Source organism: Antribacter gilvus (genome assembly GCF_003946865.1).
Lineage (GTDB): Bacteria > Actinomycetota > Actinomycetes > Actinomycetales > Cellulomonadaceae > Antribacter > Antribacter gilvus.
Genome location: NZ_QXTH01000004.1, coordinates 111,717 through 227,059, shown reverse-complemented (window position 1 = coordinate 227,059; position 115,343 = coordinate 111,717). Strand labels below are relative to the sequence as shown.

The 115,343-nt window shown below is 71.9% G+C and carries 98 protein-coding genes and 1 pseudogene (2 of these 99 cut by a window edge); 59 read left to right on the top strand and 40 right to left on the bottom strand.

What is annotated here, in order from left to right; all coding sequences use genetic code 11:
- From D1350_RS08745 to D1350_RS08735, 3 genes are all read left to right on the top strand, one after another.
- Nucleotides 1-2,161, top strand: the 3' portion of a protein-coding gene (locus tag D1350_RS08745) for a LysM peptidoglycan-binding domain-containing protein (RefSeq protein ID WP_125775605.1). It extends 1,964 nt beyond the left edge of the window; the window shows 2,161 of its 4,125 coding nt (coding positions 1,965-4,125); its start codon lies off the left edge, out of view; its stop codon occupies nt 2,159-2,161.
- A 153-nt stretch (nt 2,162-2,314) separates the two neighbouring features.
- Nucleotides 2,315-2,974 carry a hypothetical protein gene (locus tag D1350_RS08740; RefSeq protein WP_125775604.1) on the top strand — a complete coding sequence of 220 codons (660 nt, stop codon included), beginning with the start codon at nt 2,315-2,317 and terminating at the stop codon, nt 2,972-2,974.
- A gap of 464 nt (nt 2,975-3,438) precedes the next feature.
- Nucleotides 3,439-3,921: a hypothetical protein gene (locus D1350_RS08735; protein WP_125775603.1), complete on the top strand. Its 483-nt coding sequence runs from the start codon at nt 3,439-3,441 to the stop codon at nt 3,919-3,921.
- Between the two features lie 46 nt (nt 3,922-3,967).
- Here D1350_RS08735 and D1350_RS08730 read toward each other — a convergent pair whose 3' ends face one another.
- The 3 genes and pseudogenes from D1350_RS08730 to D1350_RS08720 all read right to left on the bottom strand — a co-directional run.
- Nucleotides 3,968-5,032, bottom strand: a complete 1,065-nt coding sequence (locus tag D1350_RS08730) for an RNA ligase (ATP) (RefSeq protein WP_125775602.1) — start codon at nt 5,030-5,032, stop codon at nt 3,968-3,970.
- Nucleotides 5,033-5,081: 49 nt separating this feature from the next.
- On the bottom strand, nt 5,082-5,516 hold the full coding sequence (locus D1350_RS08725; protein WP_338068149.1) for a very short patch repair endonuclease: 435 nt from the start codon (nt 5,514-5,516) through the stop codon (nt 5,082-5,084).
- 144 nt (nt 5,517-5,660) lie between these two features.
- Nucleotides 5,661-6,143, bottom strand: a pseudogene (locus tag D1350_RS08720) (DUF4291 domain-containing protein); the annotation flags it as partial.
- 383 nt (nt 6,144-6,526) lie between these two features.
- Here D1350_RS08720 and D1350_RS08710 point away from each other — a divergent pair.
- The gene (locus D1350_RS08710) at nt 6,527-7,354 is read left to right on the top strand and encodes a hypothetical protein (protein WP_125775600.1); all 828 of its coding nucleotides are present in this window, start codon (nt 6,527-6,529) and stop codon (nt 7,352-7,354) included.
- A 67-nt stretch (nt 7,355-7,421) separates the two neighbouring features.
- A complete protein-coding gene (locus tag D1350_RS08705; RefSeq protein ID WP_125775599.1) occupies nt 7,422-8,321 on the top strand; it encodes a hypothetical protein in 900 nt (299 codons plus the stop codon).
- Here D1350_RS08705 and D1350_RS08700 read toward each other — a convergent pair.
- The 3 genes from D1350_RS08700 to D1350_RS08690 all read right to left on the bottom strand — a co-directional run bounded on the left by D1350_RS08700 (nt 8,278) and on the right by D1350_RS08690 (nt 11,026).
- Nucleotides 8,278-8,793, bottom strand: coding sequence for a hypothetical protein (locus D1350_RS08700; RefSeq protein WP_125775598.1), 516 nt, complete (start codon nt 8,791-8,793; stop codon nt 8,278-8,280). The two genes, D1350_RS08705 and D1350_RS08700, sit on opposite strands and share 44 nt — an antisense overlap.
- Before the next feature lie 74 nt (nt 8,794-8,867).
- Complete coding sequence (cuyB, locus tag D1350_RS08695; protein ID WP_240643970.1) at nt 8,868-9,629, bottom strand: cysteate racemase; 762 nt, start codon at nt 9,627-9,629, stop codon at nt 8,868-8,870.
- A 50-nt stretch (nt 9,630-9,679) separates the two neighbouring features.
- Nucleotides 9,680-11,026: a hypothetical protein gene (locus tag D1350_RS08690; protein ID WP_125775596.1), complete on the bottom strand. Its 1,347-nt coding sequence runs from the start codon at nt 11,024-11,026 to the stop codon at nt 9,680-9,682.
- Nucleotides 11,027-11,045: 19 nt separating this feature from the next.
- Between D1350_RS08690 and D1350_RS08685 the strand changes: the two genes are divergently transcribed.
- Entirely contained in the window at nt 11,046-11,783 is a 738-nt protein-coding gene (locus D1350_RS08685; protein ID WP_164545084.1) for a GNAT family N-acetyltransferase, read from the top strand.
- On the opposite strand, the gene D1350_RS08680 is transcribed toward D1350_RS08685, so the two are convergent.
- Nucleotides 11,761-12,702 (bottom strand): class I SAM-dependent methyltransferase, encoded by a 942-nt coding sequence (locus D1350_RS08680; RefSeq protein WP_240644004.1) that lies wholly within the window; start codon nt 12,700-12,702, stop codon nt 11,761-11,763. The two genes, D1350_RS08685 and D1350_RS08680, sit on opposite strands and share 23 nt — an antisense overlap.
- Nucleotides 12,703-12,882: 180 nt before the next feature.
- Between D1350_RS08680 and D1350_RS08675 the strand changes: the two genes are divergently transcribed.
- Both D1350_RS08675 and D1350_RS08670 read left to right on the top strand, forming a co-directional pair.
- Entirely contained in the window at nt 12,883-13,170 is a 288-nt protein-coding gene (locus tag D1350_RS08675; protein WP_125775593.1) for a DUF4287 domain-containing protein, read from the top strand.
- Nucleotides 13,171-13,224: 54 nt separating this feature from the next.
- The gene (locus D1350_RS08670) at nt 13,225-14,040 is read left to right on the top strand and encodes a hypothetical protein (protein ID WP_125775592.1); all 816 of its coding nucleotides are present in this window, start codon (nt 13,225-13,227) and stop codon (nt 14,038-14,040) included.
- A 14-nt stretch (nt 14,041-14,054) separates the two neighbouring features.
- On the opposite strand, the gene D1350_RS08665 is transcribed toward D1350_RS08670, so the two are convergent.
- Complete coding sequence (locus D1350_RS08665) at nt 14,055-14,606, bottom strand: prepilin peptidase (RefSeq protein WP_125775591.1); 552 nt, start codon at nt 14,604-14,606, stop codon at nt 14,055-14,057.
- A 43-nt stretch (nt 14,607-14,649) separates the two neighbouring features.
- Nucleotides 14,650-15,966, bottom strand: coding sequence for an MFS transporter (locus D1350_RS08660; RefSeq protein ID WP_125775590.1), 1,317 nt, complete (start codon nt 15,964-15,966; stop codon nt 14,650-14,652).
- A 121-nt stretch (nt 15,967-16,087) separates the two neighbouring features.
- Here D1350_RS08660 and D1350_RS08655 point away from each other — a divergent pair, with 121 nt between their 5' ends.
- Both D1350_RS08655 and D1350_RS08650 read left to right on the top strand, forming a co-directional pair.
- Complete coding sequence (locus D1350_RS08655; protein ID WP_125775589.1) at nt 16,088-16,660, top strand: DUF6318 family protein; 573 nt, start codon at nt 16,088-16,090, stop codon at nt 16,658-16,660.
- A 107-nt stretch (nt 16,661-16,767) separates the two neighbouring features.
- Complete coding sequence (locus D1350_RS08650) at nt 16,768-17,523, top strand: hypothetical protein (protein WP_125775588.1); 756 nt, start codon at nt 16,768-16,770, stop codon at nt 17,521-17,523.
- On the opposite strand, the gene hutI is transcribed toward D1350_RS08650, so the two are convergent.
- Nucleotides 17,524-18,663: an imidazolonepropionase gene (gene hutI, locus D1350_RS08645; protein WP_125775587.1), complete on the bottom strand. Its 1,140-nt coding sequence runs from the start codon at nt 18,661-18,663 to the stop codon at nt 17,524-17,526.
- Nucleotides 18,664-18,733: 70 nt separating this feature from the next.
- On the opposite strand from hutI, the gene D1350_RS08640 reads away from it, so the two are divergent.
- Complete coding sequence (locus D1350_RS08640; RefSeq protein ID WP_240643968.1) at nt 18,734-19,237, top strand: endonuclease V; 504 nt, start codon at nt 18,734-18,736, stop codon at nt 19,235-19,237.
- 84 nt (nt 19,238-19,321) lie between these two features.
- On the opposite strand, the gene D1350_RS08635 is transcribed toward D1350_RS08640, so the two are convergent.
- Nucleotides 19,322-19,786, bottom strand: a complete 465-nt coding sequence (locus tag D1350_RS08635; protein WP_125775585.1) for a DUF6194 family protein — start codon at nt 19,784-19,786, stop codon at nt 19,322-19,324.
- 41 nt (nt 19,787-19,827) lie between these two features.
- Between D1350_RS08635 and D1350_RS08630 the strand changes: the two genes are divergently transcribed.
- Entirely contained in the window at nt 19,828-20,544 is a 717-nt protein-coding gene (locus D1350_RS08630) for a MerR family transcriptional regulator (RefSeq protein WP_125775584.1), read from the top strand.
- Here the strand turns inward: D1350_RS08630 and D1350_RS08625 are convergent.
- Nucleotides 20,537-21,790 carry an allantoate amidohydrolase gene (locus D1350_RS08625; protein ID WP_125775583.1) on the bottom strand — a complete coding sequence of 418 codons (1,254 nt, stop codon included), beginning with the start codon at nt 21,788-21,790 and terminating at the stop codon, nt 20,537-20,539. The two genes, D1350_RS08630 and D1350_RS08625, sit on opposite strands and share 8 nt — an antisense overlap.
- A 56-nt stretch (nt 21,791-21,846) precedes the next feature.
- Here D1350_RS08625 and hutU point away from each other — a divergent pair, with 56 nt between their 5' ends.
- The 5 genes from hutU to D1350_RS08600 all read left to right on the top strand — a co-directional run bounded on the left by hutU (nt 21,847) and on the right by D1350_RS08600 (nt 31,673).
- Complete coding sequence (gene hutU, locus D1350_RS08620; protein WP_125775582.1) at nt 21,847-23,499, top strand: urocanate hydratase; 1,653 nt, start codon at nt 21,847-21,849, stop codon at nt 23,497-23,499.
- Nucleotides 23,496-24,857, top strand: a complete 1,362-nt coding sequence (locus tag D1350_RS08615; RefSeq protein WP_125775581.1) for a formimidoylglutamate deiminase — start codon at nt 23,496-23,498, stop codon at nt 24,855-24,857. The genes hutU and D1350_RS08615 overlap by 4 nt, the downstream gene beginning before the upstream one ends.
- Nucleotides 24,858-25,144: 287 nt before the next feature.
- Nucleotides 25,145-26,971, top strand: coding sequence for an Ig-like domain repeat protein (locus D1350_RS08610; protein ID WP_164545082.1), 1,827 nt, complete (start codon nt 25,145-25,147; stop codon nt 26,969-26,971).
- A 32-nt stretch (nt 26,972-27,003) separates the two neighbouring features.
- Nucleotides 27,004-29,283, top strand: coding sequence for a hypothetical protein (locus D1350_RS08605; RefSeq protein WP_125775579.1), 2,280 nt, complete (start codon nt 27,004-27,006; stop codon nt 29,281-29,283).
- A 77-nt stretch (nt 29,284-29,360) separates the two neighbouring features.
- Nucleotides 29,361-31,673 carry a hypothetical protein gene (locus D1350_RS08600; protein WP_125775578.1) on the top strand — a complete coding sequence of 771 codons (2,313 nt, stop codon included), beginning with the start codon at nt 29,361-29,363 and terminating at the stop codon, nt 31,671-31,673.
- 33 nt (nt 31,674-31,706) lie between these two features.
- On the opposite strand, the gene D1350_RS08595 is transcribed toward D1350_RS08600, so the two are convergent.
- A complete protein-coding gene (locus tag D1350_RS08595; RefSeq protein WP_125775577.1) occupies nt 31,707-31,898 on the bottom strand; it encodes a PspC domain-containing protein in 192 nt (63 codons plus the stop codon).
- A gap of 192 nt (nt 31,899-32,090) precedes the next feature.
- Here D1350_RS08595 and D1350_RS08590 point away from each other — a divergent pair, with 192 nt between their 5' ends.
- Nucleotides 32,091-33,581: an APC family permease gene (locus tag D1350_RS08590; RefSeq protein ID WP_125775576.1), complete on the top strand. Its 1,491-nt coding sequence runs from the start codon at nt 32,091-32,093 to the stop codon at nt 33,579-33,581.
- Between the two features lie 3 nt (nt 33,582-33,584).
- Here D1350_RS08590 and hrpA read toward each other — a convergent pair whose 3' ends face one another.
- From hrpA to D1350_RS08575, 3 genes are all read right to left on the bottom strand, one after another.
- Nucleotides 33,585-38,036 carry an ATP-dependent RNA helicase HrpA gene (hrpA, locus tag D1350_RS08585; protein WP_125775771.1) on the bottom strand — a complete coding sequence of 1,484 codons (4,452 nt, stop codon included), beginning with the start codon at nt 38,034-38,036 and terminating at the stop codon, nt 33,585-33,587.
- 277 nt (nt 38,037-38,313) lie between these two features.
- On the bottom strand, nt 38,314-38,811 hold the full coding sequence (locus tag D1350_RS23640; RefSeq protein ID WP_164545081.1) for a hypothetical protein: 498 nt from the start codon (nt 38,809-38,811) through the stop codon (nt 38,314-38,316).
- Nucleotides 38,812-38,966: 155 nt separating this feature from the next.
- A complete protein-coding gene (locus D1350_RS08575) occupies nt 38,967-39,263 on the bottom strand; it encodes a DUF4190 domain-containing protein (protein WP_125775575.1) in 297 nt (98 codons plus the stop codon).
- A 129-nt stretch (nt 39,264-39,392) separates the two neighbouring features.
- Between D1350_RS08575 and hutH the strand changes: the two genes are divergently transcribed.
- From hutH to D1350_RS08490, 16 genes are all read left to right on the top strand, one after another.
- Complete coding sequence (hutH, locus tag D1350_RS08570; RefSeq protein ID WP_125775574.1) at nt 39,393-40,982, top strand: histidine ammonia-lyase; 1,590 nt, start codon at nt 39,393-39,395, stop codon at nt 40,980-40,982.
- 344 nt (nt 40,983-41,326) lie between these two features.
- Complete coding sequence (locus tag D1350_RS23635) at nt 41,327-43,303, top strand: M15 family metallopeptidase (RefSeq protein ID WP_240644003.1); 1,977 nt, start codon at nt 41,327-41,329, stop codon at nt 43,301-43,303.
- 16 nt (nt 43,304-43,319) lie between these two features.
- Nucleotides 43,320-43,748, top strand: coding sequence for a DUF2087 domain-containing protein (locus D1350_RS08555; protein ID WP_125775573.1), 429 nt, complete (start codon nt 43,320-43,322; stop codon nt 43,746-43,748).
- Nucleotides 43,745-44,212 (top strand): aminoacyl-tRNA deacylase, encoded by a 468-nt coding sequence (locus D1350_RS08550; RefSeq protein ID WP_125775572.1) that lies wholly within the window; start codon nt 43,745-43,747, stop codon nt 44,210-44,212. The genes D1350_RS08555 and D1350_RS08550 overlap by 4 nt, the downstream gene beginning before the upstream one ends.
- 185 nt (nt 44,213-44,397) lie before the next feature.
- Nucleotides 44,398-44,769 (top strand): STAS domain-containing protein, encoded by a 372-nt coding sequence (locus D1350_RS08545; RefSeq protein ID WP_125775571.1) that lies wholly within the window; start codon nt 44,398-44,400, stop codon nt 44,767-44,769.
- A gap of 90 nt (nt 44,770-44,859) precedes the next feature.
- Nucleotides 44,860-45,999, top strand: a complete 1,140-nt coding sequence (locus tag D1350_RS08540) for a winged helix DNA-binding domain-containing protein (protein WP_125775570.1) — start codon at nt 44,860-44,862, stop codon at nt 45,997-45,999.
- Between the two features lie 49 nt (nt 46,000-46,048).
- Nucleotides 46,049-47,320 carry an FAD-binding protein gene (locus D1350_RS08535; protein WP_125775770.1) on the top strand — a complete coding sequence of 424 codons (1,272 nt, stop codon included), beginning with the start codon at nt 46,049-46,051 and terminating at the stop codon, nt 47,318-47,320.
- A 14-nt stretch (nt 47,321-47,334) separates the two neighbouring features.
- Entirely contained in the window at nt 47,335-48,909 is a 1,575-nt protein-coding gene (locus D1350_RS08530; RefSeq protein ID WP_125775569.1) for a sodium-dependent transporter, read from the top strand.
- The gene (locus D1350_RS08525; RefSeq protein ID WP_125775568.1) at nt 48,906-49,100 is read left to right on the top strand and encodes a methionine/alanine import family NSS transporter small subunit; all 195 of its coding nucleotides are present in this window, start codon (nt 48,906-48,908) and stop codon (nt 49,098-49,100) included. The genes D1350_RS08530 and D1350_RS08525 overlap by 4 nt, the downstream gene beginning before the upstream one ends.
- A gap of 27 nt (nt 49,101-49,127) precedes the next feature.
- Nucleotides 49,128-50,057 (top strand): ABC transporter substrate-binding protein, encoded by a 930-nt coding sequence (locus D1350_RS08520; protein ID WP_125775567.1) that lies wholly within the window; start codon nt 49,128-49,130, stop codon nt 50,055-50,057.
- Nucleotides 50,058-50,089: 32 nt separating this feature from the next.
- On the top strand, nt 50,090-51,043 hold the full coding sequence (locus D1350_RS08515) for an amino acid ABC transporter permease (RefSeq protein ID WP_125775566.1): 954 nt from the start codon (nt 50,090-50,092) through the stop codon (nt 51,041-51,043).
- 50 nt (nt 51,044-51,093) lie between these two features.
- Entirely contained in the window at nt 51,094-51,861 is a 768-nt protein-coding gene (locus D1350_RS08510) for an amino acid ABC transporter ATP-binding protein (RefSeq protein WP_125775769.1), read from the top strand.
- A gap of 89 nt (nt 51,862-51,950) precedes the next feature.
- Entirely contained in the window at nt 51,951-52,511 is a 561-nt protein-coding gene (locus tag D1350_RS08505; RefSeq protein ID WP_125775565.1) for a SigE family RNA polymerase sigma factor, read from the top strand.
- Nucleotides 52,508-53,863 carry a hypothetical protein gene (locus D1350_RS08500; RefSeq protein ID WP_125775564.1) on the top strand — a complete coding sequence of 452 codons (1,356 nt, stop codon included), beginning with the start codon at nt 52,508-52,510 and terminating at the stop codon, nt 53,861-53,863. The genes D1350_RS08505 and D1350_RS08500 overlap by 4 nt, the downstream gene beginning before the upstream one ends.
- A 164-nt stretch (nt 53,864-54,027) precedes the next feature.
- Nucleotides 54,028-54,591, top strand: a complete 564-nt coding sequence (locus tag D1350_RS08495; RefSeq protein ID WP_125775563.1) for a SigE family RNA polymerase sigma factor — start codon at nt 54,028-54,030, stop codon at nt 54,589-54,591.
- Nucleotides 54,588-55,736, top strand: a complete 1,149-nt coding sequence (locus D1350_RS08490; protein WP_125775562.1) for a hypothetical protein — start codon at nt 54,588-54,590, stop codon at nt 55,734-55,736. Before D1350_RS08495 ends, D1350_RS08490 begins: the two co-directional genes overlap by 4 nt.
- 96 nt (nt 55,737-55,832) lie before the next feature.
- Here the strand turns inward: D1350_RS08490 and D1350_RS08485 are convergent, their stop codons facing one another.
- Nucleotides 55,833-57,074 carry an excalibur calcium-binding domain-containing protein gene (locus D1350_RS08485; RefSeq protein WP_125775561.1) on the bottom strand — a complete coding sequence of 414 codons (1,242 nt, stop codon included), beginning with the start codon at nt 57,072-57,074 and terminating at the stop codon, nt 55,833-55,835.
- Nucleotides 57,075-57,212: 138 nt separating this feature from the next.
- Between D1350_RS08485 and D1350_RS08480 the strand changes: the two genes are divergently transcribed.
- Nucleotides 57,213-60,971: a TM0106 family RecB-like putative nuclease gene (locus D1350_RS08480; RefSeq protein WP_125775560.1), complete on the top strand. Its 3,759-nt coding sequence runs from the start codon at nt 57,213-57,215 to the stop codon at nt 60,969-60,971.
- Between the two features lie 35 nt (nt 60,972-61,006).
- Here D1350_RS08480 and D1350_RS08475 read toward each other — a convergent pair whose 3' ends face one another.
- Both D1350_RS08475 and D1350_RS08470 read right to left on the bottom strand, forming a co-directional pair.
- Nucleotides 61,007-61,774: a hypothetical protein gene (locus D1350_RS08475; protein ID WP_125775559.1), complete on the bottom strand. Its 768-nt coding sequence runs from the start codon at nt 61,772-61,774 to the stop codon at nt 61,007-61,009.
- 195 nt (nt 61,775-61,969) lie between these two features.
- Nucleotides 61,970-62,173: a cold-shock protein gene (locus D1350_RS08470; protein ID WP_125775558.1), complete on the bottom strand. Its 204-nt coding sequence runs from the start codon at nt 62,171-62,173 to the stop codon at nt 61,970-61,972.
- Between the two features lie 175 nt (nt 62,174-62,348).
- Here D1350_RS08470 and D1350_RS08465 point away from each other — a divergent pair, with 175 nt between their 5' ends.
- From D1350_RS08465 to D1350_RS08440, 6 genes are all read left to right on the top strand, one after another.
- On the top strand, nt 62,349-63,191 hold the full coding sequence (locus D1350_RS08465; RefSeq protein ID WP_125775557.1) for an aldo/keto reductase: 843 nt from the start codon (nt 62,349-62,351) through the stop codon (nt 63,189-63,191).
- A gap of 259 nt (nt 63,192-63,450) precedes the next feature.
- Nucleotides 63,451-64,599: a branched-chain amino acid ABC transporter substrate-binding protein gene (locus D1350_RS08460; RefSeq protein ID WP_125775556.1), complete on the top strand. Its 1,149-nt coding sequence runs from the start codon at nt 63,451-63,453 to the stop codon at nt 64,597-64,599.
- Nucleotides 64,600-64,686: 87 nt separating this feature from the next.
- On the top strand, nt 64,687-65,652 hold the full coding sequence (locus D1350_RS08455) for a branched-chain amino acid ABC transporter permease (RefSeq protein ID WP_125775555.1): 966 nt from the start codon (nt 64,687-64,689) through the stop codon (nt 65,650-65,652).
- Entirely contained in the window at nt 65,649-66,788 is a 1,140-nt protein-coding gene (locus tag D1350_RS08450) for a branched-chain amino acid ABC transporter permease (protein ID WP_125775554.1), read from the top strand. Before D1350_RS08455 ends, D1350_RS08450 begins: the two co-directional genes overlap by 4 nt.
- Nucleotides 66,781-67,686 carry an ABC transporter ATP-binding protein gene (locus D1350_RS08445; protein ID WP_125775553.1) on the top strand — a complete coding sequence of 302 codons (906 nt, stop codon included), beginning with the start codon at nt 66,781-66,783 and terminating at the stop codon, nt 67,684-67,686. The genes D1350_RS08450 and D1350_RS08445 overlap by 8 nt, the downstream gene beginning before the upstream one ends.
- On the top strand, nt 67,676-68,386 hold the full coding sequence (locus D1350_RS08440; protein WP_125775552.1) for an ABC transporter ATP-binding protein: 711 nt from the start codon (nt 67,676-67,678) through the stop codon (nt 68,384-68,386). The genes D1350_RS08445 and D1350_RS08440 overlap by 11 nt, the downstream gene beginning before the upstream one ends.
- A gap of 146 nt (nt 68,387-68,532) precedes the next feature.
- On the opposite strand, the gene D1350_RS08435 is transcribed toward D1350_RS08440, so the two are convergent.
- A complete protein-coding gene (locus tag D1350_RS08435; protein ID WP_125775551.1) occupies nt 68,533-68,922 on the bottom strand; it encodes a VanZ family protein in 390 nt (129 codons plus the stop codon).
- A gap of 56 nt (nt 68,923-68,978) precedes the next feature.
- On the opposite strand from D1350_RS08435, the gene D1350_RS08430 reads away from it, so the two are divergent.
- Both D1350_RS08430 and D1350_RS08425 read left to right on the top strand, forming a co-directional pair.
- Nucleotides 68,979-70,121, top strand: coding sequence for a threonine aldolase family protein (locus tag D1350_RS08430; RefSeq protein WP_125775550.1), 1,143 nt, complete (start codon nt 68,979-68,981; stop codon nt 70,119-70,121).
- Between the two features lie 46 nt (nt 70,122-70,167).
- On the top strand, nt 70,168-71,394 hold the full coding sequence (locus D1350_RS08425) for a glycoside hydrolase family 3 N-terminal domain-containing protein (protein ID WP_125775549.1): 1,227 nt from the start codon (nt 70,168-70,170) through the stop codon (nt 71,392-71,394).
- A gap of 3 nt (nt 71,395-71,397) precedes the next feature.
- On the opposite strand, the gene D1350_RS08420 is transcribed toward D1350_RS08425, so the two are convergent.
- The 3 genes from D1350_RS08420 to D1350_RS08410 all read right to left on the bottom strand — a co-directional run bounded on the left by D1350_RS08420 (nt 71,398) and on the right by D1350_RS08410 (nt 75,458).
- Nucleotides 71,398-73,518, bottom strand: coding sequence for a S9 family peptidase (locus D1350_RS08420; RefSeq protein WP_240644001.1), 2,121 nt, complete (start codon nt 73,516-73,518; stop codon nt 71,398-71,400).
- A 174-nt stretch (nt 73,519-73,692) separates the two neighbouring features.
- Nucleotides 73,693-74,913, bottom strand: coding sequence for an MFS transporter (locus D1350_RS08415; RefSeq protein ID WP_125775547.1), 1,221 nt, complete (start codon nt 74,911-74,913; stop codon nt 73,693-73,695).
- 53 nt (nt 74,914-74,966) lie between these two features.
- Nucleotides 74,967-75,458: a hypothetical protein gene (locus tag D1350_RS08410; protein WP_125775546.1), complete on the bottom strand. Its 492-nt coding sequence runs from the start codon at nt 75,456-75,458 to the stop codon at nt 74,967-74,969.
- 144 nt (nt 75,459-75,602) lie between these two features.
- Between D1350_RS08410 and D1350_RS08405 the strand changes: the two genes are divergently transcribed.
- Nucleotides 75,603-76,697, top strand: coding sequence for a C2 family cysteine protease (locus tag D1350_RS08405; RefSeq protein WP_164545079.1), 1,095 nt, complete (start codon nt 75,603-75,605; stop codon nt 76,695-76,697).
- A 10-nt stretch (nt 76,698-76,707) separates the two neighbouring features.
- Entirely contained in the window at nt 76,708-77,016 is a 309-nt protein-coding gene (locus D1350_RS08400; protein WP_125775544.1) for a hypothetical protein, read from the top strand.
- Nucleotides 77,017-77,095: 79 nt separating this feature from the next.
- Here D1350_RS08400 and D1350_RS08395 read toward each other — a convergent pair whose 3' ends face one another.
- From D1350_RS08395 to D1350_RS08370, 6 genes are all read right to left on the bottom strand, one after another.
- A complete protein-coding gene (locus D1350_RS08395) occupies nt 77,096-80,344 on the bottom strand; it encodes a S8 family serine peptidase (protein ID WP_164545078.1) in 3,249 nt (1,082 codons plus the stop codon).
- Nucleotides 80,345-80,501: 157 nt separating this feature from the next.
- The gene (locus D1350_RS08390) at nt 80,502-81,314 is read right to left on the bottom strand and encodes an amino acid ABC transporter ATP-binding protein (RefSeq protein WP_125775542.1); all 813 of its coding nucleotides are present in this window, start codon (nt 81,312-81,314) and stop codon (nt 80,502-80,504) included.
- Nucleotides 81,301-81,960 (bottom strand): amino acid ABC transporter permease, encoded by a 660-nt coding sequence (locus D1350_RS08385; RefSeq protein WP_125775541.1) that lies wholly within the window; start codon nt 81,958-81,960, stop codon nt 81,301-81,303. The genes D1350_RS08390 and D1350_RS08385 overlap by 14 nt, the downstream gene beginning before the upstream one ends.
- Nucleotides 81,961-81,977: 17 nt before the next feature.
- Nucleotides 81,978-82,778: an amino acid ABC transporter substrate-binding protein gene (locus D1350_RS08380; RefSeq protein WP_125775540.1), complete on the bottom strand. Its 801-nt coding sequence runs from the start codon at nt 82,776-82,778 to the stop codon at nt 81,978-81,980.
- A gap of 113 nt (nt 82,779-82,891) precedes the next feature.
- Complete coding sequence (locus tag D1350_RS24065; RefSeq protein WP_206074471.1) at nt 82,892-83,638, bottom strand: sigma factor-like helix-turn-helix DNA-binding protein; 747 nt, start codon at nt 83,636-83,638, stop codon at nt 82,892-82,894.
- A gap of 98 nt (nt 83,639-83,736) precedes the next feature.
- A complete protein-coding gene (locus tag D1350_RS08370; protein WP_125775539.1) occupies nt 83,737-87,003 on the bottom strand; it encodes a S41 family peptidase in 3,267 nt (1,088 codons plus the stop codon).
- 76 nt (nt 87,004-87,079) lie between these two features.
- Between D1350_RS08370 and D1350_RS08365 the strand changes: the two genes are divergently transcribed.
- From D1350_RS08365 to D1350_RS23630, 4 genes are all read left to right on the top strand, one after another.
- Entirely contained in the window at nt 87,080-87,547 is a 468-nt protein-coding gene (locus tag D1350_RS08365) for a heme-degrading domain-containing protein (protein WP_125775538.1), read from the top strand.
- A 27-nt stretch (nt 87,548-87,574) separates the two neighbouring features.
- Entirely contained in the window at nt 87,575-89,077 is a 1,503-nt protein-coding gene (locus D1350_RS08360; RefSeq protein ID WP_125775537.1) for an amidohydrolase, read from the top strand.
- A gap of 133 nt (nt 89,078-89,210) precedes the next feature.
- Nucleotides 89,211-90,752, top strand: a complete 1,542-nt coding sequence (locus D1350_RS08355) for a flavin-containing monooxygenase (protein ID WP_125775536.1) — start codon at nt 89,211-89,213, stop codon at nt 90,750-90,752.
- A 145-nt stretch (nt 90,753-90,897) separates the two neighbouring features.
- Complete coding sequence (locus tag D1350_RS23630; RefSeq protein ID WP_164545077.1) at nt 90,898-91,935, top strand: hypothetical protein; 1,038 nt, start codon at nt 90,898-90,900, stop codon at nt 91,933-91,935.
- A 109-nt stretch (nt 91,936-92,044) separates the two neighbouring features.
- Here the strand turns inward: D1350_RS23630 and D1350_RS08340 are convergent, their stop codons facing one another.
- From D1350_RS08340 to D1350_RS08330, 3 genes are all read right to left on the bottom strand, one after another.
- The gene (locus D1350_RS08340; protein WP_125775533.1) at nt 92,045-93,925 is read right to left on the bottom strand and encodes a glycerophosphodiester phosphodiesterase; all 1,881 of its coding nucleotides are present in this window, start codon (nt 93,923-93,925) and stop codon (nt 92,045-92,047) included.
- A gap of 207 nt (nt 93,926-94,132) precedes the next feature.
- A complete protein-coding gene (locus D1350_RS08335) occupies nt 94,133-94,333 on the bottom strand; it encodes a DUF3800 domain-containing protein (protein WP_125775532.1) in 201 nt (66 codons plus the stop codon).
- Nucleotides 94,334-94,381: 48 nt separating this feature from the next.
- Nucleotides 94,382-95,116: a VOC family protein gene (locus D1350_RS08330; protein ID WP_125775531.1), complete on the bottom strand. Its 735-nt coding sequence runs from the start codon at nt 95,114-95,116 to the stop codon at nt 94,382-94,384.
- Nucleotides 95,117-95,188: 72 nt separating this feature from the next.
- Here D1350_RS08330 and D1350_RS08325 point away from each other — a divergent pair, with 72 nt between their 5' ends.
- Nucleotides 95,189-95,833, top strand: coding sequence for a nucleoside/nucleotide kinase family protein (locus D1350_RS08325; protein ID WP_206074469.1), 645 nt, complete (start codon nt 95,189-95,191; stop codon nt 95,831-95,833).
- Between the two features lie 4 nt (nt 95,834-95,837).
- Here the strand turns inward: D1350_RS08325 and D1350_RS08320 are convergent, their stop codons facing one another.
- Both D1350_RS08320 and D1350_RS08315 read right to left on the bottom strand, forming a co-directional pair.
- Nucleotides 95,838-96,923, bottom strand: a complete 1,086-nt coding sequence (locus D1350_RS08320; protein WP_206074468.1) for an arsenate-mycothiol transferase ArsC — start codon at nt 96,921-96,923, stop codon at nt 95,838-95,840.
- A 100-nt stretch (nt 96,924-97,023) separates the two neighbouring features.
- Nucleotides 97,024-97,425 carry an ArsR/SmtB family transcription factor gene (locus D1350_RS08315; protein ID WP_125775530.1) on the bottom strand — a complete coding sequence of 134 codons (402 nt, stop codon included), beginning with the start codon at nt 97,423-97,425 and terminating at the stop codon, nt 97,024-97,026.
- Between the two features lie 81 nt (nt 97,426-97,506).
- Between D1350_RS08315 and D1350_RS08310 the strand changes: the two genes are divergently transcribed.
- Nucleotides 97,507-98,928, top strand: a complete 1,422-nt coding sequence (locus tag D1350_RS08310; RefSeq protein WP_125775529.1) for an FAD-dependent oxidoreductase — start codon at nt 97,507-97,509, stop codon at nt 98,926-98,928.
- 84 nt (nt 98,929-99,012) lie between these two features.
- Here the strand turns inward: D1350_RS08310 and D1350_RS08305 are convergent, their stop codons facing one another.
- A complete protein-coding gene (locus tag D1350_RS08305) occupies nt 99,013-100,431 on the bottom strand; it encodes a cellulase family glycosylhydrolase (protein WP_240643966.1) in 1,419 nt (472 codons plus the stop codon).
- Nucleotides 100,432-100,583: 152 nt separating this feature from the next.
- Nucleotides 100,584-101,939, bottom strand: a complete 1,356-nt coding sequence (locus tag D1350_RS08300) for an NAD(P)/FAD-dependent oxidoreductase (RefSeq protein WP_240643965.1) — start codon at nt 101,937-101,939, stop codon at nt 100,584-100,586.
- Between the two features lie 74 nt (nt 101,940-102,013).
- Here D1350_RS08300 and D1350_RS08295 point away from each other — a divergent pair, with 74 nt between their 5' ends.
- The gene (locus D1350_RS08295; protein ID WP_125775528.1) at nt 102,014-102,730 is read left to right on the top strand and encodes an MOSC domain-containing protein; all 717 of its coding nucleotides are present in this window, start codon (nt 102,014-102,016) and stop codon (nt 102,728-102,730) included.
- A gap of 24 nt (nt 102,731-102,754) precedes the next feature.
- Here the strand turns inward: D1350_RS08295 and D1350_RS08290 are convergent, their stop codons facing one another.
- From D1350_RS08290 to D1350_RS08280, 3 genes are all read right to left on the bottom strand, one after another.
- On the bottom strand, nt 102,755-103,279 hold the full coding sequence (locus D1350_RS08290; RefSeq protein WP_125775527.1) for a PH domain-containing protein: 525 nt from the start codon (nt 103,277-103,279) through the stop codon (nt 102,755-102,757).
- 18 nt (nt 103,280-103,297) lie between these two features.
- A complete protein-coding gene (locus tag D1350_RS08285; protein WP_125775526.1) occupies nt 103,298-103,936 on the bottom strand; it encodes a histidine phosphatase family protein in 639 nt (212 codons plus the stop codon).
- Between the two features lie 76 nt (nt 103,937-104,012).
- On the bottom strand, nt 104,013-107,378 hold the full coding sequence (locus D1350_RS08280; RefSeq protein WP_164545076.1) for a S8 family peptidase: 3,366 nt from the start codon (nt 107,376-107,378) through the stop codon (nt 104,013-104,015).
- A gap of 116 nt (nt 107,379-107,494) precedes the next feature.
- Between D1350_RS08280 and D1350_RS08275 the strand changes: the two genes are divergently transcribed.
- From D1350_RS08275 to D1350_RS08255, 6 genes are all read left to right on the top strand, one after another.
- On the top strand, nt 107,495-108,163 hold the full coding sequence (locus D1350_RS08275) for a DsbA family oxidoreductase (RefSeq protein ID WP_125775524.1): 669 nt from the start codon (nt 107,495-107,497) through the stop codon (nt 108,161-108,163).
- 145 nt (nt 108,164-108,308) lie between these two features.
- Nucleotides 108,309-108,482, top strand: a complete 174-nt coding sequence (locus D1350_RS23625; protein WP_164545075.1) for a hypothetical protein — start codon at nt 108,309-108,311, stop codon at nt 108,480-108,482.
- Nucleotides 108,483-108,616: 134 nt separating this feature from the next.
- A complete protein-coding gene (locus D1350_RS08270) occupies nt 108,617-109,996 on the top strand; it encodes an ABC transporter substrate-binding protein (RefSeq protein WP_125775523.1) in 1,380 nt (459 codons plus the stop codon).
- Complete coding sequence (locus D1350_RS08265; RefSeq protein ID WP_125775522.1) at nt 109,993-110,973, top strand: carbohydrate ABC transporter permease; 981 nt, start codon at nt 109,993-109,995, stop codon at nt 110,971-110,973. The genes D1350_RS08270 and D1350_RS08265 overlap by 4 nt, the downstream gene beginning before the upstream one ends.
- Nucleotides 110,970-111,917: a carbohydrate ABC transporter permease gene (locus D1350_RS08260; protein ID WP_240643964.1), complete on the top strand. Its 948-nt coding sequence runs from the start codon at nt 110,970-110,972 to the stop codon at nt 111,915-111,917. The genes D1350_RS08265 and D1350_RS08260 overlap by 4 nt, the downstream gene beginning before the upstream one ends.
- 69 nt (nt 111,918-111,986) lie before the next feature.
- Nucleotides 111,987-113,525 carry a class-II fumarase/aspartase family protein gene (locus D1350_RS08255; protein WP_125775521.1) on the top strand — a complete coding sequence of 513 codons (1,539 nt, stop codon included), beginning with the start codon at nt 111,987-111,989 and terminating at the stop codon, nt 113,523-113,525.
- A gap of 12 nt (nt 113,526-113,537) precedes the next feature.
- Here the strand turns inward: D1350_RS08255 and D1350_RS08250 are convergent, their stop codons facing one another.
- Nucleotides 113,538-114,170: a ribonuclease H family protein gene (locus tag D1350_RS08250; RefSeq protein ID WP_240643963.1), complete on the bottom strand. Its 633-nt coding sequence runs from the start codon at nt 114,168-114,170 to the stop codon at nt 113,538-113,540.
- 70 nt (nt 114,171-114,240) lie between these two features.
- On the opposite strand from D1350_RS08250, the gene D1350_RS08245 reads away from it, so the two are divergent.
- Nucleotides 114,241-115,343 carry the 5' portion of a VIT1/CCC1 transporter family protein gene (locus D1350_RS08245; protein WP_125775519.1) on the top strand. 25 nt of this gene lie beyond the right edge of the window, so only the first 1,103 of its 1,128 coding nucleotides appear in the window; it begins with the start codon at nt 114,241-114,243; the stop codon falls past the right edge of the window.

Sequence of the window (115,343 nt, the reverse complement as noted above, 5' to 3'; positions counted from 1 at the left end):
GCTCGCCGAGGCGGACCTCGCGGAGGAGCTCGAGGAGATCGTCGACATCCGGACCGTGACCGGCATCGGCGGCCTGCTGGCGGCCGGGATCCTGGCGCTGGTGGCCGCGCGGCGGGCGGAGGCACGACGTCGGCGCAAGGCGGGCGAGCGTCTGGCGCTGCCGGCCGACGGATCGCCGGTCGCCGCGCTCGAGCAGCAGCTGCGAGCGGTGGAGGACCCGTTCGGCCGGGAGCAGGTGGACCTCGCCCTGCGGAGCCTTGCGCAGTGGCACCGGGAGCGCGGGCTCGCGCTGCCGGGCGTCCGCGTGGCGCGGCTGAAGAGCGGCGAGTTCCTGGAGCTGTACCTGGACCGTCCGGCGGACCTTCCGCGGCCCTGGATCAGCACGGCGGACCGGTACGTGTGGCAGCTCGCGGCTGAAGAGGCCGACGAGCTCGTCACAAAGGCTGCGGGCGACGCGCCCTACCCGTCGCTGGTGACCATCGGGCACGACGACGAGAACACCCACCTCCTGCTCGACCTGGAGAACATCGCGTGCCTCGACATCCGGGGGACGGACCAGGCCGCGCAGGCGACCTTGTCCGCGCTCGCGATCGAGCTGGCGACGAGCCTCTGGGCCGACGACCTGCAGGTCACGGTCGTGGGCGCGCTCGGCGACCTGCCGGGCGTGGTCGACACCGGTCGGGTGCGGCACGTGCCGAGCCTCGCCGGGATCGTGCGCGAGCTGGAGGCCCGTGCGGCCGACGTGGAGCGCACGCTCTCGCAGGTGGGCGCGCACAGCGTGGCCGACGCCCGGGGGCGCGGGCTCGCGATGGACGCGTGGACGCCGGAGATCCTGCTCGTGGGGGAGCGGCTGGGGACCGCTGAGAGGACCGCGCTGGAGGCCCTGGTCGACAGGGTCCCGGGCGTGGGGATCGCCGCTGTGACATCAAGTGCCGACTTGGGGGAGTGGGTCTTGGACCTGACCGGTGAGCTGACCGGAGGAGATACGACGCGCGGGGTGCTCGTGCCCGCGTACATCGCTCTGCGACCGCAGCAGCTCGACACCGCGACGTATGCGCAGGCGCTCGAGCTGCTCGCCGACCCGGAGGCGGTGCCCGGTCCCGAGTGGGGTCGGCACATCGCACCGGAGGAGCCGCGGATCGCGGACATCCAGGTCCAGGCCGTGCCCGTCGGGGCGGCCGCACGCCGCGCCTTCGGCGGCGGCGTGGACCTGGCAGAGCGTCCGGTCGCGGCGCCGATGGCGCTCGCCGACGGTCCGACGGGGGAGCCTGCTCCCGCGCCCGTCGGGGCCGGCGGGGCGGGGGACGGTGGACCCGGTGCGGGCGGCAGCCTCGGGTCGGGGGACTTCGACCCGCTGACGCCTCCCGTGGAGCCCAAGCCCGCGCGCACGCCCGTGGTCAGGGTGCTGGGGACTGTTGAGCTGGCCGGGGTGCAGGGCACGCCGCTGCCGGCGTCGCACCAGCGGCAGGCCCTGGAGCTCGTGGCCTACCTCGCGTTCAACCCGGGGGCTCGCGGCGCGGACATCTCCCGGTCACTCTGGCCCTCGCGCGAGCCGAACCTGGCGACGCGGCGGTCCGCGGTGTCTCGGGCGCGGCGCTGGATGGGCGTGGACGCGTACGGGTACGAGCACCTGCCGCGGTACTGGTCGTCCGACGACGGCGCCCAGGTGGACCAGGAGTCCGCCGGCTACCGGCTGCGCGGCGTCACGACCGACTGGGACCAGTTCTGCGAGCTCGTGGGACCGGACGTGACCACCGCACCCATGGACGACCTGCTCAACGCGCTGTCGCTGGTGCGCGGCAGGCCGTTCGAGGATGCACCCGCGCGCAAGTACGTGTGGGCGGAGACGCTGCTGCAGGAGATCACCGCAGGGGTGGTCGACGTGGCGCACGAGGTGGCGCGTCGGGCGCTCGCGTCGGGTGACGTGGCGCTCGCACGGGAGGCGTCCCGGGTCGGGCGGCTCGTGGACCCCGTGGACGAGCGTTCGTGGCGCAACGGGATCCGGGCAGAATGGGCAGGCGGGCGCGTGGACGCCGTGGGTCGGCTCGTCGACCGGCTGCGGGACCACCTCGAGCAGCTCGAGCTGGAGCCCGAGCCGGAGACCGAGGAGCTCATCTCCGAGATGCACGCGCTGGCGGGAAGGCGCGCGCGGGGCAGGTGAACTCTGCGGGGCTGTTGGCCGACACTTGGCTGAACCCCTGGGGTGCCCATGTCCGCTGTTGGTGAGATGTTGTGAATTATCACAGCGGCGCCTTGCCGGAACCCCGTTTCCGTCTGAACCTTGATGGGTTGACCGACCCAGAAGGAGTTGTCCATGCCGTCGCAGACCGTGACGCCGCTGCGCGTGGTCGCTGTGGTCGCTGCCCTCGTGGTGGCCGGCGCGGTAGCCGTGGGAGTGGGGTCCCTGCTGGGCGAGGACAGCGAGCAAGGCCTCGGGGCCATACCGGCTCCGCCGCCGAGCTCTCCGTCGCCGTCGGTGTCGCCCACGCCGCTCGAGGTGTCGGGGCCGTCGCCGGAGCCGACGACGCCAGAGGAGCTGAAGGCGAGGAACATCGCTGAGGCGAAGGCGCGGCTGGTGGAGTACTACGCCACGACGGCGGAGGTGGCGAACGCGGGGTACGCGGACTGGGAGACCAAACTCGGTCAGTTCTACGGACATCCAGAGGTTTGGCGCGCCATTAGTCGCGTGTACCAGCGAAGTGCTGAGGCGGGTGACTATTCTACCGGCGCAGCGCGTGTGGAGTCCTTGGTTGTAACCGGATACGAACCGTCCGATGAAGGACTTGAAGTCGTGGCGATCGATGCATGCGTCGACTTTGAAAGTGTTAGATCGTTTCTTGCTGATGGGACCGAGGTTCCACGCGATGCGGCAACTCCCACGCGATATGTAATCTCATACAAGATGGCTCACCAGGGGTTGCGCAGCGAGTGGACTGTTAATGAAGAGGTTCGGCGTGCGGAGAGGACATGTTGACTCGGCTCGCAACACTTGTCGTGCTCGTCGCGCTAACGATGGTCACGGCCCCCTTCGCCCAAGCTTCGGTCGCGCCACCGCCCGGATGTATTGAGTACCTTAAGCCTGACGGCACATTTGGCCTCATTTGCGAAGACGGCGAAGGTGGCGGCGCGGAGGGGCCTGGGGGCGGAGGCGGTGGAGGTCCACGCGTATGTCACTATGGTTCGCAGGAGATCCCATGTGCCGGTGCGTATGGCTCCTGGGACGGCCGGTGCTACATTCGAACGGCAAATCCCCAGCCAGGTACGGATGAGCCGGTATGGAATGGGAATACCGACGGGTCGATCCTTGAGTGCACGCCATTTCCCTGTGTAGGCGCCGCGGACCTTGAATCATGTGCTGGCCATTCGTATTACTGGTCCGCCGCGGCGGCGCCAGCAGGCCCGAGTCCGGAAGAACTCGCGCGTCGTGCCGTCGCCCAGATGCAACTCACCATGGGCGAGATGGGCAGCACCCCGCCGAGCACGTCAACAAAGCCCGGTGCCATGGGCGTCATCGGCCTCCCCATGTGGCTCTGGGTCGCGAACCCCGCGGACAACACGGTCGGCCCCATCACGCGAACGGCCGCAGACGGTGGCCTCTCCGTCACAGCCACGGGAACCCTCGACCGCATCACGTGGACCCTCACCGACCGCGACTCCGGCATCGCTCGTGCGACCGTCACCTGCCGGGGCGCCAACGCAGCGGGCACGCCGTACGACGGCCGCAACAACGCCTCCCCGTCGCCGACGTGTGGCATTCCCGGAAACCTGAACCAGCACCCAGGAAACTTCACACTGTCGGCGACTGCTTACTGGACGGTTGAGTGGCGGGGTGGCGGTCAGCGCGGCTCGATCAACGTCCCGCCGCAGACCAACAGCACCCCGGTCACCATCGGAGAGCTGCAGGTTCTTCTCTCCCGCTGACCGTCGGTCCCCGCTTCGCCGGCCACTGGTGTGGCCGGCGAAGCGATCAGCGGTCGTGCTTCAGCAGGTAGCGGTTCGAGAGCACCTTGAAGGACGCCCGGGAGGGCGTCCCGTCAGGCAGTTGGACCGTCGACGCACCGAGAGCGCGCCACACCACTCCTTCAGCGGGGCGATCGGGGCTGACCGCGGAGCGGAGACCGTCGATGTCGGACAAGGCTTCTGTGACCGAACTCGGGAACCGGAGGTCTTCGCGGAGGGGAACCGAGAGCTCGAGCGCCCAGTCCGGCCAGTCCCCGCGCGCCAGTTCTGCGCCGTCGACCCGGATCGTGAAGAGACCGAAGTGTTGACCGTGGACCTTGAGCGGGTTGGCCTGAATGGCCTCGCCGTAGACCTCGCCCTGGACGGCGGCCCGAGCATCGGGCCAGGTGGCCTCGATGAGTTCGTGGAGGCGGTGTCGCCGCCCGAGCCGCCAAAGGGTGTTGTCCTCCGACTCGAGGAGGTCCCAGTTCCGACCGCACACGCCGGACGTGCCAGTGGACGGGTCCACGTAGTAGGTCGACGACGTCCCGTCGAGCTTTTCGGTTGCGATCCAGTCGTCGCGCTCGGTCTCGAGGATGGCGGCGACGTTCTGGATGCGCTCCTCGTCGGTCGCCGGGATCCAGGACGGACGCGGGCCTCGGACGACACCGGAGATCTGCGCGGGGACGGGAGGTTCCCACTTGACCACATCAAGGACGGTCGTCACGTCGGTTCCCGGGACGCGCTCGAGAACCTCGGGGAAGAGGTTGAGCGGGAGCGCAAGGCCCTGTGAGTACTGACCTCGGAGCCGCGCCGTCTTGAGCACGTGACCCCGCCTGCCGTCCGCCGCGGTTTGAGCTCCGCGCGCTGCGAGGAACGCAAACCGCGGGTCGGTCACGTCCAGGAGCGAGTCGATCTCGAAGTAGACGCAGGGGTCGCCGACCTCGAACTCGCCGACCTTCACCACAACGTCCCACCCGCGGATGCGCGCGCGGACGATGGAGTCGGCATCAGGGATCGGACCAATGTCGGCGATGGTCTCGACGGTCGCCAGTCGCCGTTCGGTTGCTGTCACAGTCACGCGGCAGAGCATGACGGGCGGACACCGGGACGTCTAGTGATAAATCCGGCTGGATTGCCGTTCACGCGCTCGCATCGTCCGGCGTTCCCCGCACGATGATCTCGACGACGTCAGCTGCCTCGATCGGGTCCTCGTGCTCCCAGAACCGCAGGACGGTCCAGCCCAGCTCGATCATGTGGGCGTTCGTCTCGGCATCACGTGCGACATTGCGTTCGAGCTTCTCCCGCCACCAGGCTGAGTTGGCGGCTGGAGCAGTCCCATGGATGGGGCAGCAGTGCCAGAAGCACCCGTCCACGAACACCACGACCTTCGCCCCGGCGAAGGTCAGGTCCGCCCGACGACGAGGCATTCCGGGCAGAGCGGCATCCACACGGAACCGCAGGCCACGTCGATGGAGTTCGCGGCGCAGGGCGATCTCGCAGGCGGTGTCGCGCCGGGCTTGGCGGGACATGCGCTGTGAAGTGGCGACATCGGTCACGACGTCGTCGTCGCTCACCACCGTGCCCTCCACTCGTTATCCGCTGTGCAACTGACGGTAGTGGCGATCCAGCCGAATACCTAGCCGTCGACATGCCACGACCCATCAGGTCCAACAGCGAGATCACGCGTCTCGAGGTCGCTGAGGGGGTTGTCGCGGCACTCAGCGAGAAGTTTCGGTCGTTGCCCCCACTGCCACCGCCACGTCCACCGGCAAGGGATAGGCCCGCTCCACAGGCAACAGCGCCACGTCCCCACCTCGCAGCGTCCGCACCTTCTCGGTGATGTCCTCCACGCCCACGATCCACTTGTCCACATACCTGTGGACAGCCGACCCACCCAGCCCGACCTGCAGTGATCGCCACGGCAACGCCCGCCCCTCCGGCGTCCGCTCCGGGTCCCACTGCACCCGCACCGGGCTGGACCGGGACTTCTCCCGCCATGCGGCGGCGTCGGCGTACAGATCCCGCTCGAAGTGGCTCAGACACGATTCGCGGAGCGCCGACTCGAACCCCTCGCGAGTGATGCGCACGGCGAGAACGCGCTCCTGCCCAGGCTTCGTCGCCCAACCGCAGCGGTACATCATCCACAGGAACGACGGTTTGATCCACGTCATCCGCTCCCGCTTGAACGGGGCGACGAACGTCCCTGCCGCGACGCGGTGCGGACGTCACGGCCATTGCAACCGCGACGACTGCCTGCCGCCCCGCGCCCGAGCCGAACCCGGTCCACCCGCCCAGCCCCACTCCGCCGTCGGGCCGACTACTCCTCAGCCCAGGCCAAGCCCCGAGCCTCCAGCTCCTCTCCGAGGATCCGCACAGTCTTGGGGCCGACGCCGTGGATCGCCAGCAGCGCCTCGGGCGTGGCCCGCGTCAGGTGCTCGAACCGGGTGTGCCGTTGCCGGCGAGCTCGCGCGTCGCGACCCTGCCGATGGTGCGCGGGAACTCGGTCTCGGGACCGTCCAGATCAGCCATGCACCCAAGGTGCCAGGCCCTCGACACGGCCCGCCACCCAGGCCAGGGTGTTCCCATGACCGACGCCCCGCTCGCCGATCCGTCCGCCGTCACCAGCGCGGATGCCGTCGCAGAGCACCCCGCAGAACCCGTCGTGCAGGCAGGCCACCGCCCGGCGCTCGTCGGCATCCTGGCCACCGTGCTCGCTGTCTGGGCGATCGTGCCGATGGCCCTCGTCCACTACCGCGAGGTCGTCAGCTTTGGTTTCACGGAGGCGAACGCCATCTTCCTGATGGCGAACTCGGCGATGGTCGCGGTCCTCGTCCTGGCCGCAAGTGCCGCGACGCGGGGCTCGCGCCGCCTCCTGACCTCCGCCTGGATGGTGACGGGCTTTCAGGCGCTCGTCCAGGTGGGGATCCTTGTGGTCCAGGTGGTCCTCGGCGCCACCCTCGTCCTCACCCTGGGGACGGTCGCCGATCTGATCTGCCTCGGGTTGGTCTTTGCCGGGCTCGGCGTCGGACGGTCCGCCATGGGTCAGGGGCCGACGTCGCAGCGCACCACCGCCGTCGTGCTGATCGTCGGGGCGGCCGTGCTCCTGCAGCTGACCCAGATGGTGATGGTCGGTCCAAGCCCGCTCCTCCTGCTCCGGGTCGTCGCCACGGTGGGCATCGTCGCCGCGGCCGGCCTGCTCGGCGTGCCGAGCGCCTCGGCGAGGTATGGGGCGGCGGGCCTGCTCACGCTCTTCGTCGTGTCGAAGGTCGCCGAGCTGCCCTGGGGCGCGAGGGATGCCGCGCGTGCCTACCTGGCGTACGAGATCGCGTCCGGATCGGCAATCGTTCTCGGGATCGCCGCTGCGGTGCTGGCAGTCGTCACGGCCCGCCAGGTCAGCCGGCCGACCGGCTGACCCGCCCGCCGGGTGAGCCGGTCCGCGCAGGGGTGACAAGCCCGCTCCGCCACGCCAGGGTTGCCCCATGACCGACGCCCCGATCGCCGACCCGCCCGCCCTCGGCACAGCCGACGACGCGCCGGCCGCCCCCTGCGCGCCGTCCGCGGCCGAGACCCCGTCGACCTCGGCCGCACCCGGAAGCCCCGATCGGGCGCACCGTCTCGCACTGCTCGGCATCCTCGCCCTCGTGGTCGCGTCCTGGATCATCGTGCCGCTCGCCGTCTTCGAGGAGAGTTCGCGCCTGGACTTCGGGTTCACCCAGTCGAACGTGATCTACCTGGTGGCGAACATCGGCATATCCGCCACGATCCTGCTCGCGGCCGGCGCAGTGACGTTGGGTTCGCGAGGCCTGCTGACGGCGGCCACGGCGCTGGGCGGCCTCAACCTGCTGGCGCAGCTCGGGATCCTCGTGGTCCAGCTCGTGGAGGGGGCGCGCCCTGTGCTCATTCAGTCGACGCTCGTCTCGTCAGGAGTCCTTGCCCTGGTCGTGACGGGTCTCGTCGTCGGATGGGCGGGCCTTCGCGGACCGACGACGGCACGCGTGGGCGCCCTGGTCCTCGTCGCCGCGGCCGCGCTGGCACTCGCAACGGTGCCGTACCTGTACTCCCGCCACCTCGACAACCTGCCGCTGGTCGCCGTCGTCTACTCGATCGCGGGCGGGGTGCTGGGTGTGGTTGCTGCCGGGCTTCTGGGCCTGCCGAATGCGAAGACGCGCTGGGTTGCAGTGGGCCTCCTGGCGTACTTCGTCGCCGCGGGGATCTTCGGCCTGACCCAGCTCGGGTACTACTTCCCGGATCACCTGCACGTCGTGGTGGTGCAGGTGCTGAACACGCTCCTGTACGTGGTCGCGCTGGTACTGGCGATCCTGGCAGCGCGCCGGCTCAGACCGTCGTCACCGTCGCCAGCACCTCGACGCCGTTCGTGATGACCGTGATCTCGTCCTCGTAGGTGACGTCCCGGTCCGACATCGCGTCGCGGAGCGCGTCCCCGAGCGTGATCAGCTTGTCGCCCTCCCGGCTGCACAGCATCGCCGTGCGCCCGCCGGTGGTGTGCAGCTCGAGCACCTGGAACGCAGGCCAGGGCCGGGTCGCGCCCACCATGGCCCGGATCCGGAACAGCAGGAAGAGGCCCGACGGGATGAGGAAGGTGAGACCGTAGACCACCATCGGCTGGATCTCGCGGTCGAACCCGTAGACCAGCACCAGGAGCGACCCCAGCGCCACGAAGCTCGAGAGGAACGCCCCGATCCCCGGGACCATCTCGAGCGGCCGGTGCGCGGGCACCACCTTGCGAGGCACGATCCCCGTGATGTGGTGCAGCGGGTACACGGCCGCGCCCACCAGCAGGTTGCCGCCGGTGATCGCGACGGTGGTGGAGCCGTACTTGTACGTGGTCATGAGCCCCCTCCGACGCCGTCGAGCATTGCAACCTAGCGTCCGGCGCTGCCCGCCGACAAGGGTGAAGGGCCAGGTCAGGGGAGTGACGAGGCTCTGGCAGAACCCATCGGCGCGGCGCTCGGCGTGTCGGGGTGCGCCACTCGGCCGGCGCGCAGGATCGTCGCCCGAGCGAGGGCGTCGAGGGAGTCGACGAGTACCGGGTCGTCGAGCAGCCCGTGCTGGGACGCGATGACCGACAGCTCCGTGCACGCGACCACCACCAGGTCGGCGCCGCGTCCGAGCAGGCGGTCGACGACGTCGCGCACCGCCCCCGGGTCGGCAGGGCGGCCGGCTTTTACCCGGCCGTAGATCTGCTCCATGACGAGCGCCTGGTCGGAGGGGTCAGGCTCCAGCGCCTTGATCCCGCGGGCTCGGAAAGCGTCGGGATAGAGCCCGACGGTGCTCGACCCGTCGGTCGAGAGCACCCCCACGGCCTGGGCGCCCGGTCGACGGCGCAGCACGGCCTCGACGGTGGCGTCCACGATCGAGACCAGCGGGGGCTCCACGGCGGCTGCGATCCGGTCCGCGAAGTGGTGGGCCGTGTTGCACGGCATGACCAGGAACGACACGCCGCACCGCTCGAGCGTGCGGGCGTTGTCGACGAGCGGAACTCCGGGGTCTGCGTCGGACCGGTGGGTCAGGAACGACGTACGGTCGGGGATCGCCGGGTCCTGCATGACGATGAGTCGTACATGGTCCTGCTCCTGGGCGGCGTCGGTCAGCTCGACGACGCGGCGGAGGAAGTGCGCGGTCGCGAGCGGGCCGGTCCCGCCGAGCACGCCAACTGGCAGAGGCACGGGCACAAGCGTCCCACCGCGGGCGATCCGCCGCAGCGGCAACGCGCCGCCTACCGCCGGAGCCGGATCCGTGGCCTCCGTGCCACGATCCGCGCACGCCGTTCCTTCGCGACGGAACGGGTCAGCTGCATCCGCTCGGACAGCGACGCCCGGTTGAGCGCGAAGACGCTCATGAGCACCGCCGGGGCGACGAAGGTCCAGAACGTGATCCACGGCGGCCACCCGACGTCCTCCAGCGCCGGCACGATGGAGCCGAGCCCCATCGCGGCGGAGATCGCGAACAGCATCGGCAGCAGGTTCGACGAGCGGAACTCGACGAGCTCGCGCGAGTGCTCCTCGAGCACCCGACGACGTTGCTCGGCGGCCTGCGCCTGGGCGGGCAGCCGGAACGATTCTGCGAAGTACTGGGCGATCCGCAGCATCCCGGGATCCTTGAGCATCTGCTCGAGATCGCCGACGATCGTCATGTCCGTCGCGAGAGCCAGCTGCGCCGCCCGGAGCTTCTGGATGCTCCGCTGCGAGCGAAACTGTGACTGCACGATGTGGTCGTCGAAGATGTTGACCCACAGCTTGCAGACGAACCAGTGCGCGTGCACCACGCTCATCAGCAGGAACACGTCGTCGACGGTGCGTGACGTGAAGCCGGGGCCGCCCACGAGCACCGTGGACCACCCCGTGCTCTCGATGCGGCCGCCGTCGACGGGCAGCACCCCGCCGAGCGGGTGCTGCGCTGGTGTCTCGCGACGATGCTGCAGCAGGCTGTTGATCATCGACCGGCTCATGGTCCCGTGCCGGTCGAGGAAGCAGATCCTGAAGTCCTGGAACACGTAGGTGGTGGGCCGGGGGTCGATCGCACGGTCGTCGACCAGGGAGCGCCGCAACCGGACGATCTCGTCGCCGTGCAGGTTCTGCTCCTGCACCGGGTGCCGCTGGAACTGCTCTCGCAATGCTGCCGACTCGTTCCCGGTCTGCCGCACGTACGGGGCGTAGTCGCCGTTCTTCCACGTGATGAAGTCGTCGTAGAAGCCGCGGAGCCGCACTCCGGCGTCGTGCGTGGTGAGCAGGTAGTTTACCGAGGCGACGCCGAGCGCCGGATGGACGACGAGCGTGCGTTCGTACTGCCACGCGCTGCCCCCGAGGGTGACCTTGCCCGAGCCGAGCGGCGCGCTGAACGACGGTTTGTAGCGGCCGAAGAACGACAGGTTCCAGCTTCGCGTCAGCGATCCGCTGGGATGTACCTCGCCGCAGAGGGCCCTGACGGCTCGCTCGGCCGCCGCGACGTCCGTGATGCGGCCGCCGAGGTCGTACTTGATAGGGATGTAGATCTCCGCCGTGGGACCGGCGGGCGCACGCCTCCGGAAGAGCCTTCTGACGAGCCTCGGATAGCGGGGACGCATGACCGGGAGACTATTGGCTATGAGTTCGGTATGGAAAGAGCAAAGTTGGCAGGTTGGCGCGGCCCGGCCCGGCGAGGCCGCCGGGGCGCCGCCCGAGAGCGGCATCGTTCACGTCCCGCCCGAGGGCGTGGTTCCGTTCCGAGATCTCTTCGCCAAGGTGTTCGACCGGGTCGCGGACGACTTCATCCCGTCGCTCCGCCGTCGTGCCGACCTCCTCAGCCTGAGCGCCCCTGCTCCGCCCGACGACGAAGCGGTCACCTCAGGTGCGGCGTGCCCCTACCTGGTGGGGATGTTCGAGCAGCACAACCTGATCGCCCTCGCCGACGGCGAACCGGTCGGGTTCCTGACGTTCCGCGACCGCTGCGTGTTCGGCGAGGTCGTCGACCTGCCCCACCTGAGGACGGTCGACCACCCGTGCGTCTACGTCAACACCGTCGCCGTCGTGGAGCATTACCGCCGTCGCGGGCAGGCCACCGGCCTGTACCAGCGACTGTTCGAGCTCCAGGACGAGCGGCAGCTTGCCCGGACCGTCGTGCTGCGCACCTGGGTCGGCAACGATGCCCACCTCGCGGTGCTCGACCAGCTCGGGTTCGAGGAGCTGGGGCGGCGGCACGACGGGATCGTGGGCCGGCAAGGTTCCGTGTACCTGGCGCGGACGGCCGGCGGCGGTTCGAGTGGGCCGACGGTCGGTGAGGTGCCGTCGCTCGGCGGGGTGCCGTCGGGCGGGCCGCCGGTCAGCGCCCGGCCGGCGCGGTGAGCTCGGCGTGAGCCCCGTCGAGCTGCTCCGCGAGGGCGCGGCCCACCTGGTCGGCCCGGACGCCCGGGCGGGCCGGTCCGTCGTCGGACCCGCTGCTCCCACGCTCCGCGACGGCGTACAGGCGCCGCACCCGGACCGAGGTGAGGGCATCGGCTGCGTCGAAGAACCGCTCCCGGAACGCGGTGCGTGACCGCTCGGTCTCGGGGAGGTACGGGAGCAGGCCCGCGTGGGCGAAGTCGTGGGCGAGCGCGTCCAGCTGCCCGCGCCCGGTGAGCGTGTAGTCGAGCTCGTGGACCTGGGCTGCGACGAACCCGGCGTCGTCCAGGATGGCGACGAGCTCTTCCGCGCTCAGGTAGCCCGGCGGGTAGCGCAGGGGCGCGTCGCCGAGGCCCGCCTCGACGTGCGCCTTCTGGGCGATCTCGTGGAGCTCGGCGTAGCACCCTGTCGCGCCCTGGTGCACGGCCAGCAGCCCACCCGGTCGGAGAACCCGGTGGAGGGCCGCATAGGTCTGTCGTGGAGCTCCGAGCCAATGCAAGGCGCTCGTGGAAAAGATCGCATCAAAATTGCGCCGGTCAGGATTTCCTGTGTCAATGCCTGACGCAAAGCGGAGAAAGTCCACCGACTGCAAGGAGGCCCGGAGCGCGATCGCCGGATCCCGGCCAAGGAGCCTCTCCGCGCGCTCGATCATGGAGGGAGAGACGTCGATCCCGAGCACGTTCGCACGGGCGCAGTGGTGCAGAAGCTCGAGGGTGACGTTGCCCGACCCGCACCCCACGTCGAGCACCCGACCTGCGAGGTCGTTCGGAAGCGCCCCGACCAGGAAGCGCCCTTGGAGGCGCTGCGTGGTGGAGAAATCGAAATACCCAGGGCCGTCGCCGAACAGCAACCGCGCCTCGGTCGCCGTATCGATATCTCCCATCACCATCTGAGAAATGCTAGTGGAAATTTCTTCCAGGCGGGGCTCTCCGAGCATGAATTCCGGAGGGCCTTGGTGGGTCCCCGGTCGGGCCACCGATGAGTTTGTGTCAGTGGGCGCGTCTACGTTGTGAAGGACGGGGCCGGACCAGGTGCCGCCGACGACGAACGAGAGGACCACACCATGTCGTTCCAGGCCTATCTCGACGCGGTGGAGACCAAGACCGGGCGGACGCCCCGTCAGCTCGTCGACCTGGCGCACGAGCGCGGGTTCGGTGCCGACGCCAAGGCGGCCCCGATCCTCGAGTGGCTGAAGGAGGACTACGACCTCGGCCGCGGGTACGGCATGGCGATGGTCCACGTCATCAAGAACGGCCCCAAGATCAGCACCAAGCATGTGGGGGTGGAGGGCGCGCACCGCGACGAGTCGGACACCCTCTGGCTCGACGGCAAGGCGACAAAGCCCGCGTAAAGGGTATTGCTCCGGTCATCGACTGTTGTGGGTCGCGTCTGGCAAGGTGGCCGCATGACGGATGCTCCACCCCCGATCGACGACGCCGGAAACGGCCTCGCCACCATCGGGGTCTTCCTGGCTACCTTCGCGGCCTGGGCCTCGCTACCGATCAGCCTCTGGCAGGCGGCTCCTGACCTGAGCTTCGGGTTCACACAGGACAACGTCATCTTCCTCGTTGCCGGCTCGAGCCTGCTCGCGACGGTCACGTTCGCCGCCGGCGCCGTGGGCCTCGGGTCGCGAAGCCTCCTCACCGCGGCACTTGTGGTGACGAGCCTGCACCTGGCTCTGCACGTCGCCATCGGTGGGGTGGAGCACGTGCTCGGTGCGCGCCCTGCGCTCGTGCTCGGCACGACGGCGGCGGCCCTCGTCCTGGCCGTGACGCTCGTGGGCGTGATCGTCGGGTGGTTCGCCACTCGCCGCGGCCCGACGGCGATGCGGTGGCTCGCCCTGGGAATCGTCGTGGCCGCGGGCTGCCTGATCGTGTTCCAGGAGGTCAGCACGATCGTCCCGTACATCGACCTGGCCGCCGCCGTCCCGCTCATCCTCACGAACGTCCTCGCCAGCGTCGCCGTCGTTGTGGCTGCCGGGTTCCTGGGCCTGCCCCGGGAGCGTGCCAGGTACATCGCGGCAGGGCTCTTCGGGCTCCTGGTCGCCTGGTTCCTGGTGGGCGTGTCATGGAGCTTCAGCGTGGACCGGTACTACCTCGGGTACACGGTCGGGGCGGCGGTGCGGGCGGCCGCCTACCTGGCCGCAGCGGTCCTGGCTGTGCGGGCGGGTCTCCGTCTGCCGGGCCGGCAGCAGGCGGACGCCGACGAGGTCACGGCCTGACCTGCGCTGGCGGACTACCCCATCCAGAGATGGAGCGAGATCGCGACGAACCAGCCGGCGACGAGCGCCGGCCCGAAGGGGATCCGCTCGTCACGTCGTTTTCGTGCCAGCCGCCACACCGCCAGAGGGAACGCGAGCAGGTAAGGGATCACGAGCGACCCGACGGCCGGAGCCCAGCCCAGCCAGCCCGCCGCCGCGGCGAGGACGGCGGCGAGGCGCAGGTCCCCGCGCCCGGTGCCGCCGATGAACCACTTGATCCAGAACAGCCCCGCCACGAGCAGTCCCACCACGAGGCCACGGCCGAGCGGCCACCACGCACCGTCCGTGATAGCGGTCCACAGGGCCCAGACGGCGAGGACCACGGCCAGGACCTGCACGAGGACGGTCGGGATGCGGTGCTCCACAAGGTCCACTGCCACGATCGGCCCGCCGACGAGCGCCACGGCGATCATCGGCACGACGTAGCCCCACGAGTCGGTTGTCACCACGACCACGAGCGCGACCGTCACCAGCCCGACCGACAGGAACGCACCTCGCCGTGAGCGCGGGTGGGCCGTCGGCCTCACGCCGGTTCCTGACTCATGCTGATTCCTGACATACGCCGGACCCTCACGCCGGACCGGCCCCGGTCGGCTCCTCGGCCACCTCACGGACCGGAACGCGGGCGCCCCGCGTCCAGATGAGCACCGCCGCCGCGACGTACGCGACGCTCAGGCTGGCGAAGAGCCCCGGCGACCAGCCCGAGTCGGGCACGAGGAACGCCGCCAGAGCTGCCGCGCCGACGAACGCCGCGTTGTAGAGCACGTCGTAGAAGGCGAAGGCACGGCCTCGGTACTGGTCGACGGAGTCGCGCTGCACGATCGTGTCGACCGCGATCTTGGCGCCTTGGGCCGCCAGGCCGAGCAGCAGCGCGGCGGCCAGCACGACGACGTGGCTCGGCTCCGGGACGAGCAGGAGCTCCGACGCGGCAGCCAGCAGCAGCATGATCGCGATCCAGGTCTGCGGTGCCATGCGCCGTGCCAGCACCGCCGTGAGGATGATCGCGATGCCGCCGCCCACGCCGATCATGGCGATGATGGTCCCGAAGATCTGGAGCCCGGACCCTGTGCTGCCGGGCTCGCCCAACAGGTTGCGCGCCATGAGGATCGACGCGATGAACACCACCCCGTACAGGAAGCGGTGGAACGCCATGATCAGCAGCGCCTGGCCCGGCGTGCGCCGGGCGGCGAGATAGCGCGCCCCGTCGGCGAGCCCGCGCGCCACGGCCACGACCTCGTTCCGGATCGCGCCCGACGCCGGCCGCTCCGGACCCAGCAGATCGCGCCGCATGCGGAGCGCCAGCAGGGCGGCGAGGCCCATCACCACTCCTGCGCAGGCGAGGGCAGCGGAGTCGCGGGCACGCCCCTCGGGGAGGGCGAGCCCGAGGACGAATCCGATCCCACCGCCGACGAACGCGGCCCCCGCACCGAGCGTCGGCGTGAGGGAGTTCGCGGTGAGCAGCAGGTCGCGCGGGACCACCCGGGGGAGCCCCGCGCTCAGACCTGCGAGCAGGAAGCGGTTCACCGACAAGGCCGCGAGCCCGAGGACGTAGATTGCCGGGGTGACCCCCTGCGTGAGCATCGCGACCGCCATGACCCCGCAGAGCACGAAGCGCACCACGTTGCCGACGAAGAGCACCTGACGGCGCTGCCACCGGTCCAGGAAGACGCCCGCGAACGGGCCGACGATCGTGAACGGCGCCAGCATCGTGGCGAACGCCGCCGCGATCGCGGGCGCACTGCCCTGCGCCTCCGGGCTGAAGAACAGGAGGCTCGCGAGCCCCACCTGGAACATGCCGTCGCCCGCCTGCGAGACCAGGCGCACGCCGAAGAGCTTCCGGAAGCCCGGAAGCGTGAGGAGCGCGCGGAGCTCGGCGAGAACGGTCACGTGAACACCCTAGTGATCGGGGGAGATGGTTGCCGGAGGTTATCCACAGGCCCCGGTATCGGGATCGCCGATTCGTCGTTAGCGTCAGGGGCGGTCGTTGCCGATACGCAAGGGGGGCGTCATGGTTCGGCGGGTCGTGGGGTGGGTTGTGCTGTTGGGGGCAGTGATCGGCGTGGGTGCGTGCACCGGGGAGCCCTCACCCGGGCCGACCACCGTGACCGTCGCCCCCACCGAGTCCACGGCAGCGTCGCCGACGCCGCCGGCCAAGCCGGAACGACCCGAAGCGATGGAGCGAGACGACGCGGAGGGAGCGGCCGCGGCGGCGCAGTACTTCATAGAGATGTACCCGTATGTCATGGCTACCGGTGACACCGCGGAATTCGAAGCGATGTCTCATGACGCTTGTGGATTCTGTGTCGATACTCTTTCGCAGGCGAATCAGATCAAGAACAGGGATGAGACGTGGACGGGTGGTGAAATCACCAGTTCGCTCGTCGAGAGTTACGAACAGGACGCGCTGACCGGGATCTTCCCCCTCGATGTTGACATCGACCAGGAGCAAGCGGTCATTACTGACGCCGCTGGCTCGGTGGTTTTCACGGGAGTGCCGGAGCGCGCGCAGTATCGGGTCGAAATCGCCCAGAGGGACGGCGAGTGGTTAGTGGTCGAGATCGCGCCAAGGCCCGAATCGTGATGACTATGACCATGGTCGGTGTCATTGCGCTTACAGGCTTGGCGCTGAGTGGCTCAGATGACTACACCCAGTTTGGTGGCAGCGCATCGGGCCAGTCGGTGACGGTCGTGGCTCCCGGCAGCCCCGACTCCGCCTCCAGCTCCTCCGGCGGCACCTCCTCCGCCGACGTGCCCGTCGTTCGGGAGTGGCGCGCCACCCCCGAGCTGTGCTGGCTCGTGGACCTGGACGCGGCGGCGATGCAGCTCGCGGAGTCGTGCGCCGATGGCTACCGCGTGGCCTACACGGGTGTGGAGTGCCCGGACGGTCAGGTCGCGGTCGGGGCCCTCTTCCGTCAGACCCACACGGCGACCGGTGCGGGCGACGGCTGGTCGGCAGCCGAGCTTGTCGAGCCGGAGGGGTGCATGACGGAGGTGGACATCACCACGCTGGCGGCCCAGGCGTTCGCGTCGATGGCGATCCAGCCCTCGCCGCTCGTGGTGCAGCCGCCCGACGGCTGGACCCTGGTCAACGTCGACACCATCACCTACACGACGGACGTCGCCCAGGACCTGGACACCGTCCTTCTCGGGACGCCCGTCACGATCCGGGCCGTTCCGCACCACTTCACCTGGGACTACGGGGACGGCGCGGTCGTGAGCACCGAGGACCCGGGGGCCGCCTGGCCCGACCATACGGTCGCGCACGCCTATGCGGTTCCCGGCGAGACGGAGATCAGCCTGACCACGACGTGGCGCGGTCAGTTCCGGGTCGCCGGCGAGGCTGCCTGGCGTGACGTGCCGGGAGAGGCGACCACGACGTCGTCGTCGGGCACGATCGCCGTTCACGAGGCGCGGACGCGACTCGTCGAGGACACGCTGCCCTGACTACGGGCCGGTCAGCACCTCCGCGACCAGCGGCACGCCCGGTCGGTAGGAGAGGTGCACGTGGGAGGGTGCGTCGAGCATCGCGAGGTCGGCGCGGGCTCCCACCGCGAGGTGCCCGACGTCGTCGCGTCGGAGGGCAGCAGCTCCGCCCACCGTCGACGCACGCAGCGCCTCGAGCGGACTGAGCCCCATCTCGCGCACGGCGAGCGCGATCGCCAGCGGCATCGAGCTGGAGTAGCCCGAGCCGGGGTTGCAGTCCGTCGCCAGTGCGACGGTCACCCCGGCGGCGAGGAAGCGGCGTGCGTCGGGATAGGGGGAGCGGGTCGAGAACTCGACGGTGGGGAGAAGCGTGGCGACCACGCCGGCGTCGGCGAGGTTGCGGAGGTCGTCGTCGGACGCGTAGGTGCAGTGGTCCGCGGAAGCGGCCCCCACCTCGCACGCGACGGTGATACCCGGTCCATGGCCGAGCTGGTTCGCGTGGATCCTCGGCAGGAGGCCGCGGTCCGCGCCGGCGCGGAGGATCCGGCGGGCGGCGTCGGCGTCGAACGCCCCGCGCTCGCAGAAGACGTCGATCCAGCGGGCGTGGGGGGCGCAGGCGTCGAGCATCGGTCCGGTGACGAGGTCGACGTAGGCCTCCGGGGTCGTTCCTGGGGGGACCACATGGGCGCCGAGGAACGTCGTCTCGGGCGTCACCTCGCGAGCGAGACGCAGGGAGCGGGCCTCGTCCTCGGCTGTGAGGCCGTAGCCGCTCTTCACCTCGACGGTCGTGGTGCCCTGCCGTCGCATCTCGCCGACCAGGCGCGCGAGGTTGGCCCGCAGCTCGTCGTCGGTCGCGGCCCGCGTCGCCGCCACCGTGGTCCGGATCCCGCCCGCCTCGTACGGGCGGTCCACCATCCGGGCCTCGAACTCGGCGGCGCGATCGCCGGCGAACACCAGGTGCGCGTGCGAGTCCACGAAGCCCGGTACGACGGCGCGTCCGCCCACGTCGCGCACCTCGTCCGCCGACGGGGCGCTCGCGGACGGTCCGGTCCAGGCCACGCGGCCGTCGTCCACGACGAGGGCGGCGTCCCGCACCACGTCGCCGTGCGCGGGATCGAAGGTGACAAGCTCACCGATGCCGGTGAGGAGAAGGCTGACCACGTTGCTGATCCTGCCCCACCCGCCGGGCCGTCCCCACTCGCCAGGGTGCGAGGCTGGGAGGATGTCCGGCATGGGGCGTTTCGGAGCGGTCGACGTGCAGTACCCGGCCGACGGCGGCGCGCGGGCCGCGGTCGTCGTCGCACCCACGGCGGAGTTCGGGGAACTGATCGAGGAGCGCACCCACTGGCTGGACGACGTGGCCGAATACCGGCCCGGCGCCTTCTACGAGCGGGAGCTGCCGTCGCTGCGCGCGCTGCTCGCCGAGGTAGATCCGCTCGACCTGCTGATCGTCGACGGCTACGTGGACCTCGACCCTGCCGGCCGGGCCGGTCTTGGCGCGCACGTCCACACGGCGGGCCTGGCGCCGGTGGTGATCGGCGTCGCCAAGACCGCGTTCTACGCTGCCACGCATGCCGTGCCGGTGACGCGCGGCCGATCGGTCCGACCGCTGTGGGTCACGGCTGCAGGACTCAGCGTCGTCGAGGCGGCGGAGCTGGTCCGCAACATGGCCGGCGACGCGCGCCTCCCCGACGCCCTGCGCCGCGTGGACCGCCTGGCCCGCGGGGCAACCTAGTCGTGCACAGGAGTGTCACTCACGGTCAACAAGGTCACGGTCCGTGACATCGCCAGGAGGGAACAGGTTGGTCCCGCGAGGCCGTCACGCCCGACGCCGCTCGTATCGCGTCCGAGCAGCGTCGTGGGCGTCGCGGAGGAGCCGCAGCACCAGCTCGCCGCACCGGTCGCCGGGATTCACCACCGACACCCAGCTGAGCGACCCGTAGACCGGGTGCGGCAGGACGACGTCGGCCGCGGAGAAGTCTCGCGCGAGCGCCAGGCCACGGGGCTCCTCGCCCGTGAGCTCGCGGAAGGTGGCGCGATCGACCTGGATGTTCACGCGCCAGCGCCCCTCCGCATCGAGGTCGGACGCGGTGTCGTCGGGGTAGTTCTTCGTGACGACCGTCGCGTACGGCTGGGTGTTCTGCGGAATGGTGCCGTCGGGTGCGTAGGAGAAGAAGGAGTCACCCCAGGCGATCTCCGGCACCTCCACGTCCCTCGGCCCGGGTGTGACGACGAGCGAACCCTCGAGGTTCCGCACCGCCGCGATGATCTGGTCGATACTCATGGTTCAAGCATCACCTTCAAGTGCTTCTGTGGGGTTGGGTCATGCCAGACGAGCCGCGGTCGCTGCGCACCGCCGATGTCGCCCGCGAGTCGGGGTACTCCGTGCAGCAGGTGCGCGACCTCGAGCGCCTCGGGGTCATCCCGCCCGCCGCACGCGGGGCAAACGGCTACCGGTCGTACCTGCCTGCCCATGTGCGGGCCCTCCGTGCCTACCGCGGTCTCGCGAGCGCGGCTGGTCCCGTCGTCGCCCGACGACTCCTCGCCACGCTCCGGACCGCGAGCGTCGCCGATGCCGCCGCGGCGATCTCCGAGGTGCACGTCGGCCTCGCCCGGGAGCGTGACGAGGCGCTTCGCGCCCAGGCCGCGCTGAGCGCGATCGAGGCGGAAGCCGGCACCGACTCCATGACCATCACGCAGCTTGCCGCCGCGCTGGGCGTGCGCCCGTCGACCCTGCGCTTCTGGGAGCAGGAGGGCCTTGTGGTCCCCGAGCGCGTCACCTCCCTGCGCGCTCGCAGGTACGGGCAGGCGGCCATCCGCGAGGCGCGCGTGGTCGCCGCCCTGCGAAGCAGCGGGTACGGGATCCCTGCGGTGCGTGAGGTGGTCGCAACCCTCCACCGGCTCGAGGGCGTCACAGCGGCCCGGCGCATCCTCGACCGACGCCTCGACCAGATTGCCGCCCGCAGCGTGGCGCTTCTCCGGGCGGGCGCGGACCTCGCGGCGGTGGTGGAGCCCACGCCCCCGAGCGAGCACGTCACGTGATCAGCGACTCCAGCACGTCGGCGAGCGCCGTGACGCCTACGAGCGCGTCCGGGATCGTGAGGTGCTCGGCGGGCGAGTGGGACACGCCCGTCTCGTTCCGTACGAACAGCATCGCGGCGGGGATCCCGGCCTGCTGGAGGATGCCGGCGTCGTGCCCGGCACCGGTCGGGATGACGGGGACGCCGCTGAGCGCCTCGGCGAGCCGCCGGGTCAGCGCCGCGTCGAACAGCACCTCGCCCGACGCGGACTCTGCGGTCAGCCGCACGGTGGTCCCGTCGCGTGCAGCGCGAGCCGAGGCGGCGGCAGAGACCTCGCCCAGGAGTGCCTCGAGCTCCACCTCCGACGACGCCCGCGCGTCCAGCCAGGCGCTGACCTGCGAGGGGATCGCGTTGGTCCCGTTGGGCCGCACCTCCAGCCGCCCGAAGGTTGCGCGCCGCACCCGGCCCGGCCCCATCCCGTCCCCCGACCGTGCCGCCTCGGCGGCCGCGAGCGCCGTCGCCGCATACGTGAGCATCGGGTCGCGCCGGTCCGCCATGCGGGTGGTCCCGGCGTGGTCCGCGTGCCCGCAGAAGTCGAACCGGTAGCGGCCGTGCGGCCAGATGGCGCTCGCGAGCCCCACGGCGGCGCCCCGGTGCACGAGGTCGCGCCCCTGCTCGGCGTGCAGCTCGACGAAGCACGTGACGCCGTCGAGCAGCGTTGACGCTCCACCGGCGACCACGTCCCCGAGCGCCGTCCCGTCCCGGTCCCGCAGCTCGCGCGCTGTCTCCCAGGGAAGGAGCCCGGTCGCGAGCCGGGACCCGAGGCACGCGAGCCCGAACCGCGACCCTTCCTCCTCCATGAAGACGCCTATCCCGAGCGGTACGCGCGGCGTGACGCCGCGGTCCCGCAGCACGTCGACCGCCGCGAGCGCCGACACGACGCCGAGCGGCCCGTCGAAGGCGCCGCCGTCCAGTACGGAGTCGAGGTGCGACCCGGTGAGGACAGCACCTTCTCTGCCCGACGCCGGTCGCTCACCTTCTGCGGCAAGCGCGCCCCGGGCGTCCGGCACCACGGGCACCGGGTCCCACCACGCCACGACGTTGCCGAACGCGTCGGTCTCAAGAACCAGCCCTTGGGCCGACGCCGCCTCCGCGAACCAGGCGGCGGCCTCCCGCTCGGCGGCGAGGAAGGGCTGCCGGAAGTATCCGCCTGTCGCGGCGGAGCGCCCGACGGGAAGGAGGTCACGCCACAGCTGCTCGAAGCTCACACGGCATTGTCTCCGAGGGTGGCGCGCACCCCCGGAGGACGTGCTAGACCTTGCCCATGGAAGGCTCCCGCACCGTCCGCGCGACCCGCGGCACCGCACTCACCGCCCGCAGCTGGCAGACCGAAGCCCCGCTGCGGATGCTCATGAACAACCTCGACCCGGACGTGGCAGAACGACCCGACGATCTCGTGGTCTACGGCGGCACGGGCCGCGCCGCCCGGAGCTGGCCGGCGTACGACGCGATCGTCCGCACCCTCACCGACCTGCGCGAGGACGAGACCTTGCTGGTCCAGTCGGGCAAGCCGGTGGGCGTGCTGCAGACGCACGAGTGGGCGCCGCGCGTCCTCATCGCGAACTCGAACCTGGTGGGGGACTGGGCGACGTGGCCCGAGTTCCGCCGCCTGGAGGCGCTCGGCCTCACGATGTACGGGCAGATGACGGCCGGCTCCTGGATCTACATCGGCACGCAGGGGATCGTGCAGGGCACGTACGAGACGTTCGGCGCCGTCGCCGAGAAGAGATTCAAGGGCACCCTCGCCGGCACCCTCACCCTGACCGCCGGCTGTGGCGGCATGGGCGGCGCTCAGCCGCTCGCCGTGACGCTGAACGACGGCGTGTGCCTCATCGTCGACGTGGACCCGGCCCGCCTCGCCCGGCGCGTCGCGCACCGCTACCTCGACGAGGTCGCGCAGGACCTGGACGAGGCCGTCGCCCTGGCGCTGGCCGCGAAGAAGGAAAGGCGCCGCTACTCCGTGGGTGTGGTCGGCAACGCGGCCGAGGTGTTCCCTGAGCTGCTGCGCCGCGGGGTCGAGATCGACATCGTCACCGACCAGACCAGCGCGCACGACCCCCTCTCGTACCTTCCGACGGGCATCGCGCTCGAGGACTGGGCCGACGCCGCTGCCCGCGACCCCGAGGGCTTCACCGACCGGGCCCGCGAGTCGATGGCTCGCCACGTCGAGGCGATGGTCGGCTTCCAGGACGCCGGCGCCGAGGTGTTCGACTACGGCAACTCCATCCGCGACGAGGCCCGTCAGGGCGGGTACGGGCGCGCTTTCGACTTCCCTGGCTTCGTCCCCGCCTACATCCGCCCGCTGTTCGCCGAGGGCAAGGGCCCGTTCCGCTGGGCTGCGCTCTCCGGCGACCCTCGGGACATCGCGGCGACCGACCGCGCCGTCCTCGACCTGTTCCCCGACGACGACAAGCTCCACCGCTGGATCCGGGGCGCCCAGGAGCGGATCGCGTTCCAGGGTCTGCCCGCGCGCATCTGCTGGCTCGGCTACGGCGAGCGCGACCGGGCGGGGCTGGCGTTCAACGACCTTGTCGCGTCGGGGGAGGTGAGCGCGCCACTAGTCATCGGCCGTGACCACCTCGACGCCGGTTCCGTCGCCTCCCCGTACCGCGAGACCGAGTCCATGATGGACGGCTCCGACGCGATCGCCGACTGGCCGCTGCTGAACGCGCTGACCGCCGCGTCGTCGGGCGCCACGTGGGTGTCGATCCACCACGGCGGCGGGGTCGGGATCGGCCGGTCGATCCACGCCGGCCAGGTGTCCGTCGCCGACGGCACACCGCTCGCCGCCGCGAAGCTCGCGCGCGTCCTGTCCAACGATCCCGCGACGGGCGTCATCCGCCACGTCGACGCGGGCTACGCCCGGGCCGTGGAGGTCGCCGCCGAACGCGGCGTCCGCACGCCCATGGCCGAATGACCGTCTGGTACGCCGACCACGCCTGGCTCGGCGGGAACACCGTCGCGTCGGGCGTGGTGATCCGGACGGAAGGAGGCCGGGTCGCGGAGGTGAGCTCCGGCGTCGGGCACGCGCCCGACGGCGCGACGCACCTACGTGGCCTCACCCTGCCCGCGTTCGCCAACGGGCACTCGCACGCGTTCCACCGCGCCCTGCGAGGACGCACCCACCGCGGCGGCGGCACCTTCTGGACCTGGCGCGACGACATGTACGAGGTCGCGGAGCGGCTCGACCCCGAGTCGTACTACCGGCTCGCGCGCGCGGCGTACGCCGAGATGGCGCTCGCGGGCTACGCCGCGGTAGGAGAGTTCCACTACCTTCACCACGCCCCCGGCGGCGTGCCCTACGCCGACCCGCACGCCATGTCGTGGGCCCTCGTCGAGGCCGCGCGCGACGCCGGGATCCGGCTCACGCTCCTCGACACCGCGTACCTCACGGCCGGGCTGCGGGGAGAGGAGCTGTCGCCGGTGCAGCGGAGGTTCTCCGACGGGGACGTGGACGCCTGGGCGTCGCGGGTGGAGTCCTTCGCGGCCCCGCCCGAGGTGCACCTCGGCGCAGCCGTGCACTCCGTCCGGGCGGTCCCGCCCGACGCACTGCCGGTCGTCGCCCAGTGGGCGGCGAGCCGCGACGCGCGCCTCCACGTCCACCTCTCCGAGCAGCGCCGCGAGAACGAGGCGTGCGTCGCCGCCCACGGCCGCACGCCCACGCGGCTCCTCGCCGACCACGGGGTCCTCGGACCCCGCACCACCGCGGTCCACGCCACCCACCTCACGGACGACGACGTCGCCGCGCTCGCCTCCGCGCGCACCGGCGCCTGCCTCACCCCCACCACGGAGCGCGACCTCGCCGACGGCCTGCCCCGGCTCGGCGACCTGGCCGCCGCCGGGGTGACGCTGAGCATCGGGTCCGACTCCCACGCCGTCGTCGACCCGTTCGAGGAACTGCGCGGCCTCGAGCTCGGGGAACGGCTCCGCACCGAACGCCGCGGCCACCTGGCCGCGGCTGACCTGCTGGCCGCGGGCACAGCGGCGGGCTACGCCGCCCTGGGCCGGTCGCCCGACGACGCCCCGGCCGCCCCGACGGGCATCTCTGCCGGGGCGCTCGCGGACTTCACCACCGTAAGGCTCGGTTCGGTCCGGCTCGCCGGGTGGGAGGAGGCGACGCTGCTGGAGTCGGTGCTGTTCGCGGCGACGTCGGCGGACGTGACGGACCTGGTGGTGGGCGGTCGGCATGTGGTGCGCGAGGGGCGGCACGCGACCGTGGAGGACGTGGCGGCGGAGCTGTCGGCGGCGGTGCGGGCTCAGCTCACTCCGCGCTGAGCCAGCGGCCTGCGGGCTCCCAGCATCCCTCCAGGTAGATTTCACCCGCTGATGGGCCAAAGTGGTCAGGAGGGGGCTGGCTGGAGCGTTAGGCTCCAGCCGCTGCTCTCTGACGGACGACGGAGTCGACCCGGGCGGCCTCCCGGAGGTGACCCATGGCACGACGCGTGCTCTCATCCGCACTGGTCGCGATCATCGTCGGCGGTCTGTCACTTGCTTGTCCGCCGGCTGCGACGGCGGGCCCACTCGAGGGTCCTGTCGCAGTCTCGGAGTCAGCCGCGGAGCCGGTGCCGACGACGATCACGATCCCGGACCTGCCGTACGACATGCGGTATGGGCAGCCCTTGATCGTGCATCCCGTCGTCACGGCCGAAGGGGACGCAGACATCTCCTTCGGAACGATCAGGGTGACGAGCTCCAACGGCGAACTGGTCGGTGAGTTCCCGGGCGACTCCGAGGCGATCGCGCTCTGGACGTCGCGCCTGTATCCCGGCTTCCACACTCTCCTCTTCACGTACGCCGGCGGCGGCCCGACGGCGACGTCGCGGTGGTCCGGCATCATCGAGGTGCTCGAGCCGTTTCCTTCCCTCACCCGTGCGCAGTTCCCGTCGACCTGGCGCTACTCGGACCACGGATCGATCACGGTGTCAGCGCAAGCGCTGAGCGCGGACGGAAGCCCGTACACCGATGACCCGTACCTGGAGGGGTTCCGGGTCGGCGCTGTCACCCCGATCGGGACGCGGTACTTGGCCTCGCGTCTCACGCGGGAGCGGTCAGCGGACATGAGCTTCCAGGCCAACGCTCTGGAACCCGGGGACCACGAACTCGTCGTGCGATACGAGGGGAAGAGCTCCCTCGGCCCGTCGAGCACGAGCGGACGAGTCACCGTGCTGAAGGCGCTGTCGTCGATCACCATCGATCCCGTCGTCCTGACCTACGGGCTGGGCGGCGTGCTGACCGCCCGTGTGAGCTCCAAGGCATGGCCCGACAGGGCCGGCCGGGTGACCTTCACGGTGGACGGGGCCACGATCGGTAGCGCTGCACTGACAGGCAGCCCTTCGACGACGGCCGTGCTCGCGCTCGACCGTGTGCCGCTCCTGCCGGGCCGCCACGAGGTCCGCGCCGAGTACTCGGGGGACGCCCACATCGAAGGCTCGTCAGTCGTGACGACGCTCGTCGTCGACGGCGACCCCAGCCGTGCGGTCCGCTACCAGTCGCACATCCAGTCGATCGGCTGGCAGCCGTTGGCGTCCGGGGGCAGCATCACCGGTGCTCCAGGCCAGGGGCTGCGGCTCGAGGCGCTGCGCTTCGAGGCCGTCGAGCCGGGCACTGGCGGGATCGAGGCGTCGGCGCAGGTGCAGTCCTACGGCTGGACGCCCTGGGTCAGCCCCGGCGGCGTCGTCGGGACCGAGGGCGAGGCCAAGCGGGTCGAGGCGTTGCGGCTTCGGCTGACCGGCAAGCTCGCTGAGCGTTATGACGTGTACTACCGCTCCTACGCGCAGGGGTTCGGCTGGCTGGGCTGGGCCAAGAACGGCGAGGACTCCGGGACAGCCGGGTACGCCTATCGCCTTGAAGGGCTGCGTGTGGTGCTGGTGCACAAGGGCGCGCCGCCGCCGGAGGCCTCGACCCGCCCGGCGTTCCTGGACACCGACGCCGTACAGCGGCAGCTTCAGGTGTCAGCGCACGTGCAGACGTTCGGGTGGCAGGCGCCGGTGATCGGTGGCCAGACGGCCGGGACGACAGGTCTGGCGAAGCGGGTGGAGGCGTTGCGGTTCGGTCTCGCCCCCGGCATGTCGGGCGGGATCGAGGCGCAGGCGCACGTCCAGTCGTACGGCTGGATGCCGTATGTCGGGACCGGCGGTGTGGTCGGGACCGAGGGTGAGGCGAAGCGGGTCGAGGCGTTCAGGATCCGGCTCACCGGCCAGATGGCCGAGCAGTACGACGTGTACTACCGCACGCATGCCCAGAAGTTCGGGTGGTTGGGCTGGGCGAAGAACGACGAGCCGTCGGGCACGGCGGGGTTCGCCTACCGGCTCGAAGCGGTCCAGGTGCTCCTCGTGCCCAAGGGGGACCCAGCGCCGTCGGGCACCACGACCGCCTACCACCAGCGCTGACGCGCGCCCTAACGGTCAAGGAGGACTACCTGATGAGTTGGAGGCGACGGGCGACCGGCGCGGCGACCGCGATGCTGCTCGCAGGGGCCTTCCTGGCGGGTGGCACGGCCCCCGCCGCAGGGGTGTCCGACCAGACAGCATCGTTCTCGCACCTGACGGTCCAGGGGGTGCCGTGCAGCTCGACACCCGTCTTCGTGAACGCTCCGGCGCCTGACACCAGCCTGTACACGGGACTCGTCGTCGAAGGTGCCGTCAACGCGGCCGGAGGCGCCCAAGCCTCCACCCAGCTGATCCGGCCGGACGGCGGGATCATCCACACCAGTCGAGTCGGGATCGGGCCCGACGGCGAGTTCCGGGCGTTCGTCGATCCACGCGAGACGGACGAGACCGTGGCCTACACGATCCGTGTCACGACCACCATGGTGGGAGGCGGTGCCGGACCCACGGCAGACTGCCAGATCTTCGTGCGATCCGGGCCGCAGACGTTCCCGGCCGTGCACCCGTTGCTGGGAGCGGAAGCCGTATACCTGCTCGGGTCAACCGCGCCGCGAGGGGGCCCTGGGATCGCCGGCGCCTTCGTCGCCAGGTCGGACGAGCCGGGCGTCGTGGGGTTCGAGTACCAGATGGCACCAGCGGATGCTGCCTTCCCCGAGTGGACCCGCGTCGACGGCAACCCGGGAGTGATCCCGGTGCTCCCCGAGACGTCCGGCAACTACACCGTGTACGTCCGGGCGGTCGACGTCGACGGTCTCGTGGGCCACCGGACGGGGAGGCAGTTCGGCGTGGCCGCCCCGGGCGAGGCTCGGCCGGCCGCCCCGTCCGCGACTGTTCGTGACGCCACCGACACCGACCTCTCGGACGGTCTGACACCGGCGTCGGTGGTGTTCAGCAGCGACCTTCGGGTGTCGTACGGCACGATCGACCTGTTCCGTGGGGAGACGCCCATCGGCACGGTCCACGGTGACGGACGGTTGGTCAGTAGTGGGTTCCCGATCACGATCGACGCTGGCGTCCTCGGTCAGGGGATCGCCGAGGTCCGCGCGGAGTACCGGGCCTTCGACGGCGCTCCGGTTGTCGAGTCCGTCCATCACGTCTGCGCGGACTCCTGCGAGTTTGCGTCCGCGAACGCGCGGATCAGCGGGAGCGCGGTCCCCGGCGCCGTTCTGGGCGCCGCCATGGATACCGTTCCGGTGGAGGCAGCTCACGGGTATCAGTGGTTCCGGGACGGTGTGGTGATCCCGGGTCAGACCTCGTCGACGTACGTCGTCCAGCTCGACGACGCCGAGCACGAGATCAGCGTCACGGTCACCGGGTCCCGGCCCAGGTTCACGGACGTCGTCGACTCGGCTTCCGTCGTGATCCCGGCTCCGCCTGCCGGACACAGCCTGACGATCGCGTACGAGGAGGTCGACACAGACCTCCATTCGAGGAACGGCGCGACCCTCGGCGTCGTCGGTCAGTCGCGGCCGCTCCACGGTTTCGCTGTGCGACTCACCAACGAGAACGCGGAGGGAGAGGTTTCGGCAACCGTCCCGGACGCGATCGTCGGTGACCTCCACGTGTCCGGAGCGGGCTGGGGTGGCCTGCGACGGGGTGAAGACCTCGGGACCTCCGTCGGGACGAGCAGGATCGAGGCCGTCCAGCTCGAGCTGTCGGGTCCGATGGCCGAGCGGTGGGACCTCTACTACCGGGTGCACTCGCAGAAGCTGGGCTGGCTCGGCTGGGCGAAGAACGGCGCGACGGCAGGCACCACGGGCTACAGGCTTCAGGTCGAGGCGCTGGAGGTCCGCCTGGTCGCGAAGGGCGGCACCACGCCGTCGGGCACGCTCCTGGCGGCCTCCTATGACCCGGCGACCTCACGGAACAAGGTCCTCACCAGTGCGCACGTGCAGACGTTCGGGTGGATGGACCCTGTACAGGGCGGCGAGATCGCGGGGACCACGGGACTGGCCAAGCGGGTGGAGGCGCTCCTCTTCAGCACGTTCGTAGGCAGCGCCGGCATCGAGGCGCAGGCGCACGTGCAGACCTATGGCTGGATGCCGTGGGCCTCGCAGGGCATTCCGGTCGGGACGACGGGCGAGGCGAAGCGGGTCGAGGCGTTCCGGATCCGGCTCACCGGTGACCTGGCTCAGCAGTACGACGTCTACTACCGCACGCACGCGCAGTCGTTCGGGTGGCTGGGCTGGGCGAAGAACGGTGCACCATCGGGCACGGCGGGGTTCGCCTACCGGCTCGAGGCTGTCCAGGTGCTCCTGGTGCCGAAGGGCGGCCCGGCGCCGTCGGGTACCGGACCCGCCTACTACCAGCGCTGAGTGACTTTTCACCCCTCACGCTCGAAACGGGTCAAATACACTCAGCCCGGATCTGCCCTGAACCTGGGAGTTATGTGATGCCGCGAACGACGAACGTCCCTGTCCTGACCACATCGGGGCGGTGGGCGGCGCATTTCGTCCGTGGGCTCGCAGCAGCGACGGCGGTCCTTGCGCTCGGCCTGGCGTCGACCGCGCCGGCGGCGGCGGAGGCCGTCCCGCCGGACGCGCCGACCACCCTCCGACTGTCCACCGACGCCTGTGGCGCCGAGCTGGTCAGCTACAGCTTCCGCCACGACACCCTGCTCGTGAGCGCCAGGTTCTCCCACCCGAGCGACGCTCCGCTGAAGGGGCACTTCGAGCTGGTCGACCCGGTGGACGGCGATGTGGTTCGTTCCGATGGCGGGGCGTCCGAAGGCCACAGTGGGTTCTGGTTGGACTACCTGCCTCGGAGTGCTGAGCTCACGGACGGTCGCTGGATCCTGCGCGCCTGGGCGAGCCTCATGGAGGACCCCAGCGTGGTGGGCCCCGCTCTCGAGTGCACCATCGATCTCGCGGTTCTTCCCGCACTCCCGAAGATCGCACCGGTCTTCGGCGAGCCCGCCGTCTACATGTCCGGGGCGGCGGGTGGTGTGGGTGTCGCCGGGGCGTTCCACTTCAGCGACATCGGTGACGGTCAGGCAGAGCTCTTCGAGTACGGCTTCGGAGCCACAGCCGCAGAGTCGCAGGCGTCACTCACCAGCATTCCCATCGGTCCGACGGCGACGGCCCCGTTCGTCCCGGCGGCATCCGGCGAGATGGTTCTGTCGGTCCGGAGCGTGGGACCGGATGGTCAGCGGAGCGGTTTCGCCCTGCACACCTTCCGGGTCGCCGACCAGGCTGTCGCCACACCGTCACCCGTGACCGTCCAGGACGTCGAGGACTCCGTCGCTGAGGATGGCCAGGTTCCTGTAGCCGTCACCCTGACGAAGCAGGCGGTCACTCCTGTGGGTCACTACACGGTACGGCGCGGTGACGTCGTGCTCGCCGAGACCGACGTCGACGCCTGGACCGAGACGGTCCAGCTGCCCGTAGCGGCCCTGGCCGCCGGGCTCAACCCGATCCAGGTCGACTTCCGGACCTACACGGGCGGCCCGGTAGCCACCACCGAGGTCGTCGCGTGCAAGGACTCTTGCGCGTTCACCGGTGGAGAGGTCACCCTCCGACAGGCGCAGGGAGCCCAGCTCTACGCATGGGCGCAGGACTTCTCCCCGCAGGGCAGCCCTCGCACCTACCAGTGGCTCCGGGACGGACAGCCGATCCAGGGCGCTACTCATGAGCTGTACACCACGGCTCCCTGGGACGAGGGCCGTTCGATCACCGTCGCGGTCACTGCGCACCGCGCGCGTTTCGCCGACGGCGTCGTGACCTCGCGGCCCTACGTCGTGCCCGACACCGCCGACCCGTCCGTCAGCTACTCCTTGGCCTATCGCGACGGTGGCGTCTCCGGATCGGCGTCGAACGGCGCGACGGCGGGCGACCTCGCGAGCCCGCGCCCGGCCGAGGGCCTGACCGTCGCCACCACCCAGGGCCGGTACGACGGCAGCAGCTACGTCGGCACCGGCCTCAACGTGGACGCTTACGTCCAGAAGCTGGGCTGGCTCCCGACTCAGGTGGGGGGAAGTGTTTACGCCGGGACCGATGGCCAGGGGCTGCGGCTGGAGGCGATCCGTCTCACGGCGAACGACAGCGACGACTCCAGCCTGGGTGGCTTCTACGACGTGTACTACCGCGTCCACGTCTCCGGACTGGGGTGGCTCGGCTGGGCGAAGAACGGCGAGCCGGCGGGAACCATCGGATACGCATCCGCCGTGGAAGGGCTCCAGGTCCGCCTGGTGTCGAAGCGCGAGCCGGCGCCGGCCGGTTCCGGTCTGGCGGCGTTCTACGACAAGTCGGTGCAGTCGAAGCTGCAGGTGTCGGCGCACGTGCAGTCGTTCGGCTGGCAGGCGCCGGTGATCGGTGGCCAGACGGCCGGGACGACAGGTCTGGCGAAGCGGGTGGAGGCGCTGCGGTTCGGTCTCGCCCCGGGGGTCTCGGGCGGGATCGAGGCCCAGGCCCACGTGCAGACCTACGGCTGGATGCCGTATGTGGGCACGGGCGGCGTGGTGGGTACGGAGGGTGAGGCCAAGCGGGTCGAGGCGTTCCGGATCCGGCTCACCGGTCAGCTCGCCGAGCAGTACGACGTCTATTACCGCACCCATGCCGAGAAGTTCGGCTGGCTGGGCTGGGCGAAGAACGACGAGCCCTCGGGCACGGCGGGGTTCGCCTACCGGCTCGAAGCGGTCCAGGTGATGCTCGTGCCCAAGGGGGACCCGGCGCCGTCGGGCACCGGAACCGCCTACCACCAGCAGTAGGGAGCGACCCTGGACGACCCGGTCTGACCTCAGTCAGGCCGGGTCGTTCGGCATCATCAGCCAGAAGATCAGGTAGGCGATCAGCTGCGGTCCCGGCAGGAGCAGGGACGCGACCGTGAGGATGCGGACCAGGGTGGGGTCCCAGCCGAAGCGGCGCGCGACACCCGCGCACACACCGGCGATCATGCGACCCTGGCGAGGACGGGAGAGGCTCTGTGTGCTCATGTCCTCGACGCTACGCGGGAAGCGCACGACACGAAATCCGGTAACCCACCGGTTCTGACCCTGAGTCGGTCGTCACAGGTCGGGGACAATCCGGAGCCGCCACGCCGGGCACATCCGTGACACCGGGTGAGACTCGCGGTCTCATGGAACCCCGGGGCTGTGACCTGGGACACGTCGGACCGGGGGTGCGCCATGAGCCAGGTGGTCGAGCAGACGGGCACGCACGAGGGGCAGCCGCCGCTCAAGCGGGTGATGGGATCCAGGCTTCTCCTGCTCTTCATCGTCGGCGACATCCTGGGAACGGGCGTCTACGCCCTCACCGGCCAGGTGGCGGGCGAGGTCGGGGGAGCGGCGTGGGCGCCGTTCCTCGTCGCCTTCGTGGTGGCGACGCTGACGGCGTTGTCCTACCTGGAGCTCGTCACCAAGTACCCGCAGGCCGCCGGGGCCGCGCTGTACACGCACAAGGCGTTCGGCATCCACTTCGTCACGTTCATCGTGGCGTTCACCGTCATGTGCTCGGGCATCACGTCGGCGTCGACGGCGTCCAACGCGTTCGCCGGCTTCATCAACGACGGTCTCGACCTCGACCTGAACCCCGGCAGCACGGGCCTCCTGGCCATCGCGCTCGGCTTCATGGCTGTGGTCGCGGCGGTCAACTTCCGCGGCGTCGGCGAGAGCGTCAAGGCCAACGTGGTCCTCACGCTCGTGGAGCTGTCAGGTCTGCTGCTCATCATCTTCATCGGCCTCTTCGCGGTGACCCAGGGCAACGCCGACTTCTCCCGCGTGGTGATCTTCGAGAGCCCCGACGAGAAGAGCACCTTCTTCGCGATCACCGCAGCCACGAGCCTCGCCTTCTTCGCGATGGTGGGCTTCGAGGACTCCGTGAACATGGCCGAGGAGTGCAAGGACCCGGTGCGGCACTTCCCGCGGGTCATGCTCACAGGCCTGGGGATCACCGGCGTCATCTACATCCTCGTGGCGATCACGGCGGTGGCGCTCGTCCCCGTCGGCGACCTGACGGACCCGTCGAAGGGCTCGGCGCTCACGCAGGTGGTGGCCGCTGGAGCCCCCGGTCTGCCGTTCGGGACGATCTTCCCGTTCATCGGGATGTTCGCCGTCGCCAACTCGGCGCTCATCAACATGCTGATGGCATCCCGCCTGCTGTACGGCATGGCCAAGCAGCAGGTGCTGCCGCCGTTCTTCGCGAACGTGCACCCGTTCCGCCGCACGCCCTGGGTATCGATCCTCGTGACCACGGCCATCTCGTTCGGGCTCATCGTCTACGTGGTGCGGGCGAACGCCACCGAGGAGGGCGCCAGCGCCATCGGCCTGCTCGGCGGCACCACGGCGCTCCTGCTCCTCTGCGTCTTCTCCGTCGTCAACGTGGCGCTGCTCGTGCTCCGGCGGCAGCCGGTCGAGCACAAGCACTTCCGTACCTGGCTGCCGCTGCCGATCCTCGGCGCCCTCTCCTGCCTGTACCTCGCCGGCCCGTGGGCGCGGAGCGAGGCACAGCAGGGGCAGTACCCGATCGCGGGAGTGCTGATCGGTATCGGCGTCGTGCTCTCGGCGCTCACCTGGGCGGTCAACCGCTGGATCCGGCACCGCGCCACGAGGTTCAGCGACGTCGAGGAGCTCGAGGAGATCCGGGAGGACGGCCTCCACGACCCGGACGACGTACGTTAGGAGCTACCACCCGCTCGGCGACAGCACCTTCCGGATCCGCTTCTCGCTGACCGGCCCGTCCGTCCCGAGCTGCTGCGCGAACAGCGACACGCGCAGCTCCTCGATCAGCCACCGCACGTCGGAGAGCTCCGCCTCCCGCGCCGGCGACGCCGGTCCGGTCGCGTATGCCGCGCGCGCCTTCTCGTAGGCGGCCGTCACGTCGGAGATGCGCCAGGCCAGCTCGGCGTCGCGCGCAGGGTTCTCCGCGGCCTTGGCCAGGCGGTACGACGCCGCCCGCACGTACCGCACGAGGTGAGGCAGGCGCCGGGGCGGGGTCTGGGAGATGAACCCCGCGTGGATGAGTCCGGCGGCGTGCTCGCGCACGTCCTGGAGCACGTTGAGCAGCGCGAGCGACGACGAGGTGCGGACCTCTCCCTCGAGCTTCCGGTACGCGGTCAGGGCCGCGACCACGTGCCCGACGATCCGATGCACCTCGTCCTCCAGGTGGGTCCGCACGAAAGCACGCGCGTTCTCGTACACCTCGAGGGAGCGCACGGACGCCGCGTCGACCCCGCCCGCAGGAGTGTCGTACCGAGCAGAGTCCGGCCCGGAGGTCAGCGCGATCACGGCCGCCAGCTGCAGGTCGGCCACCAGCGCCTCGGTGTTCCGGTACGGCGACGCGGCCAGCGTGAGCGCCTGCGTCCCGGACCACCGGGACGAGATCCGCCCGGAGGCCAGGCGCGCCTCCGACAGCAGCAGCCGCCGAACACCCCGAGCATGCGCAGCATCCCGAGCCGAGGCGTCGGCCAGCACGCGCAGCGAGACGACGTCGGCCCCCCGCGCCCCGACCTCCTCCACGAGCGCGGGATACCCCCGCACCACCACGCCCGCCCCGAGCTCCGTACCGACGGACTCGGGCAGCACCCCACCCTCGAGCCCCTCGGGCCACCCGGAGAGCCCAACAACCTCCCGCACCACAGTTCCCACCCGCACCCCATCGCCGTCGGGCAGCGACGAAGAAGGCGACGCACCAGAAGAGGCGGTGGACGAGGGTGAGGGGGCGACGCCGTCAAGCCGTAGCGGAGCGTCCGCGCGAGGAACGAGCCGGGCGCGTGAGCGAGGCGGCGCCCCCTCACCCTCGTCCACCGCCGGACCCGAGCCAGCGGCCTCGGCCAACGCAACCCCCACAGCCCCCCGCACAGCCGCCCGCACCGCAGCCTCCGCCTGCGAGGCGAGCCTCCGCTGCAGCAGCAGGAGGTCCTTGGACTCGTCGAGCACCACGGAGCCGGCCTTCGGCCCGCGACCCCGTTCCTCGAACACCCGGAACGTCATCCGCAGGTGTGCAGGCAGCCGCTCGACCCGCTCGGCGTCCCACACGTCGGCAGGGATCACCACATCACGCAGCGCCCGCACGGCCCGCGAGAACGCGACGTGGAACGGCTCCGCCATGTCCCCGGCCCGCGCGACGTCGACCCAGGCAGGGGCCTCGGCCCGCAGCCACCCCACGACAGCGCGCGCCACGTCGGGCGCCGGCACGAGCTGCACCCGCACCGGCTTCGGCAGCGACTTGATCGTGGCCACGCACAGCTCTTCGAGGAGGCCGGGCACCATCCAGTCGAAGCCGTCGGGCACCACGCGGGGTAGCACGGAGACGGGGATGTGCACGGTGACGCCGTCGGCGTCGGACCCGGGCTGGAACTGGTAGGTGAGGGGCAGGGTCAGCTCGCCCTGCGGCCAGGCCTCGGGGAACGCGCCCTCGTCGACGGTCGCGTCGCCGACGAGCTGTTCCAGCGTGAACGCCAGGAGGTCCGGCTGGTCCCGCTTCGCCCGCGACCACCAGCGGTCGAAGTGCCGTGCCGACACGACGTCGGCGGGGACGCGCTCGTCGTAGAACGCGAACAGGTCGTCCTCGGACGCGACGAGCCCGCGCTGCCGCGAGCGGGCCTCGAGCTCCTCGGCCTCCTCGAGCAGCGCGCGGTTCTCGTGGAAGAACTGGTGGTGCGTGGTCCACTCGCCCTGGACGAGGGCGTGCCGCACGAACATCTCGCGCGCCGCCTCGGGGTCCACCTTGGCGTACAGGACGCTGCGACCCTCGACGATCGGCACGCCGTAGAGCAGCACCTTCTCGGTGGCGACGGCGGCGCCCTGCTTCGTCGACCAGTGCGGGTCCGAGTACGTCCGCTTCGCCAGCGACCCGGCCAGCTCCTCGGCCCACTCGGGCTGGATGCGGGCGGCGTCGCGGGCCCACAGGCGTGAGGTCTCGACGAGCTCACCGGCCATGATCCACGCCGGCGGCTTCTTGCTGAGCGGCGAGCCCGGGAAGATCGCGAACCGCGCCCCGCGCGCGCCGAGGTACTCGTTGCGCGCCTGCTTACGCCCCCGCCGGATGGCCTGCTCCCGCGCGGCGCCCTTGAGGTGCGCCACCGACGACGCCTTCAGCTCGCCCGTTTCCTGCATGCCGATCTGGGAGAGGAGCCCCGAGAGGAGCGCCTTGTGGATGGTCTCGCCGTCCCACACGAGGCGGTGGATGGCCGACGCCGGGGCCTCGCCTTCCGGCACCGCGGCGGCTTCTGCCGTGGCAGCGCCTGGCGGGGCGACCTGGACGCTCGAGGCGACCGGTCCGCCGTCGGCCACGGGCGCCCGACGCGGCTGGAACGACATGTCGATGCCCAGCGGCTTCGACATCTCGCGGAGCTGGGCCACGACGTCCTGCCACTCGCGGATCCGGAGGAAGTTGAGGTACTCGGACTTGCAGAGCCGGCGGAACGCCGACGAGCCGAGCTCCCGCTGCTGCTCCCGGATGTACTCCCACAGATTGAGGTAGGTGAGGAAGTCCGAGCCGTGGTCGGTGAACCGGGCGTGGGACTGGTCGGCCTGGGGGCGCTGCTCGGCGGGCCGCTCGCGCGGGTCCTGGATGGACATGACGGCCGCGATGATCGCGACCTCGCGTGCGACACCCAGCTTCGATCCCTCGAGGATCATCCGGGCCAGGCGCGGGTCCATCGGCAGCTGCGCCAGGATGCGCCCGGTCTCGGTGAGCCGCGTGGTGCCGTCCGCCGTCTCGAGCGCGCCGAGCTCGGTGAGGAGCTGCACACCGTCGCGGATCGCGCGGGTGTCCGGGGGTTCGACGAACGGGAAGCGGGCCACGTCGTCGGGCGTCGACACCACGCCCACGGAGATCATCTGCAGGAGCACCGAGGCGAGCGAGGTGCGCAGGATCTCCGGTTCGGTGAACTCGGGCCGGGAGGCGAAGTCGTCCTCCGAGTAGAGGCGGATCGCGATGCCGTCGGCGACACGGCCCGACCGGCCCGACCGCTGGTTCGCGCTCGCCTGCGACACCGGCTCGATCGGCAGCCGCTGCACCTTCGTGGCCTTGGAGTACCGGCTGATGCGCGCGGTGCCGGGGTCCACGACGTAGTGGATGCCGGGCACCGTCAGCGACGTCTCCGCCACGTTGGTGGCCAGCACGATGCGGCGCGCCTGGTGCGCCTCGAAGACGCGGTGCTGCTCCTGGCTCGACAGGCGCGCGTACAGGGGCAGGATCTCGACGTGCTGCGGGTGCCGGGGGTCCCGGACCCGGTCCTTGAGGTGGCCCTCGAGGGCGTCGGCGGCGTCGTGGATCTCCCGCTCGCCGGAGAGGAACACGAGGATGTCGCCCCGACCCTCGCGCAACAGCTCGTCGCACGCGTCGACGATGCCGGTGACCAGGTCCTTCTCTTCGCCCTTGGCCTTTCCGACCGTCTTCCCCGTCTCGGGGTCCACGTCCGGCGCCAGGGGCCGGTAGCGGATCTCCACCGGGAAGGTGCGGCCCGAGACCTCGACCACCGGGGCGGCGTCGGGCAGCACCTCCGTGACGTACTCGGGGGCTCCGGCGCGTTCGGCGAGCGAGGCGGGGGAGAAGTGGCGCGCGAAGCGCTCGCTGTCGATGGTCGCCGACGTGATGATCAGCTTGAGGTCCGGGCGCTGTGGCAGCAGCCGGCTGAGATACCCGAGCAGGAAGTCGATGTTGAGCGACCGCTCGTGCGCCTCGTCGATGATGATCGTGTCGTAGGCGAGCAGCTGCGGGTCGCGCTGGATCTGGGCAAGCAGGATGCCGTCGGTCATGACCTTGACGAGCGTCTCGTCGCTCGACTGGTCGGTGAACCGCACCTGGTAGCCCACCACGCCGCCCAGCGGCGTGCCGAGCTCCTCCGCGATGCGCTCCGAGACCGTGCGGGCCGCGATGCGGCGCGGCTGGGTGTGGCCCACCTGGCCGGTCCGGCCGCGGCCGAGCTCGAGCACGATCTTGGGGATCTGGGTCGTCTTGCCCGAGCCGGTCTCGCCCGCAACGATCACGACCTGGTGGTCGCGGATCGCGGCGGCGATGTCCTCGCGCCGGGCCGAGACCGGCAGCTGCTCGGGGTAGGTGATGGGCGGCACCTCGACGGCGGCGCGGCGCTGGGCGGCCCGCTCGAGCTGCTCGCGGCTCACCTGCATCCGGCCGTTGCCCGACGCCGTCCGCCCGCCTCGCGTCCGTCCCGCACCCGCCCGGCCCTCGCCCTGGGCACGCCCCTGGCCGCGGCCCCGTGAGGGGCGGCGGGAGGGGGAGGTCTGCGGGTCAGGGCTCACGACGTCCCATTCTCGCAAGGATCTGCAAGCTCTTTACCCAGGCCAAGGTCTGTCGAGGTAGTGCGTTCGTCCGACGGAGTCACTATCTCGGCGAGCGCGGCCCGCTGAGATAGTGACTCCGTCGGACGAACGCGCTACCTCGGCGTCAGAAGGTGAATCCCGACTGGGCAGCCTCCACGCCGATCCAGAAGCCCAGGGCGACGAGCGCGAGGGTTCCCACCGTGGTGGTGATGGAGATGCCGAGCGCCCAGCCGGCGAGCCAGCGGTCGAAGCCCTCCTTGCCGGCCTTGTTGATGGCGATGATGTTGACGACGACGCCGACCAGCGGGATGTAGGCCAGCAGGAAGCCGACGATGCTGAAGACGTTGCTCTGCGGGTCCTCGACCTCGGCCGGGGCGGCGGTCTCCGCGGTGGTCGCGACGACGGCGGTGCCGGCGGCGGGCTCGGCGGCGGGCTTCGTGGCGGCGGGCTCGGCGGCGGGCTCGGCCGGGGCCGCCGGGACGACGGCGGCGGCGGGCGCCTCGGCGGCCGGAGCCTTGGTGGCCTCCGCCGGCTCGGCGGCGGACGTGGTGGGTTCGGCGACGGACTCGGTGACAGCCTCTGCCAGCTTCTCGGCGGCGGTGGTGTCGATCTCGGCGGTCATTGCGAAAGTGCTCCTCGTTTACGGGCTCTTGGTCGGCCATATTGTGATGTATCGCAATAGATCTGGCTAGGACCGCCCACGCGCCCCCGCGGTCGGCAGCACAGAGGCCGCCGTACCCGAGAGGGACGACGGCCTCGGTGCGAGTCACACAGGCATCACATGGTGGTGACGCCGGAGTTGACGAGAGCGGCGGACGCCGCGATCAGCATGATCGTCACGACGACGTACAGGATCGTCACGACGATGCCGACGATGATGCCCGCCTTGGCGAGGCCGTTCGAGAAGCCCGCCTCCTTCGACTTCTTGAGCGCGATGGCGCTCACGATGATGCCGACCACGCTCAGCAGGAAGGCGAGCACGAAGCCGACGATGCCGAGGGTCTTGCCCGGGTCCTCGGCGGCGAGGCCGTTCGCGGGGGTGACGGGCGCGGACGGCGTCTCGGATGCAGACATGGTGGTGAACAACTCCCTGGAGTGGGATGGATAGGACCGGCTTATTGTGAAGTATCAGTAGAGATGACGGAAGGGGGAAACATCCCCATTTCGTGAGGCGTTCGCCTCAGCGGGCGCAACACTGGTCCCATGAGCACCCCTCCTGCGGCGCGCACAGTCGCCGCCGTCACGCATGTCGACCTCACGGGCGAACCCCTCACGGTCGAGCAGGTCGTCGCGGTCGCCCGGTACGGCGCCACCGTCTCCCTCACCCCCGGAGCGGTCGACGCGATGTCCGCCAGCCGAGCGGTCGTCGAGGCCCTGGCTGGCGACACCCGGCCGCACTACGGCATCTCCACGGGCTTCGGCGCGCTCGCCCGGACCCACATTCCCGCCGACCGACGCGCTGACCTGCAGCGCAGCCTGGTCCGTTCGCACGCCGCGGGTTCAGGGCCGGAGGTCGAGGACGAGGTCGTCCGCGCCCTGCAGCTCCTGCGGCTCAACACCCTCGCGACCGGCCGCACCGGCGTACGGCCCGCCACCGCACAGGTCTACGCCGCCATGCTGGACGCGCACCTCACGCCGGTGGTCCACGAGTACGGCTCGCTCGGCTGCTCGGGCGACCTCGCCCCGCTGTCGCACGTCGCCCTCGCGGCCACGGGCGAGGGCGAGGTGCGCGACGCCGTCGGGCAGCGACGGCCGGCCGCCGAGGCGCTCGCCGCGGCCGGGATCCAGCCGGCCGTCCTCACGGAGAAGGAGGGCCTGGCCCTCATCAACGGCACCGACGGCATGCTGGGCATGCTGGTCCTGGCGCTCCACGACCTCCGCGCGCTGCTGACCGCCGCCGACGTCGCGGCGGCCATGTCGGTGGAGGCGCTGCTGGGCTCCGACGCACCGTTCGCCGCCGACCTCGTCGCGCTGCGGCCCCACCCCGGGCAGGCGGCATCGGCGGCGAACCTCCGCGCCCTGCTCTCCGGGTCCGCGATCATGGCGAGCCACCGCGAGACGTACCCCGACGGCAGCCCCGTCTGCACCCGCGTGCAGGACGCCTACTCCCTGCGCTGCGCGCCCCAGGTGCACGGCGCCGCGCGGGACACGCTCGACCACGCGACCGCCGTGGCCGAGCGGGAGCTCGCGGCGGCGATCGACAACCCGGTGGTGACGCCGGACGGCCGCGTCGAGTCGTGCGGCAACTTCCACGGGGCGCCCGTCGGGTACGCGCTGGACTTCCTCGCGATCGCCGTCGCGGACCTGGCGAGCATCTCCGAGCGACGCACGGACAGGTTCCTCGACAAGGCCCGCAACGAGGGCCTGCCGCCGTTCCTGGCGCACGAGGCCGGGGTGGACTCTGGCCTGATGATCGCGCAGTACACGGCCGCGGCGATCGTGTCCGAGCTCAAGCGGCTGGCCGTGCCGGCGAGCGTGGACTCCATCCCGTCGTCGGCGATGCAGGAGGACCACGTGTCGATGGGCTGGGCGGCCGCCCGCAAGCTGCGCCGGGCGGTGGACGGGCTGGCGCGCGTGGTGGCCATCGAGGTCCTTGCGGCGGCCAGGGCGCTCGACCTGCGGGAGCACGAGCCCGCACCCGGTACGGCGGCCGCGCTCCGTGCCGTCCGCGAGGTGGCGCCCGGGCCAGGACCGGACCGTTTCCTCGCTCCAGAGATCGAGGCGGTGCTCGGTGTCGTCGGGGACGGCCGGCTGGTGGCGGCCGCGCGGGGCGCAGTGGGGCATCTCACGTGATGTCGGGATCTGGACAGGGTGACAATTGAAGGAGTTATCGGCTTTCAGTTGGCAGGGAAGCCGGGCTCAGCGCAGGCTGGGACAGCGAGCGTTCACCCACACGTCAGATTGGTGTGCGAGGATGCGGACTCGCAGGTAGCGGCACCGAACGACGGAGGCACACACACGTGAGCTCACGTCCGCGACAGGCTGACCAGGACGGTCAGGGCGGGGGGCGACCTGAGGTCGCGGCCGCTGTCGTGCCTGAGGGCCGCGAGGTTGCGGAGCTCGAGAGCCGCGCCGCCACCCGTTCTCGCCGCCAGCGCCTGCTTCGCACCGCCTGTACGGGGACGCTCGCCGGCGTGATGGCTGTCGGCGTCCTCGTGACCAGCGCGTCGAGCGTCCCACAGCCCCTGCCGCAGCGCTCGCCCTCGGCGGCGGCCCTGCTCGACGTGCGGGTCCGTGAGGCTGGGGTGCTGCCGGCGACCGGCCCGGACGGGCTGCTCGTGGGCAGCACCGGCCTCACGACGGCGCAGGTCCGTGCCGTCCTGGACGACGCGCAGACGTACGCCGAGGAGCAGGGCGCCCGACTGAGCCCCGCCGTGGCGCAGGCCGCCGCAGAGCTCGGCATGCTCTACGTCACCTACCAGGCCCAGCAGAGCATCATCACGCGGGCCGACATGGGCCTCCCGGTCGCCGGCCCGCGAACCGGTTGGCTCCTCGTCGAGGACCCGCGCGAGGAAGGCGATCCCGCCCTGGGCGAGACGCCCGGGGCCTCCACGCCGCCTGACGCCACGTTGCCCGACGGCGCCGTGGCCGGGGTCCCCGAAGCGGCCGCGCCCGAGGCAGGGTCCGGGCTGAGCGAGGTCGCACCGGCGTCCCCGGACGGCCTGAAGCCGACCGTGGTGGAGCCGGCGGCGGAGACGGCGTCGAACACTCCGGTGGCTGTCGGCCAGTCGCGTGGTACCTCGCCGGAGGCCGGCGACCCCAAGCGGACGGACCCCAAGCGGACGGATCCGAAGGGGACGGACCCGAAGGGGACCGACCCGGCCGCCGAGAACCCTGCCGCGACCGAGGGCACCCCGGACGACGAGCTGCCGGATGGTTCCGCACCGGACGAGACCGCCCGGGACGACGAGTCCGGAACGCACGAGCCGGGCCACGACGACCTCGCGGACGACGAGTCCACGCACAGCCACGGCGAGGAGCTCATCACCCTCGAGGACCTCTCGGTCGCGGCCGTGCGGCTCGCGACCCTCCTCGACCCGACGTCGGTGACCGCCCTCGTCGAGGTGGTCCCCGCGCCCGGCACGGAGCTCGAACCCGGGACGGTTCCTGGCGAGGCGGACCTCGTCGGTTCGCTGCGCCGGTCGGTGGACCTCTACGGCGCGACCACCGCCGGCTACCGCAACGGCCGCATCCCCGCCGAGGTGCTCTGCCCGCTCGACTTCGCGCCGAACCACCGCCTGCGGTGCGACGCGGCCGAGCGGCTGGAGGCCCTGAACGCGGCGTACGAGGAGCGGTTCGGACGCTCCATCCCGATGACCGACTCCTACCGCTCGTACGAGGGCCAGGTGTCGGTGCGCCGTGCCAAGCCGGGCCTCGCCGCGATCCCCGGGACGTCCAACCACGGCTGGGGCCTCGCGGTCGACCTGGGCCGGCCGATCTCGACCGGCGCGTCGGCCGAGTACGCCTGGATGCGGGTCAACGGGCCCAAGTACGGCTGGGACAACCCCTCGTGGGCTCGCCTCACCGGGTCCAAGCCGGAACCCTGGCACTTCGAGTTCTTCGCCGCGGGCGCGATCCCGGACCGCGCGCTGGACGAGGACGACGTCGCGCTCTGGCCTACCCCGCACACCCGCGCGCCGAGCCCCGACAAGGACAGCGGTACGCCGACGCCCGAGCCGCCGCGGCCGAACCCCGCGCCCAGCCCGGCGCCGAACCCGTCCACGCCCGCCCCGTCGCCGAAGCCGTCACCGAAGCCGTCGCCGCCACCCGTGACGCCGAGCCCGACGCCGTCGACGCCTAGCCCGACGCCCACGCCTTCGACGCCGACCCCGACGCCGACCCCGAGCGAGCCGTCGACGCCTACCCCGACGCCGACCCCGACGCCCACGCCGAGCGAGCCGTCGACCCCGCCGCCGCCCTCGACTCCGCCGCCGACGGACCAACCGACGGATCAACCGACGGATCAGCCGACGGATCAGCCGACGAACCAGCAGTCACCGGCGCCGTCGTCGTCCCCCTCACCCACCACCACCGCGGGCAGGCAGCCGGACGAGGCGGACGGCGAGGACGGCGCGACCCCCACCCCGACGCCGACCGACCCCACGACTCCGTAGAGCTAGCCTCTGGTCCATGACCAGCGAACCAGAGGCCGGCGACCCCCGGCGCTTCCTGCGCTCGGGCCGTCTGGAGTCGATGCCGAGGCGGTGGCGGGACAAGGTCGCCGTCACGCGATACGTGGCCACTCAGGTGCTGCCCGTGCTGCTCGAGCCTGTCGCGGAACGGGAGCTCACCCAGCGCCTGGCCGAGGTGGCGCACGACCCCGTCGGACTGCGGCGGGCGATGGTGGACCAGGGCCTCGTGAAGCGGACGCGGGACGGTGCCGAGTACTGGCGCACCGAGCGCACCGAGTACGACCCCGCCGTCTTCGTCCCGGACGTGCGCCAGATCGCGGGGGAGCCCATGCTGGAGCCGGCGCCCCCGGAGGAAGACGGGGCTGGCGGGCGCTTGACCGATCCGCGGGAGACCCGCGACCAGAGCACGAAGGGCGAGACGCGATGAGCGAGGAGCGTGCTGTCGCCGCGCTGGAGGCGGCGGGCATCCCGTTCGAGCTGGTCCGGCACGGCAGGGTGTCGTCGTTGGAGGAGGCCGCCGCAGCGCGGGGGATCGACCCTGCCCGGCTCGCCAAGACCATCGTGGTGCGCCGCGGGGACGACGACTTCCTCTTCGTCCTGGTCCCCGGCGACCGGCAGATCTCCTGGCCCAAGCTACGGGCGCTCCTAGGTGTCTCCCGGCTGTCGATGCCGGACAAGGACGTCGCATTCCAGGTCACCGGGTACGAGCGGGGAACAATCACTCCTTTCGGCTCGTTCAACAGCTGGCCGGTCGTCGCAGACTCGCGGCTCGCGGAGCCCGGACCGGTGTCCATCGGTGGTGGTGCGCACGGCGTGGGCGCTACGGTGGATGCCGCGGACCTCGTGAGGTCGCTGTCGGCGACGGTCGCCGACGTGACCGATCCGCTCTGAGACCTGTCACCAGACGATCTTCTGGACGCAACCAGACCGTAACGGTGTGGGGGTGGACGGAAACGGTGTTCGGGGCGAGACTCGGAGGGGGACATTTCTTGCCAAGCATCGGCAAGGCAAAGTCACGAGACGTCAAAAACGTCTATCCGCCACACCGTCTACGGAGTACGGAGCAAACCACAACCATGGACCCACTTCCGTCATCGACCACATCGGAACCCAGGTCCGGCTCGGGCATCGCCTGCCGGCACACGTTCGAAGGCTCGGTCATCACGCTGTGGGGCGATGTCGACGCCCTCCTGCGTGAGCCGGCGAGCGAGGCGATGGCCTCGCTGGCAGCCAGGCCGGCCCCCGCGCCCGTCATCGTCGACGCGCGCGACGTCACCTTCATCGACTCCTCCGGGGTCGCCTTCATCCTCCAGGTCTTCGTCCTCGGTGAGGAGACCGGCTCGCCGGTGCTCCTGCGCGAGCCGTCGGCGGCCGTCATGGAGGTTCTCGAGATGGTCGGGATCAGCGAGCGTCTGCCGGTGGTCGGCAGCGCCAAGGTGCCCGCCTGACGGAGCTGAGTCGGGAGGTGCGGGCAGAGTCGCCTGCGCCTCCCGTTCTCGTTCCCGGCCCCGGGCCGGCCCCCGCCCTAGGGTGAGGGCATGGAGGGACTCGACGGCGCCACGCTCCTCGGCGCCCGCCTGTGGAGACAGCACCTCAGAGGCCCGGGCCTGCCAGGACCCACGGACGTGGTCCGTGCCCTCGGTGCCGTCCAGGGGCAGGAGTTCCGGCCCGCTCTCTGGGGCCTCGCGCAGCGCTGCGCGACCCGCCCGGGGGAGTCGGCGCTCCGTCGGCTGTTCGACGACGGTGCGATCCTGCGCACCCACGTGCTGCGCCCGACCTGGCACCTCCTGGCGCCCGACGACGCGCGGTGGATCCTGACCCTGTCCGCTCCGCGGGTCCACCGGGCGAACGGGACGATGTACCGGAGGTTCGACGTGGCGGACGTGACGCGGGCGACGGACGTCGTGGCCGAGCTCGTCGCCGACGGGCCGCGGACGCGGCCGGAGCTGGCGGAGGGCCTGGCCGCCCGCGGCATCGACACGAGCACCCGCCCGGCACCGCCCGGAACCGTGGGCCCCGGCCCCGGGATCGCGGTCACGCTGCTCCTCATGCGCGCCGAGCTGGACCGGGTCGTGATCAGCGGGCCGCTGAACGGCAGGCAGCACACGTACGCGGCGTTCGACGCCCGCGTCCCGGAAGGGTTCGGTCCGCTCGGCCCCACGTACGACGAGGAGGCGGCGGTAGCGGAGCTCGTGCGCCGCTACCTCGCCACGCGGGCCGCGGCCACAGTCAAGGACCTCGGGGCCTGGTCGGGTCTCACGCTGAGCCAGGTCCGGAGCGGGCTGGCCCTCCTGTCCGACGACGTGGCCGCCCTTCCCGGCGCGGGCGACCTGGAAGGGCTCACGTTCTGGCACCTGCGCGACTGCGACCCCCGGGAGCCGGTGCCGCCCGGCACCGGCGTGCGGCTGGACCTGCTGCAGGCCTACGACGAGCTGTTCATGTCGTACACCGAGTCCCGGGGCGTGGTGGTGGACCCGGCCGCCGCGGCCGCGTCCCGGGCGGGCGCCTACGTCCATGCCGTCGTCGTGGACGGTCTCGTGACGGGGCGCTGGCGCTGGCCGCCTGCCGCGGCCGCGCTGCCCGACCTCGACGTCCAGTGGTTGAGAGAGCCCGGCCCAGGCGTCGCGGACGCCCTCGGGAAGACCCTCGAGGAGCTGGGCGACCACCTGGCGGGATAGCCGGACCCGGCGTCTGTCGTGGCAGGCTGAGGCCGTGACGAGCAACAGCATGAACTGGGCAGGCAACCTCACCTACTCCGCCGAGCGGGTGGCGCGACCGCGCAGCCTCGACGAGCTGGGCGACCTCCTCGCCGCAGGTGGCCGGGTGCGCGCCCTCGGGTCGCGGCACTCGTTCAGCGACGTGGCGGACACCACCGGCGTCCACGTCCAGGTGGACGCGGTCGACGACGGCCGCCCGCCAGTGGACCTCGACCCCGCCACCGGTGTGGTCTCGGTCAACGGCGGCCTGCGTCACGGCGAGGTGGCGACAGCCCTCCACGCGCAGGGCCGGGCCCTCAGCAACCTGGCGTCCCTCCCGCACATCTCGGTCGCGGGGGCCGTCGCCACCGCCACGCACGGCTCGGGCGACCGCAACCGGAGCCTGGCGAGCGACGTCGTCGGCCTGGAGCTCGTCACCGTCGACGGCGGCCGCCGGACCCTGCGTCGTGGCGACGCCGACTTCCCGGGCGCCGTGGTCTCCCTGGGAGCGCTCGGCATCGTCACGCGGGTCGAGCTCGCCACGCGGCCCACGTTCGACGTGCGCCAGGACGTGCTGACCGACCTGCCCTGGGACGCCCTCCTGGAAAACTTCGACGCGGTCACGGGGAGCGCCTACTCGGTCAGCCTCTTCACGGGCGGGGCGGAGCCCACGGTGCGCCAGGTCTGGCGCAAGGCGGTGCAGGACGGCGACCAGACCGGCGTCGGGCAGCGCGAGGGGGACGACGACGTCCTGGTCGCCCTGGGCGCGAAGCCCGCCCCGGGCCCGCTCCACCCCATCCCGGGCGTGGACCCGCTCGCCTGCACGGCCCAGCTGGGCGTGCCCGGCCCGTGGCACGAGCGGCTGCCGCACTTCCGGCTCGACTTCACGCCGTCGGCGGGCGACGAGCTCCAGTCGGAGTTCCTGGTGCCGCGGACGCGGGCCGTGGCGGCGATCGAGGCGGTGCGGCGCCTCGCGTCCGTCGTGGCGCCCCTGCTGCTCACCACCGAGATCCGCACGGTCGCCGCTGACGACCTCTGGCTCAGCCCGTTCGACGAGGACTGCGTCGGCATCCACTTCACGTGGGTGGCGGACTGGCCCGCGGTGCGCGCCGTCCTGCCCCGCATCGAGGACACGCTCCTCCCGCTGGGTGCGCGACCGCACTGGGGCAAGCTGTCGACGGTCCCGGCGGCCGACGTCGCGGCGCTGTTCCCCGGCTTCGCCGCCTTCCGGGAGCTCGCCCACCGCCTGGACCCCGAGGGCCGCCTCCGCGGCGGGTACGTCGAGCGGCTTCTGGCTGACTGACGCATGATCGGGTCATGAGAGGTCCGGCGACCACTGCGGCACCAGCCCCGCGCGAAGAGTGGACGGGGCAGGTCGGGTTCATCCTGTCGGCCATCGGGTCGGCGGTGGGGCTCGGCAACATCTGGCGGTTCCCGGGAGTGGCCTACGAGAACGGCGGCGGGGCGTTCATCGTCCCGTACCTGGTCGCGCTCCTGACCGCGGGCATCCCGATCCTGTTCCTCGACTACGCGGTCGGGCACCGGTTCCGCGGCTCGGCGCCGCTGGCCCTGCGCCGGTTGTCCCGCCGGCTGGAGGTGCTCGGCTGGTACCAGGTGGCGATCTGCTTCGTGATCGCCGTCTACTACACGGCGGTGATCGCCTGGGCGCTCAGCTTCTTCGTGTTCTCGTTCGACCTGCGCTGGGGCGACGACACCGCCGGGTTCTTCGTGGGCGACTACCTCCAGGTGGCCGACGTAGGCGGTGCCGACCCCTGGTTCACGTTGGACGTGGTGCCCGGCGTGCTGATCCCGCTGCTGCTCGTCTGGGTCGTCACCATCGTGGTGCTCGCCGCAGGAGTGGCCCGCGGCGTCCAGCGCGTCAACGTCGTGTTCATGCCCCTGCTGCTCGTCGCGTTCGGGGCGCTCGTCATCCGGTCCCTCTTCCTCGACGGAGCGGCGGAAGGGCTGGACGCGCTGTTCACGCCGAACTGGGGGGCGTTGACCGACCCCAACGTGTGGATCGCCGCCTACGGGCAGATCTTCTTCTCGCTGTCCATCGCGTTCGGCATCATGATCACCTACGCCTCGTACCGGCGACGGCGGGCCAACCTGACCTCGCCGGGCCTGGTCGTCGCGTTCGCCAACTCCGGCTTCGAGGTGTTCGCCGGGATCGGTGTCTTCGCGGCGCTCGGCTTCCTGGCGCACGAGCAGGGCATCGCGGTGGCCGACGTCGAAGGGCTGACCGGCCCCATCCTCTCGTTCGTCACGTTCCCCGCCATCGTGTCGCAGATGCCGGCCGGGCCGCTGTTCGGGGCACTGTTCTTCGGCTCGCTCGTGATGGCGGGCTTCACGTCCCTGCTGTCCATCCTCCAGGTGGTCTCCGCCGCGTTCCAGGAGAAGCTGGGCTGGACGCGGGCGCAGGCGGCGGTGCGGGTGGGTGGCGCGGCGGCGGTCCTGTCCGTCGTGGGGTTCTCCACCACGACGGGGCTCATCGCCCTCGACACCGTCGACAACTGGGCGAACAACATCGGCATCGTCTCGTCGGCGGTGCTCCTGTGCATCCTCCTGGTCTGGGTCCTGCGGCGCGGCGAGGAGCTCCGCTTCCACCTGAACGCGGTCTCGACGATCACGGTGGGGCGCTGGTGGACCTTCTGCGTCGCGGTGCTCGGGCCGGTCGTGCTCGGCTACATGCTGGTCTCCCGGGTGGTCACGCTGATCGTCGAAGGGTACGAGGGTTACGCCGGCGGCTACCTCGTGGTCGTGGGCTGGGGAACCATCGTCCTGTTCGTCGTGGCCTCGCTCGTCCTGACCCGTACCCGCTGGCGGGTGGACCCCGACCAGCTCGTCGCGTGGCCGCCGTACGCCGGCCGCCCGGGAGGTGGTGACCGATGACCGCGTCGGCGATCGTCCTGCTGGTGCTGTCCCTGGTGATCGTGTGGGGCGGGCTGGCCGTGAGCATCGCGATGCTCGCTCGCACGCCGGAGCGCTCGGAGTGGCCCCAGGGCTGGTCGCACGAGGCGGAACGCCTGGACGCGAAGGAGGCGGCACGCGAGGCCGAGGCGCCCACGGAGCGCGACACGTAGGTGGCGGGGTCACACCCGGAGGCCCGGATGCGCCACCTCACCGTGCTGAAGCCGACGGCCACCGCGGCCGTCGTCCTGGCGACCGCCCTGGCCCTGACCGCCTGCACCTACGCGTCGCAACAGCTGGGCGGGGGCGGCACGGACGGCGCGAGCGCCCCCTCGTTCGACCCGTCCACGGTGGCCGAGGACGAGGCGATCGCCGCGATGCTCCCCGCCGACGTGGTGGCCGACGGCGTCCTCACGGTCGGCACCGAGACCGGCTACGCGCCCGCCGAGTTCATCGCCGCCGACGGCCGGACGCCGGTGGGCTTCGACATCGACCTGGTGCACGCGCTCGGCGCCGTGCTCGGCCTCGAGACGGAGATCCGGTCGTCCGAGTTCGCGGGCATCATCCCCGCCGTCGGCTCGCAGCTCGACCTCGGCGTCTCCGCCTTCACCATCACGCCGGAGCGCCTGGCCGAGGCGAACATGATCAGCTACTTCCTGGCCGGCTCGCAGTTCGCCGTCGCGGCCGGGAACCCGGAGGACGTCGACCCGGCCGCGGTCTGCGGCCTCACCGTGGCCGTCCAGACCGGCACCATCCAGGACGAGGAGCTCGACACCCTGTCCGCCGGCTGCACCGCCGCGGGTGACGAGGCGATCGACATCCTGCGCTACGACTCGCAGGCCGACGCGACCACGAACCTCGTGGGCGGCAAGGCCGACGCCACGTACGCCGACTCGCCCGTGATCGCCTACGCGGTGTCCCGGACGGGCGGCCAGATCGAGACGATCGGCGAGGTGCGCGACGCCGCCCCCTACGGCGTCGTCGTGGCCAAGGACGACGCCGAGCTGACCGCGGCCGTGCAGGCGGCGCTCCAGAAGCTCATGGACGACGGGACGCTGACGGAGATCTTCGAGTCGTGGGGCAACGCCGAGGGCGTGCTCGAGACCGCGGAGCTGAACCCGGCCGGCTGACCCTCCGGCCCCGGACCACGAGAGAGGTGAGCATGGCCACGGACTTCGAGCCGCTCCGCGCGCGGCCCGTGCCGCGCCCCGGGCGGTGGGTCTCCGCGGTGATCCTGCTGGTGCTGGCCGCCATGGCGGTCAACGGGCTGGTCACCAACGACAACTTCCGCTGGGACGTGGTGTGGCTGTACCTGCGTGACGTCGTGGTGGTGCGCGGCGTGATGTGGACGCTGGTCCTCACGTTCGGCTCCATGGCGCTCGCCGTGGTCCTCGCCGTCACGCTCGCCGTGATGCGCCGCAGCGACAACCCGATCATGCGGTGGGTGAGCTGGTTCTACATCTGGTTCTTCCGCGGCACCCCGATCTACACGCAGCTCGTCTTCTGGGGCCTGCTCGCCGTCCTGTACCCGCGTCTGTCGCTGGGGATCCCGTTCGGGCCCGAGTTCTTCGTGTTCTCCACCCAGGACGTCGTCACGGCGTTCTGGGCGGCGCTGCTCGGCCTCGCCCTCAACGAGGCGGCGTACCTCGCGGAGATCGTGCGCGCAGGTCTCGGCTCGGTCGACCCGGGCCAGGCGGAGGCCGCGAAGGCGCTCGGCATGAAGGACCCCGTGATCCTGCGCCGGGTGGTGCTGCCCCAGGCCATGCGGGTCATCGTGCCGCCCACCGGCAACGAGACCATCTCCATGCTGAAGACCACGTCGCTGGTGCTGGCGGTGCCGTTCACGCTCGACCTGACCTACGCCACCGACGCGATCGGCAACCGCACGTTCCTGCCCATCCCGCTCCTCGTGGTGGCCGCCTTCTGGTACCTGCTGATCACGAGCCTGCTCATGGTGGGCCAGCACTACGTCGAGCGGTACTACGGCCGCGGGTTCGGCACCGCGACGGTACGCGGCCCCCGGCGGGGTCCGGGCGGCGGGCGGCCCAGCCGCCAGGAGGCGATCGCCGACGCCGGCACCGTGAAGCAGGACCCCTTCCTGGAGGTGACCCCGTGAGCGAGGCGACCGCTGCGCCTGAGGCGACCGCGCCGTCGTCGGGCGCCCCGATGGTTCAGGTGCGGGGCGTGCACAAGGTGTTCGGGCACGGGCCGCACGGCGTGCACGTGCTGCGGGGCGTCGACCTCGACGTGACACGCGGGTCGGTGACGGTGGTGCTCGGGCCGTCCGGGTCCGGGAAGTCCACGCTGCTGCGCTGCGTCAACGAGCTCGAGGACATCTCCGCCGGGTCGGTCCACGTGGGCGGCGAGCTCATGGGCTACCGGCGGGACGCGGCCGGACGGCTGCACCGGCTGCACCCGCGCGCGATCGCCCGGCAGCGGGCTCGCATCGGCATGGTCTTCCAGCGCTTCCACCTGTTTCCTCACCTCACGGCGCTGGAGAACGTCATGGAGGCGCCGGTCCAGGTGCGGGGCCTGCGCCGGGCCGCCGCACGGGAGCGGGCGCTCGAGCTGCTCGACCGCGTCGGGCTGGGAGACCGGGTGGACCACTACCCGGCGCAGCTGTCGGGCGGGCAGCAGCAGCGCGTCGCCATCGCGCGGGCGCTCGCGATGGACCCGGAGCTCATGCTGTTCGACGAGCCGACGTCGGCCCTGGACCCCGAGCTCGTCGGGGAGGTGCTGGGGGTGATGCGCAGCCTTGCCGATTCCGGCATGACCATGATCGTGGTGACGCACGAGATCGGGTTCGCCCGCGAGGTGGCCGACCACGTGGTCTTCATGGACGAGGGCGCCGTCGTCGAGGAGGGCACGCCCGCGCAGGTGCTGGGCGCCCCCCGGGAGCAGCGGACGAAGGACTTCCTGGCACACGTGCTCTGAGGACCGGACAACTCCCGGCCGGTACCGTGCAACCCCCGGACGGTGCGCTGCGTCTAGGGTGCATGACAGTCGCCGAGCTGGGAGAACCCATGCCACCACCTGCCCTGTCCGCGGACCGGTCCCCGGCTCCCAGGGTCGAGGTGATCCGCACGGGCAGCACCGCCGTCGACGACTTCACCGCCTTCGCGCGGGCCCATGCGGCAGGCCTCCACCGGATCGCCTACCTCCTCTGCGGCGACGACCACCGCGCCCACGACCTCACGCAGCTCGCGCTCGAGCGGACGTTCCGCGCCTGGCCCCGGGTGGGCGACGGGAACCCGTTCGCCTACGCCCGGCAGGTCCTCTCCACGGCCCGCATCGACGGCTGGCGCCGTACCCGCCGCGAGACCACCGTGTCTCCCGACGACCTGCCCGGCCTCACCGAGGACCGCCCCGACGCGACCAGCGGCGTCGACGACCGGGAGCGGCTCGTCCGCGCGCTGCGCCTCGTCCCGGTGAAGCAACGCCGGGTCGTGGTGCTCCGCTACCTGCTCGACCGGTCCGAGCAGGACGTCGCCGCCGAGCTCGGCATCAGCAGCGGCACCGTGAAGTCGCAGGGCGCTCGCGGGCTGGCACGCCTGCGCCAGCTCCTGACCGAGGAGGACGCATGAGCACCGACGAGCAGTTCACAGCGCGCCTCCGCGGCCTCGCGGACGGCCTCGAAGCCCCCACCCCCGTCGATCCCGACGCCCTCGCGAGCGTCGCGGTGCGCCGTACCCGCACGCGCCGCGCCGTGGTGCGCTCCGGCGCCCTGACGGCGGTGGCCGCCCTGGTGGTCACAGCGGCCTTCACCCTGCCAAACGCCGGTCGCCCACCTCTCCCGGGAGGCGACGCCTCGCCGTCGGCCGGCACCGCGACGTCCCCCTCGCCAGAGGTGAGCGCGGAGAGCGAGGCGGCGCCGTCGCCGGACGCGAGCTCGTTGCCGCAGGGGACCCCCGTGCCGACCGTGTGGCGTGACCCCTTCGTGTACGAGGCCGCCACCGTGCCGGACGGTTGGCAGTCGACCGGGGTCACCGGACTGGCGCTCGCTCTTCCCGACTTCTGGACGGACCGTCCGCAGGACACGTGGCAGAACCTGGACTGGTACGACAAGGTCGCCTCCGATACGCAGATGGCGGCCATGGCGGCGGCGGAGCAGGCCGGTGGAGACGGGGATGCGGTCCCCCTGGTCCTGACGCCGAACGTCGGGGTCTTCGTGGGGACCTACGGGACCACACCGCCGCCGTCGAACGCAGCACTCCGGGACACGAACCTCGCGGTGCCCGGCGCCGACAAGGCTCATCTCCTGGTGCACGAGCCGAACACTGGGCTCCCCGGCCTGGAGCTGAGCCTGATCGTCCACCAGGCCGGCGGCCTCTGGTACAGCTTCCACGGCAACCTGCCCACAGGGGACGAAGGGCTCGCCATGGCCGACGCGATGGCCGCCTCGCTCGCCTTCATGGCGACGGGGCCGGAGATCCTGGCGGCGCTCCCGGCGGTGGACCACCTGCCGGTGCTGGAGCTCGCGCGCGGGATCCCGGAGGGCTGGACCCAGCACGACAAGCACGGGCTCGGTTATGCGTTGCCCCCCGGCTGGGCTGTCGACACGCGCGCGTTCGAGGCGGGCGAGCCCGCCGTCGCCGCCTGGTACCTGCCCGACGGTGTGGCGCCAGGTCTGGACAGCGACCTGACCATCATCTGGTCGCACGAGGACTACATCCCTCAGCATGAGCCCACGCAGGGGACCAAGCGGCTCATGATCGACGCCGCGAACCTGGCCACCACGTTCTGGGGCGAGACGGACTGGGGCGTGGACCCGGGGGGCGGCGAGAGCGCATTGCCGGTCGGCACCATCGTCCTGGTCGGCCACGCGATCGTGGAGCGGGCCGACGGCGGCGGCCACTACACCGTCTCGTGGTCGCTCCCGGCGGGCTCCGGGCCCCTCGTGGAGCAGTTTCTGGGGACGCTCACGATCCAGGACTGACGTGGCGCACTGCTCGCAGCACCCCGGTGGAACCTTCCGCCGGGGTGCTGCGTGTTCCGCTCGTGACAGTGACCACGGGAAGGCCCGCCCACAGGGCGGTGGTGATTCCCCTCGACGTGCCTGTGGATCTGGCGTCGCCCCCCGGCCACGTACTCTCCACGACCATGGACGACGACGCGGCCGGGGATGACCACGACGTCGTCGTGCGAGTGACGCACGCGAGCCGCAACGCGGAGTTCACAGAGTTCATGCGTGCCGCGAAGGACCCGCTGCACCGCATGGCCTATCTCCTGTGCGGGGATGCCCACCGGGCCGAGGAGCTCACCCAGCAGGCGTTCGAGCGTACCTACCGGTCGTGGCACAAGGCCCGGGACGGCGACCCGCTCGCGTACGCGCGACGGGTGCTGGCCAACCTCCGGATCGACACCTGGCGTCGCACGCGCCGCGAGGTGCTCACCGGGCCCGACGGCCTGCCGCACACGACCGCACGGGGCGAGCGACCGGCGTCGGGCACCGTGGACGACCGCGACGCCGTGGTGCGGGCGCTGCTGCGCCTGCCGCTCAAGCAGCGGCGCGTCGTGGTGCTGCGGCACCTGCTCGACCTGTCCGAGGCGGAGGTGTCCCACGAGCTCGGGATCCCTGTCGGGACGGTCAAGTCCACCGCGTCGCGGGCGCTCGCCCACCTGCGCGCGATGCTCGACCTTCAATCCCTAGGTGGTGCGCGATGAACGATTCTTTCGTGGAGCAGGTGCGGTCGGAGGCGTTCGCGGCGGTGCCGCCGTCGAACCTGGACCTCGACCAGGTGCTGCGCTCCAGCCGCCGAAAGGCTGCGCTCCACCGCGGTGCGATAGGTCTCGTCACGGCGTGCGCCGTCGGCTCCGTGGGCCTGGGGGCGGCGGTCTCGCTGCCCGGCGTGCTGCCGGGGCTGCCAGGGCTTGCCGAGGGTGCGCTCGTGGGCTCCTCGGCGGGGCCCGGCCTGCTGAGCGGGATGATCGGGACCGAGCTGGTCCGCACGACCCAGGCGGCGCCGGGCATCCGGCAGGTGGCGGAGAGCGCGTCCTACCGGGTGGACGACAACACGGTGGTGGTGGACCTGGGCCTCGACGCCTGGGCCGACCACGAGACCTTCCTGCTCGAGCTGTCGTTCGCGGACGTCGGCGGGCAGCCGCGGATCACGGAGAAGCGTGTGATCGCGGGTGACGCGTCCGACCTCCAGGCCCTCGCCCGTGGTGAACAGGCGGGTACCGAGGTGTGGCGCGGCCGCGGGAACGTCGAGATCTCCCGGCCTGACGGCCGAGGTGTGGTGATGGTCGGACAACCGATGCCGCTGGGACCTGGGTACTCGCTGAACGAGCACTTCCTCGTGCTCGACCAGCCCGTCCCGGCTGCCGACGGCACGACGACGCGTGCCGTGCAGGTCGACGATTTCATCGTGTTCGACGCTCCGCCTGAGGCCCTCTACGCGGTGGAGCTCGAGGGCGTGGCTCCGGCCCGGCCCCGGGGGATGCTCGTCGTCTCGGCGGGCAGCGACCCCCATGACTACAGCTGGGGCACGTCGTCGTGCGATGTGGAGCCGGGTTGTGCCGTGACGTACGATCCCGCGACGCGGCAGGTCACGCCGACGCCTCCTCGCACCGTGGACGAGACCGTCACCCAGCTGATCGCCATGACCGAGGACGGGTCGGAGACGAGCCGCGTCAACGCCATGCGCCTCTGCATGACCCAGCGGGGCAGTGCGTGGGAGGTGACCTCGTGGGAGGTCGTCTCCCCGATCCCGCCGGACGGTGTGGACGCGGGCACGTGGTACGCGTGCCTGCTGGACGTGACCGGCCCGGAGTCAGTGATTACCCACGAGCGGGTCGCTGCCGACTGATCCCGCTCCCGCCCGGTCCCGCTGTGGGTACGCAGATGGTCGCCCTCCGAGCCAGGAGGGCGACCATCTGCGTACCCACAGCGCTGCGGGGGGAGGCTACTCGTTCTGCTCGCAGGCGATGCCGTTGCCATTCCCGTCGAGCGCCCGCCGGTAGCCGGGGTCACCCTGCTTGATCGGCGTCACGCCCGCGTCGCGGGCCTGCTTGCAGTCCCAGTACCAGGCTTGCTGGTCGTTGTTGTCGTCGTCCTGCTGCTGTTCGTTCTCCTTGTTGGCGAGATCCGCTTCCTTCGCGTCGAGCTCGGCGTTCTTGGCGGTGAGCGCCGTCTCGCGGGCCATGAGGTCCGCCTCACGCTGGGCGAGGGCCGACTTCTGCTCGTCGAGCTGTTGCTGCGAGGCGGTGATCTCCGCCTCGCGCTCGTCGACCGTCGAGACCATCGCCTGGGCGTCCTGGATCTTCTGGTTCGCGTCGGCCGTCGAGCCTGCCATGACGATCGTGCCGATGATCACGCCGAGCGCCACGCCGGCCACGCCCACGCCGGCGAGGAGCCCGCCTCCCGGGCGGGTGCTGGCGGGGCGTGCGCCCGGCCCGGCAGGCCGGGGGCCAGCAGGGCCGCCGGGGCCCATGGGGCCTCCTGGGCCGGCCGGTCGTGCACCCTCCGGAGGCCGGGCAGGCGTCCCTCCACCACGCAGGGCGCGGAGCATCCCCTGGCCGGCTGCCACGATGCCGCGCGGCTGACCCGGCTCGCCGCCCATCGGCTGGCCGGACCCGTATGGACCCTGCCCGTACTGGCTGGGCATCGGCTGCCCGGGGCCGTACTGGCCCGGCATGCCCTGGCCCGGCATGGGCTGTCCGGGACCGTACGGACCAGGCGGCGGCGGGCCGTACCCGCCGGGGGCGCCCATCGGCTGGCCGGAGGCAGGCTGCCCCGGTGCGTACTGGCCCGGAATCGGCTGGCCGGGTGCCATGCGGATCGGGGCCATGGTCATGGTCGCGTCGGCCTGCGGGTGGCTCGCCGCTGCCGGCGCGTACGTGGCGGCGGGCGGGGCGACCACCTGGATGGACTGGGTCCGCGTCTCCTCGCGCCGTCCGGCTGGGGACGAGGCGGGGGAGGGCCCGCCAGGTCCACCGGCGGGGCCGCTCACGAGCGCGGGCCCGCCCACCATCGTGGGGGCCTCGCTCGGGGCAGGCGGTGGCGGCGGTGTGGACGTCGGCTCGTCCACCCAGTACTCCCACCCGGGTGGAGCCGGTGGCCAGGCCGGGTCGGGGGTCCAGCTCGCGTCCGGACGGAAGCCTGGGGGCACTTGCCAACCCGGCGGCGGGTTGAAGCGCACGGCCATGGTCACTCCTTCAGATCGGTGCGGGCCCCACTATCGGCCATGTGGGGCCGTTCGCGCCAGGGGCCACTGGCGCGAACCGGACATTTTTATCGTGTCTTGGGTAGGCGGTGTGTCAGAGGTCACTGGTAGACCTGGGACATGTTCCTCCTGGAGCGGGACCAGCCTGCCACGCTCGTGCACTCGGCCAGTGACCTCGTTGTGGCCGCCGAGTGTGAGCTGCGCCTGCTGCGCCGGATGGACGAGCTGCTCGGCCGGGTCCCGCGCCAGGGTCCCACAGAGGACGAGATGCTGGCTCGCACGGCGGAGCTGGGGGCCGCGCACGAGGCCAGGGTGCTCGACGACCTTGTGGCCCGCTACGGCCGGTCCGACGGGCTCGGCCCGGGGGTGTACGAGGTGCCGCCGGCCGGGCGCACCACCGCCGAGCGGCTCGGGGAGGCGCACGACGCCACGCTCGTGGCGATCGAGGCCGGCGTCGACGTGGTCTATCAGGCCAGCTTCTTCGACGGCAGCTTCTACGGCCGGGCCGACTTCCTGGTCCGCGAGGACCTCCCGGGCCGCGAGACCCGAGGCGTCCGCACGCCCCGGTACGCGGTGCACGACACCAAGCTCGCCCGCCGCGCCAAGGTCACGGCGCTGCTGCAGCTCGCCGCCTACGCGGACCAGCTGCGCGCCGCGCACGTCGACCCCACCGAGCACGTGCACCTCGTGCTGGGCACGGGTGTGCCGTCGTCGCACCGCCTCGCCGACCTGCTGCCCCTGCTCCGGCAGAGGCGTGAGCGGATGCTCGCGATCCTCTCCGAGCACGTGACCGACGACGCCCCGGCCGCCTGGGGGGACGAGCGGTACCGGGCCTGTGGTCGCTGCGAGGTCTGTGCCGCTGAGGCGGAGGCGCACCGGGACGTCCTCACGGTGGGCGGCGTCTATGTGACGCAGCAGGCGCGCCTCGCCTCGGCGGGAATCCGCACCATCGACGAGCTGGCGGTGGCGCAGGAGGCGCCCGAGGGGATGTCGGCGGGTGCGTTCGACGGCCTGCGCCTGCAGGCCCGCCTGCAGCTCGGCGTCGAGCAGGGCCATGGGTCGGTACCTGTGGAGGGCGGGGAGCTGCGGTGGCTGCTGACGTCGCCACAGGCGGTCGACCGCCTGCCCCCGGCCGACGAGGGGGACGTGTTCTTCGACTTCGAGGGCGACCCGCTGTGGGAGGACCCGGGCCGCGCCTACGGGCTCGACTACCTCTTCGGCCTGGTGGTGCGCTCCGGCAGCGAGTGGACGGAGGCGCCGGGCGCGCGGACGGTGTGGCGCGCCCCAGCGGGATCGCCGCCCTTCGTGGGCTTCTGGGCCGACGACCTGGAGCAGGAGAAGCAGGCGCTCGTCGACTTCGTGGACTACCTGCGTCGTCGCCGTGAGCGGTACCCAGGCCTGCACGTCTACCACTACGCGCCCTACGAGAAGACGCACCTGCTCTCGCTCGCAGCCCGGCACGGCGTCTGCGAGGAGGCTGTGGACGACCTGCTGCGCGAGGGCGTCCTCGTCGACCTCTTCGCCGTGGTGCGGCAGAGCGTGCGGATCTCGGGCCGGTCCCGCTCCATCAAGAAGCTCGAGCCGCTCTACATGGGGCAGAAGCGCACGGGCGAGGTGACCGACGGCGGGGCCTCCGTGGTCGCGTTCGCGACCTACACGGCGCACCGGGAGGCCGGTGAGGTCGCCGCGGCGGAGGACCTGCGGACAGCCATCACCGAGTACAACCGGTACGACTGCGACTCCACGCTCGAGCTGCTCGGCTGGCTCCGCCGGGCGAGGGCGCAGGTGTACGGGTCTCCACCGGCACACCCGCAGGCGGTGACGCTCGACGACCGCATCGACAGGCAGGCGGGCACGGACGTGGAGGGGGACGCCACGCCGGTCCGGCCCCCCAACGAGGCCAGGGTGCGCCGCGAGGCCCTCGAGACGGCGGTGCGGGAACGGGTGTCCGTCCGCGACGCCGAGCGACGAGCCGAGGGCGTGGACGAGCGGGACGCCGACACGCGGGCGCTGGCCGTGCTGGGGGCGGCGGTGAACTACTACCGCCGGGAGGAGAAGCCCTTCTGGCAGGCCCACTTCGCCCGGCTCGAGCAGCCGGTGGACGAGTGGCCCAGCCGCAGGTCCTGGTTCCACGTGGAACGCTCCGAGGTGGTCACCCCGTGGGCCTCGCAGGAGGGCCGCCAGTCGCGGGGCCGGGTGGTCGCGCTCGAAGGGCGGCTCGCCGAGGGGGCTGAGCTCGGGGTCGGGGCCACCGTGAACGTGCTCTACGAGCCGCCGCTGCCCGCGGCTCTGGGGGAGCCGGGACCCGGGGCGTTCCGGGTGTGCCACTCGCGGGCGGAGATCCTCGCGGTCGCCCCGCACCCGCACGACCCTGCCCTCTCGGTCCTGACGGTCGCGGAACGGCTGCCCCGCCGCCTTCCCGACGGGCTCGCGGTCGAGGACGCCTGCTACGACAACCCGCCGATGGCGCTCGCCGTCGCGGCGGGCCCACGGCACGACGCACAGGAGCAGTCTGTCGAGGACACGGCCCGCGAGGCGCTCGACGTGTGGGACCGCACCGGCGGCCTCCCGCGCAACGCCGTGACGGACCTGCTGCGGCGGGTCCCGCCGACACTGGTGGCGGGAGGCGCCCTGCCGCGGCCGGAGCATCCCGGCGCGGGAGGCGCCGTGGACCCGCTCGCCGAGGCCGTCTACCAGGCCGCGCTCCGGCTCGACCGCACCACCCTGGCCGTACAGGGCCCGCCCGGGACCGGAAAGACCCACGTGAGCTCGCACGTCATCGCCCGGCTGGTCAGCGAGCACGGGATGCGGGTCGGAGTCGTCGCCCAGTCGCACTCTGCCGTGGAGAACCTCCTCCGGGCGGTGGTCGGCAAGGCGGGGCTCCCGGCGGAACGCGTCGCGAAGAAGAAGCGAACGGGTACGGCTGCGGAGGTCGGCACGCCGGTCCCCTGGACGGAGCTCGGCAACGCGGAGCTGGCGGCGTTCGCCGAGGCGCACCGCGCCGACGGGTGCGTGGTGGGCGGCACCGCCTGGGACTTCGCCGACGCGCGCAGGTGGCCCACGGAGGGTCTCGACCTGCTCGTCGTGGACGAGGCCGGTCAGTTCGCGCTCGCGGACGCCGTGGCAGTCGGCCGAGCGGCGCGGAACCTGCTGCTCCTCGGCGATCCACAGCAGCTTCCACAGGTCAGCCAGGGCCTGCACCCCGAGGGTGTGGAGGGATCGGCGCTCGGGTGGGTGGCCGGCGGCCACGACGTGCTCCCCGCCCACCTGGGGTACTTCCTCGACGTGTCGTGGCGGATGCACCCCGACCTGTGCGCCGCGGTCTCCCGCCTGTCCTACGAGGACCGGCTCGCCGCCCACCCCAGAGCGGCCCGCAGGACGCTCGACGGGGTGCCGTCGGGGGTGCGCACCGTGCGGGTCCCGCACGCCGGCAACGTCGTGGCCTCGCCCGAGGAGGCGGCCGAGGTGGTCCGGCAGGTACAGGCGGTCGTGGGCCGCGGCTGGCGGGACGACGATGCGCCCTCACGGCCCCTCGAGGCACAGGACGTCATCGTCGTGGCGCCGTACAACGCCCAGGTCACGACAGTGCGGCGGGCGCTCGCCGACGCTGGTCTCGGCAGCACGGAGGTGGGGACCGTCGACCTCTTCCAGGGCCGGGAGGCGCCCGTCGTCGTCGTGACGCTCGCGGCCTCCTCGCCGCACGACGTCACGCGGGGGATGGGCTTCCTCCTCGACCGGCACCGCATCAACGTGGCGGTGTCGCGGGGCCAGTGGTGCGCCGTCGTGGTGCACTCACCGGACCTCACCGAGTTCTGGCCGCACACCGTCGAGGGCGCCGAGGACCTGGGCGCGTTCCTCGCGCTGACAGGCCGGGCCTGACGGTCCACCCGTCGGCCCGGCCGTAGCGATCCGACCTAGAAGTCCCCGCCGCCGAAGTCCCCGCCGAAGTCGCCCCCGCCGAAGTCGCCGCCGAAGTCGCCTCCGCCGAACCCGCCGCCGTCGCCCTCGGCCGCGACGTCGCCGGCCCCAGCGTCGGCGCCCGGGTCAGCACCGGGGTCAGCACCGGGGTCGCCCTCGGCGCCCGCCTCCGTCCCGGCCTCGCCACCGGCGAAGTCCTGGCCCGGGTCACCGAACTCGGGCCCGAACATCGCGTCCGCGATCGCCGAGCCGATCACGACACCGGCGATCGTGCCGAGCAGGCTCCCGCCCACCATGGCGCCGAATCCCGGCCCGCCGCCGCCGAACCCGCCCTGCGCCCCGGGCCGCCCCTGACCGCCGAACGTGTTCAGCAGGGTCCCGGGGTTGCGCACCTCCGCGCGCGTCGCCATGCGGGCGAGCGAGCGCGGGTCGTCCGCCGTCGTGCGCTCGGACTGGGGAACCTGCTCGGACAGCTGGGTGAGCACCTGGCGGCGCTGCTCAGGGGTGAGGTTTGCGAACGCCTCGGCGTGCGCCTCCTCGACGGCGTCCGGCGGCGCCGTGCGCAGGAGGTACTTGTAGCGCTCGACGGCGACCTCGTCCTCGCTGCGGCCGGTTGCCGCGGCGGAACCGTAGGCGGGAGCGTCCTGCGGCTGGTAGGCAACCCGCCGGTCTGCGCCGGTCGTGCTGTCGCGGCCCGTCGTGCGGTCTCCGCCCGTCGTGCTGTCGCGCGGCTCGCGCCCGAGAAGTCGGTCGAGGAAGCCCATGGTCGTGCCCTTCGTGAAGGCTCGCCGGTCGGCGAGACGGCCTGCCTACTGTGGAACGCCCTCCGGACGCGCGGGGTTCCCCACCCCGCTCCGGTCAGGAGCACCCCGCTCCGGTCAGGAGCGCCCGCACCAGCCTCCCGGACATAGCAACGGCCCGCACCTTCCGAAGAAGGTGCGGGCCGTCGGCGCTCAGGGTCAGACGGGGCGGATGTTCTCCGCCTGCAGGCCCTTGGGGCCCTGCTTCACGTCGAACTCGACACGCTGGTTCTCCTCCAGCGTGCGGTACCCGTTGGACTGGATGGCGCTGAAGTGCGCGAACACGTCGGCGCTGCCGTCCTCGGGGGCGATGAAGCCAAAGCCCTTCTCGGCGTTGAACCACTTGACGGTTCCGAAAGCCATAACTGCTCCTTGCAAGAGGCGACGACCCCGACCTTCGGAGTCGTACATCACGGTGTCGTCGTCATCTCTCGGAAGAACGATCGAGGCACTGCAATGACTCAAGCGTACCCGGTCCGGCCCTCGGCGTCCCGGTCTAATCGTGATCATCTTGCACGCAGGGTGTTAGAAAGGTGCCATGACGGTGCCACAGATCTCCTTGAACAACGGTGTCAGCGTCCCCCAGGTGGGGCTCGGCGTCTTCCAGGTGCCGGACGACAGTACGCAGGTCACGGTCGAAAAGGCGCTGGAGCTGGGCTACCGCCACGTCGATACTGCCGCCGGCTACTACAACGAAGCGGGCGTCGGTGCAGCCGTGCGCGCGTCGGGTCTGCCGCGAGAAGAGTTGTTCGTCACCACCAAGCTCCGCAACGGTGACCAGGGTTACGAGAGCGCCCTCCGCGCCTTCGAGGACAGCCGCCGTGCCCTCGGTCTGGACGTCGTCGACCTGTACCTCATCCACTGGCCGGTCCCCAGCAAGGACCTCTACGTGGAGACGTGGCGGGCGTTCGAGAAGCTGTACGCGGAGGGGGCAGTCCGGGCGATCGGAGTGTCCAACTTCCTCCCCGACCACCTCGACCGCCTGCTGGCGGAGAGCGAGGTCGTGCCGGCCGTGAACCAGATCGAGATCCACCCGACGTACCGCCAGCCCGCGACGGTCGAGTCCGGCCTCCGGCACGGCATCGTGCCGGAGGCGTACTCGCCCCTGGGCCGGGGGCAGGACCTCGAGGCGGCCGCCGTCACGGCGGTCGCCACGGAGCTCGGGATCACCCCGGCGCAGGTCGTCCTGCGCTGGCACGTGCAGCACGGTGCGATCGTCATCCCGAAGTCGGTCAACCCCGAACGGATGGCGACGAACATCGATCTGTTCTCGTTCGACCTCTCGGACGACCACATGGCCCAGATCGACGCCCTGCACCGCGACGACGCCCGGATCGCCTCCGACCCGGCGACGGCGGCCTTCACCCAGTTCAGGAGCTGAACACCCGTGGACACGGGATGGCACAGCCCTCACCAGGGACGGCACCGTCACCTGTTTCCCAAGGACAGTCCGCCGGGCTTGTAGCACAGGTCACATCATCGTAACGATGTGGTCCGCGTGACGGACGCGACACACGAACGTCACACAAGGTGGTTACTTTCAGCGATCACGGCGCGGGCAACGGATCCTCGTCGCGATCGGTGCGTCAACGGTGCGTCGTCCGCCAACCCAGGACGACATGACAGGAAGTAGGAGAACCTTGAGGCGGAACACTCTGTTTGCGGCGGGCGCACTGACGCTCGCCGTTGCGCTGACCGCATCAGCCTGTGGCACGGTCGAGACCGGCGGCGGCGGGGGCGGGGGCACCGAGGGCGAGTGCGCGATCAAGGTCGGCGTGATGGGCGCTCTCTCGGGAGCCAACGCCGGCATCGTCATCCCGTCGGTGAACGGCGCCAAGCTCGCGCTGAAGGAGTACCAGGAGACCGACCCCGAGTGCGCCGTCGAGCTCATCGAGTTCGACACCGAGGGCGACCCGGCCAAGGCCACCCCCGTCGCGACCCAGATGTCGACGGACGAGTCCTTCCTCGGCGTCATCGGTGGTGCGTTCTCCGGCGAGACGCGCGCCACCAAGGCGATCTTCGACGACTCCGGCCTGACGATGATCAGCCAGTCGGCCACCGCGACCGACCTGACGCAGGAGGAGCCGGCTGACGTGTTCCACCGCGTCGTCGGCCACGACCTGGTCCAGGGCACCGCGATCGCCAACTACGTCGGCGAGACGCTCGGCGCTTCCAAGGTCTTCGTCGTGGACGACTCCACCGCCTACGGCGAGCCGCTCGCGGGCAAGATCAAGGAGATCCTCGGCGACAAGGTCGCCGCGACCGACAAGACGCAGGAGAAGCAGACCGACTTCTCCGCCGTCGTCGGCAAGATCAAGGGCGCCCAGCCCGACGCCGTCGTCTACGCGGGCTACGCCGCCGAGGCCGGCCCGTTCCTCAAGCAGCTGCGTGACGCCGGCGTGACCGTGCCGTTCGTCGGTGGCGACGGCCTCTACGGCGTCGACTTCCCCAAGGCTGCCGGCGAGGCCGCCGAGGGCGCCATCGTCACCTGCCCCTGCGTCCCGGTCGAGGGCACCTTCGCCGAGGACTACGAGGCCGAGTTCGGCGAGGCCGCCGGTGCGTACGCCGGTGAGGGCTACGACGCGATGAACATCTTCCTCGAGGCCTTCGCGGCGGGGAACACCACGCGCGAGGACGTCGAGGCGTTCGTCGACGCGTACGAGGGTGAGGGTCTGACCAAGACCTACAAGTTCGACGAGGTCGGCGACGTCGACCAGGCGAACGTGACCGTGTGGTCCTACAAGGTCGAGGGCGGCGTGCTCGTCCCCGACCAGGAGATCAAGCAGTAGCAAGCCACTGCGTCGAGTACCGGTGGGGCGGCGAGGTCTACCTCGCCGCCCCACCGGTACGTTAACGGACCATTCGGAGACAAACTTATGGACTTCACGAACCTCATCGAGGGGCTCGCGGGATTTACGGTCGATGGCCTGACCAAGGGATCGATCTACGCGCTCGTCGCCCTGGGCTACACCCTGGTGTACGGCGTGCTGCGACTCATCAACTTCGCGCACTCCGAGGTGTTCATGGTGGGCGCCTGGACGGTGCTCGGCGTGTACACGGCGGTCGGTGCCCACTCCGGCGTCGGCGTCTGGCTGGCGATCGGGATCACCCTCCTCGCCGGCCTCGTCGCGGCCCTCGTGTCGGCAGGTACCGCGCTCGTCGTCGAGCGGGTCGCCTACCGTCCGCTGCGCAACAAGAACGCGCCGCCACTCATCGTGCTGATCACGGCGATCGGCTGCTCGCTCGTGCTCGTCGAGATCTTCGGCCATGCGCTGCGGGTCTTCTTCGGTGCCCCCTTCGGCCGGTCCGCCGTGAACATCCCGACGGTCGTGCCGACGCGCGAGGTGTTCACGATCGGCAACTTCAACATGAGCAACATCGACCTGATCGTGATTCTCGCGGCGGTCGGGATGATGGTGGCCCTGGACCTGTTCGTGAACAAGTCCCGCCTCGGCCGCGGTGTCCGGGCCGTCGCCCAGGACCCCGACACGGCCTCGCTCATGGGTGTCAACAAGAACAACGTCATCATGCTGGTCTTCATCATCGGTGGTGTGGCGGCCGGTCTCGCGGCGCTCCTGCACACGATGAAGTACGACTTCGCCAAGTTCGACATGGGCTTCCTGATCGGCATCAAGGCGTTCACGGCTGCCGTGCTCGGCGGCATCGGCAACCTGCGGGGCGCGCTCGTGGGTGGCCTGCTGCTGGGGGTGTGCGAGGTCTACTCCTCGGCCCTCATCAGCTCGAACTGGGAGGACGTGACGGCATTCGTCATCCTTGTCGTCGTCCTCATGTTCCGTCCCACCGGCATCCTCGGTGAGTCCCTCGGGAAGGCTCGCGCATGACCGACACCACGCCCCAGAAGTCCGTGCTGAAGAGGGTCGCGGCCGTCCCGTCGTTGCTCGGCGGCGCCCCCCAGTGGGTGAAGGTCCCGCTGATCCTGCTGGTGCTCTCGTTCTGCGTGTACCTGCCGTTCCTCAACATCCTGCCGTTCGCCTACATCCGGACGGACCTTCGTCCCAACGGGTCCGACTGGTCCACCGTGCTCTTCACGATCGCGCTCTACATGATCGTGGCGGTCGGTCTGAACGTCGTCATCGGCTGGGCGGGCCTGCTCGACCTCGGCTATGTCGGCTTCTACGCCGTCGGCGCCTACTCGATCGCGCTCTTCGGCTCGCCCGCCTCGCCCGTGACCAAGGCGATCGCGGCGCAGTTCGGCCTGCCGGAAGGCTGGTCGATGGCCTTCGCGGCCTGTATCCCGCTGGCCATCTGCATCGCCCTGATCGCGGGGGTCATCCTCGGCGCGCCCACCCTGCGCCTGCGCGGTGACTACCTGGCCATCGTGACGATGGGCTTCGGCGAGATCATCCGTATCGTCATGCGCAACTCGACGTGGACGGGTGGCCCGGCCGGCATCATCGCGGTCCCGGAGCCCCCGGCGGCGGACGAGGACTTCTTCAACACGATCGACGTGCACCGCTGGTACTGGCTCGCCCTCGCAGTCCTCGTCATCCTCATCTGGCTCATGCGCCGCCTCGAGCACAGCAGGGTCGGCCGCGCCTGGCTCGCTATCCGCGAGGACGAGGACGCCGCGGCGGTGATGGGCGTCAACGCGTTCAAGTACAAGCTGTGGGCGTTCGCCATCGGCGCGTCGCTCGGCGCGATCGCCGGCCTGCTCTTCGCGAGCAAGCAGGCGTACGTGGAGCCGAACGGCTTCCAGCTGAACCTGTCGTTCCTCTTCGTCGCGATGGTCGTCATCGGCGGCTCCGGCAACATCTGGGGGGCGCTGTTCGGTGCCTTCCTGATCACGTACCTGCCGGAGCGATTCCGCGAGTTCGAGTCGTGGCGCCCGCTGGCGTTCGGCGTCGCGCTCGTCGCGATCATGGTCCTGCGCCCGCAGGGCCTCTTCCCCAACCGTCGTCGGGCCCGTGAGCTCGAGGACCGCAAGCACGAGGCAGAGGAGGCTGCAGCTGATGCCTGAGCAGACCATCCCTGAGTCCACGTCCGTCCAGGACGCGCCCATCAGCGACAGTGAGGTGCTGCTCACGGTCGACCACGTGACGCTCCGCTTCGGCGGCGTCGTCGCGCTGAACGACGTCGACTTCGAGATCCGCACCGGGGAGATCCTCGGCCTGATCGGCCCCAACGGGGCCGGGAAGACGACGTGCTTCAACGCGATGACGGGCGTCTACAAGCCCACGTCGGGAAGCATCACGTTCGACGGCACCCAGATCGCGGGGAGCAAGCCTCACCAGATCACCGCGCTGGGCATCGCGCGCACGTTCCAGAACATCCGCCTCTTCCCGGAGATGTCGGCGCTCGAGAACGTGATGGTGGGCTGCGACGCACGGAACAAGACCTCCGTGCTCGGCGCCCTGTTCCGGATGTACCGGATCTGGGGCCTGCCCGAGGAGGACCTGCCTCGCAACCCGGTCAGGCGTGCCCTCGCCAAGGTGATCGGCGTCAGCCGCCACGAGGTCGAGGAGCGGCGCAGCCGCCGCAAGTCGTGGGAGCTCCTCCGGTTCGTCGGCATCGCCGACCGCGCCGACGAGCTCTCCCGCAACCTCCCGTACGGGTACCAGCGCAGGCTGGAGATCGCCCGCGCGCTGGCGACGGACCCGAAGCTGCTCTGCCTGGACGAGCCGGCGGCCGGCTTCAACCCGGCGGAGAAGGAGGACCTCATGGGCCTCATCCGCCGCATCCGCGACCGTGGCCTCACCGTCCTGCTCATCGAGCACGACATGAGGCTGGTCATGGGCGTGACGGACCGCATCGTGGTCCTCGAGTTCGGCTCGAAGATCGCCGAGGGTGCTCCGGCCGTGGTCGCCCGCGACCCGAAGGTCATCGCTGCTTACCTGGGAGAGCCAGATGCTGCTTGAGGTCAAGGACATCGTCCTCAACTACGGGAAGATCGAGGCCCTGCACGGGCTCTCGCTCGAGGTCGGCGAGGGCGAGGTGGTCTCCCTCATCGGGGCCAACGGCGCCGGCAAGACGTCGACCATGCGGGCGATCTCGGGCGTGCGTGGCGTGTCGTCGGGGCAGATCAGCTTCAACGGCGAGAACGTCACGAACCTCCGCGCCGACCAGCGCATGCGGAAGGGTCTCGTCCTCGCGCCCGAGGGCCGTGGCGTGTTCCCCGGCATGACGGTGGTGGAGAACCTCGAGATGGGCGCCTACACCCGGCGTGACCGGGCAGCGATCCTGTCCGACTTCGAGCGCGTCTTCGAGCTGTTCCCGCGGCTCTCGGAGCGCAAGAAGCAGGTTGCCGGGACCATGTCCGGCGGTGAGCAGCAGATGCTGTCGATCGGCCGTGCGCTGATGTCGCGGCCGAAGCTGCTCCTGCTCGACGAGCCGTCGATGGGCCTGGCGCCGATGCTCATCCAGCAGATCTTCTCGATCATCCGGGAGATCGCCCAGCAGGGCACCACGATCCTCGTGGTCGAGCAGAACGCCAAGCAGGCGCTGACCCTCGCGGACCGCGCCTACGTGCTGGAGACGGGCAACATCGTCAAGACAGGCAAGGGCTCGGACCTCCTGACGGACACGAGCATCCGTGAGGCGTACCTGGGCGTCGCCTAACCTCGCCTGGTGCCCGACGCCGGGGCCGCGCCTTCCGTACGGAAGGCGCGGCACCGGCGCCCTCACCCCCCGAAGTCCTTGCTTCGCTGCGGAACTTCGCGGGGGCCCCAGGGCGCCTCCGGCGTCGGGCACCTTTGTGCCCGGGGTCAGCGGCGCCGTACGCGGGCCGCGAGCACGACGACCAGCGTGCCCAGCGCGGCGCCCGCGGTGTTGAGGACGACGTCCTGGACGGTCGGGAACCGGCCGGGGATCAGGTGCTGCGTCAGCTCGATCGCGAGAGAGAACGCGCCGCCCGCGGCGGCGACTGCCCACGGCCGCTGGGCGAGCAGGACCCCCAGGACGCCGAACGGCACGAAGAGGGCCACGTTGGCGAGCGCCTCGATCACGGGGAACGTCGTGTGCAGCCCGAGCGCGTCGAGGATCTTCAGGCCGAGGCGGCCCCAGGCGGGGACGTCGGTGGTGGACGGGGCGGGCGTCATCGTCGCCACCAGGACCGCTGCCACGTACAACCCGGAGACCCACCGCAGCACGCGCACGCCCCGACCCTAAGCCCTCTTCGCTGTGGGTCGTCGCTGTGGGGGAGAATCGGGGCGTGCAGCACTTTGCCTCCGACAACTACGCCAGCGTCCACCCCGAGGTCATGGCCGCGATCGCCGCAGCGAACGACGGCCCGGCCGTCGCCTACGGGGACGACCCCGTCACGGAGCGCCTCGGGGAGCGCGTCCGCGAGGTCTTCGGCGACCGGGCCGTCGCCTTCCCCGTCATCAACGGCACGGGGGCGAACGTCATCTCGCTGATGGCGGTGACCCCCCGCTGGGGTGGTGTCGTCGCGAGCGACGTGGCGCACGTCAACACCGACGAGAACGGCGCTCCCGAGAGGGTGGGCGGGCTCAAGGTCCTGGCGTCGCCCTCCGTCGACGGGCGGCTCGCGCCCGACGCGCTCGACCGCTGGGCCGGCGACCGCGGCGACGTGCACCGCGCGCAGCCGGTGGTCCTGTCGATCACACAGAGCACGGAGCTCGGCACGGTCTACTCCGTGGCCCACCTCAAGGAGCTCGCCGACGCGGCGCACGCCCTCGGCATGAGGGTGCACCTCGACGGGTCGCGCCTCGCGAACGCCGCCGCCGCACTGGGCACCGGCCTGCGCGAGCTGACGACCGACGTGGGCGTGGACATCCTCTCGCTCGGCGCCGCCAAGATCGGCGGCATGATCGGCGAGGCGGTCGTGGTGCTGTCCGAGCCGTGGGGTGAGGGCGGCGCCACGACCGCCCCCGGCGCGCCGCGCAGCGCCGCGGAGGCCGTGCCGTTCCTCCGCAAGGCGACGATGCAGCTCGCGTCGAAGTCCCGGTTCGTGTCGGCGCAGCTGCTGGCCGTGCTCGGCGAGCCCGGCAGCCCCACGGGCGACGGGCTGCACGACGGGCTCGGCGAGGGCCCGTCGGGGAGCCCGCTGTGGCTGCGCAACGCCGCCCACGCGAATGCGATGGCCGCCCGGCTGCGCGCCGGCGTCGAGAGCGTGGGTGCCGACGTCGTCCGGGTCACCCGGCCCACCGACGCGAACGCCGTGTTCGCCACCCTGCCCCGGCCGGTCGCCGACCGGCTGCGGACGGACTACCGCTTCTACGACTGGGCCGCGGGGGAGACCCCGGACCGGGTCGAGGTGCGGTGGATGTGCTCCTGGGACACGTCCGAGGAGCAGGTCGACGGCTTCCTGACGGCACTGACGGCCCTCCTGTAGCGGCCACGGGGTCGACCCGGGCGCCGGAGGTGGCGACACTGGTCCGATGACCGGTCACATCCACCCCGGTGCCCGGGCGCCCGCGCTGCTCGCTGTCTCCCTCGTCGCGCTCGTCATCGCTCTCGCCGCCTGCGGCGGTCCGTCGGGCACGCCGACGCCGACCCCTGCGGAGCGCCCGTCGCCGTCGGGCAGCGCCGGGCCGACGCAGTCCCCGTCGCCCACGCGGACCCCGTCCCCGTCCCCGTCCCCGCCCGACCCGCTCGCGGGCTGGACGCTCGAGGAGAAGGTGGGCCAGCTGCTCATGGCGGGCGTGGACGTCCAGGCCCAGAACCCCGTGACGGCCGACCTGGTGCGGCAGCACCACGTCGGCAACGTCTTCCTGGCGGGCCGCACACAGGCCGGGCGAGGTGCGGTGGCGGCCCTCACGCAGAGCTTCCGGGACCTCGTGGGCCAGGGTGTCACGCACGGGACGCCGCTCCTGGTCGCGACCGACCAGGAGGGCGGTCTCGTCCAGGTGCTCCGCGGGGACGGGTTCTCCGAGGTCCCGCGTGCGACGGAGCAGGCCGCGCTCGACCCCGCGGTGCTGCAGCAGCATGCTCAGGGCTGGGGGGCCGAGCTGGCGGCAGCGGGCATCAACCTCGATCTGGCGCCGGTCATGGACCTCGTGCCCGCGGGGACGGAGGGGTCCAACGCGCCGGTCGGGTACTTCGCCCGCAACTACGGGACCACCCCGGAGCAGGTGACGGCGTCGGCGAACGCATTCTCGGCCGGGCTGCGGGCGGGAGGCGTCGAGACGGTGATCAAGCACTTCCCGGGGCTGGGCCGGGTCACCGCCAACACGGACGACGCGACGGGCGTCACCGACACGGTCACCGTCCCGGGCGACCCCTCCGTCGGCGTCTTCGCGGCCGGGATCGAGGCGGGGGCGCGCTACGTCATGATGTCGTCGGCCGTCTACACGCAGATCGACCCGGGCGCTCCGGCGGTGTTCAGCCCGGCCGCCGTGTCGCTGCTCCGTGACGATCTGGGCTTCGACGGCGTGATCATGACCGACGACCTGTCCGGTGCCGACCAGGTCGCCGCCTGGTCCCCGGGGGACCGGGCCGTCCTCGCGGTGGCGGCCGGCGTGGACCTCGTGCTCGCCTCGGCCGACGCCACGGTCGTCCCGGAGATGGCGCAGGCCCTCGTCGGGCGTGCCCGGACGGACCCGGCGTTCGCGGCCCGGGTGGACGAGTCGGCGCGCCGGGTCCTGGCGGGCAAGGCCGGCCTGTAGCGGCTACGCCAGCCCGAGCACGTCCAGCGTCCATGCGTGCTCGAACGCGATCTCCTCCCACCGGGCGTACCGGCCGGAGACGCCGCCGTGCCCCGCCGCCATCTCGATCTTCAGCAGCGCGGGCGCGCCCGCCGCGCGGAGGCGGGCCACCCACTTGGCGGGCTCCACGTAGAGCACCCGCGTGTCGTTGAACGACGTCGTGGCGAGGACCCGCGGGTAGTGCGACGCGTCGTCGGGCACGTTCTCGTACGGGGAGTACGCCTTCATGGCGGCGTAGACCTCGGGGTCCTCCAGCGGGTTGCCCCACTCGTCCCACTCCACGACGGTGAGCGGCAGCGTCGCGTCGAGCATCGACGTGAGCGCGTCCACGAACGGCACGTCGGCGATGACGCCGGCGAACGCGTCGGGGGCGAGGTTCAGCGCGGCGCCGACGAGCAGCCCGCCCGCGGAGCCGCCGTCGGCCACGATGCGGTCCGGCGTGGTCCACCCGGCCTCCACGACGTGCCGGGCGCACGCCACGAAGTCGGAGAACGTGTTCGGCTTGCGCAGCAGCTTGCCGTCCTCGTACCAGTGGCGCCCCAGCTCACCGCCACCACGCACGTGCGCGACGGCGAACACGACGCCGCGGTCCAGCAGGCTCAGGCGAGGCACCGTGAAGTACGGGTCGATGCTGGTCTCGTACGCCCCGTACCCGTACAGGAGCAAGGGAGCGGGCTCGCCCGGTACCACCTTGTCGCGGCGCCAGACGAGCGACAGTGGCACGCGCGTGCCGTCGTCGGCCACCGCCCACTCGCGGCGGGAGTCGTACTCGGCGGGGTCGTAGCCGCCCAGGACGGGCTGCTGCTTGAGGAGGGTGCGGGTGCCGGTGGCGACGTCATAGTCGTAGACCGCGGACGGCGTCACGAACGACGTGACCCCCACCCGCAGGTTCGGCTGCTCCCAGACACCCACGCCGGCGCCCACGGTCTCGAGCGGCTCGCCGAACGCGATCTCGTCGAACGCCCACCGGTCGCCCGGCGCGGCGTCCAGCCGCAGCACGCCGCTGCGGCTGATCGCGTCGCGCCGGTAGTGCAGCACCAGGTACCGGGCGCTCGCTGCGACACCCTCCAGGCGCACCGCGGGATCGTGCGGCACGACGACGGACGCCTCACCCGGGGTCACCGTCTCGCCCGGCGCCGGCACAGGCGAGACGACCAGCTCGAAGTTCTCCGCGCCGTCGTTGTGCAGGACGAGCAGGGCGTCGCCCGTCACCGGGGCGCCGTCGGGAAGCACCGCGTGCTCGACCGTGTACTCCACGCCCTCGCGACGGGGCCACACCACGCGGAACTCGCCGGTGGGGTCGTCGGCCTCGAGCAGCCACGACTCGCTCGTCACCTTCGAGCCGAGCTCGATCTGCAGGTACTTCTTGGACCGCGACAGGCCCGCGCCCACCCAGTAGCGCTCGTCCGGCTCCTCGAAGACGACCACGTCGTCCGACGCAGGCGTGCCGAGGCGGTGCCGCCACACCCGGTACGGGCGCCAGGCGTCGTCGAGGGTCAGGTAGAAGACGTGCTGCCCGTCGGGGGCGAAGAACGCGCCGGGAGCCGTGTCGCGCACCTCGTCGGCGAGGGTCTCGCCGGTGGCGAGGTCGCGGACCTTGAGCGTGTAGCGCTCGTCGCCCGCCGTGTCGGTGGCGTACAGGAGGCGGGCGCCGTCGTCGGACACGTCGAGCGCGCCGAGCGAGAAGAAGTCGTGCCCCTCGGCCTCGGCGTTCTGGTCCAGCAGGATCTCCTCGCCGGGGACGGGCTCACCCGGCTCCAGCACGCGGGGGGTCCAGTCGTCCGGCCCGGACACGGCGTACCGCGCGTGGATCGGGTACTGCCGGCCCTCCACCGTGCGGGCGTAGTACCAGTACCCGCCGTCCCGGGAGGGCAGCGAGAGGTCCGTCTCCAGGGTGCGGCCCTTGATCTCCTCGAAGATGGCCGTACGCAGAGGCGCGAGGTGGGCCACCTGCGCGTGCGTCCAGGCGTTCTCCGCCTCGAGGTGTGTCACCACCTCCGGGTCCTCCTTGGCGCGCAGCCACTCGTACTCGTCGGCGAAGTCGTCGCCGTGGTGCGACCGGAGGACAGGCCTGCGCTCGGCCACGGGCGGGGTCGCGGGCGGGGTCGCGGGCGGCGCCGGGTTCGTGGGGGCGGCCGGGGCGGGCGCCGTGTCGGTGGGCTGCGAGGTCTGGTGGGCTGCGGCGTCGGGCACCGTGCCAGGGTACGGCCCTCTCCGCCGCGTCGGTCGCTTGTCGCGGCCCGGCATCCCGCGCGGACCTCACACAGGCTGGGGGACCCGCTGGGAACGGCTGAGCTCCCAGGCGAGCACGCCGCCGGCGAGCAGCACGAAGAACGCCCCCACCACCGGGATGCTCTGCACGCCGACCGAGGCGACGATGCCCGCACCGATGGCTGAGCCGGCCGCGATCCCCACGTTGAAGACCGAGCTGGAGACCGCCGACGCCATCTCGGTACCGCCCGGCGCCACCTGCAGGTTCAGGTGCGAGATGGCGGGCGGTATCGCGCTGAACGCAAACCCGAAGAGGGCCAGCCCGGCGACGGCCAGCGGGGGCACGCCGCCCAGGAGCTGCAGCACCGTGAACGCGACGATCATGAGGCCGAGCGCGATCACCATGGTGGTCCACGGGTGGCGGTCGAGCACCTGGCCCACCACGAACGTGGCCACGAGGCCTGCCAGGCCCTGGCCCAGGAGCAGGAGGCTCAGGTACTGCGGGGCGAACCCGCTGACCTCGAGCAGGAACTGCGTGACGAACGTGATCATGGCGAAGCCGCCGGTCACGAGCAGGCACGTGACGGTCATCAGGACGACGAACCGGCGCATGCTCGGGTGCGTCCCGCGCGAGGTGTCGCTCTGCGTGCCGCCCGCCGGGGGCATGAACGCGGCGACGGCGAGGCACGCGGCGAGGCTCACAGCCGACATGACGAGGAACGACACGCGCCACCCTGCCTGCTGCCCCAGCCAGGTCCCGAACGGGACCCCGAGCATCGGCCCGAGCGAGTTGCCGATCGTGAGGCGGGCGATCATCTTGCCCCGTACGTGCGGCGGGAACATGGCCGCGGCCGCGGGGATGACCACGGCCCAGAACAGGGCCTGGCCCAGAGCCGTCACCACGCGGGCCGCCATCTGGTCCCAGTAGCCGGCGGCCAGCGCCGACCACAGCGAGCCCACCACGCACAGTGCGGTGGTGATCACGAGCACGATGCGGCGGGGGAGCCGCCGGGTGACCATCGCGAGCGGTACCGACGCCAGGACGACCACCGCGGCGTACGCCGTGACCAGCAGCCCGATCTCGGACGTGGTGCGGCCGAGGTCCGGCGCGATCAGCGTGAGCATGCCGCCCGGCAGGTTCTCCGCCGTGACGAAGGTGAATGCCGATACCGAGAGCGCGATCAGCGCGATCAGCGCGCGCCGCTGGTCGGCACGGGAGGAGATCGACGCGTCGGCGGTGGCCGTGAGCTCGGGCGGGGCGGCGGGCATGGTGCTCAGTATCGCCTATCGATCGAATCGATTCTACTGAGTTGCCCGGCCCGTCAGGCCTGGGCGCAGGCCCCGTCCTCGCCCGTCGTCACGAGCGCCCCGTCGATCCCCAGCTCGCCTCGCCCCTTGGCGGCCAGGCGGAAGCGGGCCCCGGCGTCGTCCTCGGCGGTCACCACGAGCCACCCGCCGACGTCGGCGCCCGTGGTGTCCAGCTCGAACCCGTGGCCCTCGAGCACCGGCCCCACCGCGTCCACGACGCGGTCCCAGTCGGTGCTGGAGACGTCGAGGTCCTCGACCTCGTAACTGGCCGTCGAGAAGGTGCACCGGCCGTCGTCGTCCAGGACGGCCTGCGCGTCGCTGTCGGCGACCCAGCCCAGCTCCGAGTCGAGCGCGCCGTCCACGGCCGCCCGGACGTCCGCGAGGACGGACTCGTAGTGGCCGGGTGCGTCGGCGAGCGTGGTCGAGGCCACCGGGCCCGAGCACCCCGTGAGCAGCGCGGACGCGGCGACAAGGACGCCTGTGAGGGTGAGGCGGGTGGTGCGCACGAGGTCTCCGTTCGTCGGCTGCGGCCACCCTAGCGACGGCGCGGGGCGCCTGGCGCCAGTCTCCAGGGGAGGGCTCCCCATGGCAGGTTGCGGGCGGCGGCAGGTACCGTGTGTCCAGCCCATGGAAGGGGTTAAATGTCGGAGATGTACGGCGCAGACGTCGAGCAGCTACGGGCGCTCGGGCGCGCGATCACGCGTCACGGCGAGGACCTCGAGTCGTCGATGAGCCAGGTCGCCTCCGCCGTGACGAGCTCACCCTGGCGGGGTCCCGTCCGCGACAGGTTCCTCGAGACGTGGCGCACCGAGCACACCTCGGCCGTGCGTGCCGCCGTCGCGTCGCTCGCCGAGGCGGGCCGGGGCGCCGCTGTGAACGCCGACGCGCAGGAGCGGACGAGCACCACGTACGACGGCGGGAGCGGCGGCAACGGCGGCTCGCCCGACCCGGGCCGCGGCTCGGGCGGCGACCCTTCCGAAGGGCCGGGGGACAAGCGCAAGGAACCCGGGGACCCCGGCGACCTGGGCGACCCCGAGGACGCCGTCAACGTGCCGCTCGACGACGCCGCGGTAGGTCCCGAGACGATCGAGCAGGGCTCGCTCGCCGACTGCTGGTTCCTCGCCTCGGCAGGCGCCGTGGCCCAGCAGGACCCGGAGTGGGTCAAGGAGCACATCGTCTACGACCCCGCGACGGGCACGTACACCGTGACGTTCTACGACGACGGCGAGCCGGTGAAGATCACGGTCGAGGACACGGTCCTCGAGAATGCCGCGGGCGACCCCAATGGCGACCCGTCGTGGATCTCCGTCTACGAGAAGGCAGCCGCGGTGTACATGGGCGGCGAGTACGGCGACATCGAGTACGACGACCCCGCCAAGGCGCTCGAGATGATCACGGGCAAGGACACCGAGACGGAGTCGCTGGACCCGCCTCTCTGGTTCTCCCCGCCGAGCCTGTCGTCGATCGGTGACAGGGTCGACTCCGGGCAGCCCGTCGTGGTCTCGTCCAAGGACGGCGGCGGCTGGTTCGGCGACGCGCCCTCCGACAAGGAGGTCGTGGCGAACCACGTCTACACGGTGCAGGACGTCTCCGCCGACGGCAAGACGATCACGCTCATCAACCCGTGGGGCCCTGGCGGCGGCACCGGGTCGGACGGTGAGACGAAGCCCGGCACCATCACGATGTCGGCGGACGAGTTCTACGACAGCTTCGGGTCCGTGACCTACGGCTCGTCGACGAAGTGAGGCGACGAACATGACCGAGGATGGAACCGTGGGCGAGGCGGGGAGCACTGCGCAGCCGGGCGTGCTGCGGGTGGCGCAGAGCGCGCAGCTGCGCCTGGGATCCACGCGCGTGGGCGTCATGGTCGCGGGCCCGCGAGAGGGCGTCCCCACGGCGCGGCTGCTCGTCCGCGCCGACGACGGCCGCAGGGCGACGGTCGACGCCGTCGTGGGCGATCGCGTGGACCTGTACGACGAGGGCGAGCTCGAGCTCGTGGCGGTCGAGGGTGGGACCACACCGACGGAGCACAGCGCGGTCCGGGTACGGCACCTGCCCGCCTGAGGCCCCGCGGGCCCCGACGTACGAACGGCGCCCTCTCCCATGGGAGAGGGCGCCGTTCGCTTACCTAGGTGGTGCTACGTCACGGGGTGACGGTCACCGAGGTGTCGAGCACCCGGGTGCCGCGGACGAGGCCCGCGGTCAGCTCGGTGTGCACCGTGCCGGTGCCCACCTCTTCGGCCGCGAGGTTCGCGGTGAAGGTGAGCGTCTCACCGGGGATCGGCGCGGTGGACTCGATGTAGATGTCGTTGACCGGCAGGATCGCCTGCATGTCGCCGACACCGGCGGCGTTCTCGGCGCCGACCAGCCAGTCCTGGCCCGCGGGGGCCGTCTGCTGCTCGGAGTAGCCCATCGAGATCTCCTGCGTGGCGCCTGTCTTGATCCACATCTGGAACTTGCGCAGGTGGTCGGTCCCGTAGTCGTTGACCTCCCACTGGACGATCCGGTAGGCGCCCGACGAGGCGATCCGGATGCCCGGCGCGTCGGTGCCGTCCAGGTCGGTCCAGAACGCCGCGATCACGTTGTTCGGGGCCAGCGGGCTGGCGCCGGCGGGCAGCTGGCAGCAGTTGTTGTCGGTCGACGCGGCGTCACCGGCCACGATGTAGCCGTTCGAGTTGATCGACAGGCGCGTGAACGTCTGGCCGTTGAACTGGTACGCCGGGACGGTCCAGGTCAGGAACTCCTCGTCGCCGATCGGGTTGGCCCCGATGCCGTAGGCGCCGAGGTCGAGGAACGCGGGCTCCGACGTCGTGACCATCGACGGCACGCCCAGCTGGGCGCCCGCGAGGGTCTTGGAGGTGCGGGCGCTGCCGCCGAGCGCGTCGAGGCCCTTGGTGTTGACGGAGACCTTCTGGTCCAGGAACGACAGGTTCGTCGCGGTGATCGTGCAGGTCACCTTGTCGCCCACGGACACCTCGGTGTCGGCGCAGGTCTGCTCCGACGTGACGGTGCCCTCGGAGTGGATGAACGCCACCGGGATGTGCGAGTTGCCGGCCGAGGTCGCGAACGTGATCTGGCCGAACTGCTGCTCGCCTAGCGGGGCGGCCGTCGAGATGGTGACCGTGACCGCACGGGACTTCCCGGCGGGGATCTTGTACTCGGCGGCGTCGAACGTGATGGACGAGCCCTCGGGCACGGTGGCCGTCGGGCGCACCGTGATCGCGGAGTCCGTCATGTTCTTCAGCGTGCGCTTCGTGGTCAGCGTGTCCGGGACCACCGGGGCGTTGATCGACGGCAGGTTGATGTCGACCGTGCGCAGCGGGTCACCGGTGAGGGCGAACAGGTTCTGCGCGGTGTCCGAGATGGTGATCGGCGCGTCGAGCGAGGCGCCCACGTCCACGCGGCCGGCGCCCATGTCGAACGGGTCGGCCGGGGTGACCATGTCCTCCTTGAGGACCTCGGTGAGGGACTGCGTCATGATCGCCGACTTGATCTCGCCCGGCGTCCAGTCGGGGTGCACCGACTTGACCAGGATGGCCGTGCCCGCGATGTGCGGGGACGACATCGAGGTGCCGCCGATCGCCTGGAAGTAGTTGCCCGCCGGGCCGCCGTCGGTGGACTGCGGGGTGGGCGTGGCCGCAGCGAGGATCTGCACGCCGGGGGCCGTGATGTCGGGCTTGAGGAAGGAGCCGGCCGGGCCGCGCGAGGAGAACGCCGCCATGACGTCACCTGTGGCCTCGTCCTGCTCGCCGGCCGTGAAGGTGCCGGTGATCCCGGAGTGGGAGAGGACCCACGCCTTGAGGGCCACACCATTTGCCACGTGCACGGTGGGCAGGTAGTGGTTGTCCAGCGCGGTGTCCGCGAGGGCCGGGTTGTAGAGGATCATGCCGGCCGCGCCGCCCTGGAGGACGTTGTAGCCCTTGGCGACGCGCGCGTTGACGCCGCGCTCGCACACCACGATCTTGCCCTCGACCACGTCGGCCGGCGCAGCGGCCTGGCACAGCGGGTCGTTGAACGCGGAGGCGTGGACCACCGGGGTCGCCGCGTCCACACCGCCCGTGAGGGAGGCGCCCTCGCCCGAGAACACCGAGCCGTCGTCGGCCGTCAGGGTGAAGGTGGACGTGAAGGTGCGCGACTGCGTCGACGCCGCCACCGTGGTGACCCACGGGGAGAGGTGGTTGGCCGTCGCCGCACCCGGGCCGTCGTTGCCGGCCGAGGCCGCCACGAAGACGCCCGCGTTGTAGGCGTCGAGGAACGCCAGCTCGGTCGGGTCGTTCAGCGGGTCGGTGCCGCCGGAGATCGAGAAGTTGATGACGTCGACGCCGTCGAGGATGGCCTGCTGCGTCGCCGACATCGTGTCCGCGTCGGTGCAGCCGCCGGGGCCGCAGACCTTGTACTCGATGATCTTGGCGCCGGGCGCCACGCCCTGGATGCGGGCGACCTCGGGGCCGAAGGGCTCCGGGTCGACCAGGATCTGGCCGGCCGAGGTGGACGCGGTGTGCGAGCCGTGGCCGTCCCCGTCGCGGGCGGTGCCCGCGTACATGTCGATGTCCTCGCCGGTGGCGGTGCGGTCGTACGCGTCGGTGAAGTGCCAACCACCGATGAGCTTGTCGTTGCAGACGAACGGGTCGTTCTCGGTCGTGAGCGGGTTGTCGCCGAACTCGCAGGGGATCGCCGCGCCCGTGTACGCGGGCAGGCCGTCGTCCGCGAAGGAGGGGTGCTCCGGCCACACGCCGGTGTCGAGGTTGCCGTAGATCACGCCGTCGCCCGCGAGGGCGTCCGTGCCCAGCACGTCGTAGGCGGCGTCGGCGTTGATGAACTCGATGCTGGAGTCGGTGAGCGGCTGCTCCATCCCGTTCTCCTGGACGGCGACCACGCCGGGGACCTGCAGCAGCGCTGCTACCTCGTTGCCGGGGACCTCCGCCGCCACGCCGCCGTAGACGGTGGTGTAGCTCTCGAAGAAGGTGACGCCCGGGACGGCGTTCTTCACCGCACCCTTGATGTCCTTCTCGCGCTTGGCGAGGTGGGCCTCGTACTTCTTGACGTCCGCGTCAGCCTTCGACAGCTTGCCGCCCTTGACGCTGGGGCTCGTGGCGGCCAGGCCGTCCACGCCGCCGGTGTAGGACGCCGTGGCGTCGTAGTCGAACTTGAGGAGCACCGGGATCTTGGCGCTGCTGGTGATGCCCAGCAGGCTGTCCGGTGTCCCGGCGAGCGCGCTGCTCGGGGACTTGGCGCCCTGCGTCCGGGACACGATCGAGGCGGATTCGTCGGTGAAGTCCGTCGGCCGGGGGGACGGTGCGGCGCTCGCCGAGACGGCGAGGGTGGTGACGGCGAGGGCGGCGCAGGACGTCGCGGCCGCCAGCCGGATGAGAGGTTGTCTGCTCAGGCGCATTGAGGGGCCCTTCTGAGGCACGTGGGACATGTGTGCGCGACCGGGACTGAGATTTCGGTCGCACACGTGAGTCAGAAGGTAGACCTATTGATGTGACGACAACAACAGGAAGTGTTACGGCTTGTTTACGATTCCTGCACAGGGGGCGGATCCGCGGTCAGTCCAGGGGGTGCAGGATCCGGTGCAGGAACCTCTGGGTGCGCTCCTCGGCGGGCTCGGTGAAGAGCTGCGCGGGGGCACCCCGCTCCACCACCACGCCGCCGTCGAGGAACAGGACCTCGTCGGCGACGGCCCGGGCGAAGGCGAGCTCGTGGGTGACCACCACCATGGTCCAGCCCTCGTCGGCGAGCTCCTTCATCACGGACAGCACCTCGCCCACGAGCTCGGGGTCCAGCGCGGAGGTGGGCTCGTCGAACAGCAGCAGGTCGGGGCTCAGGGCGAGGGCCCGGACGATGCCGACGCGCTGCTGCTGGCCGCCCGACAGCTCGTGCGGGTAGGCGTCGCGCTTCTCGGCGAGGCCCACCCGGGCGAGGAGCTCCTCCGCCCGGGCGACAGCCTGGGCGCGCGGCACCCGGCGCACCTGGACCGGGCCCTCGATGACGTTCTCGAGCACGGTCCGGTGCGGGAAGAGGTTGTGGTGCTGGAACACCATCGCCGACCGGTCCCGCAGGGCGGCCCGGGTGGACTGCCGCACGGGCAGGGCGAAGTCGATCGCCGGCCCGCCGTCGAACGCGAGCGTGCCGGAGTCCGGGATCTCGAGCGCGTCGAGCGAGCGGAGCAGGGTCGTCTTGCCCGACCCGCTGGGCCCGATCAGGGCGACGACCTGCCCCCGGTAGACCTCGAGGTCGATCCCGCGCAGCACCTGGTTGTCGCCGAACGCCTTGTGCAGGCCGCGCGCGACCAGGAGCGGGGCCGCGTCGTCCACAGGAGTTTCCACAGGACTGTCCACAGGTGGGTCAGTGTGCGACATAGCGATCCAGCCTCTTCTCCAGGACGTCCTGCCCGGTGGCCAGCACCGTGCAGAACAGCCAGTACACGAGCGCTGCCTCGAGGTACAGGAGCATGAACTCGCTCGAGAACGCGGCGATCTTCTGCGCCTCGCGGAACAGCTCCGTCACCAGGATGAGCGACGCCAGCGACGTGTCCTTGACCAGCGAGATGAACGTGTTGGACAGCGGCGGTACGGACACGCGCGCGGCCTGCGGCAGGATGATCCGCCGCAGGGTCCGCGACCGCGACATGCCCACCGTCCAGCCGGCCTCCCACTGCCCCTTGGGCACCGAGAGGATCGCGGCACGGATCACCTCGGCCGCGTACCCGCCCACGTTGAGCGAGAACGCGACCACGGCGCTCGGCCAGGGGTCCACGACCACGCCGATGGAGGGCAGGCCGTAGAACACCACGAACAGCTGCACCAGCAGCGGCGTGCCGCGCACCACGGAGATGTACGCCCGCCCGATGCCCGACAGCAGGCGGTTCCCGGAGATCCGCATGAGCGCGATGCCGAGCGCGATCGCGAGCCCGATCACGAACGACGTCCCGGCCAGCGGGAGCGTCCCCCGGAGCCCGCCCAGGACGATGGGCCAGAAGGACTCGGCGATCAGGTCCCAGTCCACGGGCTACCTGCCTGCGGTCACTGGGAGACGTCCTCGCCGAAGAACTGCTCGCCCAGCTCGGCGAGCACGCCCTCCTCGCGGAGCTCGGCCAGGGCGCCGTCGATGGCCTCGGCCAGGGCCTCGCGCTCCGGCGTGACGACGAACGCCGACTCCGACGCCTCCTCCGTCTCGACCGCCACGGCGAGCCCGGAGGGGCCGTGCTCCTGGACGAAGTCGAGGTAGGTGAGCTTGTCGTTGATCGTCGCGTCGACCCGGTCCTCCTGGAGGAGGGCGACAGCCTGGGCCCAGCCCTCGACGGCCTCGACGTTCGCGCCGTTCTCCTCCGCCATGGCGTACCAGTTGCTGGTCAGCGACTGGGCGGTGGTCTTGCCGGCGAGGTCGGCGAGGCTCGTGATGGAGTCGTCGCCCTCCCGGACGACGACGACCCCCGGGGAGACCGTGTACGGCGTGCTGAAGACGTACTTCGCCTGGCGCTCCTCCGTGATGGACACCTGGTTGGCGATCGTGTCGAACCGGCCGGCGTCCAGGCCCGCGAAGATCGCGTCCCACTGGGTCTCCTGGAACTCGATCTCCAGGTCCAGCTTCTCGGCGACGGCGCGGGCCACCTCGACGTCGTAGCCGGTGAGGTCACCCGAGCCGCCGGTGTGGAAGCTGAACGGCCGGTACGTACCCTCGGTGGCGACGGTCAGCGTCCCGTCGGTGACGAGGCCGAGGCCGTCGTCACCACCGGTCGCGTCGTCCGCACCGGAGCAGGCCGAGAGCGCCAGGACTGCGGCGGCTGCCGTGGCGGTCAGGGCGAGGGCGCGAGTGCGCGTCATGCGGGAGGCTCCGTTCGTGTGCCGCCGGCCCGCCGGGGTGTGGCGGGGCCGAGGCATCGGTCATGTGGATGAGACACATCAACGTAACCGATCCGAAGCGGATTCCCGCTCGATCAGTGCGTCGTCTCTGTCACACGGTCGCCCGGCTCGCCCAGCGCGGCGTCGAGCACCGCGTCCACGTCCGCACCGCGACCGCGGTACGCCTCCAGGATCTCCCGGACCGGCCCCGGTGGCAGGCCCAGCGGGGCGGCGAGGACGACGAGGGTCTTCTTCTCGAGCTGTCGCACGCGCTCCCGGGTCACGCCGAACTCCGCGCCGAGGTCCTGCAGCGTGGCCGGGACGTCGGTCGTGAGAAGGCGACGGCGGAGGATGACGCGCATCCGCTCGTCGACCGAGCCGAGCGCGCCGGTCAGGAGTGCGGTGGGGTCGGCGACCGGCGCCGCCTCCTGATCACCGGCGTCGTCCGGGTCGAGCACGGGCGGCGGGGACACCGACAGAGCCGCGAACGCCTGGAAGATCGAGTGCACCGTCCAGGGCCCCACCTGCATGGAGCCCAGCAGGTCGTCGACGCACATCCGCTCCAGGTCGGAGCCCGTCCGCAGGGCGTGCCGGCGCAGCACGTTCGTCAGGCGCGGGGGGAGGGGAAGCTCCTGCAGCGCCAGGTCCGGTGCGAGGCGCGGGAAGAGCCTGCTGATCGGCTCGGCGTGCTGCGTCTCGACGGCCAGGCGCGCGACGGCGGCCAGCCGAGCGTCGTCCGAGGGGTCTCCCGGCGCGGTCCAGCCTGGGTCCGCGGTCCCCTGGAGCCAGGGGAACGCGTCGACCCACCGTGGCGGCTCGTCGGGAGCCAGAGCATCGGGCATGTGGGGTCCTTCGCGGCGTTGGTGCAGTGCTGAGTCTCTGGCCTCCGGGCACCTCTACGCCAGCGCTCACCAGGTAAATCACCCGTCGCCGAGCGGCCTCATCCCCGGCGCACCTTCGGCTCGGGGAGCACGGGGGGTCGTGCCGCCGGCCGCTCCTCGATCAGGCGGAACGCCTCGGCCATCGCGCGGTCGAGCTGAGGGTCGTCGTCGGAGAAGTAGTCCGCAGGGGTGTGCCACACCTCGATGTCTGGGTCCACGCCGTGGTTCTCCACACCGAAGCCGTGGCCCTCGAGCCAGAAGGCGTACCGCGGCTGCGTGATCCCCGTGCCGTCCACGAGGGAGAAGCGCATGTCGATGCCCACCACGCCGCCCCACGTCCGCACGCCCACGACCGGTCCCACGCCGAGCGCCTGGGCGGCCGCGTTGACGATGTCGCCGTCGGACCCCGCGTACTCGTTGGTGACGAGCACGACCGGCCCCTGCGGGGCCCGGTACGGGTAGGTGGTGGGCGAGGCGTAGTGCCGCCCCACGCCCCAGCCGACGACGCGCTGCGCGAGCCGCGCGATGACGAGCTGCGACGTGTGGCCGCCGCCGTTGAACCGCACGTCCACGACGACGCCCTCACGCCGGACGGCGTGCCGCAGGTCGCGGTGCAGCTGTGCCCAGCCGGAGCTCGTCATGTCGGGGATGTGCACGTACCCGAGCCGGCCCTGCGACCGGTCCGCGACGTACTGCCGGCGCGAGCGCACCCAGTCCTGGTAGCGCAGCGCCGACTCGTCGGCGAGCGGCACCACGACGACGCGCCGGTCGGCAGCGTCCGCGCGGCGCAGGACGAGCTCCACGGGCTGCTCCGCCGCGCCGACCAGCGCGGGGCCAAGGTCGGTGCCGCTCACCGACCGCCCGTCGACGGCGACGATCACGTCGCCGTCGCGGGCGTCGACGCCCGCGGCACGCAGCGGCGAGCGGGCGTCCGGGTCCGAGGACTCGCCGGGCAGCACCCGGTCGATGCGCCACCCGCCGGCGACGGGGCTGAGATCGGCGCCCAGCAGGCCCAGCCGGCGGGACGCGTCGCCGACGGGTCCGGCGTGCCGCACGTAGGCGTGCGACGTGTTCAGCTCGCCCACCGTCTCCCAGAGGACGTCCTCGAACTCGTCGCTGGTGGTCGCCCGCTCGACGAGGGGCCGCCAGCGGGCGGTCACCTCGCCCCAGTCGACGCCGTCCATGTCCGCCCGCCAGAAGTGGTCGCGCATGATGCGGGCGTTCTCGTCGAACATCTGGTGCCACTGCCGTGCCAGGTCCACGTCGTGGCGGAGGCGGCCGAGGTCGATCTCCACCGTGTCGGCGTCGTCGTCGCCCGACGGCGCCCGCGTGGCCGGCTGCGACGTCAGCGTGCCGCCGGACCGCACGACCAGACGCTCGCCGTCCCCGGACACCGCGTAGTCGGACACGTCCGACGCCACCTGTGTGACCTTGCGCGTCTCGAACGACCAGTACTCCAGCGCGTCGCCCGGCCGCTCGCCGACGACGCCCGCGTGGCGCGTGCCGAGCACGCCCGCGTCGTCGTCCTCGTGCACCCAGAGCACGCCGTCCTTGGCCGGGCGCAGGTCCCGGTAACGACCGGAGGCCACCGGGAACGGCACCACGCGCTCCTCCGCACCGTCGGCGTCGAGGTCCGGGGTGGCCACGCCGTCGTCGTCGGGCTCCTTGTCGTCCTTCGGCTCGTCCTTCGGCTCGTCCTTCGGCGGCTTGGAGAACCGCCGCCCGTCGGCCGCGGGCCCGAACGGCGCCGGCTCGGTCGCGGCGAGCGGGATGAGCCAGGGCCGGGTGGTGCCCGTGAACGACAGGCCGAACTCGTGGCTGTCGTACTCCGGGTCGAAGGTGCGGTCGGAGAGGAAGACCGCGTACTTGCCGTCGGACGAGAAGGCCGGGGAGTAGTCGTGGAACGTGCCCGACGTCAGCGGCGTCGCCGCGCCGTCCCCGTCCAGGTCCGCGATGACGAGCTGGTGCTGCTCGCCCTCGGTGGTGGGGGTGGGCCTGCTCCACAGGAGGTAGCGGCCGTCCGGCGAGAAGGCCGGCGGGCCTGCCTCGCCGTCGAGCGACGTGTCGAGGACCCGCACGGCACCCGCCTCGACGTCGACGAGGCTCACCCTGCCGTCGTGCGAGACCGTCGCTACCCGCTCGCCCGCCGGGTCGGCCGTGAGGTGCAGCACGCGGCCGAGCTCGCCCGACGCGACGCGCCGCGGCGGCGACGACCCGTCGACCGCGTGGATCTCCAGGGTGTCCTCGCCCTCGGCGTCGGTCACGAGCACCGCGCGGTCGGTGGCGCCCAGCATCGCGAGCTCCCGCACCCGCACCGACGGGTCGGCCACGAGCGCCCGCACGGGACCGTCCCGGTGGGTCACCCGGAACGCGGTGCCCCGCCAGCCGACGACGCTCGTGTCGCCGCCGTGGTCGGGCGCGAGGGCGGTGAGGAGCTGGTGCGGTGACGCGGCGACCGGGCGGGGCGCGACGCCGGCGACGGTCACGTCGATCCGCCGGGGCTCCACGTCGAGGGCGTCCAGCACCCAGAGCCCGCCGCGGCTGTGCCAGACCACGCGGGTGCCGTCGGTGGTGGCGTCGCGCACGTAGCCGTCGCCGGGGCCCTGATGGGTGAGCTGCCGCGGCTCACCCACGCCCGGCACGTCCCACACCCAGAGGTTGGCCTGCTCGTCGGCCTTGTCGGGGAAGCGGGCGGCGCGGTCGGAGCCGAAGAGAAGGCGCCCCGCCACCCACATCGGGTCCACGACGGAGGCCGGGTCGTCGGGCAGCAGGCGCTCCCAGCGGCCGTCGGCCGCCCGGTCCAGCCACAGCCGGGTCGCGGTGCCACCCCGGTACCGCTTCCAGTGGGCCGGGGTGCGGTAGCCGGCCGAGACGAGGGCGACCCGCCCGCCCTCACCCCGAGGATCGTCGGACACCGCGAGGCCCCAGGCCGGGCCGTACGGGAGGGTCTCCACCGTCCCGTCCAGCGCGACGGCGCGGGTGACCGTGAGCTCAGGGTGCGCCGCGCCCGCGTTGCTCGCCGCGACGACGCGGCCCTGCGCGTCCCAGCCGAGGACCAGCGTGCGGGTGGCACCCCACCAGGTGAGCCGGCGGGAGGTGCCGGTGGCGACGTCGGCCACGAAGACCTCCGGCTGCCCGTCCCGGTACGACACGTACGCGAGGTGCGCGCCGTCGGGCGAGAAGCGGGGCGTGCGGACCGGGACCCGCTCGTCGGTGAGGCGCCAGGCGCGGCCGCCGTCAGCAGGGGCGAGCCACAGGTCGTCGGCGGCGACGAAGGCGACCTGGTCGCCGTGGACGGTGGGAAAGCGCAGGTAGGCAGACGTCACCGGGTCACGGTAGACCCACGTCTCGGTCGCGGACCATGGGATTCGCTCGCGGCGGAGAGCGTGTGACGATGGGGCCATGACTGACGTCGCGACGATCGTCGCCGAGGTGGAGGCGCAGGAGCGCGAGCTCGTGCTGGGCTCGTTCACGCACGAGGACGCCTGGCGCCTGGGCTGCCTGCTCATGGAGCTGGCGACCGAGCGGGACCTGGCCGTCACCGTCGACCTCCGCAAGGGCACCCAGCAGGTCTTCCACGCCGCGCGGCCCGGCACCACGCCGGACAACGACTCGTGGATCGAGCGCAAGGTGCGGGTCGTGTACCGGTTCGGCGCGTCGTCGTACCTGGTGGGGCTCCGCGCCCGGGCCAAGGGCTCCGACTTCAACGCCGACCACGGCCTGCCCTTCCAGGAGTACTCCGCCCATGGCGGGGCCTTCCCCGTCCGGGTCGAGGGCGTGGGGATCGTGGGCGTGGTGACGGTGTCGGGCCTCGCCCAGCAGGACGACCACGCCCTCGTGGTGGAGGCGCTGCGCACCCTGCGGGGGTGACCGCCCGGCGGGGTTACCGTGTGCCGCGTGAACGGACTGATCCTCGTGGGCGCGCGCGTCCTCGGCACCGACGGCCTCGTCGACCTGTACGTCCAGGGTGACCGGCTGACCGCCGTCGTGCCCGCGGGGGAGGCGGCCCCCGAGGCGCCCGGGCCGGGAGCCCCCGAGCGCGTCCAGCTCGACGGGCGCCTCGTGGTCCCTGGCCTGTGGGACGCGCACACCCACCTGACGCAGTGGGCGCTGGTGCGCCGTCGCCTCGATGTCTCGGGCGCGACGTCGGCCGCCCACGCCGTACGCCTCGTCGCGGCCTGCCTCGCGGACCCCGCCATGGCCCCGGCACCCGGGCAGCCGCTCGTCGGCTTCGGGTTCCGCTGGGCGGTCTGGCCCGACGAGCCCACCGCCGCCCTGCTCGACGCCGTCGCGGGCGGCACGCCGGTGGTGCTCCTGTCCGGCGACCTCCACACCGCCTGGGCCGGCACAGCGGGCCTGCGCTTCCTGGGGATCGAGCACCCCACCGGCCTCCTCCGCGAGGACGAGTGGATCCCCGCCAGCCCTCGCATCGTCCAGGCGCCCGACGACGTCACGGACGCCCTGGTCGCCGACGCCGCCCGGGCGGCGGCACAGCGGGGCGTCGTCGGCGTCACCGACTTCGAGGTGGCCGACAACCTGGCGGTGTGGCGCCGCCGGGCCGGGCTCGGCTGGGACGCGCTGCGCGTCCGCGCGGGCGTGTGGCCCGAGCACCTCGACGCCGTGCTCGCCGAGGGACTGCGCACGGGCGGCACCTTCACGGCGAGCCCTCTGCTCACGCAGGGGCCGCTCAAGGTCATCTCCGACGGCTCGCTCAACACCCGCACCGCGTACTGCTTCGAGCCCTACGCCGGGGCGACAGGACCCGACGCGCACGGCCTGCTCAACGTGCCGACCGACGACCTCGTGCCGCTCATGGCCCGCGCCACGGCCGGCGGCCTGGACTGCGCGATCCACGCCATCGGCGACCGCGCCAACGCGCTCGCCCTCGACGCGTTCGCCGCGTCCGGCGCTCGCGGGTCGGTGGAGCACGCGCAGCTCCTGCGCTGGTCGGACGTGGAGCGGTTCGCACGGCTCGGCGTCACGGCGAGCGTCCAGCCCGAGCACGCCATGGACGACCGGGACGTCGCCGAGCAGCTGTGGCCCGGCCGCGCCGACCGCACCTTCCCGCTGGCCTCGCTGGCCCGGGCCGGGGTGCGGGTCGTCCTCGGCTCCGACGCACCCGTGGCACCCCTCGACCCGTGGATCGCGCTCGCGTCGGCGGTCACGCGCAGCCGGGACGGGCGGGAGCCGTGGCACCCCGAGCAGGCGCTGACGCTCCCGCAGGGGCTCGCGGCCTCGACAGACGGCCGGGGCACCGCCCCGGTGGCCGGCGGGCCGGCGGACCTGGCGGTGCTCGACGTGCCGTCGCTCGACGAACCGGCGGTTGCGTCGGACGCGCTGCGGACCCTGCCGGTGGCGGCGACTCTCCTCGCAGGTCAGTGGTCCCACAGGCGCCTGTAAGAATTCACCGCCGCCCGGGGTCGACGGGGTGACAATGAACTTGTAGCGTGGATGCAACAGCACCCTTGTCCGCTCTTGTCGGTACCTGTCGGTCATGTTGCGACCACCGGACCCTGTCGGAAGCAGTCCCTCGATGCGCATCGCGATCATCGGCGCCGGCTTCGCCGGCCTGTGCACCGCCAAGGTGCTGCGCGAGTACGGCTTCGACGTGGTGGTGCACGAGAAGGCCCCGGACGTGGGGGGCGTCTGGAGCGCCACGCGGCGCTACCCCGGGCTGGCCACGCAGAACGACAAGGGCACCTACGCGTTCTCGGACCACCCGATGCCGCGCCGGTACCCCGAGTGGCCGTCCGGCGAGCAGGTCCAGGCCTACCTCGAGGACTACGTCGCCCGGTTCCGTCTCGGGGACGCGCTCCGGACCGGGTCCGAGGTGCTGTGGGCCGAGCCGGTCCGCGGGCCCCGCCCGGTGGGGGCCGAGGGCGCCGGGCTGGTGGCCCTGGGCTGGGACGTCACCACCCGGGACGTCGCCACCGGCGAGGAGACCACCGACCGCGTGGACCACCTCGTCGTCGCCAACGGGGTCTTCTCCGAGCCCGCGCTCCCCGACTTCGAGGGGATCGAGGAGTTCGAGGCCGCCGGCGGCCGGCTGGTGGACGCCATCGACCTCCACACCGTCGCCGAGACGGTCGGCAGGCGGGTCGTGGTGATCGGGTACGGCAAGTCGGCGTGCGACGTGGCGGTCCCGGTCTCCGACGTCGCGGCGGCGACGACCGTGGTGGCGCGGAACCTCCTGTGGAAGATGCCCACCCACCTCGGGGGCTGGCTCAACTACAAGTACCTGCTCCTCACGCGCCTCGGCGAGGGGCTGTTCCGGTACGTCGAGCCGGTGGGGGTGGAGAAGCTCATCCACGGCCGCGGCTCGCGGGCCCGCAACGCGCTGCTCGACGGCGTCCAGCGCGTCGTCACGTCCCAGCTCCGCCTCGACGAGCTGGGGCTGGTCCCGGACGGCCCGTTCGAGAACATCGCCCGGTCCACCGTCTCGCTGGTCACCGAGGGCTTCTTCGAGCGCGTGGCCCAGGGCCGCATCGACGTGCTGCGTGACCGGACCGTCGCGCGGCTGCTCGACAAGGGCGGCGAGCCCTGCGTCGAGATGGACGACGGGACGATCCTCCCCGCCGAGATCGTGGTGTGCGGCACCGGGTTCCGCCAGGAGGTGCCGTTCCTCCCCGACGACGTGCAGGACCTGCTGACCGACCGGCGCGGCAACTTCCGTCTCTACCGGCAGATCCACCCGCCGCGGGTGACCGGGCTGTCGTTCGCGGGATACAACTCGTCGCTGCTCAGCCCGTTGTCCGCCGAGGTCGGCGCCGCCTGGATCGCCGCCCTGCTGACGGGCCGGTACCGGCTGCCCCCGGCGATCCTCATGGACGGGGCCGTCGACCGGCGGCTCGCGTGGATGGAGGAGCGCACCGACGGGCGGCACGCGCGCGGCACCAACATCATCCCGTTCTCCATGCACAACGTGGACGAGCTCCTGCACGACCTCGGGGCCGACGTCGGCTGGCCCACGCGCGTGGCACAGTGGGCCCTGCCCGTGCGCCCGGGCGCCTATCGCAAGGTGCTCCGGCGCCTGCGCCGACAGGCCCGGCGCGGCACCCCGCGGGTACGGCGGTAGGAACTTCACGAGGAATGTCCTAGGGTGCGGTCCTCGGCTGCGTGGCCGCCACAGACCGACCCGGAGGAGCACGAGCGTGCGACGGCACACCCCCACCTGTCCGCCCCCGACCCCGCGTCCCGGGCGAAGGCCAGGCCCCGCCCGTGTGGCGGTCGCCGCGACAGGCCTGGCCGCAGGGCTGGCCGTCCTGATCGTCGGTCCGACGGCGGCGCCCGCCGCCGCAGACACCGTCACGCCGGTCGGGTCCTGCCCGGCCGGGGACGCGTCGGCGGAGCTCGACGGGAAGCTGGTCTCCGTGGGCGTCGCCGCGCCTGCGGGACGCCAGATCGTGGCCTACTGCGTCAGCGGGCGCGGGGTGGCCGGGCCTGAGGTGCACACCCTGAGCAACCCCACCTCCTCAACGACGGTGCGGCACAGCACGGGCAAGGGGATCATCACCTACTCCGTGACCTATGCCGCGGCCCCGGAGCCCGCCGCGCCCGCGCCCGCGCCGACGCCGGACGAGCCCGCCGCCTCCACGGCACCGTCCGCCCAGCCCAGCGTCTCGACGGAGCCCGCCCCCTCGGCCGCTGCCTCGGCCGTGGCCGCGTCGGCCGCGCCGGCACCGGCCGCCTCCGAGAGCCCCAGCCCGTCGGCGTCGCCGAGCGAGACGGCGGGGGCCGTCGTCGGCCAGGGGCCCGCCGAGGAGGAGGACGACGTCCGGTGGGGCCGCGTGATCCGCGGCGGCATCGTGGCGGTGCTGGTCGTCGGTGCGGGCGTCGGCGCGCTGGTGCGGTACCTGCGCGGCCGCGCGGCCGCCGGGGAGTCAGGCGCTCGCACCCTGGGCGCCGAACCCGCCGTGGGCTACGCCGTGCCGGTGCCGGCCGGGTCGTTCGTGCAGGCCCACCTGGACGCCCCGACGGCGGCGATGCCGACCGTGCCGGCGCCCACCGGGGTCAGGATGCCGGCGCCCGCGGCGCCCGGGCTTGTGCCCGCTGCGGCCGGGCCTGTGCCGCCCAGGCATTCCGCGGCCGTGCCGTTGCCCCCTGCGCCGACCGTGGCTGCGCCGCCGTTCCCCGCGCCGCCCGCGCCTGTGCCCGCGCCGCCGGTCCCGACGCAGCCGGGCCCGACGCAGACCCGGCCGGGCGGCGGCTACGTCCAGTACCCGGGCTTCCCGCCGCCGGAGGGCACGCGCCCTCGCTGACCCTCGCGCCACACAGGGCAGTCCCCTTCGAGAACGCCATCAGGTGCCGCTACCCCGCGGGTAACGGCACCCGATGGCGTTCTCGAAGCGGACTCCCGGGTCCGAACCGTCAGCCCGCCAGGTGCTCCACCTCGGCGGTCAGCGCCTCGGCTGTCGCCGGGTCGACGACGTGCTCTGCGACGGCCCACCGGAGCCGCGCCCAGTCCTCCGCCTCCAGCGCCGTCAGCAGCTGCTGGAGCTGCCCGGTCGCGACAGGGAGTGCGGCAAGGCGCGAGCGCAGTCCCGCCGGAGTGACGGTCACCGTGAAGGTGGCCGTCGCCTCGACGTCGCCGCCCGCACCCGTCGCCCGGGCGACGACCGTGTGCTCACCGAGGCCGAGGTCAGCGGCCGCCAGCACCGTACCGTTGTCCACAGGCGTGCCGTCCACGGTGAGCTGCACCTGGTCGGCGTCGGTCGCGGAGGCGGCCAGGACGACGTCGGCCCCCGTGTCGAAGGTGCCGCCCGCGACGGGGGCCAGGACCTGGACCGTGGGCTCGTCCGGCGCCGGGACCTGCGCCTGAGCCTGCTTCCACCCGATGAACGCGCCGGGCCGGTTGGTGATGATGCCGTCGACCCCGGCGGCGGTCAGCTGCTTCCAGTGGTCCGCAGAGTCGACGGTCCACGCGAAGACCGCGATGCCCGCGGCGTTGAGCTCGGCCACCACGGAGGGGCGCCCGGTGAGCGCGCCCGCCGAGGGGTTGTAGTACGAGACGCCCAGGTCGCGCGACACGGCGACCGGGTCGGCGTGCACCGTCGACACCAGGTACCCCGTGGGGATCTGCGGGGCTCGCTCCTTGGCGTACCGCAGCACGTTCGCGTCGAAGGACTGGATCACCATCCGGCCGGCGAGCCCGCGTGCCGTGATCATGTCGACGACCCGGTTCACCTCGGCCTGCGTCTCGGGCCCCTTGATCTCCAGGAGCATCGCGGACGACCCGGTCCGCATGAGCTCGAGGGTCTGCGCGAAGGTGGGGGCGGGCTGCCCGGCGAACGCCGGGCTGAACCACGAGCCCGCGTCCAGGGTCGCCACGTACGGCGACTGCAGCAGCGCGATGTTGCCGGTGCCGTCGGTGGTGCGGTCCACGGTCTGGTCGTGCATGACCACGGGGATGCCGTCGGCCGTGGTGTGGACGTCGATCTCCACGAACTCCGCGCCGGAGCGCATGGCCGCCACGTACGCGGCGAGCGTGTTCTCGGGGGTCACCGCGGAGTAGCCGCGGTGCGCGGCCGTGACGGGCAGCTCGCCCTCACCGGCGACCGGGGTCCACGGCTCGATCTCCGTCACGCGGACGTCGTCGACGGAGATCCGCGCGCCGTCGGCCGAGAAGCCCAGGACGCCGTCGGCCGACCGCTCGATGGTTCCCTCGAGCCGCTCCTGGCCGTCGTAGATCCACGTCGCGTGGGTGCCCTGCACCTCGATGGCGATCCGGACGTCGCGCCCCGTGCCCGCGTCCGACTGAGCCGACGCGGTGTACGGCACGTTCCACGCGTTGCCCGACGTGCGCTGCGCCAGCTCCAGGCCGTTTGCCGCGGTGGTGTTCGTGCGCATCGCGGCCTGCCACCACGGCACGGCACCGTTCGGAGCGATGTCGAGGATCGGCGCGAGCCAGCGTGTGCCGTTGTTCACCTGCTCGAAGCGGATCGTCGCCTCCAGCCGGTAGTTCTCGAGGTGCGGCCCGAACGTGATGCGCGTGATCGAGCCCGCCTGGCCCACGAGCCGGCCGTCCTGCACGGCCCAGCTCCCGGACGCCGGGCGCCAGCCCGCCGGGAGCCCACCGTTCGCTGTGCTGTTGAAGTCCTGCGTGTACGCCACGTCGCCGGGCGCGGCGGCGGCGGGCGCCGCCGTCGGCACGGTCGCCAGGAGCGGGAAGGCAACGGCCGCCGCAGCGACGGCGGCGACGGAAAGGGACAGGGAGCGTCGCGTGCGTGCGCGTCGCAAGGTGCCGGGCATGGCTCCTCCTCGAGTCGGGTCGCCCGTGACGCTAGGCAGCGGCGGTGTCCGCCGGCTGACGCGGGGAGGAACAGGAGGTGTCGGGTGCCGGTCGCCGACACCTCTGGACAGGGAACCGCCCGCTGATATGTTCGGAGAACAACGGGCCGGTCACCGGAACGTTGCCAGCCTGAAGCCCCACCTTGGTGGGGCTTCAGTTTTTTGTCGTCACGGCACCCAGGTCCGGCGGTGGATCGTTGTGAGGTCGAGCAGCCCACATAACCTCGTCAGCGTCGCCCGTGCACGTGGATGCTGGTCGGTCACGGTTTCGCGACGTCGATGGAGATAGGCAGCAAGATCCGCTGCCTGCAGCCCTGGCAGATCGCAGGAGCGGGCGAAGGTGATTGGCGCGACGATGCGAGCGAGCATGCTCGATCGGTAGCCCCGCGTTCCGCTGAGGGACGAGCCCCCTCCCGCTCAGCGAACCAGGCAGAACGGGTGGCCGGCCGGGTCGGCGAAGACCCGGAAGCCGTCGGCACCGCCGGGCAGGCGCGTGGCGCCGAGCTCGAGCGCGGCGGCCTCTCCGGCGTCGAGGTCGTGTACCTGGATGTCGAGGTGCAGCTGCTGCGGCCTGGCCGGGTCGGGCCACGCCGGCGGGTTGTAGTTCTCGACGGCCTGGAACAGGAGGGCGCGGTCGCCGCCGAGCATGGCCATGCCGTCGGCGTCGTAGGTGACCTCCTCGCCCAGCACCTGCGACCAGAAGCGGGCGAGCCCGGACGCGTCCGGGCAGTCGAACGTGACGCCGAAGACGGTGGTGCCCTGGTTGCCCTCCGCTGCGCACAGGTCGAACGGGTGCCCGGCCGGGTCGGCAAGGGTGTTCCAGGTCTCGCTCTCCCGCAGCAGCGTGGCCCCGAGCGACACTGCCCGCTCCGTGGCCGCGGCGACGTCCGGCACGTTCAGGTCCAGGTGGAGCTGCTGCGGGTGGTCCTGACCCGGCCACTGGGGCGGTACCAGGTCGGGTGCCGGCTGGAACGCGATGGACCAGCCGTCCGGCGTGCCCAGCGTGAGCCAGCCGTCGCTCTCCTCCTGCTCCACCGTGGCTTCCGCCAAGGCCTGCCAGAACGCCGCTGACGCCTTGGGGTCGGGTACGTCCAGGACGACGGCGTCCAACCGGCCGAACCCCTCCGGTGCGGGCGTGGTGCTCTCGGTCATGATCTCTCCTCGCTCGGTGGCACCAGACTGCACCCTGCCACCGACATTCACCCGGGATGACACCATGGCCCGGTGCGTGTGGAGCCGGTGACAGCGGAGGTGCTCGTCCGGCGCGTGGTCGACCTCGTCCTGGACCGGGCGGACCGCACCGCTCGGGACCAGGCCGTGCGACTCGCGGTGGACGGCCACCCGTCGACCCGTCCGGAGGACCTGGCCGACGCGTTGGTCGAGCCGCTGCGCGCCGCCGGGCACCCGGTCGCCAGGATCCGCGCGGACGACTTCCTCCGGCCACGGTCGCTCCGGCTCGAGCACGGGCACCACGACCCTGACGCCCTCCTCGACGACCGGCTGGACGTGAGCGCTCTCAACCGGGAGGTGCTGTCCGCCGTCGGTCCCGGAGGCACGGGACGGTACCTGCCGAGCCTGCGCGACCCCGTGACCGACCGGGCGACCCGGGCCGCGCCCGTGCCGGCCGAGCCGGGGCTCGTCGTGGTCCTCGACGGCTGCCTCGTTCTCGGCCGGTGGCTTGACCTGGACCTGGCGGTCCACCTGGCGCTGCGCCCGGCGACCCTGCGGCGGCGGACCGGACCGGACCAGGAATGGACGTTGCCCGCTTACGAGCGGTACGCCGAGGAGACCGACCCCGAGGGGATCGCGGACCTCGTCGTCCGGGTCGACGACCCGCGGCACCCGGCCCTGGTCCACCGGGAGGGATGACGCCTCAGGTCACCGCGCGGAGCACGCGGAGGCCGTCCTCGTCCTCGTCGCCGAAGACCCCGACGGAACGGGTCGCGGTGAGCGGCAGGCCGGTCATGCTGTCGAGCTCCTCGACCAGGGACTGGACCCGGGCGGTCACGTCGTCGACGATGCGCTCCACCTCGGCGGGCGTGCGCCCGGACGGGTCGTCCACGGGCCAGTCGAGGTAGCGGCGCCCCGGCAGCACGGGGCAGGCGTCGCCGCATCCCATCGTCACGATGACTCCCGAGGCGCGGACGAGCTCCGGCGTGAGGGGCCGTGGGAACTCGACCAGCCCGTCGAGGCCCCGGCGAGCCAGGACGGAGCGGACGGTGGCGTCGGGTGCGGAGGCGGGCCTCGAGCCGGCCGTCCGCACCCGCAGCCGGTCGCCCGCCAGGTGACGGAGGACGGCAGCGGCGATCTGCGAGCGACCCTGGTTGTGCACGCACACCACCAGCACGTCCTGGGCCCGCCTGGGCAGCGCGTGCATGGTTAGGGCGGCGAGGCGGTCGGTGGCCAGCCAGGCGGTGACGGCAGGCAGGTGCGCTGCCGTGCCGATCGTGGGGGTGAGCATGCCGTGGCTCTCGCGGACGAGCCGCTCGACGGTCTCCGGTCCCACGCTGCCGGAGAACTGCGCGGCCAGCGTCTCGGTGATCCGGCTGAGGAGTGCGGGGGTGTTCCCGGGGTCGAGCGCGGGGTCGCCGTCGAACCGGGGTGCGGCCAGGGCGGTGACGCCGAAGCCCACGATGCCGCGCGGTGCGACACGGTAGCGCTGCTGGTCCGGCCGGACGGACGGCGGCCCGTACAGAGGCCCGTCGTACAGCGCGCCGATCTCGTCGTCGTCCGGCGGGCGGGCGACGGCGTACGCGCCGCGGCCCACGGGGGCGACCACTCCGACGTCGGACATCGCCTGCAGGTGCGCGAGGGCCCGGGTGGCGGAGAGCCCTTGGCCCGCCAGGTCCTCCGCGGCTGACTGGCCGGCGGGACAGGTGAGCAGACGGGCCAGCAGACGCAGCCTCTCGGGCTCCGCCATGGCGTACGCCTGCGCGATCCGGAACTCTCCCGGGTTCATGTCCACCTCCTCCGCGGCCTCGACGCGCGACGACTTCTGCGTCGGCTCGGTCGGTGGTCCATGGTGGCCCTAAGGGGCGTGGGAGCGCTACCCCTGGATCTCAGGCGGCGGCGTCCGTGAGGAGGGCGCCGAGACGCCCCAGGCCCGCCGGGACGAGGGAGTAGTAGGCCCACCGACCGCGCTGCTCGCGCACGAGCAGGCCCGCTTCGACGAGGATCTTGAGGTGGTGGCTCACGGTGGGCTGGGACAGTCCGAGCGGCTCGGTCAGGTCGCAGACGCAGGCCTCTCCACCCTCGTGAGCAGCAACGATGGAGAGAAGCTGGAGCCGCGCGGGGTCGGCCAGCGCCTTGAAGGCGCGCGCCGTCTCCGTCGCGGCGGCCGGGTCGAGCACCTCGCGGACGAGCGGTGCGCAGCACACGGCGCCCGACGGCGAACGGTCGCCTCGGGCGGTGGACGTCGCCTCGGCGAGGGGCAACAGGGGGCGCTCGGCGGTCACGGACATGGCACCATCTTGCCACGTATCGACGTTTGTGGATACGTTGTTCCCATCACCCATCGAGATTCTTCGATCTGAGGAGCACACATGAGCGAGTCGTCCCGCGAGGGCCTCCCCGTCGTCGTGGTCGGAGCCGGGCCCGTGGGCCTCGCGGCAGCCGCCCACCTCCTGGAACGGGGCCTCGACCCCGTGGTCCTCGAGGCGGGCGAGGGCCCGGGGGCGGCGGTGGCGAGCTGGGGCCACGTGCGGCTCTTCTCGCCGTGGCGGTACGGCATCGACGCCGCCGCGCGCCGCCTGCTGACCGGCACAGGCTGGGCGGAGCCAGACCTCGAGGCGCTCCCCACCGGCGCCGACCTGGTGGACGCGTACCTGAAGCCGCTCGCGGCAGCGCTCGGCGACCGCGTGCGCTACGGGGTACGGGTGGTCGCCGTCGCCAAGGACGGCGCGGACCGCACCCGCTCGCTCGGACGCGAGCGGCTGCCGTACCTGGTGCGGACGTCCACGGGAGACGTGCGCGCCGCCGCGGTGATCGACGCGTCGGGCACCTGGGGACAGCCGAGCCCGATCGGGACGTCGGGCCTTGCGGCGCTGGGGGAGAGCGAGGCTACGGCCTTCCTGACGGGCCCGCTGCCCGACGTCCTCGGGCGCGACCGCGAGCGGTTCGCCGGGCGTCACACGCTCGTGGTGGGCATGGGCCACTCCGCGGCCAACACGCTGCTGGCGCTGGGCGAGCTGGCGCGTTCGGAGCCCGGCACCCGCATCACCTGGGCGATCCGCGGCGGCTCGCCGCGCCGCCTCTACGGCGGGGGAGCGGCCGACGAGCTGCCGGCCCGCGGACTGCTCGGCACGCGTCTCAAGGAGGCCGTGGACGACGGGCGCGTGGAGCTGCTGACCCGCGTCGGCATCGAGCGGCTGGAGCCGGCCGGCGCGCCGTCGGCCACGGCTTCGGCCACCGGGGAGGTGCGCGTGCTGGGGACCGCGCGCCAGGAGGGCGCCGACGGCCTGCTCGACCTCACCGTCCACAACGTCGTCAACGCGACGGGCTTCCGGCCCGACCTCGAGATGCTGCGGGAGGTTCGCCTGGACCTCGACCCGGTGGTGGAGGCGCCCCGCGCGCTCGCGCCCCTCATCGACCCGAACCTGCACTCGTGCGGAACGGTGCCGCCGCACGGCGAGTCCGAGCTGGCACAGCCGGACGAGGGGTTCTACCTCGTCGGCATGAAGTCGTACGGGCGTGCCCCCACGTTCCTGCTCGCCACCGGGTACGAGCAGGTCCGGTCCGTCGTGGCGGCGCTGGCCGGCGACCGTGCCGCCGCGGACGCCGTCGAGCTGAGCCTCCCGCAGACCGGCGTCTGCTCCACGGACCTCGGGCTCGCTTCCGAGGCCGACGCCGAGGCCGACGCCGTGGCCGACGCGGGCGGGTGCTGCTCGACGAGCGGCCCGCAGCCGGTCGCGTTCGGCCTCGCGACGGGCGTGGCCCACGGCCGCTCGGGCGACGTCACCGGCTGAGCCGCGGACGCGGCACACGACGGGCGAAGGCCCGGCGACCATGACCGGTCGCCGGGCCTCCGCCCGTCTCAGGAGCAGGTCACCTCAGGAGCAGGTGACCGCCGGGGCCGACGACGGCGTGGGGCCGTTCGCGATGAACCCGTACGTGGTGCTCTGGTTCACGCCGAGCGTGCCGTTCCACGCCGCGTTCGTCACGGTGTGCGTGGTGCCCGACGAGGTGTGCGTGCCGCTCCACAGGTTCGAGATCGTGGTGCCGGCCGGCAGCGTGAACTGCGTGCGCCAGCTGGTGCGGGAGGCGGCCGCCCGAACGGTGACCTCACCCTGGAAGCCGCCCTGCCACGAGTTCACGACCCGGAAGACCGCCGAGCACTGGCCCGGCACGGGCGTCACCGTGGGGGTGGGGGTCGGCGTAGGAGTCGGGGTGGGCGTGGGCGTGGGCGTCGGTGTGGGGGTCGGTGTGGGGGTCGGCGTCGTGCCGCCCCCGAACACCTTCGCCTTGACGGACGTCTGCGAGAAACCGTCCGCCCCGGTGATCACGCGCGTGCCCCAGGAGGTGCGCTGGGCCGGGTTGAACGCCTGCACCATGTCGAGGTACTCGACGCCCCCGCCGTTGCCGCTCCAGGACCAGGCGAACCAGCCGATGCCCTGGGACCGCGTGTACGACATGATCGTCGCCTCGTCCGGGTTCCCGTCCGAGTGGTCGTGCCCGAACTCGCCGACGATCAGCGGCAGGCCGCGGCTCGTGAACGAGTCGATGTAGGCGCGCACCTCGGCCGCTGTGTCGTACACCCCGTACATGTGGATGGAGAACACGGTGTTGCGGTCCGGGTCCGCGGCGAAGACCGTGGCGGCGTTGTCCCGCATGGTCCCGCTCCAGTCCTGGCCCCAGTTCGGCGCGTCCACGACGATCGTGTGGTCGAAGCCGGCGGCCCGCAGGCGCTGGATCGCCGTCGACGTGTCGGACGCCCAGCGGCTCGCCGTCGCCGAGTCGTTCCCGTAGGGCTCGTTGCCGATGTTGATCAGCACGTGGTCCTCGGTGCCCTCCAGCGTGGGGAGCAGCGAGATCCAGTAGTCCGTGGCGGTGGCGAGCGTGGACGCACCGGACTGCTCGCCGTAGCCGGTCGTGTCGTGGTCCTCGAGCACACAGATCAGCTGGTTGTCCCAGCAGCGGTCGACGACGGCGGCGACGTCGGCCGGGCCGTTCCTGGTCCACCGCGTACCGTCGCTCAGCACGACGCGCACCGAGTTGGCGCCGGTGGCGGAGATGTCGGCGAAGGCGCGCGTCTGCGACGCGTACCAGGTGTGTGCGTGGCTCGTGCCGCGCAGCAGCAACGGTGTGCCGTCTCCCTCGACGATCTTCCCGTTGCTCACGTGGATGCCGCCGGTGGCGGCCTCCGCCGTGACGTCGCCGGCCAGCGGTGACGCCACGAGCATCGCGGCCACGGCCGCGGTCGCGGCGACGCCGCCTGCCGCGGCGGTGAGGTTCTTGCGTGTCAGTCTCACGGTCCCTCCCCTTCGAGAGCTTCGGCGCGGTCGTCGTGCCCGACGACGTCCCGCGCATCTACGGGCCGAAGGCTTGCCCGAGGAGGAGGGCGGAGCAAGGATCTGAAACGCTTAAGGGAGGAACTTCCTTCAGTGACCTAAGTCAGGCCTGGTCACGCCCCGTGGTTCTTCGGCGGCCGGACCGTCGGCACGTCGCCCACGATCGGGATCGGCCTGCGGTGGAACGGGAAGCCGTAGCGCGTCACCAGGCCGGCGAGCGTCGTGACCCGGTTGCGCGGCCCGATGAGGGACATGATGTGGACGAACAGCCAGACGATCCACGCGGTCCCGGCCGTGAGCCGGACCTGCCGCTTGCCGGGGAGCTGGATCTCGGCGATCGCGGCCCGGCGGCCGATCACGGCCATGGTGCCCTTGTCGGTGTACTCCAGCGGCTCGGTGGGGCGGCCTTCGAGGAGGGCGAGGATGTTCCTGGCGACCTGCTGCCCGGCCTGGAGCGCCGGCTGCGCCAGCTGCGGCAGGTCGGACGGCGAGATCGCGATGTCACCGGCCGCGAAGACGCCCGGCATCGCGGGAACCTGGAGGTCGTCGCCCACGACGATCCGGCCGCCGGCGCCCTGGGGCAGACCCCATTCGGCGACCTCCTCGTGCGGGTGCACGCCGGCCGACCACACGGTGAGGTCGGCGTGGATGCGCGTCCCGTCGGTGAGCACCACGCCGTCGGGCTCGACGGCGCTCACGCCGGCGCCGAGGTGGAGCGACACCCCGCGCCGCTTGAGCTCCTGGGTGGCGTAGGCCCGGAGCGAGGGGGCGAAGGACTTGAGCAGCTCGGTGCCGCGCTGCACGATCTTGACCTCGAAGGCGTCGCCGTGGATCTCGGGGTACGCGGGGGCGAGACCGGCCGTACGGAGCTCGGCGAGCGCGCCCGCGACCTCGACTCCCGTGGCACCGCCACCCACCACCACGACCCGGAGGCCGTCGTCGGTCCGCCGCGACTTGGCGGCCTTCTCGAGGCGGATGAAGAGGTTGTCGCGGATCTTCATCGCCTGCGACCGGGAGTACATGGGGAAGGCGTGCTCCTTGGCCCCGGGGGTGCCGAAGAAGTTGGTGGTCACACCCGACGCGACGACGAGGTAGTCGTAGCTGATCCACATGTCGTTGAGCAGGCGGATCTTCTTGGCGGCGTGGTCCGCGCCGACGAGGTGCTCGTGCACCACGCGCACGTTCTTCTGCTTCAGCCGGAGACCGCGCAGGAAGTACGTCACGTCACCCGGGTTCAGGCCGCCCGTGGCGACCTGGTAGAGCAGCGGCTGGAACGTGTTGTACACGCGCCGGTCGATCAGCGTGATGCGCACCGGAGCCTTCGCGAGGGCCTTGACGACGGCCATGCCGGCGAAGCCGCCGCCCACGACGACCACGTGCGGCAGCGACTCCGGCCCGGTGGCCAGCATGTCGGTCTCGAGTCCGAGCTCGTCGTCGGGGTGGGTGCGGTCGGGGTTCGGCTCGGTCACGTTGCCACGGTACGGCGCGGCGAGCGGGGCTCGCCAATCCTGAGTCCCCCCGCCGACCTGGCAGGATGGCTGCCATGGGCGACCTCCTGGCCGTGTGCCGTGTCCACCAGCTGCTTCCCGACCCGAGCGCCGTCGGCGTCACCGCGATCGACAAGCGGCCGGTCGACGGCCGCGTGGTGGTCAGACGGTTCGGCCTGTATGCAGACGTCCAGGCCGACCGCCGGGACCACGGCGGACCTGACCAGGCGGTCTATGCGTACGCGCAGGAGGACGCCGACGTCTGGGCCGCCGAGCTGGGCCGTGACATCCCGCCGGGCCTGTTCGGCGAGAACCTCCGCACGCGGGGCATCGACATCGGCCGGGCGGTGATCGGCGAGCGCTGGCAGGTCGGCACCGCGGTGCTGGAGGTCACCCAGCCGCGCGTGCCGTGCCAGACCTTCGCGCGCCGGATGGGCGAGGAGCGCTGGGTGCGACGGTTCGCCGACGCCAACCGGACGGGGGCATACCTGCGCGTCGTCCAGGCGGGCGAGCTGGGCGCGGGAGACGAGATCGCCGTCGGCTACCGGCCCGCCCACGGGGTGACGGTCGCGGAGGCCTTCGCCGCCTGGAGCCGGAGCAAGGCGATGGCCGGCCCGGTGGGAGACGACAGCGACGACGTCGGACCCGCTGTGGACGCCCGGATCGAGCTCGGGCGGCGCCTCCTGGAGGCCCACGCCAAGGGCGACGTCACGCTGGCCGCAGACATGCTGCGCCGGGCGGAGCAGGCCGCCGGCCGTGCGGTGCTCGACTGAGGAGCGCGCCGGCGTGCGGGAGACTCAGCGCCGCGCGGGTTCGTTCGGCGGGAACTCGCCGCTGTCCGAGCCGTCGTCACCCTGGCGCACCAGCTCCTGCAGGCGGCGCTGGACGGCCTCCACGTCGGGGACGTCGTCGAGGATCATGCCCGGCTGATCCGTGCCGTCGGAGATGACGAGCGTGCCGCAGCCCCAGAACCGGTCGCTCAGCTGCTTCTCGAACGTGACGTTGTTGATCCGGTACAGCGGGATGTCGCGGCCCGTCTGGGTCAGCACGCCCGTGCGCAGGGCGACCCGCTGGTTCGTGATGACGTAGCGGGTGGTGAGCCAGCGCACCCACGCGGGGACCACGGCCGTGACCGCGAGGACGACCAGCACGACGGTGGCGAACCAGAGGATCAGCCCGTCGACCGGGAGCGGGAGCACCCAGAGGGCGATCAGCCCGGCCAGGAGCACCACCAGCAGCAGGATCGGTCTGATGATCTTCTTGGGGTGGGTCCGCAGGGTCATGACCACCGACTCGCCCTCGGCGAGGTGCTCGTCCTTCATGCGTGCATAGTGTCACGATCAGGGCGAAGGCGGGAGATTCCAACCTTCCACAGTTCGCAGGTGGTGGCCGTAGCCGAGCATGCTGATGGCGGCCGTCCCGAGCTCGAACCGGGAGCCCAGCCGCGGGTCGATGCCGAGCCACGCCGTCACGAGGACGCGCAGCAGGTGGCCGTGGGACACGACGAGCACGTCCCCGCCCCCGCGCAGCGTCTCCTCCGCCCGCTGCACCACGCGGGCCGCCCGCGCCGCGACCTGCTCCAGCGTCTCACCGGGCCGGCCGTCCCCGTGCTCCGGGTCCGGCGGGAGGAAGCGCACCCCGTCCTCGAAGATGAGGAACTCGCGGCCCAGCTGCTCCCCGACGTCCTTGGCGGTACGCCCGTCGACGGGGCCGTAGTCCCACTCGGCCAGGTCCTCGTCGGGCTCCGCGTCGGCATAGCCGGCCAGCTCGGCGGTGCGCCAGGCCCGCTGGAGCGGGCTGCTCAGCACCCGCTCGAAGCGGTACTCGGCGAGCGTCGCACCTGCCCGGCGCGCCTGCTCGACGCCCGCCGGGGTGAGCGGGATGTCGGTACGCCCGGTGTGCTGCCCGGACCGGCTCCACTCGGTCTCGCCGTGGCGGAGCAGCACCAGCTGCGGGTCCTTGGTGGGGGAGAGGGGCATGGTCCGAGCATGGCGCAGCCGGGTGGCGCACGCTCGCGGGCGCGCCACCCGGCTGCGGGTCAGTCCATGCTGCGGGTCAGTCGACCGCGTACGCCCGGACGATCGTCTGCTCGATCGTGGACCCGGCCTCGTCCCACGCCTCGACCTTCAGCGAGACGTGATCGGTGCCGCGCGGTGCCTTGACCTTCGCCGCGTACACGCCGTCACCGGTCGCGGAGACCGGCGCCCGGTGCCAGGTGGCGCCGTCGTCGGACGACCACCACGCGCGGACCCTCTCCACCGTGCCCGAGGTCTCCACGACGTGCGCCACGGAGAGGGTCACCGTGGTGCTCCGCGGAGCGGAGTTCGTGACGTCGAGGCCCTTGACGTCGTAGGTGACGTCGAGGAGCGGCAGCGTGGCCCCCTCCTCCTCGCCGAGAGGCGCGGTGTCGAACTCCCACGCGGTGCTCACGTCGGTCGAGAGCGCCCAGTAGGGCGTCTCCCGCGCGGCGTCGAGCGCCATCCGGTAGCGGGCGCCGTCGGCGGGCACCTGCACGTCGGCGAAGGCGTCGGCGTTCTCGGCGACCAGCTCGCCGTCCTGCCAGAGGCGGAACCGGAGCTCGGCGTCGATCTCGTCGATGAAGCTGACGTAGGGGCGGCCCTCGGCGTCCTTCCAGAACGGCAGTGAGGCGATGAGCCTGTCGCCGACCTGGTAGGCGACACCCCCGCTGTACCCGCCCGAGACCACCGACGAGAACCACGACTCCTCGTACTTCTTGCCGGCTTCGTAGACGTCGAACGACGTGGTCATGAACCCGCCGACGCCGTCGTACCAGTTCTCGGTCAGGAAGGTGTCGGCACCCCACTCGATGTCTCCGGACGAGAGGTACTCCGTACGGACCGACGGCGTGTCGACCAGGACGCCGATGCCCATGCCCGAGCCGTTCGGCCCGAACCCCATGCGGGCGATCTGGGCGGCCATGTCGGGGCCCAGCTCGTGGTAGCTCGTCCTGACCTCGGCCGTGTTGCTCCGGTCTGAGACGAAGGCGGTGTCCTCGACAGCGCCGTCCTGCCGGTGGACGAGGGTGTACGAGTAGTCCGGCGCCTCGTCGCCCGTCGTCGGCTCCTCCAGGTAGGCCTGTGTCGTGTGCGTGAACTCGCCGACGGTGACCGGCTCGGTCGGGGTCAGGCTGATGTCTGCCGTCCCTTCCACCACGATCATGGACGAGAGGCTGTTGCCGACGACGTCGATGCGGTCAGTTCCGAACGCCACGAACTCGAGGTCTGCGCGCTTGTGCGTGCTGACGCTCACCGGCTCCGCCTCGCGCACGTCGATCGAGACGACGGTGTCGCCGGTGATGACGACCTCAGGCTTCATCGCCGAGGTGAGCTCCGTGATCACGTACTCCTCGGTCATCCGGTACAGGTCACCGCTCACCGAGTACGTCCCCGCGGGCACGCGGTAGGTCAGCTCGCCGTCGGCGAGCTCGCCGAACTGCATGAACGCGTTCATGTCCTCGACGCTCGCGACGGCCACGAACGCGCTGCCGTCCCACGTGGCGCCGTCCTGGCCGATGCCCCGGACCGTCAGGTCGAAGAGCTGCGGCTCCTTGTACCAGCCGAGCGCGGTGCGCACGGTGGTCCCGTCGGCTGCGGTCGCCAGGACGGCTCCGCTGTAGCGGCCGACCGACCCCGGACCCTGGTCCACCGTGACGTCGACGGACGCCGTGCCACCCGCGGGGATCGTGACGGTCTCCGCCGAGAGCGTGGCGCCCTCGGCAGGCTCGCCCTCGGGACCGCTGACGGCGACCGTGAGGTCGAGCGTCACCTCGTCGTCCGTCGGGTTCGTATAGGTGACGGTGCCCGACGACGAGCCGGCGTGCGGGTACTCGAAGGCGCCCAGCGACAGCGTCTCCGGCGCGGTCGTGAGCTGCGTCGCGATGGCCGACGGAAGGTGGATCCGCCCGGCGCCCTCCTCCCAGACCGTGCCGCCCGTGGGCTGCGCGGAGGCCATGAGGACCGTCTTGAGCTGCGAGCCGGTGAGCTCGGGACGAGCCTGCTTGAGCACCGCCGCGGCGCCCGCCACGTGCGGCGTGGCCATCGAGGTGCCGCTCGCCGCGACGTAGTGGTCGCCGACGGCCTCCCCCATCGTGGTGCCCGCCGCGCGGGCGGCGACGATGCCCTCGCCGGGAGCGGTGACGTCCGGCTTGATCGCGTAGTCCCCGGCGCGCGGGCCGCGGCTCGAGAACTCGGTGACCTGGTCGTCGTCGTTCACGGCGCCCACCGTGAGGGCCGACGACGCGGAGCCGGGCGACGCGATGGTCCCGTAGCCGTAGTCGTTGCCCGCGGCGATGACGAAGAGCGTGCCGTACTGCGCGCTCAGGGCGTCCACGGCCAGGGCGCCGGGGTCGGTGCCGTCCGTGTACTGCGACGCGCCGAGCGACATGCTGACGATGTCGGCACCGGCAGCGGCTGCCCACTCCATGCCCTCGATGACGCCCGAGAGCTCGCCGGAGCCTCCGTCGTCGAGCACCTTGCCGACCAGCAGGTCGGCGTCGGGCGCCACGCCGCGGTTCGTGCCGTCGGACGCCTCGCCCGACCCGGCGACGATCGAGGAGACGTGCGTGCCGTGGCCGTGGCCGTCGGTCACGCCGCCCGACTCGGTGAAGTCGGCCTCGCCGACCACCACCTCGTCGAGGTCGGGGTGCGTCGCGTCGATGCCCGTGTCGAGCACCGCTACCGTGACTCCCGCGCCGGTGTACCCGGCCGCCCAGGCCTCGGGAGCGCCGATCTGGGGGATCGAGTCGGCGTCGGTGCTCCGTACCGGGGCGTCGAGCCAGACCCGCAGCCCGCCCGTCGCCGCCGCCGAGCGCTGGGCTGGGGCACCTGCGTCCGCGGTCCGCAGGGCGTCGAGAAGCTTCGCTGCCCTGCCCCGCGGCAGGTCGTCCGCGATCGCGCCGACCGACTCGAGCTCCCGGTCCGGCGAGAGGCCCGCCGCGGCCCAGTCGGGCTTCCCTGTCGCGCCACGTGCGGCGATGCCCATGGTGGCCTCGGCCTGCACGATGACCGGCAGGGTGTCGCGCGACGCGTCGTCGTAGCCGGCGGCGACCAGCCCGGCGACGTCGAACAACGCGAGGTCGAGGCGGTCAGGCACGAGGTCGGCCACGTCCGCCGGGATCACGTACAGGTGGTCGCCGTCGTCCAGCTGCCGGAAGGCGATGCCCTCGCGGCCGGGCGCCGGGAACACCGATGCCGACCTTCGGCCGTCCGGCTGCGTGGTCATCATGACCCGGTCACCGGTGATGAGCGTGACAGCCGCTCGTGCGGCCGTCGTGGCGCCGGGCGCCCCGGCGACCGCTGCGGGTTCGAGGCCCCCGCCTGGCGCTGCGACGGCGCTCCATGTCCCTCCGCCCAGCACGATCGCCGTAGCGACCGCTGCTGCGGCACCTGCTCTGGTGCGCATGGTTGTCCCTTCATCGGGGGTGCGAGGAGCGGTAAGCCCTCTCACAGGAACAACACGCGCGAAAGGTACGAAAGGTTCCGGGGAATCCACGGACGATCCCGGAGGTTGGCACATCCGTGAGCGAAACCCTGAAGGTCGACATCTGGTCCGACGTCGCGTGCCCGTGGTGCTACATCGGCAAGCGCCGCTTCGAGTCGGCGCTGGCGCGCATCGCCGAGCGCGACGGCAGCGCCCTCGACGTCACCGTCGAGTACCACTCGTTCGAGCTCTCGCCGGACACCCCCGTCGACTTCGAGGGGACCGTCACGGAGTTCCTCGCCGGCCACAAGGGCATCCCCCTCGCGCAGGCCCGGCAGATGCAGGAGCACGTCGCGGCGCTCGCGGCCGCCGAAGGGCTCGACTTCCGTGCCGACGACGTGCGGCACACCAAGACCCTGCGGGCGCACGAGCTGCTGCACCTCGCCAAGGCGCACGGCGTGCAGTACGAGATGAAGGAGCGCCTGCTGCTCGCCTACTTCACCGAGGGGAGGCACGTGGGGCACGTCGAGGACCTCGCCGACCTGGCCGCGGAGGTGGGCCTCGACCGGGCCGAGACGGTGGCGGCCCTGACGGACGGCCGGTACGCCGACGACGTCGCCGCTGACATCGCGCAGGCTCGCACCCTCGGCATCAACGGAGTGCCGTTCTTCGTGCTCGACGGGAAGTACGGCGTGTCCGGCGCACAGGACCCGGACGTCTTCGTGCAGGTGCTGGACCAGGTCCTCGCCGACCGCGTCTCGGCGTGAGACCGGCGACCCGAGGACCGGTGCGACCGACCTCACACGCTGTCCTGTAGACGACGCGACTCGGTATCACCGACACTGAGGACCCCCACAGAGCAGTGGGCACCCGAGCACCGTAGCCCGACCCTCACATCCCCGAGGAGGAGACATGACGGACAACCACGAGAGCCAGTACCGCTCGATCGCGAACCCTCGCCGAGTCACCCTGATGGACATCAGCGCCGCCGAGGCCGCCGCGCCCCACAAGGAGGGTCCGCAGCTGCACATGATGGGCGACGACGCCGCCACCTGCATCGACGGGGTCTGCGCGATCCCGGAGTAATGCCGCCGCGGTGCCGGCCACCGTTCCGGCCACCGTTCCGGCCACCGCAGGCGCGCCGCCCCGGATCCTGAACAATCCGCCCAGATCGATCTACCCTCGACGAGGAACATCCGTGACTCGAGGGGGAGCGTGGCATGAGATCTTTCCGAGCGGTTGGAGCGATCGGCGCGGTGGCGCTCGCGGCGGCAGGACTCGCCGCGTGCGGCGGGGAAGCCGGCGGGGACACCGCCGAGGGTGACGGCACCCTGACCATCTGGACTCTCGAGGACAACCCGGACCGGGTGGCGATCCTCGAGGACATCGCAGCCGACTTCGGCGCCGACGCGGGTGTCGAGACCGCTGTGGTCCCCGTCGACGCGGCACAGTTCAACGCGCTCCTCGTGTCGAGCGCCGCCTCGGGCGACCTGCCCGACGTCATGGCGGCGCTCGGCCTGGACGGCGTGGGCGCGATGGCCGCGAACGAGCTGCTGAACACCGACGCACCGGCCGAGATCGTGGACACCCTCGGCGTGGACACGTTCAACCCGGCTGCCCTGGACCTCGCCACCGTGGACGGCACGCTCCTCGCCGTCCCGAGCGACTCGTACCCCACGGTCCTCTTCTATCGCACCGACCTCTTCGAGGCCGCGGGCCTCGACGCGCCCACCGACTACGACAGCATCATGGCCGCCGCTGAGGAGCTGCAGGGCACCGGCGTCACGCCGTTCGCCGGCTTCACCACCGAGCAGGGCGACTTCCAGGGTCTCGCCCTTGCGAACGGCTGCGAGCTGGTCCAGGAGGACGGGACCGTCACCCTCGACGCGCCGGAGTGTGTCGAGGCGTTCACCTTCTACGACGACCTCATCACCGAGCACTCCTTCGCCGGCGAGCAGGACTGGGACGCCGTGCGCGCAAGCTACCTGTCGGGCCAGGCGGCCATGGCGATGTACTCGTCGTACCTCCTCGACGAGCTGGCTGGGCAGCACGAGAACTTCGTGCCCAGCTGCCCGGAGTGCGCGGCGGACCCGGCCTTCCTGGCGAAGAACTCGGGGGTCGTCGCCGACATCGGGGGCTCCGACGGCATGGTGCGCGGCCAGTTCCGGATGCAGAGCGACTGGGCGATCACGGTGACCGCCGATCCCGAGGCCGCAGACTTCGTCACCTACGCGATGAGCGACCGCTACCTGGACGTGCTCTCCATGGCGCCGGAGGGCAAGGTCCCGGACCGGCTCGGCACCGAGGAGAACCCCACCGAGTACCTCGACGGCTGGGAGGCGCTGCCGATCGGCACCGCCAAGGAGCAGACCCTCGCGGACTTCTACCCGCCGGACGTGCTCGAGGCCCTGACGAACCCCGAGGGCGACGCCCTGTGGTGGGGCGTCCGGCAGGGCCACGCCGAGCTGCTCGGCGCGATGCTGGGCGAGCTTCCCGTCGAGAACGCCATGAACGACATGCTCACCGACGCGAACACTCCCGAGGAGGCTGCACAGCAGGCGGCCGAGCAGGTGCGCGAGATCCAGGACTCGATCGGGTGACCACCCGGGGACGCTCGCGGGTCGCCCGTGCGGGCGTCCCGCCCCGGTCGTCGCTCGCCCGGGCCGAGGCTCGGGCGGGCCTCGGCCTGGTGCTGCCGAGCGTCGTCATCGTGGTGGTCCTGGTGGTGGCGCCGATCCTCTGGTCGCTGCTGCTCGCGTTCAAGGACCTGCGCCTCGTGGAGCTCGCGCGGGCCCCGCTGTTCGGCGACTTCTCCACCGCCTCGATCGTGGAGGTGCTCTCCTCCCGGCGGCTGTGGGAGTCGATGGGCGCCACGTTCGCGTACTCGGTGATCGGCACCGCCGGGGCGATCGTGGTCGGGCTCGTCGCCGCCCTGGCCCTGCGCAAGCCGTTCCGTGGCCGCGGCCTGGTGCGGGCGCTCCTGCTGCTCCCGTACGTGGCGCCCATCGTCGCCACGACCTTCGCCTGGCGTACCCTCCTGAACCCGCAGTACGGCCTCGTCAACGCGTGGGGGCAGGCGCTGCTGGGCTGGGAGCGTCCGGTCGCCTTCCTCACCCAGCGATCGGCGCCGGTGGGGCTGTTCGGCCTCGAGCTCACCGTGCCTGTGGCGCTGTCGACGGTGATCGCGTTCGAGGTGTGGCGGACGTTCCCGTTCGCCTTCCTCTTCCTCACTGCCCGGCTCGAGGCGCTGCCGGGCGACATCGAGGAGGCGGCCCGTATGGACGGGGCCACGCCGACGCAGTCGTTCCGCCACATCGTCTGGCCGCAGCTGGTGCCGATCGTCGCCGTGCTCACGGTGCTGCGCTTCATCTGGACGTTCAACACCTTCGACGACGTCTACCTCCTCACGGAGGGGCGCGCCGGGACGCAGGTGGTGAGCGTCGGCGTCTACAACTACCTGGTGGGCCGCGGCGACGTCGGGGCCGCCTCCGCGCAGGCGCTGCTGCTCGCGATCGTCCTGGCGGTGCTCATCGCGGCGTACCTCCGGCTGGCCGGACGACGCGGAGGTGAGTCGTGACCGAGGCAACGGTCTCCCGGGACGGGACGAAATCTGTCCACATTGTGAGAAGTTCCCGACCGGCGCGAAAATTCACCCGGTCCCGGAACGCGATCGAGCTCCGCGTCCTGAAGGTGCTGCGCCCGGTCGTCGCGGGGACGCTGCTGCTCGCCGCGGTGTTCCCGTTCCTCTACGTCCTCGTCCTCTCGACCCGCGACATCGCGTCGCTCCAGCGCGACCCGGCGCGCTTCTGGCCGGCGCTCGACGAGGTGCGGCTCGACGCCTACGTCGACGTCCTCCTGCCCCTCGAGAGCGGAGGTCAGGACTTTGCGCGACTGATGCTCAACAGCGCGGTGATCGCGGTGGCGACCGTGCTGATCACCCTTCTCGTGGCCGTCCCGGGCTCCTATGCGGTGAGCCGGCTGGACTTCTTCGGCAGGCGTCAGGTGAGCAGCCTTTTCCTTGCTGTGTACCTGTTTCCAGGAATCTTGCTGGCCGTTCCGCTGTTCGTCGCATTCACCCGGTTGGGCCTTCGCGGGAACATCTGGGTGCTCGTCGTTGTTTACGTGTCACAGACGGTTGCGGTCGCGATCTTTATGCTCAAGAACTATTTTCAGACGGTGCCGGTCGGGCTCGAAGAGGCAGCAGCCCTCGACGGACTCGGTCGGCTCGGCATCATCAGGCGCATCATCCTGCCCCTCTCGTTGCCGGCCATCGTCTCGAACGCACTGTTCGTGTTCATGATCGCGTGGAACGAGTTCCTCTTCGCCCTCCTGTTCCTCGTGGAGGACCGGAGCAGGTGGACCGTCTCCCTGGGCCTCGCCCAGCTGACCAATGCGCTCGAGACTCCGCCGGCCACCCTGATGGCCGGATCGATTGTGCTGACCCTGCCAGTAGTGGCAATCTTCTTCGCCACGGAGAAATTTCTCGCCGGCGGCCTGACCTCCGGAGCGGAGAAGGGCTGAGCACGTGCAGGACCCGTCACCGAAACCACGACCCATCATCGAGTCCAAGAATCACAGGGGTATCCACGCATGAGTACCGAATCGTTTCGACACTTCACGGACGGCCGCGTTCCCGATGCCGGGATCGCCGCACTGTTCAGCGTCGAGAACCGATTCCAGAAGCGCCTCGACGTCGAGGCAGCTCTCGCGCAGGCCGAGGCAGAGGTAGGACTCATCCCCGAGCCCGCGGGCCGGGCGATCTGCGCCGCCGCGCAGCTCGACAAGCTGGACCTGGGCCGCGTGGCGGCGGCCACCGCGGCGGCGAGCCACCCGCTCGTGCCGTTGATCGAGGAGTTCGCCCGTGTCGTCGGCCGCGAGCACGGCGGCTGGGTGCACTGGGGTGCTACCACCCAGAACATCACGCAGACCGCCGACGTGCTCGTCCTCAGGGACGCCCACACGCGGGTCAAGGGCCTCATCGCCCAGGTGCTGCGCGCCATGTCGAAGCAGGCCGACTCCTCCGCCGCCGTGCCGATGGCCGGCCGCACGCACAGCCAGCACGCCGTGCCGATCACCTTCGGCTTCAAGGTGGCGGTCTGGATCGACGAGATGACCGCCCACGTGGACCGGCTCGAGCGGCTCGAGGACCGGCTGTTCCGGGTTCTCATGGGCGGCGCCGTGGGCACGTTCGCGTCGTTCGGCCCCGCGGGCCGCGACGTCGAGAGCCGGGTGGCCCGGATCCTCGACCTGAGCACCATGCCGGTGCCCTCGCGGGCGATCAACGACGGCATCGTCGAGCTGGTCCTGGTTCTCGGTCAGCTCGCCGGCACGTCGGGCAAGATCGGCAAGGACATCTACTCGCTGATGCAGCCGGAGTTCGGCGAGGCGTTCGAACCCATCCCGCACGGCACGGTCGGTAGCTCGACCATGCCGCACAAGCGGAACCCGCAGCTCGCCCTCGACCTGCAGTCCACCAGCGCCCAGCTCCGGGCCCTGGCGGCGCCGGCGCTGGAGTCGATGCTGCACGACCACGAGGCCAACGGGGCCATGACCGCCCTCCTCGAGGACGTCGCCGCCCAGGCGTCGGTCCTCGCGGGCGACATCCTGTCGCGCCTCGTCGTGATCTTCGACGGGCTGGAGCTCGACGAGGAGCGGATGCGCGCCAACCTCGCGCTCTCGGCGGGCCTCATGGGCTCCGAGTCGCTGATGATGGAGCTGGGCGAGCGGATCGGCAGGCAGAAGGCGCACGAGGTCGTGTTCGCCGTGGCACAGGAGTCCGGCCGCAAGGACCTCCCCTTCCTCGATCTCCTCACGCAGGACGAGGTCGTGGCCACGTACTTCGACGAGGCCGAGATCCGTCACCTCATCGACCCTGCGAACTACCTCGGCGAGTCCGTAGCGATCGCCCACGCGATGGCGCAGCGCGCCCGCGTGGTCGCCGACCGGCTCGAGATGCCCGACGCGGTGGCCGAGACCGAGGCCGCGCCGGCTCGCAAGGTCGTCGCGGCACCTCCCGTCGCCGCGCCGCCTGCGCCCGACGCCGGATGGGTCGCCTCCGAGGAGGACGTCACCCCGGCGGCCGGCCGCTTCCCGGCAGGGTCCGGGGACAAGGCGCTCGTCCCCGCCTGACCTGGCCGCGGCCTAGTCGAAGAGCGTCGCGGACTCCCACGCGGGCGCGGCCGCCGCAGCCGTCGCGGCCGGTGCCGCGCCCGTGGTGGTAGCGGCGCCCGTGGTGGCCGACCGCTCGGGGTGCGCCCCGCCGTCGGGCACCGTGGCCTGGACGGGCGCGGCGACCAGGTCGCCCACGAGCAGGCCGTCCACCTCGCCCCGGCCCGCCGCCCACTCGCGGGCGGCGAGGCCGGCGAGCTGGTCCGCGCGCTCGTTGAACGGGTTGCCCACGTGACCGCGCACCCAGTGGAAGCGGACCGGCCCCTCCCGGTCCGCGATGGCGCGCTCGATGGACTGGACCAGCTCGAGGTTCTTCACCGGCTCGCCGGACGCCGTGCGCCAGCCCTTGCGCTTCCAGCCCGCCACCCACTCGGAGGCGCAGCGGATCGCGTACTGGGAGTCGGACTCCACGAGCAGGGGTTCGGCGCCTGGATGGGCCTGGATGGCATGCAGGAGGGCGGTGAGCTCCGCGACCTGGTTGGTGCCGGTCGCCGCCCCGCCCGAGTCGAAGCGCCCGCCGTCGTGGTCGATCCACGCCCAACCGATCGCGCCGCCCGGGTTGCGAAGGCACGATCCCTCGGTGCTGACAATGATCACGGCGACCATTGTGCATCCCGTGACCGACAGTTCGGTCGCACGAAACCCCTGCGGGGCCTTTCGTTGCGATCATGGCGGCATGCCTTCGCACTCGCCCAGCCCGGCCGAGCGGTCGGCGGGACAGCATCCAGCACGCCCCCGCACACCCGCCGACCTGCGCCGTTGGCGGCAGTACCTGGCTGACGAGCGGGCCGAGGCCGCGGCGTACCGGGACCTCGCCAGCCGCCGGAAGGGAGAGGAGCGCGACATCCTTCTCGCTCTCGCCGAGGCGGAGAAGCGCCACGAGCAGCACTGGCTCGACCTGCTGGGCAACGACGTGGGCCGGCCGCTCCGCGGCGACTGGCGGTCGCGGTCCCTCGGCTTCCTGGCCCGGCGGCTCGGCGGCGTCTTCGTGCTCGCGCTCGCCCAGCGGGCCGAGGCCCGGTCGGCCTACGAGGCGGAGGCCGACGCGACCGCGACCATGGCCGCCGACGAGCGGATCCACGAGGAGGTGGTCCGCGGGCTGGCCACCCGGGGGCGCAACCGGATGTCGGGGACCTTCCGTGCCGCCGTGTTCGGCGCCAACGACGGGCTCGTGTCGAACCTCGCGCTCGTGCTCGGCATCGGAGCGTCCGGAGCGGCGCACTCGACGGTGCTGCTGACCGGTCTCGCGGGTCTGCTCGCCGGGGCGCTCTCCATGGGGGCCGGCGAGTTCGTGTCCGTCCGCTCGCAGCGCGAGCTGCTCGAGGCGTCGTCGCCGTCACCGCACGCCACGGCAGCCTTGCCGCACCTCGACGTGGACGCGAACGAGCTCGCCCTCGTCTACCGGGCTCGCGGCCTGGAGGCCGCCGACGCCAAGGCGCACGCCGACGAGGTGCTCGCAGGCCTGGCCGGTGGGACGCCCCAGGACCTCGCGGGCGACGCCGGTGCGGGCGACGACCACGAGACGCACGGCACCGCGTGGGGTGCTGCCTTCTCGAGCTTCGGATTCTTCGCGTCCGGGGCGCTGATCCCCGTCGTGCCGTACCTCTTCGGCCTGTCGGGTGGCGTCGCCGTCGCGGTCGCGAGCGCACTCGTCGGTATCGCCCTCCTCGGTACGGGGGCGGTCGTCGGGCTCCTGTCCGGCACCTCGCCGCTCACTCGGGCGCTCCGCCAGCTCGCGATCGGGCTCGGCGCCGCGCTGGTCACGTATCTGCTCGGACT

Coding starts and splice junctions, on each gene's coding strand:
- D1350_RS08740 (WP_125775604.1), top strand. CDS start 2,315: ATGCCGTCGCAGACCGTGACGCCGCTGCGCGTGGTCGCTGTGGTCGCT.
- D1350_RS08735 (WP_125775603.1), top strand. CDS start 3,439: ATGCAACTCACCATGGGCGAGATGGGCAGCACCCCGCCGAGCACGTCA.
- D1350_RS08730 (WP_125775602.1), bottom strand. CDS start 5,032: ATGCTCTGCCGCGTGACTGTGACAGCAACCGAACGGCGACTGGCGACC.
- D1350_RS08710 (WP_125775600.1), top strand. CDS start 6,527: ATGACCGACGCCCCGCTCGCCGATCCGTCCGCCGTCACCAGCGCGGAT.
- D1350_RS08705 (WP_125775599.1), top strand. CDS start 7,422: ATGACCGACGCCCCGATCGCCGACCCGCCCGCCCTCGGCACAGCCGAC.
- D1350_RS08700 (WP_125775598.1), bottom strand. CDS start 8,793: ATGACCACGTACAAGTACGGCTCCACCACCGTCGCGATCACCGGCGGC.
- D1350_RS08690 (WP_125775596.1), bottom strand. CDS start 11,026: ATGCGTCCCCGCTATCCGAGGCTCGTCAGAAGGCTCTTCCGGAGGCGT.
- D1350_RS08685 (WP_164545084.1), top strand. CDS start 11,046: ATGAGTTCGGTATGGAAAGAGCAAAGTTGGCAGGTTGGCGCGGCCCGG.
- D1350_RS08680 (WP_240644004.1), bottom strand. CDS start 12,702: ATGGGAGATATCGATACGGCGACCGAGGCGCGGTTGCTGTTCGGCGAC.
- D1350_RS08675 (WP_125775593.1), top strand. CDS start 12,883: ATGTCGTTCCAGGCCTATCTCGACGCGGTGGAGACCAAGACCGGGCGG.
- D1350_RS08670 (WP_125775592.1), top strand. CDS start 13,225: ATGACGGATGCTCCACCCCCGATCGACGACGCCGGAAACGGCCTCGCC.
- D1350_RS08655 (WP_125775589.1), top strand. CDS start 16,088: ATGGTTCGGCGGGTCGTGGGGTGGGTTGTGCTGTTGGGGGCAGTGATC.
- D1350_RS08640 (WP_240643968.1), top strand. CDS start 18,734: ATGGGGCGTTTCGGAGCGGTCGACGTGCAGTACCCGGCCGACGGCGGC.
- D1350_RS08635 (WP_125775585.1), bottom strand. CDS start 19,786: ATGAGTATCGACCAGATCATCGCGGCGGTGCGGAACCTCGAGGGTTCG.
- D1350_RS08630 (WP_125775584.1), top strand. CDS start 19,828: ATGCCAGACGAGCCGCGGTCGCTGCGCACCGCCGATGTCGCCCGCGAG.
- hutU (WP_125775582.1), top strand. CDS start 21,847: ATGGAAGGCTCCCGCACCGTCCGCGCGACCCGCGGCACCGCACTCACC.
- D1350_RS08615 (WP_125775581.1), top strand. CDS start 23,496: ATGACCGTCTGGTACGCCGACCACGCCTGGCTCGGCGGGAACACCGTC.
- D1350_RS08605 (WP_125775579.1), top strand. CDS start 27,004: ATGAGTTGGAGGCGACGGGCGACCGGCGCGGCGACCGCGATGCTGCTC.
- D1350_RS08600 (WP_125775578.1), top strand. CDS start 29,361: ATGCCGCGAACGACGAACGTCCCTGTCCTGACCACATCGGGGCGGTGG.
- D1350_RS08595 (WP_125775577.1), bottom strand. CDS start 31,898: ATGAGCACACAGAGCCTCTCCCGTCCTCGCCAGGGTCGCATGATCGCC.
- D1350_RS08590 (WP_125775576.1), top strand. CDS start 32,091: ATGAGCCAGGTGGTCGAGCAGACGGGCACGCACGAGGGGCAGCCGCCG.
- hrpA (WP_125775771.1), bottom strand. CDS start 38,036: ATGCAGGTGAGCCGCGAGCAGCTCGAGCGGGCCGCCCAGCGCCGCGCC.
- D1350_RS23640 (WP_164545081.1), bottom strand. CDS start 38,811: ATGACCGCCGAGATCGACACCACCGCCGCCGAGAAGCTGGCAGAGGCT.
- D1350_RS08575 (WP_125775575.1), bottom strand. CDS start 39,263: ATGTCTGCATCCGAGACGCCGTCCGCGCCCGTCACCCCCGCGAACGGC.
- hutH (WP_125775574.1), top strand. CDS start 39,393: ATGAGCACCCCTCCTGCGGCGCGCACAGTCGCCGCCGTCACGCATGTC.
- D1350_RS23635 (WP_240644003.1), top strand. CDS start 41,327: ATGGCTGTCGGCGTCCTCGTGACCAGCGCGTCGAGCGTCCCACAGCCC.
- D1350_RS08555 (WP_125775573.1), top strand. CDS start 43,320: ATGACCAGCGAACCAGAGGCCGGCGACCCCCGGCGCTTCCTGCGCTCG.
- D1350_RS08550 (WP_125775572.1), top strand. CDS start 43,745: ATGAGCGAGGAGCGTGCTGTCGCCGCGCTGGAGGCGGCGGGCATCCCG.
- D1350_RS08545 (WP_125775571.1), top strand. CDS start 44,398: ATGGACCCACTTCCGTCATCGACCACATCGGAACCCAGGTCCGGCTCG.
- D1350_RS08540 (WP_125775570.1), top strand. CDS start 44,860: ATGGAGGGACTCGACGGCGCCACGCTCCTCGGCGCCCGCCTGTGGAGA.
- D1350_RS08535 (WP_125775770.1), top strand. CDS start 46,049: ATGAACTGGGCAGGCAACCTCACCTACTCCGCCGAGCGGGTGGCGCGA.
- D1350_RS08530 (WP_125775569.1), top strand. CDS start 47,335: ATGAGAGGTCCGGCGACCACTGCGGCACCAGCCCCGCGCGAAGAGTGG.
- D1350_RS08525 (WP_125775568.1), top strand. CDS start 48,906: ATGACCGCGTCGGCGATCGTCCTGCTGGTGCTGTCCCTGGTGATCGTG.
- D1350_RS08520 (WP_125775567.1), top strand. CDS start 49,128: ATGCGCCACCTCACCGTGCTGAAGCCGACGGCCACCGCGGCCGTCGTC.
- D1350_RS08515 (WP_125775566.1), top strand. CDS start 50,090: ATGGCCACGGACTTCGAGCCGCTCCGCGCGCGGCCCGTGCCGCGCCCC.
- D1350_RS08510 (WP_125775769.1), top strand. CDS start 51,094: ATGGTTCAGGTGCGGGGCGTGCACAAGGTGTTCGGGCACGGGCCGCAC.
- D1350_RS08505 (WP_125775565.1), top strand. CDS start 51,951: ATGCCACCACCTGCCCTGTCCGCGGACCGGTCCCCGGCTCCCAGGGTC.
- D1350_RS08500 (WP_125775564.1), top strand. CDS start 52,508: ATGAGCACCGACGAGCAGTTCACAGCGCGCCTCCGCGGCCTCGCGGAC.
- D1350_RS08495 (WP_125775563.1), top strand. CDS start 54,028: ATGGACGACGACGCGGCCGGGGATGACCACGACGTCGTCGTGCGAGTG.
- D1350_RS08490 (WP_125775562.1), top strand. CDS start 54,588: ATGAACGATTCTTTCGTGGAGCAGGTGCGGTCGGAGGCGTTCGCGGCG.
- D1350_RS08485 (WP_125775561.1), bottom strand. CDS start 57,074: ATGGCCGTGCGCTTCAACCCGCCGCCGGGTTGGCAAGTGCCCCCAGGC.
- D1350_RS08480 (WP_125775560.1), top strand. CDS start 57,213: ATGTTCCTCCTGGAGCGGGACCAGCCTGCCACGCTCGTGCACTCGGCC.
- D1350_RS08475 (WP_125775559.1), bottom strand. CDS start 61,774: ATGGGCTTCCTCGACCGACTTCTCGGGCGCGAGCCGCGCGACAGCACG.
- D1350_RS08470 (WP_125775558.1), bottom strand. CDS start 62,173: ATGGCTTTCGGAACCGTCAAGTGGTTCAACGCCGAGAAGGGCTTTGGC.
- D1350_RS08465 (WP_125775557.1), top strand. CDS start 62,349: ATGACGGTGCCACAGATCTCCTTGAACAACGGTGTCAGCGTCCCCCAG.
- D1350_RS08455 (WP_125775555.1), top strand. CDS start 64,687: ATGGACTTCACGAACCTCATCGAGGGGCTCGCGGGATTTACGGTCGAT.
- D1350_RS08450 (WP_125775554.1), top strand. CDS start 65,649: ATGACCGACACCACGCCCCAGAAGTCCGTGCTGAAGAGGGTCGCGGCC.
- D1350_RS08445 (WP_125775553.1), top strand. CDS start 66,781: ATGCCTGAGCAGACCATCCCTGAGTCCACGTCCGTCCAGGACGCGCCC.
- D1350_RS08440 (WP_125775552.1), top strand. CDS start 67,676: ATGCTGCTTGAGGTCAAGGACATCGTCCTCAACTACGGGAAGATCGAG.
- D1350_RS08425 (WP_125775549.1), top strand. CDS start 70,168: ATGACCGGTCACATCCACCCCGGTGCCCGGGCGCCCGCGCTGCTCGCT.
- D1350_RS08415 (WP_125775547.1), bottom strand. CDS start 74,913: ATGCCCGCCGCCCCGCCCGAGCTCACGGCCACCGCCGACGCGTCGATC.
- D1350_RS08405 (WP_164545079.1), top strand. CDS start 75,603: ATGTACGGCGCAGACGTCGAGCAGCTACGGGCGCTCGGGCGCGCGATC.
- D1350_RS08400 (WP_125775544.1), top strand. CDS start 76,708: ATGACCGAGGATGGAACCGTGGGCGAGGCGGGGAGCACTGCGCAGCCG.
- D1350_RS08395 (WP_164545078.1), bottom strand. CDS start 80,344: ATGCGCCTGAGCAGACAACCTCTCATCCGGCTGGCGGCCGCGACGTCC.
- D1350_RS08390 (WP_125775542.1), bottom strand. CDS start 81,314: ATGTCGCACACTGACCCACCTGTGGACAGTCCTGTGGAAACTCCTGTG.
- D1350_RS08380 (WP_125775540.1), bottom strand. CDS start 82,778: ATGACGCGCACTCGCGCCCTCGCCCTGACCGCCACGGCAGCCGCCGCA.
- D1350_RS24065 (WP_206074471.1), bottom strand. CDS start 83,638: ATGCCCGATGCTCTGGCTCCCGACGAGCCGCCACGGTGGGTCGACGCG.
- D1350_RS08365 (WP_125775538.1), top strand. CDS start 87,080: ATGACTGACGTCGCGACGATCGTCGCCGAGGTGGAGGCGCAGGAGCGC.
- D1350_RS08355 (WP_125775536.1), top strand. CDS start 89,211: ATGCGCATCGCGATCATCGGCGCCGGCTTCGCCGGCCTGTGCACCGCC.
- D1350_RS08340 (WP_125775533.1), bottom strand. CDS start 93,925: ATGCCCGGCACCTTGCGACGCGCACGCACGCGACGCTCCCTGTCCCTT.
- D1350_RS08335 (WP_125775532.1), bottom strand. CDS start 94,333: ATGCTCGCTCGCATCGTCGCGCCAATCACCTTCGCCCGCTCCTGCGAT.
- D1350_RS08330 (WP_125775531.1), bottom strand. CDS start 95,116: ATGACCGAGAGCACCACGCCCGCACCGGAGGGGTTCGGCCGGTTGGAC.
- D1350_RS08320 (WP_206074468.1), bottom strand. CDS start 96,923: ATGAACCCGGGAGAGTTCCGGATCGCGCAGGCGTACGCCATGGCGGAG.
- D1350_RS08315 (WP_125775530.1), bottom strand. CDS start 97,425: ATGTCCGTGACCGCCGAGCGCCCCCTGTTGCCCCTCGCCGAGGCGACG.
- D1350_RS08310 (WP_125775529.1), top strand. CDS start 97,507: ATGAGCGAGTCGTCCCGCGAGGGCCTCCCCGTCGTCGTGGTCGGAGCC.
- D1350_RS08295 (WP_125775528.1), top strand. CDS start 102,014: ATGGGCGACCTCCTGGCCGTGTGCCGTGTCCACCAGCTGCTTCCCGAC.
- D1350_RS08290 (WP_125775527.1), bottom strand. CDS start 103,279: ATGAAGGACGAGCACCTCGCCGAGGGCGAGTCGGTGGTCATGACCCTG.
- D1350_RS08285 (WP_125775526.1), bottom strand. CDS start 103,936: ATGCCCCTCTCCCCCACCAAGGACCCGCAGCTGGTGCTGCTCCGCCAC.
- D1350_RS08280 (WP_164545076.1), bottom strand. CDS start 107,378: ATGCGCACCAGAGCAGGTGCCGCAGCAGCGGTCGCTACGGCGATCGTG.
- D1350_RS23625 (WP_164545075.1), top strand. CDS start 108,309: ATGACGGACAACCACGAGAGCCAGTACCGCTCGATCGCGAACCCTCGC.
- D1350_RS08270 (WP_125775523.1), top strand. CDS start 108,617: ATGAGATCTTTCCGAGCGGTTGGAGCGATCGGCGCGGTGGCGCTCGCG.
- D1350_RS08255 (WP_125775521.1), top strand. CDS start 111,987: ATGAGTACCGAATCGTTTCGACACTTCACGGACGGCCGCGTTCCCGAT.
- D1350_RS08250 (WP_240643963.1), bottom strand. CDS start 114,170: ATGGTCGCCGTGATCATTGTCAGCACCGAGGGATCGTGCCTTCGCAAC.